Origin of the sequence: Endozoicomonas sp. G2_2 (assembly GCF_017744135.1) — a bacterium.
In the GTDB taxonomy this organism is placed as follows: domain Bacteria; phylum Pseudomonadota; class Gammaproteobacteria; order Nevskiales; family Salinisphaeraceae; genus Salinisphaera.
Map to the genome: position 1 here is coordinate 1 of NZ_JAGHQU010000012.1, position 91,857 is coordinate 91,857.

Below are 91,857 nucleotides of genomic sequence, written 5' to 3' on the forward strand. Positions count from 1 at the left end.
TTCGACAGCCGCGCAGCGGCTGAATCGTGCAGCGCGAGCTGCACGAGCCCGAAGGGCGAGCGGCGCAGCCGCGAGTAATCTTCCCGGGCCCGCCATAGCAGAGAGGCTCTCCAAACACGGAGAGCCTCTTTTGTTTCTAACGACGCATTCGAACTCCCGACAAATAAACAAGCCGTTCGACAGCCGCGCAGCGGCTGAATCGTGCAGCGCGAGCTGCACGAGCCCGAAGGGCGAGCGGCGCAGCCGCGAGTAATCTTTCCCGGGCCCGCCATTGCATAAAAGGCTCTCCCGTAATTGGAGAGCCTTTTTTTATGCCCAAGACTCATCGAACTCCGGACAAATAAAAATAGTTCGACAACCGCGCAGAGCGCGGCTGAACGGGGTGGCGCTGGCCGCACCCGCCCGAAGGAGAGCGCCTAGCCGCGGGCCGCGACGGCGCGAAAGCAGAAATCGGTGATGGCGTCGACCAGCCGCTGCTCGTCGGCGGGTTTTTCCGTGGCCGTCACGGGGCGTACCAACGCCTCGGTGAACGCGCCGACCAGACACGCCGCGCTCACATCGATGGACTGGTCCGGAAACTCGCCGCTCTCGATGCCGTCCCGCAGCACGTCCTTGAAAACCTCGCCGAAGCGCTCGCGGCAGACGATGCGTCCGGCGTCCACGTCTGCGTCGATGGGTTCGGCAATGAAGGCATACGCCAGATGAGGCCCCTTCAGGGCGCGACGCGTGAACGACCGGATGGCCGCGCGCAGGCGATCCGCTGCCGGCTCGGGTGTCGCGATAATCCGCCGCAGGATGCCGACTTCATGGTCCACCGCATCCACCAGCGCCTGCACGTAAAGCGACGACTTGGAAGGAAAGTAGCGATAGATCGCGCCGGTCGATAGTCCCACGTCGCGCGCGACTGCCGTGATCGAGACTTCCCGAAAGCCGCCCGCAGCGATCAGTTGGCGTGTCGCCCGCATGATGCGAGCGCGATTGTCGGCAAGCCGCTCTTCCATGAGCGGAGAACGCTGGTAGGCCATAAGCGAATCGATCACAAATGAATTGTGATTTGTTTTGCGAATCCGGATTCACTTGAGTATGTTGCATCTTCGAAGCGAACTCCACCGATGCGTGCCTGCGGACCGTTCCGCGGCGCGCGGCGGACTATCACACGGCGGCAACGGTCGATCACGAGAGCGCAGGAGAGCAGTCATGGATCTGGCATCAATGGATTTCGGCCTCGGTGAGGATGTCGACCAGCTGCGTGAACTGGCACGTCAGTTCGCCGGCAACGAGATCGCACCGCGCGCCGCGCAGATCGACCACGACAACGTGTTTCCGAACGAACTCTGGCCCCAGTTCGGCGATATCGGCTTGCTGGGCCTGACCGTCGATGAAGCCTATGGCGGGACCGAGCTGGGTTATCTGGCCCATGTCGTCGCGATGGAGGAGATTTCGCGCGCTTCCGCCTCGGTGGGGCTGTCCTACGGCGCGCATTCCAACCTGTGCGTCAATCAGCTGCGGCGCAACGCCAGTGACGCGCAGAAGGAAAAATACCTGCCGAAGCTCGTTTCCGGTGAACATATCGGCGCACTCGCCATGTCCGAGCCGGGCGCGGGTTCAGACGTGGTGGGCATGAAGCTGCGCGCCGACGCCCGCGATGACCGCTATGTTCTCAACGGCAACAAGATGTGGATCACCAACGGGCCGGATGCCGACACGCTGATCGTCTACGCCAAGACCGACCCGGACGCCGGTTCGAAAGGCATCACGGCGTTCATCATCGAAAAGGAATTCCCGGGATTCTCGACCGCGCAGAAGCTCGACAAACTGGGCATGCGCGGCTCCAACACCTGCGAGCTAGTGTTCGAGGATTGCGAGGTCCCGAAAGAGAATGTACTGGGCGAGGTCGGTCGCGGCGTGAATGTGCTCATGTCCGGCCTCGACTACGAGCGGGTCGTGCTCTCGGGTGGCCCGCTGGGCATCATGGCCGCCTGTCTCGACGAAGTCGTGCCGTACGTGCATGAGCGCAAGCAGTTTGGCCAGGCGATCGGCGAGTTCCAGCTCATGCAATCCAAGCTGGCGGACATGTATGTCGGCTTCAACGCCTGCCGGGCCTATGTGTATGCCGTGGCGCGCGCCTGCGATCGAGGCCAGACCACGCGCAAGGACGCCGCGGGCGCGATCCTCTACAGTGCCGAAAAGGCGACGTGGATGGCTGGCCAGGCGATCCAGGCACTCGGCGGCAACGGCTATATCAACGAATACGCGACCGGGCGCCTGTGGCGCGACGCCAAGCTCTACGAGATCGGCGCCGGCACATCGGAAATCCGGCGCATGCTCATCGGCCGCGAACTGTTCAACGAAAACCGCTAGGGGCGACCGATGAGCGTCATCGCCTCCAACGTCAGCACGCGCAGCGACGAGTATCGCGCCAATCATGCCGCGCTGAGCGAGCTGGTCGGTACGCTGCGACAGATCACCGAAGAAACCGCGCTCGGCGGCTCGGAATCCGCGCGCCAGAAGCATATCGATCGCGGCAAGTTGCCGGTGCGCGAGCGGATCGATCTGCTGCTCGACCCGGGCACGCCGTTTCTCGAAATCGCGCCGCTGGCCGCACACGACATGTACGACGGGCGTATCGCGGCTGCAGGCGTGGTCGCCGGCATCGGCCGTATCCAGGGCCGCGAGTGCGTGATCGTGGCCAACGACGCCACGGTCAAGGGCGGCACCTATTATCCGGTGACGGTGAAGAAACACCTGCGCGCGCAGGAGATCGCCCTCGACAATCGGCTGCCCTGTGTCTATCTCGTCGATTCGGGGGGCGCCTTCCTGCCGATGCAGGATGAAGTCTTTCCCGACCGCGATCATTTCGGGCGCATCTTCTACAACCAGTCGAATCTGTCCGCGCGGGGTATTCCGCAGATCGCCTGCGTGATGGGTTCCTGTACCGCCGGCGGTGCCTACGTGCCGGCGATGTCGGACGAAGCGGTGATCGTGCGCGATCAGGGCACGATCTTTCTGGGTGGCCCGCCTTTGGTGAAAGCCGCGACCGGCGAAGAGGTCAGCGCCGAGGATCTGGGCGGCGGCGATGTGCATACCCGCCTGTCCGGTGTGGCCGATCATCTGGCGGAGAACGACGCCCATGCCTTGTCGATCGTGCGTCGTATCGTCGGTCATCTGCCGGTGGCCACGCCGTCGATCGCGCAGTCGGCCCCGCCCGAGCCGCCGATCTACGATTCGGACGAGCTGTACGGCATCGTGCCGGCGGATCTGTCCAAGCAGTTCGATATTCGCGAAGTCATCGCCCGTATCGTCGACGGTTCACGGCTGGACGAGTTCAAGGCGCGTTTCGGCACCACGCTGGTGACCGGCTTCGCCCATGTCCACGGTTATCCGGTGGGCATCGTCGCCAATAACGGCGTGCTGTTTTCGGAGTCCGCCGTGAAGGGCGCGCATTTCGTCGAGCTGTGCGCGCAGCGTCGTATCCCGCTGCTTTTTCTGCAGAACATCAGCGGCTTCATGGTCGGGCGCAAGTACGAGAACGAGGGTATCGCGCGCCACGGCGCCAAGCTCGTGACCGCGGTGGCCACCGCGCAGGTGCCCAAGTTCACGGTTCTGGTCGGCGGCTCCTACGGCGCCGGCAACTACGGCATGTGCGGGCGCGCCTACAGCCCGCGTTTTCTCTGGAGCTGGCCGAACTCGCGTATCTCCGTAATGGGCGGCGAGCAGGCCGCGCGTGTGCTGGCCACGGTACGCCGGGATGCGGTGGAAGCCCGCGGCGAGCACTGGTCCGAAGCCGACGAAGCGGCTTTCAAGAAACCCACCCAAGAGCAGTTCGAGACGCAGAGCAGCCCGTACTACGCCACCGCGCGGCTCTGGGACGACGGCATCATCGACCCCGCACAGACGCGGCGTACGCTCGGCCTGGGCCTTGCCGCCGCCGCGAACGCGCCGATCGCCGAAACGCGGTTCGGCATCTTCCGCATGTAGCCGGCAGGGATCGAGACCATGTTCAAGAAGATACTCATCGCCAACCGTGGCGAGATAGCCTGCCGCATCATCGACAGCTGCCGCCGGCTGAGTGTGCGTACCGTCGCCGTGTATTCCGAAGCCGATGCCGCCGCCCGCCATGTGCGCATGGCCGACGAAGCGTTCTGCGTGGGCCCGGCCGCTTCGAGCGAGAGCTATCTACGCGGCGAGCGGCTCATTGAGATGGCGCAACGCGCGGGCGCTGAGGCGATCCATCCCGGTTACGGCTTCCTCTCCGAGAACGAGGCGTTCGCCCAGGCTTGTCACGACGCCGGCGTGATCTTCATCGGCCCGCCGGTGGAAGCGATCCGCGCGATGGGCGCGAAGTCGGCCGCCAAGCGCCTGATGGACGAGGCCGGCGTGCCGCTGGTGCCGGGTTACCACGGTGACGACCAGGACGCGGAGCGTCTGCAGGCCGAGGCGGATCGCATCGGCTATCCCGCCATCATCAAGGCGTCGGCCGGTGGCGGGGGCAAGGGCATGCGCGTGGTGCGCTCGGCGGATGCCTTTGCCGAGGAACTGGCGTCCTGCCAGCGCGAAGCGCGAGCTAGTTTCGGCGATGACCATGTGCTGATCGAAAAGTATCTCGAACGCCCGCGCCATATCGAAATCCAGATATTCGCGGATCAACACGGCCACACCGTGAGCCTGTTCGAGCGCGACTGCTCGGCCCAGCGCCGGCACCAGAAAGTCGTGGAGGAAGCCCCGGCGCCCGGTATCGACGAAGCCCAGCGTGCGCGCATGGGCGAGGCGGCCTGCAACGCGGCGCGCGCGGTCGACTATGTCGGCGCGGGCACGGTCGAGTTTATCGCCGACGACAGCGGCGCGTTCTATTTCATGGAGATGAACACACGCCTGCAGGTCGAGCATCCGGTCACGGAAATGATCACTGGCTTCGACCTGGTCGAATGGCAGCTGCGCGTCGCCTCCGGCGAGCCGCTGCCGCGTGAGCCGTCGGCGCTCGCGATCGACGGTCACGCCATCGAAGTGCGGCTTTATGCCGAGGACCCGGCGCGCGGCTTTCTGCCCTCGATCGGTCGACTGGCGCATTTCGTCGCGCCGCCGGCATCGGCGCATGTGCGCCTGGACAGTGGCGTCGAACAGGGCGATGAAATCACGCCGCACTATGACCCGATGATCGCGAAGCTGATCGTCTGGGACGTCGACCGCGCGGCCGCCGTGGAGCGCATGTTGAGCGCGCTCGCCGACCTGCAGATCGTGGGCGTACGCCACAACGGCGATTTTCTCGCCCGGCTGATTGATCACGACGTCTTTCGTGCCGGCAAGGTCGATACCGGGCTGATCGAGCGCGAGATGGAAACCCTCGCGCCTGCGAGCCCGGATGTGCCGGCCGTGTTCTTCCACGCCGCGGCGCTGGCCCTGCTGGCCGACGAACGCGCGCGCGTCGCGACCGGCGCGTCGCCCTGGGCAGCCGTCGACGGCTGGCGGCTCAATGCACGCCAGCATCGAACACTCGTGTTTACGGCGGGCGATCAGGAACGCGAAATCCGCGTGGCCTATGCCGACGACGCGCTCCATGTGGACGGCGAACGGGCCGCGCTCGAACCGAGTGAAGGCGCGCGCTATCGACTGATCTACGGCGCGTCGCAACAGGATGTCTCGCTGGTCGGCCCGGCCGCGGCGCGCCATGTGTTCGCCGCCGGCGCCCACTACGAGATCGCCTGGCGTGATCCGCTCGCCGAAGCCGGGGCGGTGGACGATCCGCAGGCCGAGCTGACGGCCCCCATGCCGGGCACGATCGTGGCCATCAATCACGATGCCGGCGCGCACGTCGAAGCCGGCACGCCGATACTCGTCATGGAAGCGATGAAGATGGAACTCACGATCAAGGCGCCGGCCAGCGGCACCGTCGTACGCTACGACTGCGCGGTAGGCGATCAGGTGGGCGAGGGCGCGGAGCTGTTCGAGTTCGAAGCCGACGCCCCAGACACATCCGCATGACGTGCACGTCGCGTTGACGCCGTAAATGAAGGAGAGGCCAATGGCCGGATTGTATTTCGAGGAATTCGAGGTGGGTCAGCGTTTCGAGCACGCGCTCACCCGTACGGCGACCGAGGCCGACAACATGCTCTTCTGCGGCATGACCATGAACCCGCAGCCGCTGCATATCGACCGTCACTTCGCCGAGCAGAGCCAGTTTGGCCAGCCACTGGTGAACAGCCTGTTCACGCTCGCGCTGATGATCGGCATATCCGTGCACGACACCACGCTGGGCACCACCGTCGCCAACCTCGGCATGACGGACACGCGCTTTCCCAACCCGGTATTTCAGGGCGACACGATTTCGGTGGTCTCCGAGGTCGCCAGTGCCCGGCGCAGCCGTTCAAAACCGGAGGTCGGCATCATCGAATTCATTCACCGCGCCTACAACCAGCACGGCGACGAGGTGGCGACCTGCACGCGTCAGGCGATGATGCGTTGCCGCGGCGAGAGCGCGGCATGAAGGCCATACGATCCTATCTGTTCGTGCCCGGCGACTCGGCGCGCAAGATGGAAAAGGCGGCGCAGTCGGCCGCCCATGCCTTGATTCTCGATCTCGAGGATTCGGTGGCCGCGGCGAACAAGACGCAGGCGCTGTCGACCACCTGCGAATTCCTGCGCACGGCGGATGTGGCCGGCCCACGCGAACTCTGGGTGCGGCTGAACGCGTCGGACCCCGCCCAGGCACTGGCCGAGCTGGCGACCCTGCCGCTGGACCGCGTGACCGGCGTGTTCCATCCCAAACTCGAGAATCGCGAACAGCTCCTGCGGATGGGCCACTGGCTCGATGCGCTGGAAACGCGCGATGGTCTCGCGCGGGGCGCGACCGGCATCGTCGGCATCATTACCGAGACCGCCACTGCGATGGTGGGCACCCAGGCATCGAGCCTCGCCGAAGGGCACCCGCGCCTGCGCGGCTACAGCTGGGGCACCGAGGATCTGTCCGCCACACTCGGGCGCGTGCCGTTGCCCGGTGCGACGCCGGCACAAGAACGGCTGCTGCACACCGTGCAGATGCATTGCCTGCTGATGGCGGGCGCGGCCGGCGTCGACGCGATCGACACCATCAGCGCCAATTTCCGCGACATGGAGGCGCTTACCGACGAGTGTGCGCTGGCACGCGAGCTTGGCTATGTCGCCAAGATGGCCATTCATCCGGCCCAGCTCGACCCGATCAATGCCGGCCTCGCGCCCGATGCCGCCGCCCTGGACTGGGCGCAGCGAGTTCAGGCCCTGCGCGAAGCCGATCCCGACGCGGCGTCGTTCTCGCTCGACGGACGCATGGTGGACGAACCGCATATCAAGACCGCCGCGCGTATTCTTGCGCGTCGCGATGACTCATAACGCCGGCCAATCCACGATCGATGGACGAAACCTGCGAAATTCCGCTCGATGAGCTCGCCCGGCTCGCGCACGCGGTTCTACGCCACAACGGTTTCGACGCGGAACACAGTCGCGCGATCGCCGATACCGTGCTCGCCGCCGAACACGATGCCTGTCATTCCCACGGCATCTATCGCCTGATCGGTATCGTGCACGCCTGCCGTGACGGGCTGGCCGATGGCTGTGCTGCACCGGATGTAATCGATCACGCGGCAGCCGTGGTGAAGGTCGACGCGCAGGGCGGATTTTCGCCGCTGGCATTCGAACGCGGGCTGCCGATGCTCATCGACAAGGCACGCCGTGGCGGCATCGCGGCGATGGCGATCAACCGCTGTTTTCATCTCACCGCGCTATGGCCCGAGGTCGAACGACTGGCGGCAGAGCAGTTGGTCGGGCTGGCGATGACGCCGAGCCATGCCTGGGTCGCGCCCTTCGGCGGCAAGCGCGGCCTGTTCGGGACCAATCCGCTGGCTTTTGCCTGGCCGCGCCCGGATCAGGAACCCTATGTGTTCGACTTTGCCACCAGCGCCATCGCGCGCGGCGATATCGAACTGCACGCGCGTGAGGATCGCGCCCTGCAACCGGGCCGGGCGCTGGATTGTGCTGGCGCACCCACCACCGATGCCCGGGCTGCACTCGAGGGCGCGATGCTGCCTTTCGGCGGGCACAAGGGCAGCGCGTTGGCGACGCTCATCGAATTGCTGGCCGGCCCGTTGATTGGCGACCTGACCAGCGAACAGTCGCAGCACTTCGACGCCGGGCGTGGCGCAGCGCCGTTTCACGGCGAATTGATTCTGGCGCTCGACCCCGCTGCCTTCGCCCCCGATACAACGGATCGCGATGTGGCCGCCGAGCGGCTGTTCGACGGCATCGTCGAGCAGGGGGCGCGTTTGCCGTCACAGCGTCGGCGCGCAGCGCGACGCCAGACGCTGGCGAACGGTTTCGTACGCGTGAATGCTGCGCTCGTCGACGAGCTGAATCGGCTTATCGACTAAGCGCGGCCCACGGTCCGGTCCAGCCCGATCTAGCCCCAGACCTGTTCGGCGGTCTTCACCACGCGTTCGAGCTTGGCCCACTGATCATCCTCGGTGATCTCGTTGCCCTCCGCCGTGCTCGAGAACCCGCATTGCGGGCTCAGGCAGAGCTGGTCCAGCGGTACGTACTGCGCTGCCTCGTCGATACGCTTGGCCAGCTCGTCGTTCGACTCGAGCGTGGACAGCTTGGAGGACACCAGCCCAAGCACGACATCCTTGCCTTGGGGCACGAAGCGCAGCGGCGCGAAGTCGCCCGAGCGTTCGTCGTCGTATTCGAGGAAGTAGGCGTCGACGTCGAGTTCATTGAACAGCACGTCGGCGACCGGCTCGTAGCTGCCCTGGGCAAACCAGGTGCTGCGATAGTTACCGCGACACAGATGCACGCCCACGGTCAGGTCATCGGGCCTGCCGGCCAGCGCGGCGTTGATCAGCTCGGCGTAGCGATGCGGGAGCTCGTTGGGGTCGTCGCCGCGATCGGCCGCGGCGGCGCGCATGTCCGGGTCGCACAGATAGGCGAGATTGGTGTCGTCGAGCTGGATATAGCGACAGCCCGCGTCGTACAGCGCGCGGATTTCGTCGCGATAGCACTGGGCCAGATCCTCGAAGAACGCGTCGAGCTCGGGATAGGCCTCGATGTCGATCGCCGCGCGTCCGCCCCGGAAATGCACCATGGTCGGCGACGGGATGGAAACCTTCGGCATGACCTGGCTCTGCGATGCCAGGTATTCATAGTCGGCGACCTGGATATTGCGTGCGTGGCTCAGTTTGCCGGTCACGCTGAGCTTCGGCGGGGTGAAGCCGTCGCCGGACGCCTTGGCGTTCGGATTGGCGCTAATGCCGCCGGTCACGCTCACACCGTCGAGCTGCTGCAGAAAATCCAGATGGAAATAGGCGCGACGAAACTCGCCGTCGGTCACGCATTGCAGGCCCACGTTCTCCTGTTTGCGCACCACGTCTGCGATGGCCTCGTCCTCGACCGCGCGCAGGGCGTCGGCGTCGATCTCGCCGCGGGCGCATCGGGCGCGGGCGTCCATGAGCGCGGCCGGGCGCAGCAGGCTGCCGACATGGTCGCAACGAAAGGGGGGACGGGTTCGGTTCATGATCTTCTCCGCGTCGCGTTCGAATCAAGAAGGCAGGGTGCAGGCCGGGTGGGGCGCTGGCAAACCACGGGTCGGTGCCGGCTCAGGCGTTTTCCTCCAGCGTCTCGAAGGGCAGGCCGACATAGTTCTCGGCGATGGTGGTCAGCCCGGCACGGGACTGGGTGTAGTAATCGAGCTCTGCGCGCTGCATGCGGCTGAGGAAGTTGTCGTTCTCGGAGAACAGGTGGAGGTTCGATGTCATCCACCAGGCGAAGCGCTCGGATTTCCAGACCCGGCGCAGGCAGGTTTGTGAATAGCGGGCGAGCAGGTCGGTGCGCCCGTCTTCGTAGATCTTCGTGAGCAGGCGAAACGCCGTGTTCACGTCGCTGCAGGCCAGGTTCAGCCCCTTTGCGCCGGTCGGCGGCACGATATGCGCGGCGTCGCCGACCAGCAGCAGCCGGCCATGCTGCATGGGTTCGGCCACGAAGCTGCGCAGCGGCGCCACGCTCTTCTCGATCGACTCGCCGGTCACGAGGCGATCGGCCACGTGCGCGGGGAGGCGGCGCTTGAGCTCGGCCCAGAATACGTCGTCGGACCAGTCGTCGGCATCTTCCGTATCCGGCACCTGGATGTAGTAACGGCTGCGCGTGGACGAGCGCATGCTGCACAGCGCGAAGCCGCGCTCGTGGCTGGCGTAGATCAGCTCCTCGTCCACGGGCGGTGTGTCGGCGAGCAGACCCAGCCAGCCGATCGGGTATTCGCGTTCGAAAGTCTTGAGCCGGTCGGCCGGGATGCAGGTGCGCGCTACGCCGTGGAAACCGTCGCAGCCGGCGATGTAGTCGCAGTCCAGGCGCTTCTGTTCGCCCTCGTGGGTAAAGGTCACGTAGGGGGCGTCGGTTTCCAGATCGTGCGGCTGGACGTCGTCGGCCTCGCAGCAGGTGGTGGCGCCAATGGTCGCGCGGGCATCCATGAGATCGCGGGTGACTTCGGTCTGGCCATAGACAAGCACGTTCTTGCCGCCGGTGAGTTCTTCCAGATCGACACGAATCTGGCGGCCGCCAAAGGCCAGTGCGAACCCGGTGTGCGGCAGGCCTTCGCTGTCCATGCGGTCGGACACGCCGGCTTCGCGCAGCAGATCCCCCGTGCCCTGTTCGAGCACGCCGGCACGAATGCGCGAAAGCACATACTCGCCGGACCGACGCTCCAGAATCACGTTGTCGATGCCGCGTTGGGCCAGCAGCTGGCCCAGCAGCAGGCCAGACGGGCCCGCGCCGATAATGGCGACCTGGGTCTTCATGGCAATCCTCCGGTGGTTGGCCAGGCACTGGCAGGCGCCCGGCGCCGTTGTTGTATCTAGAAGTCGAAGAACACCGTCTCGCGCGGGCCTTGGAGATGGATCGCCACGCGATAGCGGGGCGTGTCGCCGCCGTGCTCGCGGGTGGCGATCAGGGTGTCGCGCCGTCCGGCAGGCACGCGCGCGAGAAACGGACAGGCGGCGTTGGCCTCGGCCTCGTCGTCGAAATAGACCCGGGTGTTCAGGTGGATGTTGATCCCGCGCGCGAACAGCATGAGGTTGATGTGCGGCGCCATGGGCGCACTGCTCGGATGCGCCACTCGCCCGGGCTTGATCGTGTGCAGCCACCACTGCCCGTCATCGTGTTCACCCGGCGCGGTGCGGCCGAAGCCGCGAAAGGCGCGATCGGCACGGTAATCGGTCTGGTAAATGCCTTCGGCGTCGGCCTGCCAGGCCTCGACCAGAATATCGTCGACCACGTCGCCGTTGCCGTCGATGACCGTGCCCACGATCTCGATCGCCTCGCCCGCGGCCTCGGCGGTGGCGATTTCCGGGCCGATCTCGAAGTCGCGTGGCGGCAGGCCGGCGACTTCCAGCGCCAGGCCGATATGCACATAGGGCCCGGCGGTCTGCGAGGGCGACTCCGGGTACAGAAGCTGGCCGTTTTTCGTGGGTTGCGTCATGGCCTAGCCCTGGTTCTCGAAATAGGTCTGCAGCGCGCCGCGGGTCACGATGTCGAAGCGGTAGGCGAGGCTGTCCATCGGTCGCGAGCCGGCCTTGTCCAGCCGCGCCACCAGCGTGTCGACAGCCTCCGGGTCATCGAGCGTGTTCACGATCGGGCACATCGGGATGAGCGGATCGCCCTCGAAATAGAGCTGGGTGATCAGCCGCGTGCTGATCGACGGGCCCATCACAGAGACATGGATATGTGCCGGGCGCCAGGAATTGACGTCGTTCGGCCACGGATAGGGGCCGGGCCGGATGGTACGAAAGCGGTACCAGCCGTCGGCGTCGGTGACCGTGCGGCCCACGCCGCCGAAGTTGGGGTCCAGCGGCGCCATGTAGGCGTCTTTCTTGTGTCGATATCGCCCGCCCGCGTTGGCCTGCCAGATCTCGACCAGCGTGCCGGCCACCGGCTTGTTGTACTGATCCACCACGCGCCCGTAGACGATGATGCGCTCGCCGATCGGCAGACCGTCGCGATCGGTGCCGGGGCGGAAATTGAGCAGCAGGTCGTTATCGACCGGGCCGAGGGCGAAGTGGTCGAAGTCGGGGCCGGTGAGTTCCGATGCGGTGGGCGTCTGCAGGCTCATCAGCGCCTGCTGCGGCGACCGGGCGACCGACGTCTTGTAGGCCGGTGCATAGGCCGGCGGGTGCCAGCCACGATCGCGCATGACGAAAGCAGTGCGGTCGTTCTGCGCCATGGGTATCTCCTGCGGTATCGCACGCGGCCGGCACGTATCGCGGGAGATGCGTCTGGACGGTGCACTTTGTTATGCGTTCAATTCTGGCGCAACGGGTGTCGCTGCCAAGTGAAAGTCACACCACTCGGCATAACCAGTCGGTTATGCGCTGTGATCTTCGGGCGGATAGTCTGCGGCCACCCGACGCAGGTGGTGGCAGAATGTCGACACCGCCGTGGATAGCGGATGACTGCTGTTTGTGGCGAATCCCACCGAGCCGCCACGCACTTCGATCTGGTGCGGCAGACGCACCATGTCACCGGTTTCGAGAAACGCGCGCGCCGTGTCTGCGGGGGTCACCCATACCGCATCCGATAAGTGAACATAGCGCGCGCTCAAGGGCAGGGAGAGCGTCTCGATCGCCAGCCGCGGCGGCTGCGCGGCCTGTTCGACCCAGAAACGTTCGAGCTGCTCGCGCAGCGTTGTCCCGCGCGGGGGCACGATCCACGAATAGTGGCCCGGTTCGCCGATGCGGTTGATGTCGGCGAGCAACGGGTGCTCGCGACGTACCACCGCGATCAGAGGTTCGTAATAGAGATGTTCGAACTGGAGATCACGAATCTCTTCGGCTTCGCTCATGCGCCCGAGCACGAGATCGAGTTCGCCCAGCCGCAGCCGTGCAAGCAGGGCCGCGCTCGTGCCCGTGTCGACCTCGATGCGCATTTGCGGATGGGCGCGATGCAGGTGTTCAAGCACGGCGGGCAGCAGTCCGCCTTCGACATTGGACAGGGCGCCAAGCCGAACCACGCTCTCGGTGCTGTCCTGGCGAATCGCCTCGATGCCTTCGCGCAACGAGCGCAGGGCCGGCGCGGCGTGCCGCAACAGCGTACGCCCGGCCGGGGTCAGCCGCACCCCGCGCGGCAGCCGCTCGAACAGCTTCACGCCGAGGCTGTCTTCCAGCTCGCGGATGGTCTTGGACATGCCCGGCTGGGTGATCGACAGTGCATCCGCAGCGCTTTTCAGGCGCCCGAGACGGGCGACCTCCTGGAAAGCGACCAGATGACGCAGCTTGATGGGCGAGTGGATCATGCGCGCGCACCGCTGCTGGCAGGCGCTCGCTTCACGGTCGACACGCCTGATCGGGGCCGGCGAGGGCAGGGGGGCATGCGGCGGCTAGAGCGCGTCGCCCCAGCCCTGTTCCTTGGCCAGCTTGAAGGCATGATTGGCCGCTGGCACACCGGCATAGATCGCCACGTGCATCAGCGCCTGCCGCAGTTCGGGTTCGGTGACGCCGATCCGCTTCGCGGTTTTCAGATGAAGCACCAGTTCGCCGTCACGGCCCAGGGCGGCCAGCACGGCGACGGTGATCAGGCTGCGCTGCGAACGCGACAGGTCCGGGTTGCTCCAGAGCTCGCCCCAGGCGAACCGGGTGATGAGCTCCTGGAAGGGTGCGTCGAGGGTGGTGGTCGATTTCGATGCCCGTTCGACGTGTTCGGCACCCAGCGCGGACTTGCGGGTGTCCAGGCCCTCGTCGTAGGTACAGGGTGCTCGGCGCCCGCGCGTCTCCGGGTCGAGCCAGCGTGGAAGCCGCTCGGCGAACACGCCGGGCGCTTCGACGGACGGCACATGCGCTACGTCGGCCAGCGTGTCGAGGCGGGCATCCGGCATCTCGTCGGCGAGCGCCTGAAGCGTGGCCACGGGCGTTGCGGGATCGCCCGCCCCGGCCACCAGCTGCACGTGGACATCGACGGCGCCCAGCTGGCCGCGAAAATCCGTGGCGGCAAGCAACTCGCACAGCCGGGCGTAGCTTTCGTCGTCGGTACGCGCGAGCTGGTGGGCCCAGCCGGTCGCGCCCGCCGGGTTGCTTCGCTTGTAGGCCGCGTCGAACCAGCGTTGCGACAGTTCGCCAGCAAGCTGCCCGAGGCCCTCGCGACGCACGCGCGCGGCGCGCTCCTGCCAGGCATCGGGCGAACCGATCACGGCGCCGGTATTGGTCAACACCACGCCTTGAATCAACTCGGGCGCCTCGCGCAGCAGTGCCTGGCCGATCACGCCGCCGATCGACGTGCCCACGAAATGGCACTGTTCCATTTCCAGCCTCGTGAGCAGGGCGCGCGCGTCGTCAGCCAGGTCGCGAGCGCTGATCGGCGCGTTCACCGGCGCGCTTGCGCCATGGCCGGGCAAGTCCCAGCTGATACAGCGATAGCGGCCGTGCAGTGCGCGGATCACGTCGCACCAGACATCCTGCGACATGCCCAGCGGATGCGCGAACAGCAGCACCGGCAAGGCGCTCTCGCCACTGTCGCGATAGCAGATCACCCGGTTGTTGCATTCGACGAATGCCATGGCGGCTCCTTACGGGCGTCAGACCCGTTCGATCACGGTGGCGATGCCCTGGCCGACACCGATGCACATCGTACACAGGGCGTAGCGGGCATCCGTTCGTGCCATTTCATGCAGCGCGGCACTCACGATGCGTACGCCCGACATGCCCAGTGGATGCCCGAGCGCGATCGCGCCACCGTTCGGGTTGACGTGCGGGGCGTCGTCGGCCACACCAAGCTCGCGCAGGCACGCCAGGGACTGGCTCGCGAACGCCTCGTTGAGCTCGATGATATCCATCTGATCGATCGACAGACCGAGTCGGTCGAGCAGTTTGCGCGAGGCATGAACCGGTCCCATGCCCATGATGCGCGGCTCGACCCCGGCGGTGGCCATGCCGAGAATGCGCGCCTTCGGTTGTAGGTCGAACTGCTTGATCGCGGCGTCGCCGGCCACCAGCAGCGCGCCGGCGCCGTCGTTCACGCCCGAGGCGTTGCCCGCGGTCACCGTGCCGTCCTTGCGAAACGGCGTGGGCAGCTTGGCGAGTTTTTCCAAAGTGGTGTTCGCGCGCGGGTGCTCGTCGGTATCGAACACGATCGGGTCGGCCTTGCGCTGCGGAATCTCGATGGGGGTGATCTCGTCGGCCAGCCGCCCGGCCTCACGCGCGGCTTCTGCCTTTTGCTGGGAGCGCAGGGCAAAGGCGTCCTGATCCTCGCGCGAGACCTTGTACTGCTCGGCGACGTTCTCGCCGGTCTCGGGCATGGAGTCGATGCCGTACCACTGCTTCATCAACGGATTGACGAAACGCCAGCCGATGGTGGTGTCCTCCAGAATCTGCTGGCGGCTGTACGCGGATTCGGCCTTGGCGAGCACATACGGCGCGCGCGACATGGATTCCACGCCGCCGGCCAGCATCAGCTGTGTTTCACCGGCGCGAATGGCGCGCGCGGCGGTGCCGATGGCGTCCATGCTCGAGCCGCACAGGCGGTTGAGCGTCGAACCGGGCACGCTGGTCGGCAGGCCGGCGAGCAGCGCGCTCATCCGCGCCACGTTGCGGTTGTCTTCACCGGCCTGGTTCGCGCAGCCCATGATCACGTCGTCGATCGCGGCCGGGTCGAGGTTCGGCGCCTGTGCGACCACAGCCTTGATGATGTGCGCGAGCATGTCGTCCGGTCGAACGCTGGACAAGGTGCCGCCGAAGCGGCCGACCGCGGTACGGGCGGGATGGCAGAGATAGACGTTTTCGGACATGTCGAGGCCTCGTTGTGGTTTGTCAGGTAAGCGTTTCGCGTTGGTACCGCACGGGCTGTTCGTGGTTGTCGGACGTGTGCGCGGTACCGCTCTCGTCAACAAGGCGCGTATCCGCAGCGATGTCGTCCATGGCCGGACTGTGCGTCACGCACGGCGCGATACGACAACCGCGTGTTCGTTTTCTCTCGTCGCCTTGAGTCCGTGCCCGGAAGACTCGAATGAACTGCGCATTTTTGGCTCAGTCGGCATGGCATAGAGAATCGAGCTAGCGGACTGCTGCCATGAACCTGCGACAAACTGTGTGCGTATCGCGAACACGCGTTTGTATCGCGAATAAGCTAAAGCGTGGAGGTTAGAGCGTCAACGCTGCGTCGGTCGCCATCAGCACTACCGCGATGACGGTGAGGGGCATTCTTAGAATGCTGACAGTGCAATGCGTACACGTTCGACATGTGCTGCACCCGCACCGGTATGTGCGGCGGGATCAAGTGCCGCGCGCAGTGCGGCGTCGCCAATCACGGCCGCGACTTCCGGCTGTGCGAGGAGGGCGTCCGCCAAACCGCCGCCCGATTCCCGGGCGCTGGCGGTGGCCTGCTGAACCAGTTCAGCGGCGCGTTCTCTGTCGATATGCTTTGACAGTAAGTCTGTCGCCGGGCCGGTAAATATCGCGCCGCCCGTTAGGGCGAGGTTGTACCGCATCCGATCCGGATGGACAGTCATGCCGGAGAGCAGTTGCTGCAACGTCTCCAGCGCACCCTCGGCGAGTAGCACGCTGTCGACCAGCGGGGCCCATTCCGCATGCCATTCGCCCAGGCCGCGCTCCATCGGTTGTGCGCCCGCATTGTGTAACAACCCGACGGCAGCATGAACCTGGCGTGCCGCCGCGCGGATGCGCGCACAGCCCACCGGGTTGCGCTTGTGCGGCATCGAAGACGACCCGCCGGCCCCGGTGGTGGCGGGCTCGCTGACTTCCCCGATCTCGGTCTGGGCCATCAACGCCACGTCGAGTGCAATCTTCTCCGCGGCGACGGCCACCGCGCCCAAGGCGTCGCCGAGTGCCAGCACCGGCTGGCGATCGGTATGCCAGGGCAGCATCGGAGAGGTCAGGCCCAGCTCGGCAGCGAGCGCGTCCATGAGGTCGAGCCCGTTGTCGGCGAGGCCCGTATGCACGCCCACGGGCCCGCCGAACTGCACGAACAGGCCGTTCGCGGTGGTCTGCGCCAGACGTTGTTCGGCCTGGGCCAGCCCCCAGAGCCAGTGCGCGACCTTGGCGCCGAAGGTGATCGGCATGGCCTGCTGCATCAGCGTGCGCCCGATCATCACGGTATCGACGTGGCGATCCATCAGCGCGAGGCCGTCGCGGCGGCAATCGGCCAGAAGTGCCAGACAGCGGTTCAGTCGTGGCTTGAGCACCAGCATGAGCGCGGTATCGACGATGTCCTGACTGGTCGCACCGCGATGAAAATCGCCGCGCAGCGCCGGTTCGAGCTGCGCCTTGGCCTGTTTCACGAACGGGATCGCCACATTGCCGCCATCGGCGCTGTCGGCAGCGAGCGCGTCCATATCGAAAGCGTCGACGTCGAGTTGGCCTTCGATACGCGCCGCGGTGCCGGAGGCCAGTAAGCACGCGTCTTCCTGTACCCGCGCCAGCGCGATCTCGACGCGGCACATGGCCTCGACGAACGCGCGGGCCGAACAGGCAGGTTCGCCGGTACGACTCATGAAGGGATGGCGAATGAACGAATCGAGCATGGCAAGCGCATGTATGGGACAGGCGCCCGAGTGTGGCATGTCGCGCCGGGGGTCGGTCAGTTCACTTGGCTGGCGATCTCGCGACAGGTCTTTTGCAGCAGCGGCAGAAAGCGCTGCATGAGCGTTTTCTTGTCCACGCGCGCGGCGTTGGTGCTGATGTTGATCGCGCCCAGCAGGCTGCCGTGCATGTTGTAGACCGGCACCGCGAGCGAGCGCAGGCCGGATTCGAGCTCCTGGTCGACCACGCAATAGCCCTGTTCGCGCGCCTCGTCGATATGCGCTCGCAGCTTGTCCACGTCGGTGACGGTTCGCGGCGTGTAGGTTTCCAGCGGCATGTCGCGAAGCATTTTCGACAGCGCGTCGGGTTCGAGCATGGCCAGCAGCATGCGGCCCATCGATGTGGTCGCGGCCGGCAGATGCGTACCCACCGAGAGCGCAATCGTCATCAGGCGGTGCGGTGCAGCGGAACGGGCGACATAGATCACGCTCGAACCCTGCAGCACGCCCATCGACGACGACTCGCCCGTCACTTCGGTGATGTGTTCGAGATGCTGTCGTATGACGGCCTGGTAGTTGTTGGCCGACAGAAACGCATACCCCAGCTGCAGCGTGCGCGGCGCGAGTTCGAAATAGCGATCCTGACGGCGTACGTACCCCAGTCCGTGCAGCGTGAGCAGAAAGCGACGCGCCTTCGCGCGGTTCATGCCGGTTTGTGCGGCCACCTCGCTGAGCGTCATGCGCGGGTGTTCGGCGTCGAAGGCGCGAATCACCTGCAGGCCGGTGGCCAGGGCGGTGACGAAATCACGGTGATCGGGCGCCAGGCCCGCGGGGTTGTCGTCGATAGGTTCGGCGGCCACGTCGTGCTCGGAAAAGGTCAGGTTGAGCCGAAGTGTAGCAACCACTGACGGTGTTCGTAATGCGAACAGCGCTTGTTTTGCCCATTCGAGCGAACCTGAAGCCGGATAAATCAATGAAAATCAGGGGCTAAAAAGGATTCCGCTGGTGCCAAGAAAACGACCCGGAACACGCGTCGTCGGTACGCCTTGCGTGCGGCGGGGCGCTATGCGAACTTTCGTTCAGGCCCGTGACACCGGGGCGACGATGAGAGCGGTGCCACACGCAGTGCGCCGGATACTCGAACGAGGAGAATACAGTGCAGGACATCAAACTACTGATCGGCGGCGAATCCCGCGCGGCGAGCAATGGCGCTACCTTTGATCGCTGTACGCCGGCCTCCGGCGCGGTCGCGACGCGCGCTGCCGCGGCGAGTGTGGCCGACGCGAATGCCGCGGTCGATGCGGCGCATGCGGCCTTCGCCGAATGGTCGCAGATCGGTCCGCATGCCCGTCGCGCCAAGCTGCTGGCGGCCGCGGAGGCCCTGGAGGCGCGCACCGAAGCGTTCATCCAGCACATGGTCGATGAAACCGGCGCGACCACCGGATGGGCGGGCTTCAACGTGCACGTGGCCGCCGGCATGTTGCGCGAGGCGGCTGCGCTCACGACCCAGGTCGCCGGGCAGACGATTCCGACGGATGTCCCCGACAACTTCGCGTTCTCGATGCGCGTGCCCTGTGGTGTCGTGCTGGGCATCGCGCCCTGGAATGCGCCGATCATCCTCGGAACACGGGCGGTCGCTACGGCGTTGGCCTGCGGTAACACCGTGGTGCTCAAGGCCTCGGAACAGTGTCCGGGTACCCATTGGCTCATCGGCGAGGCGTTGGTGAGCGCGGGCCTCGACGCGGGCGTGGTCAACGTCATCACCAACGCGCCCGAGGACGCGCCCGAGCTGGTCAAGGCGCTCATCGAACATCCGCAGGTGCGGCGGGTGAACTTTACCGGCTCGACCACGGTGGGGCGCATCATTGCAGAAACCGCGGCGCGTAAGCTCAAGCCCGCGCTGCTGGAGCTCGGCGGCAAGGCGCCGTTCGTGGTGCTCGACGATGCCGATCTCGATGCAGCGGTCGAAGCCGCGGCCTTCGGGGCGTTCTTCAATCAGGGCCAGATCTGCATGTCCAGCGAGCGGCTGATCGTGATGGACAGCGTGGCTGACGCATTCGTGGAGAAACTCGCCCGCAAGGCACAGAGCCTGCGCGCGGGTGATCCGCAGCAGGAAGACACGCCGCTGGGCACGCTCATCGGCGAACCGGCGCGCGTCAAGCTCAATGAACTGATTGCCGATGCGCGCGACCACGGCGCGGATATCGCCTGTGGTGGCGAGGCCGACTCGGTGATCATGCAGCCGACGGTGGTGGATCGCGTCACGCCCGCCATGCGGCTGTATGCGGAGGAATCCTTCGGTCCGGTGGTGGCGATGATCCGTGCCGCCGATGAACAGGAGGCGATCCGGCTGGCGAACGACACCGAGTACGGCCTGTCCGCGGCCGTATTCAGCGGCGACGGGGCGCGCGGCATGCGCGTGGCCGGTCAGATACGCTCGGGCATTTGCCACATCAACGGCCCGACCGTTCACGACGAGGCACAGATGCCCTTCGGTGGCGTGAAGAGCAGCGGCTACGGCCGATTTGGTGGTCAGGCCGGCATCGCCGAGTTCACCGAGCTGCGCTGGATGACGTTGCAGACCGGGCCCCGTCACTACCCGATCTGAGCCGGGCCACGCGCCGGGGCCGCGCGATCACGCAGCCCCGGCAGCTCATGTCGTGCCGTGTTCGCTGCGTGTTTTCAGAAACGCCAGCGCCGCGGCGGCAATCACCGCGCCGCTGGCCATCACGATCGCCACGCCCTGCAGCCCGAAGCCGCCCTCGAACAGAAAGCCCGCGATGATCGGCGACAGCGATGCGCCGCCACGGCCAATGCCGATGGCAAAGCCGGTGCCCGACGCGCGTACATGGGTGGGAAAAGCCTCGGCGAACAGGGCATACAACCCAACCACACCGGCGTTGGTGAAAAATCCGGCGCTGGCCGCGATCAGCGCCAGCCCGGTTAGCGTGCTCTGGCCGCTGCCGAATACCGACACCATGGCGAACGAGATCAGCAGTACGGCGATCGTGAGAAGCCGCACCGGATAGCGACGACTCAGAAAGCCCAGCATCGCGCCGCCGATCGCGCCGCCCACGTTGGCCCAGACGAGAACGCCCGCGGCCGACGACGCTTCGAAGCCCATGTCGACCACGATCTTCGGCACCCATTTGAGGATGAAATAGAACGTGGCGATATGGGTGAAATAGGCCAGCGTCACGATCAGTGTGGTGCGATACAGCGCGGGGCTGAACAGGTCGCTGGTCGCGCCCTTGAATTCTTCCTTGCGGGGCGGGGGCAGGGCATCCGCCTTGGGGTGTCCCATGCGTTCGAGCGTGCGGTTGACGCGGTCGAGCGCATTGTTCGGCTGACGCTGGCACAAAAAGGCCACGGTTTCGGGTAGCCGAAACCACACGATCGGAATGAACAGCAGCGACACGCCGCCACCGAACCAGAACACGGCCCGCCAGTCGTAGTACTGCAGCAGCCACGCGGCGACCGAGCCTCCTAGCACGGCGCCGATCGGGTAGCCGATGGCCATCAGCGACACGGCCAGATTGCGGTTCTTGTCGTTGCTGTGCTCCGCAGCCGCGGCGTTGGTCGCGGCGAGCATGCCGCCGATCCCGAGGCCGGTGAGCAGCCGCCAGATCGAAAGCGTGGTCACGCCCGTAGCGGTGGTCGCCAGCAGCATGCCGGCCGACATCACCACCAGGCACCCCAGTATCATCGGGCGCCGGCCTTTCTTGTCGGTGATGCCGCCCAGCATTATTGCGCCGGCAGCCATGCCCATTAGTTCTACCGCGAGCACGAAGCCCAGCGCGGCACGGTTGATGCCCCATTCGGCGGCGATGCCGGGTGCGGCAAAACTTATCGAGAGGACGTCGAATCCATCCAGGCCATTGAGGCAGATCGTGATACCGATAGCCATGATCTGATATGGCGTGAGCGTCGACCGCGCGACGATCTGATCGGGCGTGGTGGCCATTTTTCTGCTCCTCCGGCGTTGTCGATCGCGGGTCGGTCGAGATTCCGATTGGGCTCTTGTACCAACCCGGCGGCCGGGTATCAGCGTACGTGCCGCGAACACGAGTTCGCAAAGCGATGTACCGCGATGTGCAACGCCGAATAACGACTCGAGATGCTTGCCGCAGGGCCGGCCGCTACTGCGACCGTCGAGCAGGTCAGGCCGCGCGTACCCGCTGGACGCGGACGTCCGAGATGTCGTCAGGCGGGGTCGTGAAACGCCAGACCAGCGGCGCGAGATCGCCGACCGATTCGCCCGTAGGCGCCGCACCGCTGATATGCAGCGCGATCCATTGCGCCAGCGACGCGCCCGGTTTGTGTTCGCGCTGTGGATTGTTGAAATGACGCTGTAGCAGTTGCCAGGAGATTTCGATGGCGAAGACAGCGCTGGCCGGGTAGTCGCGGCCGGGCAGGGTGGGGTTCGGCCGTGCCGGCAAGGCCACGTTCAAAACGGTGCCTGCGCGAGGATCGACATCGGAATGCCGGCCCAGTTCGACTTCTGCGCCGGCGGGCAGTGCCTCGGCCAGTTGGCGACGCAGCCCCGCGGCCCGCCAGCCCTCGAACGGGATGACGCGGCTGTGTTCGGTGACGAGGGCGATCGCTTCCATGGAATCCGTATCGGCCGCCCGGTGCGGGCCTTGAGGGGGGCCGTGTTCGCGCGGTTTTTGCCGTTCGCGCGCATCGCCTCGCGAGCGCGCCACCGTTCGGGAACTTGAAGTCGTCAATTAGTAGTAGCTCCCGTGTCGTTGTATGGCGCCGGCTTGCAGGTGTGTGCTGGCGCTCGCAAAGCCTGCAGACCGCGCTGTCGAGCCTTGCGTGGCGGTTCGCGGGGAAACCGCGCGTGCGCGGCGCGCGGATAACAAGCGCTTCGACCGCATTCGTGAATTGTCGTTTCACGAATATCGTGATTAGCTTTGCGGTCTTCGTGGGGCGCCTGGCGCGACCGGTATCCGGCCGGGCCGTCCGCGAATACTTTCAATTTCAGGGGAAAGGTTCATGGTTCCGATTTACATGTCGCTATTGGCATTCGTGCCACTAGTGCTCGCCGGTGTGATGCTCATCGGCTTTCGCATGCAGGCTCGTACCGCGATGCCGGTGGTGTTCATCGTCACGGTGCTGATCGCGCTGCTGGCCTGGGATATGAGCGTCACCCGTGTGGCGGCCTCTAGCCTGCAGGGGCTGATGCTGACGATCTCGATTCTGTGGATCATCTTCGGCGCCATCCTGCTCTTGAACACACTCAAGCACTCGGGCGGCATCGCGGCGATTCGCAACGGCTTTTCCGGTATCAGCCCGGACCGGCGTATCCAGGCGATCATCGTCGCGTGGCTGTTCGGCTGTTTCATCGAGGGCGCCTCCGGCTTCGGTACGCCGGCCGCCGTGGCCGCGCCGCTGATGGTCGCCTTGGGCTTTCCCGCGTTGGCCGCGGTTGTCGTGGGCATGATGATTCAGTCCACGCCGGTGTCCTTCGGCGCCGTGGGTACGCCCGTCATCGTCGGTGTGACCGGCGGTGTTCAGAAGTCGCAGATCACCGAGCAGCTGGTGGCCAACGGCTCCGACTGGGAGCCGTACTTCCGGCTGATCACCTCCGAGGTGGCGATTACGCATGCGATCTGCGGCATCCTCATGCCCCTGATCATGATTACCGTGATGGCCCGCTTCTTCGGTGAGAAGAAGTCCTGGGGCGATGGCCTTGCCGTGGCGCCGTTCGCGCTGTTTGCCGGCGTGGCTTTTGTGGTGCCCTACGCACTGGCGGGCGTACTTCTTGGCCCGGAATTCCCGTCGATGATCGGCGCCATGGTGGGTCTGGCCATCGTCGTGCCGGCGGCGCGACGCGGCTTTCTCATCCCCAAGGAGCCGTGGGACTTCCCGGAAAGCAGCAAGTGGCCCGAGGAGTGGATCGGCAACATGGAGATCAAGGCCGACCACGTCGCCGGGCGCACGCCGCTCACGCCGACGATGGGCTGGGTGCCGTACGTGCTGCTCGCCGCTCTGCTGGTGATCTCGCGCACGGTCGAGCCGATCACCAACGCGCTCAAGTCGGTCGCCATCGGCTGGAGCGACATCCTCGGCCAGGACGGCATCTCGGGCTCGATCCAGCCGCTGTACCTGCCGGGCGGCATCATCTGCATGGCGGTGCTCATCACCTTCTTCCTGCATCGCATGCGCGGTCCGGCCATGGGTGCGGCGTTCAAGGAATCGACCAACACGATCCTGGGCGCCGGCTTCGTGCTGATCTTCACGATCCCGATGGTGCGTATTCTCATCAACTCGGGTGTGAACGGTTCGGATCTGGTGTCCATGCCGGTGGCGATGGCGCAGCTGGTCGCCGACGGCGTGGGTCATATCTATCCGCTGTTCGCGCCGGCTGTGGGCGCACTGGGCGCTTTCATCGCCGGGTCGAATACGGTGTCCAACCTCATGCTGAGCGACTTTCAGTTCAACGTGGCCGCCACGCTGGGTCTGTCGACCGCCATGATGGTGGCGCTGCAGGCCGTGGGTGCCGCCGCCGGCAACATGATCGCCATTCACAACGTGGTCGCCGCGTCTGCCACCGTGGGCCTGCTGGGCCGCGAAGGCACTACGCTGCGCAAGACCATCCTGCCGACGCTGTACTACTGTGTACTGGCCGGCGTGATCGGTCTGATCGCCTTCTATGGCATCGGCGTGGTCGACGGCTTGATGAACTAGTCGTCGCACCCGACGGAAAGCGGCCGCTTCGGCGGCCGTTTTTCGTTGCGCCGGCGGTCTCATTCCGGTTCGTCACCGCGGCGAGTCGACGCAGCGTTTATAGTGGCCGCACTTCACCCTTTCATTTGTCAGCCAACGGGAAACCCCGCCATGCAACAGAAATCCGTAATCACGCTTGACGACGCAAACACCATTCTCGACGCGGCGCAGAAGGAAGCCGAGTCGCAGGGCTGGAACGTGTCGATCGCGGTCGTCGACGACGGCGGCCATCTGGTCGCGCTGCGCCGTCTTGACGGCTGCGCGCCCATGGGCAGCTATGTCGCCACCGAAAAGGCCCGCAGCGCGGCGCTGGGCGGCAAGGAAACCCAGGCGTTCGAGGACATGATCAACGGCGGGCGTGCCGCCTTCCTGTCCGTGCCCGAGCTCAAGGCGACGATGACCGGCGGTGTGCCGGTGATGGTCGACGGCAAGCTTGCCGGTGCCGTGGGCGTGTCGGGTGTCAAGCCCGATCAGGACGCGCAGACGGCCAAGGCCGGCATCGCGGCCGTGACCGGCTGATCGCGTTCGACAACGCGCGAAAGAAAAGCGGCGTCCGGCTTGGCCGGGCGCCGCTTTTTTATGGGCGGTTGGCGCGGTTCAGCTATAGCCGTAGCGCGCGGCCACCGGGCCGGTGATATCGCGGATGATGGCCAGTTCCTCGTCGCTGAAGGCGGGTTTGTAATAGCCGGGCATGCGCAGCCGCGACGCGGCGGCATCCAGCGTCGCCTCGTCCACGTCGAGCCCGCAGTGGGCATAGAAGCCGGTGAGGACCTCGTGCGAATTCGTGCACATGTCTTCATAGCGCACGATGAGCGCGGCATCCTCGAGTTTTGGATCGGCGTCGATACGATCGGCCACGTCGGCATAGATCATGGCCCAGTAATGGGCCCAGCCTTCCACTTCATGGCCGTCGGCCCAGAGATTTTCCACGCGCTCGAGCGTGGCCTGGTCGCCGGTATGAATCGGTCGGCGGTCCAGACCGAACTCGAAGTGGCCGACCCGCCGCATGTGCTCGAGGGCACGCGGATGCTCGCGCTCGCCGGCCTCGAACAGGGTCTGTTGTTTCATCAGCGAGGCGATATGCCAGACCGGATCCCGGATCGGCAGCACGAACCGCGCGTCGTCGAACATCTTCTGCAGATACTGCAGCCGCATCAGGTTGTAATTGCCTTTTGCGGCATAGCGCTTCGCGTCGCGGATCGCGAGTACCTTGCGGATATGCTCGGCGTAGAACCGCTCGAACTCCGGTGCGCTCGTCTGGGCGTTCAGTACGCTGCTGTGGCGCGGGTCGTGGGTGTCGGGGAAGAACGCCATCCACAAAACTTCCTCGAACGCCTCGGGGCTTTGCGATGTGACCGCGATACCGTCGCCGTGGGCGCGTTCCTTGGCCGTCTCGTCGGCCTGGGGCACGCGTGCCAGCCAGCGGTCCCAGAGCCAGGGGGTGAATACCGGCGGAAAATCGCGATAGCGATGGGTGCCGACCGCGGGATGCTCGGCGAGCAGTTCGAGCAGAATGGTCGTGCCCGAACGCGCGAGCCCGGCGACATAGATCGGCGCATCGATGGTCACATCCGCGATGGCTTCGCCGGCCATGCGCGTATCGAAATTGCCGAGCCGGATGGCGCCGCGCGGGTGGCGATGCTGCCAGCCGCCGACCCGGTCGATCCACGTGGGCACGGCGAAACTCGCGATCGCCGCATCGCTGGGGCGTGATCGCGCCGTGGGTTTGCCGTTGTCGGTGGGCGACGCGTTGGAGGCCGTTTTGTCCACGGCGGGGGACGGGTCTTGGTCGCTCATTCGATTTTCGCCCATTTGTAGATCAGCAGCGAGACGATGAACATCACCGGGATGAACACGAACAGCCAGGAGCGCATCCAGCTTGGCCCGAACGGGATTACCTCGAGCGTCGGCAATGCGATACGAACCTGTTCGACCGGCGCATCGTCGGGCAGGTAGCCCAGCGGGTTCTCGGCCAGTCAATGCCACCACGGCTGCTTGGTCACGATGCCCACGGGGGCGTTCATGTCGATGTCCACGATGGACTCGCCGTCGGCGTTGACGCTAAGCCGGGCCGGGTCGCGGTCGCCCTGCCAGTTCGTGGCAAAGCCTTCGGGAACGGTCTGAATCGTGGGCGGCGCGCCGCCTTCCGGCATGGCATGGCCGTAGTTCGTCTCAGCCCAGAGCAGCAGCGCAAGCAGGGGCAGAATCGCGAGCAGGGTGCCGGGTACGACCAGGCCGACGTGGCGAAACGCGCTGACGAACTGATCCTTGATCAGCGGACCGGCGTCGGCGAAATCGCCGTCGAAGGCGTTGAGCCGCTGACGCGCCGCCTTGGCTCGGCGCTTGGCCTCGCCGATGCGCGACTGTGGCGACAGCAGCTTGTAGAGAAACATCGTGACCACGGCGCCCAGCAGCGCCCATATCGCGAGTCGCACGGCGGCCGGCAGCACGCTCGCCATGGCGGCGTCCAGCAGATCGAAGATCGGCGCCGGCAGATCGAAAAGCCCCATCGGCTGTCTCCAGAAACAAAGGCGCTGCCGGCAGGCCGCTCACCGCGGCCCGGCGGCAGCGCCGAGGCGTGGTTACGAGTTGGACGAATGCTCGTGTGAGCTGTCGCCGTGATGTGCCGTCTTGTCGGCGGCCGCGGCGTTGGCGGCTTCCTCCTTCTTGCGGCGGCGCATCCGGCGGATCGGCCAGAGCACGACGAACAGCAGCGCGGCGCCGATCGCGGCGACTACGCCCCAGAGCGCGCCGAGCAGGCTCAGGCCTGCACCGGGGCCGACATAGGCCTGTGCGGCGGCAAACGGGGCCAGCATGAGTGCGGCGGCGAGGCCGCTGCGAATCAGGGGCGTCGGGGTCTTGTGGCTGAGCTTATTCATGACGTTGTCCTCCTAGGGGGTCTGAATGCTGTCGCGAAATTCGGGGGTGAGTTCGTCCGGGCGCAGTCGCTGGCCGGACGACACCACCGGGATGTGCTGATTCTCGTCTCCGGCGCGCTTGGGATTGAAGAACTCCCAGACGATGCTGCCGTCGCGTGTGACCTCGAACAGGCGTCCGCCATCGGACTCGGTGATCAGACGGTTCCCGTTCGGCAGGGTGATGAGGGCGCCGCGCAGCCGGCTTTCGAACGGATGCGCCTTGTCGCCTTCGTAGCGCCAGACGATTTCCTCGGTCACGGGGTCGACCTCGAGCGCACGGGTGAGGTTTTTCGGCAGGAAGTGGCCGTAGTTGTCGAACAGGGTGAAATTGCCGTTCGGCAGCGCGCGGGCCGAATGCTGGCCGAGCCAGGAGCCGGACATCGCCCAGGTCAGCTGGCCCGAGTCCAGGTCGATCAGCGCGGGCGTGCCCGGATGCCGAAACGACACCAGCACCTGGTTGCCGCGCCCCTGGGCCGGTTCGAAGGACTGGGCGAGCTCGTCGTCGATGAACTGGACGCTGTTGGTGTGCAGCGGGTCTTCCACCGCGAAATGCGCGATATTGGTCAGCAGCGGCTGAAAGCGAGATTCGTAGAACGACTCGAACAAGGGAATCTTGGACTGTTCCTCGCCGGTCTCGCCGTCGAGCACCACCACGTAGTCGTTCAGGAACGGGTTTGCCAGCGCCGGGAAATCCTCGAATTTCTTGTCCGAGAACGCGTGCGTGAGCACGATGACGCGCCCGTCCGGCGTGATGTCGAAATCGTGATGCGTGGCGCCGTGATACTTCCAGATCACGTTCGAATCGGCGTCCAGACGAACCATGCCGTAACCCCAAGGCGTATCGCCCGCGGTGATATAGATGGCGAGCAGATCCCCGTTCGGGTACATGATCGCCTTGCGCCAGTACATCAGGCCGTCGTCCTGGGCACCACGGCCGGCGGGGTTCGTGGACCAGAGCTTGCTGTAGGGCAGGGTCCAGCGATGGACTTCGTTGCCGTCCATGTCGACCAGCGAGGCGACCGGACCGCCGCCCGACGTGTAGAGCGTATAGCCTTCGTAGGCGCGCGCGGGATCATGGATGGTGACGCCGCGACGCTCCGTGCGGGCGATGCGCCACTGGTCGGTCTGCGTATAGGGATCGTCGATCGAATCCTGCACAATCAGGGCGTGCCCCGCCTTGTACGCGTCGTTGACGAATTCGTAAGGAAACACCTTGGCGAGCACGACCATGGTGCCGCCAAGAAAGGCGAGAAAAAGACACGCCACGAAAAACGCCGCAAAACCGACGCGATCCGCCTTATCCATTTGTTGAACCCTTGATCCAGGGTCCCATACACCGCGTTCAGACCTGAATCGCGGCGCCCTCGGCTCGATTAGGACATTAGCATTTTTCTAAAGGTTCCGTTAGCGAAATGTCATCGATATGGTGATTTCGCGCCGGAATTCGCGTCGCTGCCATGGCCGTGGCCGATCACGTCGATCGCACCTATCTGCGCGCATCTATACGAATGTACACGCCCTCGTCGGGCGCCTGCGTCGCGTTGTCGAACGCCAGTTGCTGCCACTGACGGCGGGGCAGCAGCCGCTGTGTGGTCACCGTGTGCGAACCGTTTGCCCCGGCATAGGTGAAAGCGATGGAAACCGTCATGTCGCCGCTCGCGGCATCGCTCACCGTATAGTCGAGCCGCGCATCGCGCGTTGCGATACGCCCGGCATCGCGCGCGGCGACGGTGAATTCCAGCCGCCGCGGTTGCGCGGCGGCGCTGGTCTGCGGGTCGGCATTCACGCCGTAGCGGATCTGCACCGTGAACGGCTTGTCCGCGGCGCGATCATTCGCCGACTGGGCGAACGTTGGCGTAGCCGCCCACAGGCTCAGGATGAACAGGCCGATGGTCGGGCGGAATCCTTTTCTGCGCATTGCGGGCCCCCTGCAGCCTTGGCTGCCGTGCTTGTGGTGCCAGCGCCCGGCGCATGCCCGGTGACCGGCCATTGCACCGGTTATAGCACGGCCCGCGCGTGTTTTGATCAGCGTGCGGTTGGCTGCGTACGCGGTGTGGTATCGGCCGCGAGCGCGAGCAATCGCTCGGAGAGCACTGCCAGCAGCGCGCCGTAAAGCGGCAGGAACAGGCACAGGCTGATCAGCAGCTTGAAGGCGTAGTCCACGCAGGCGATCTCGAACCAGTGTTCGGCCATGAAAGGGTTCGACGACCCCACGAAGGCGATCGAGAAGAACAGCAGCGTATCCAATGCGTTACCCACCACGGTGGACGCCGCGGGCGCCACCCACCAGCGCGAACGGGCGCGTAGTCGGCGGAACACGCCAATATCCAGCAGCTGACCGAACAGATAGGCACAGAAGCTGGCCAGCGCGATGCGGGCGACGGCCCCGTTGAATTCGACCAGTGCGTCGAAGCCGGCGAAGCGGGCATCGACATAAAGCACCGAGAAAAGATACGACACCAGCAGGGCCGGGCCCATCACCGCGAACACGATCCGGCGCGCGGTGGCCGCGCCGAAGATGCGAACCGTCAGGTCGGTGGCCAGAAAGATGAACGGAAAGCTGAATGCGCCCCAGGTGGTATGCCAGCCCAGCAGCGTGAAGGGCAGTTGCACCAGATAGTTGCTGGCCGCGATGACGACGATGTGCAGCACGGCGAGGGCGATGACGACACGACGCCACTGGGCGTCGGAAAGCACGGACATGGACATGGCCTTTTTACTGACGGGGTGAGGGAACCCGTGAACACGTATGACGCGAGCCTGCGCAGGATACTAGCTCGGCTCGCGCGCGTCTGCCGGCGGGTCGTACGCGCCGGCGGCGATGGCCTCCAGTTCGGCGTAAAGGTCGGCTTCGGCATGGATGCTGCGCAGAATCCAGTACAAGCCGCTGAGCGTGCGCATAAGAAACACCAGTTCCGGCGCGGCGTTGAACAGTTTCCAGTGGCGCAGCGACTTGCGAATCTCCCCGCGTATGGATTCGATCAACCCGTCGTCGCCGAACACGTAATGTGGGTTGTCGCGCAACGGGCCGAGGGAAGCCGCCGCATGGCCGGCGTAGATCTCGGTATACAGCTCGCTGTGGCGCGCCCAGCTGCCGGGCGGCACCACACCGAGGCGCTGCAGTGCGTCGTGTACGTCGGCCCAGCGGCTTTCCAGTGCGGCCGCGACCACGTCACGCAAACCGGCCCGTGTGTCGATGTCGAGGCGTTTCACGCAGCCGAAATCGTAAAGGGCCAGCCGGGCGTCGTCGGTGACGCCGAAATTGCCGGGGTGGGGGTCGGCATGCAGCACGCCGTGGGTGAACACCTGGCGGTTGATCGCACTCACGATCGCCTGGCCGAGATCACCCGGTGCCTGGTCAATGGGCGCCGAGGGCACATGACTGGTCACGAGCACGGCGTCGGTGCACAGCTCGGGTACCGGTTCGGGCAGCACGAAGCGGGGCAGGCCGATCGCACGCAGCGATTCGAGATTGCGCAATTCGTGGCGATAGTCGGTTTCCTCGATGAAGCGCTCGCGCAGTTCATCGAGCACGGCGTCGATATCGCTGCCGCGAATGGGCAGAAACCGCGACAGCTTGAGCAGGCGGCCGAGGTTGGCGATATCGGCATCCACGGCATCGGCCACGCCGGGATAGCGGATTTTGATGACCACGTCGCGGCCGTCCGCCAGTTGGGCGCGATGCACCTGGCCGATGGAAGCCGCGGCCAGCGCGCTCTCGTCGATATGCGCTACGAGCGCACGCTGTTCTTCGGTCCACGTCGCGTCGAGCACGGGTTCGAGCCGTTCGAAATCCCAAGGCTCGGCGTCGCGCTGAAGGCGCGCGAGCTGATCGGCCAGCTGTTCGGGCAGGAAATCACGGTACTGCGAGGCGATCTGGCCGAGCTTCATGGCCGCGCCGCGCAGCCCGCCGAGAGTGTCGAACCAGTCCTGGCCGGTCTTCTGCCAGCTCTTGGCGCGATCGTAGCCGGGCATGGTGTGCAGCACGCCGCGGCCGAGACTGCGCACGCCGGCGCCGATGATGCGCCGGCGGCGGGTGCGTTGTTCGTCGTTATTCGAAGCCATGAACCGGAATATCGCTCTCGTTGCGAAGCCAGCCATAAAGCGCCTGCGCATCGCTCGGGCGTACCTGTGTATTCGGCAGCACCGCGGTCGGATGCGGAGTGCGGTCGAGAAAGAACTCGCCCTGGCAGTGGTTGGCTGCTTCGGCCGCGCCCAGCCAGACTGCGGTATCCGCGCCCATGCGCGCATCGCGCAGGAACCGGCCCATCACTTTGTCGAAGCCCGGCAGGGATTTCGTCACCCCCGGCGTCGCCGCCCAGCCGGGATGCATGGCGTTGAACCGCACGCCGGCATCGCCGTAGCGACGCGCCCAGTGGCGGGTCAGCGCGACGAGTCCGCGTTTGGCGCGCGCGTAGGCCTTGCTGGCGCTGTAATCCGACTGTTCGAGATTCATATCGTCGAGCACCAGCGGCTGCAGATACATGCCGCCGCTGGACATGTTCACCACGCGTGCGCCGGCAGCGATGAGCGACCCCATGAGCGTTTCCGTGAGCACAAAGGGTGCGACCAGGTTGATCGCCAGCGTGCGCTCGAAGCCGTCGTCGGTAAGCGCGTGCGTATCGAACATCGCACCGGCGTTGTTCACCAGCACATCGATACGCGGAAACCGTTCGGTCAGGCGTTCGCCCAGGGCCCGGGTCTCGGCGACGTCGATCAAATCGGCCTGTTCGGCATGGATACGTGCGATATCGCCGCCGGCGAAATCGTGCACGGTCTGGCGCGAGGCGGCGAGCTTGTCGGCATCGCGGCCGACGAGCACGACCGTCGCGCCCAGGCGCGCGTATTCGCAGGCGATGGCTTCGCCGATACCGCTGGTCGCGCCGGTGACGACCACGACGCGATCGTCCATGAACTCGCTATGCGACTTGTCGTCGAGCGCTAGATAGCCGCGTTCGGTGAACATGGGCGCGGCGAGCACCAGGCTTCGATCGGCCGCGTAGCTGGGCCAGCTCTGGCGCGGCACGGTGGTCTTGATGGTGAGCGCGTCGGCGAGGCCGGCCACCGCCTTGCGGCCGACGCGTTTGAACAGCGGCCGGGCGAGCGTTTCGCTGAGCCGCAATGCGCCCGAAAGCCGGAAGTCCGCGCGATAGTCGATTTGCGCACTGCCGGCCGCGTTGGCCGAGATGGCAATCGTCTCGGTCGAGCGGATGCCGTTGCCGTACATCTCGAGTTCGATACGGGCATCCGGTTTTAGTGCCGTGATGCGGTAGCGCAGCGTGGCACGACGCCCGAAAAGGCTGACGGTCACATCGAATTCGCTGCCCACCGCCGGTGTGCCCGGGGTGATCTTCTCGGCGCGATAGACCCCGGGGTCCCATTGCTCGCAGGTCGAGAAATCAAGCAGATAGCGGTAGCAGTCGGCAGCGGCGCGGGCGACGCGAACGGTTTCGTGGAGTCGGATCATGTAAGAACGTTTGCGACCAAAGTCGAGTAGTACGCCAGTTTGTGCAGTGCGGTTGAGCACTGCAACTGTCATCACGCTGTCAGGCAACCGTCATGGTCGTGCATTGAGCGCCGGGTAAGTTCTGGTCCGCCTGTGACCGATCAACCTGAGGGGGACCCATGACCAAGACGCAACCCGTCTGGCGACGACTTGCGCTGCTTGCTCTTCTGACCGCCAGCATCGCCGGCTGTTCCAGCAGCGACGATAACGACAACGATTCCGGCGATATGGAAAGCGCCGCGCCGGCCTATCGTCTGCAGCTGCTGCATTTCGCGGACATGGACGGCTCGACCGCAGCGCTCGAGTATGTGTCCAATTTCTCGCGCCTGATCAACGCCTTCGAAAGCGACGAGGAACTGGCAGACAACACGCTGGTACTCAGTTCCGGCGACAATTTCATTCCCGGCCCGCGCTTTTTCGCCGCCGGCGTCGACAACGCCGACACACGCGCCGCACTCCGCGTACCCGGCAACGGCCGGGGCGATATCGTGTTCGTAAACGCTTTCGATACCGCGGCCTCGGTCGTCGGCAACCACGATCTGGACCAGGGCACCGAAGCCTTCGCCGGCCTGATCGTGGCCGATGGCGATTACCCGGGAACGGCGTTTCCCTATCTCTCCACCAACCTCGATTTTTCCACCGACGCCAATCTGTCCGGCCTGATCGTGGCCGACGGCATGTCGGCAAGCGACGGCGCGGGTCGCGTAGCCGGTTCGGCGACGGTCGAGGTCGGTGGCGAGACGATCGGCCTGGTCGGTGCGAGCACGCCGGCTCTGGCGAGCCTGACTTCGACGGGCGGCATCACCGTCTCGCCGTCCGGCTTCACCATGGACGAGGCCGGCTACGATGCGCTGGCGGCCGAGATTCAGCCTGCGATCGATGCGCTGGTGGATGCCGGTATCGACAAGATCGTGCTCATGGCGCACATGCAGCAGATCGCGATCGAGCAGGCCCTGGCCACACGCCTGAACGATGTCGATATCATCATCGCCGGCGGCTCCAACACGCTGCTGGCCGACGGCAACGACACGCTGCGCGACGGCGATACCGCGGCGGATACCTATCCGTTGTCCTTCGAGGGGCCGGACGGCACGCCGACGCTCGTGGTCAATGTCGACGGCGACTACAAATACCTCGGCCGCCTGGTCGTGGATTTCGACGAAGCCGGCGTGCTGATCACGCGCACGCTGGACAGCAGCGAGAACGGCGCCTGGGCATCGACCGATGCGGTGGTCGAGATGCTCGCCACCCGCGGTCTCGATACCAGCGCCGACGAAGACGTACTGGCCGTGCAGTCCGCCCTTCAGGACGTGCTCGCCGAGCAGGACGGCAACGTCCAGGGCATCACCGACGTCTATCTCGACGGGCGCCGTACCCAGGTGCGTACCGAGGAGACCAATCTCGGTGATCTCACTGCGGACGCGAACCTCTACTACGCACGGCTGGTGGAGCCGGGCGTGCAGGTCTCGCTCAAGAACGGCGGCGGCATTCGCGACGATATCGGCCAGGTGGTCGTGCCGCCGGGCTCGAACGACGCCGAGCCGGAATTTCGCCCGCCCCAGGCCAACGAGTCGATTGGCAAGCCGGCGGGCGGCGTGTCGCAGTTCGATATCGCCGGCTCGCTGCGTTTCAATAACAGCCTGACGCTGATAACCGTCACCGCCGCCGAACTGCGCGACATCATGGAGCACGCGGTCGCGGCGACGACCGACGGCGCCACGCCGGGCCAGTTCCCGCAGATCGGCGGCATGCGCATCGCTTTCGATGCGGATGAAACCGCGCGGGTCGGTGACCAGACGAGCTTGGGTGCGTCGACCGCCGGCAGCCGTATCCGCACCTTGGAACTCATCGACGATGCCGGCACGGCCACCGATACGATTGTGGCCAACGGCGTCCTGCAGGGCGACGCCAGCCGCGGCATTCGCATGGTGCTGCTGGCCTTCACCGCGGCCTGCGTGCCCGGCGACAACTACGACGCCGGCACTCAGGAATGCGGCGATGCCTATCCATTGATGAATCTGGCCGACCCGCAGCGCGTGGATCTCGACCCGGCGACGGCGACCGATCCGTCGGCGGTCAGCACGGCCTACGATCCGGGCCTGGCGTCATTCGCGGCCAGCGGTACCGAACAGGACGCGCTGGCCGAACACCTGCAGGCGCTCTACAACCCGGCCAACGGCGGCAGCGCCTATGCACAGGCCGAAACGCCGGCGGTCGAAGACACGCGTATCGTCAATCTGAAGGCCCAGCGCGACGCGCCGTAATCGGCCTCGCGTCTGGCACACGGGTCGCGCTGGCAGCAGCGCGGCCTTTTTCATGCGCGGGCTTCGAACGAAACGATAGACTCGCGGCATGAACGTCTTCGATCGCATCTACGCGCTGCACAAGCAGCTCGCCGGCGCACGCCGGCCGATTCCCAAGGCCACGCTGGAAGAACGCCTCGAATGCTCGCCGGCCACGGTCAAGCGCATCATCCGCGACATGCGGCTGTATCTGGACGCGCCGATCGAGTACGACCGCGAATACAACGGCTACTACTACGCGCGCGATGCCGACGGTAACGACGCCGACGAGGGCGCGGGCGGGCATTTCGAACTGCCGGGGCTGTGGTTCAACGCCTCCGAGCTGGTCTCGCTGCTGGCCATGGACCAGCTGCTCGAAACCGTGCAGCCGGGCCTGCTCGCGCTCGATCTCGCGCCGGTGCGCAAGCGCCTGGAGCGCATCCTGGAAAGCCGTGCCATGGGCACCGGCGAACTGGCCAAGCGCACGCGTATCCTGCGCGCCAGCGCGCGCCGGCCCGGGCCTGCCTTTGCCGACGTCGCCAGCGCCATGGCCATGCGACACCGGGTGACGATCCGCTATCACGGGCGCGCGCGCGATACCGAAAGCGAGCGCACCGTGTCGCCGCAGCGGCTGATCTATTACCGCGACAACTGGTATCTCGATGCCTGGTGTCATGACGCCGACGGCCTGCGCAGCTTCTCGCTGGATCGTATTCGCCATGCGCATGCGCTCGAGGATGCGGCGATCGAGATGGACGAGACCACGCTGGAAGCGGAACTCGGCGGCGGCTATGGCATCTTCTCCGGCGCGCCGGCCCATACCGCGGTGATCCGCTTCAGTGCGCGCGCGGCACGCTGGGTCGCCGACGAGGAGTGGCATCCGGATCAGCAGGGCGAGGTGCTCGCCGACGGCGGCTATGAACTGCGCGTGCCGTACTCGGCATCCGCCGAACTGCTGGCCGATGTGCTCGCCTACGGCCCGGAAGCCGAAGTGATCGCGCCGTCGGAACTGCGTGCAGCGGCGGCCGAACGCCTGCATGCCGCCGCGGCGCAATACGGCGCCAACACGAAATAATGTAAATCCATACAGCTCAGGGTCGTCGAATGACCCACCGGCCGCGCCACCCTGTAGTCACGTTGAATACAGGGAGTGACCGATGAGCATGACCACCGCCCAACGACTGACCCACCCGGCCCATGCCGCGCTGCTGCAGGCCGCCCGCGACGAACGTCGCGGTCTCGTGCGCGCACTGGCCATCGAGGCCGACTGGCGTTTTCATGACGGCCCCGAATGGGCCGCCCAGTATTGGGCCGCTTTTGGCGACCTGCGTCGGGATGCCGACACCGCTCACGACATGCGCGTCGCCGCGGCCACCGCGCCGCGCCGGGACTGGCCCACGCTGGCGCCGGTCGAATCCGACCAGGCGCGGGCGATCTTTCGGGCTCTGCTTGCCGCATTGCATCCCGACGTGGCCCCGAACGTGGCCGCCGCCGATCGCGAGGGGCTCTGGTCGCTCGTGGTCATGGCCTATCGCGCCGGCGACGCGGCCCGACTGCGCGAACTGCTCGGGCGCGCGCGTAACAACGCGGCATCGGCGCGGCTGCCGAACGACATCGTCGCGCTGCGCCGCGAACACGACCGGCTGTGCGGACTGCGCGAGCAGGCCGATCGTCGCCTGGCCGAGTTGAGCCAGCAGTTTCCGTTCTGTCTGCGCGATCAACTGGCCGATCCCGATTGGGTTCGCCGTCAGCGTCTGGGGTTGCGCCAGGTCATTGCCATGGCGGCGCCCCCGCGGCCGCGCCGGCGCAGCACAGCGGATGACCGCAAGCAGGTATGCTGAGCCGCTGGTCGACTCTCGAAATGACACGCCCCGCCCATGGCCCAGGCCGAACAGCATCGTCTCGATCTCGGCGACGAGGATTTGCAGACCCGTGCCACGCGCGAGACCGCCTACTGGATCGAACGCGCCCGCGATATCACCGGCGCGAGCGCGCGCCGGCTGCCGGTGCCCGCGGTCGCCTTCGACCTGCGCGGCCGTTCGGCGGGGCAGGCGATCTTCGCCCGCCGCAGCCGCGACTGTCGGATTCGTATCAACGCCGCGCTGCTGGAATCCCATCCGCAGGAGATGCTGGCCGAGACCGTGCCGCACGAAGTCGCGCATGTGGTGATCTATCGGCTCTACGGCCGCCGTGCGCGCCCGCACGGCAAGGAATGGAAAGCGCTCATGCGGGCCTTCGGCGTCGACCCCGCGCCGTGCCATACGTTGCCGACCGAGCCGGTACGCCAGCTCAAGCGCTTTCGCTACCAATGCGCCTGCGCCGAAGACGCCTGGCTGACCAGTATTCGCCACAGGCGGGCGCAGCAGGGCACCGATTATGTCTGCCGGCGCTGCGGGCAAAAACTCGTTCGCGCGGCGGAATCGGCCGACGCGTAGCGTGGCCGCGCGCCGTTGCGGAATGCCGCGTAAACGCTAGCCGAGCGCCTGGCGCCCCGCCCAGTCGCGCACGAACTGTTCGGCGGTACGGCCACTGCGCGAGCCGCGCGCCAGCGCCCATTGCAGGGCGGCACGCTCCCAGGGGGCATCGACCCCGATCTCGGCGTCGATATCACGAGCGGCGAGATGCCGGGCCGCGATTTCCAGATAGCTTGTCTGGTCGAACGGGTAGAAAGAGAGCCACAGCCCGAACCGCTCGGACAGGGAGATCTTTTCCTCGACCGCCTCGCCGTGATGGATCTCGCCGTCGATCTGCTGCGCGGCCTGGTTCTCCGACTGGTATTCGGGCAGCAGGTGGCGCCGGTTCGAGGTGGCATAGATCACCACGTTGTCGGGCGCGGCGGCCAGCGAGCCGTCGAGGACGGCCTTGAGTGCCTTGTAGCTGCCGTCACCGGCCTCGAACGACAGATCGTCCGAGAACACCACGAACTTTTCCGGCCGGTTGGCGAGGATGGCGACCAGATCCGGCAGGTCGACCAGCCGGTGGGCCGGCACCTCGACAATCCGCAGGCCGTCGTCGGCGAACGTCGGCAACAACGCTTTCACCAGCGACGACTTGCCCGAACCGCGCGTGCCCCAGAGCAGGGCGTTGTTCGCCGGCAGTCCGGCCACGAATTGACGGGTGTTGGCGACCAGCCGTTGTTTTTGCGTCTCGATACCATGCAGGCGATCCAGCGGCAGGGCGATCGGTGCGTCGATCGCCTGCAGTCGTCCATCCTCGCGCCAGCGAAACGCCAGCGCGGACCAGTCGATATCGCCGCCAACCGCGCGCCGCTCGTCGGCCAGTCGCGCTTCCTGAACATCGGCGATACGGGCCAGCTCGGCGGCGATGGTTTTCAACATGTCTGCATCGTGCATCCGGCCAGTGTAGCCAATACAGCCGGGCGGCTGCAGGGGCGCAGTGGCGGCGCGCGCGTGGCCGATCACGATTTCATCGCGCCGGATTCGATCGTGTGCGCGATGTCGTCGACCTGTCACAGCGCCGGTTCAGGCTATGCCAGCAACAGGATGACGACGGCGCGGGCGCTCAGGAGTCGCAGCGTCTCGCGACAGGCCAACGACGAAAGCGGCGCCCCTCGGGCCCGGCGCTCGTAGCCCATCCGCCCGAACAACAACTTTTGCAGGTAGACCCCATGATCACGAACTCGGAACTGCAGCCCCACGAGCTGGAAGAATTTCTGGCGCGAATGGCGCGGCGCTATTTCAGCGCGGATGCCCTATCGGATACCGAGTCGCCCGAGCGTATCGCGGCACGGGTGATGTCGGCCGGTACCTATCGCGATGTCTGTGAACTGATCGATCTCGCCGGGCGTGCCTACCTCGCGCACGTATTCGTCACCGCGCCGTATCACTGGTTTTCGCAACCGGCGCGGGAATACTGGCAGCGCCATCTCAGGCTCGGCCCGCCCATGCCACGAACATCGCGCGCCAAACCCGCCACCCCGGGTGGGGCGTTCGTGCCGGCGACCATGCCTGGTGAACCCGATCCCATTGTGCGTGTGCACTGAGCGAGCGCTTTCCACAGTTGCCGTGCACAACCCTGTGGATAGTGTGGCGTGGTGGGCGCACGGCGTGGCTGCGTGCGCGTTGCCGAATCTTTGACCATTGCCGGGCGGGCCGGCGCGGTTGCGCAATCGAACGGCGCGCCCGCCCGGTCAGCTGTTCTGGCGGGTGGGCATGTCGGCCTGTGTGTAGACCTTGCGCTCGCGCAGACGCTTCTTTTTCTTCTTCTGCTCGTACATCACTTCATCGGCGCGTTTTAGCAGGCTGTCGAAGCTCTCCTTGCGCGGCGCGCCGCTCGTGGCGTGTCCAGATTGAAACCAAACTCGTGTGGCCCCGTTTGCGTTGCAGCTTCGAGTCCTTTCTGCGAGTTCTCAGGCGCGATCGTCCTTAGGCGAATCCATCACGAGATAGGTCGTGATCGCGCTGACGTGCGGGTGGGTGCCGAGCGCGTCGGTATGAAAGCGCTTGTAGCTGTCGAGATCCGTGCTCTCCACCCGCAGCAGATATTCGAACGTTCCGGCCACCTTGTGGCATTCCACCACCTCATCGGCGTGCCGCATTGCGGTTTCGAAGTCCTCCAGTGCGGCCTTGGTATGCGAAGACAGGCCCACGCTGACGTAGGTGACGAAGCCGTGGCCGAGGCGCTCGCGATCGGTCACGGCGCGATAGCCGCGAATGATGCCCTTGCGCTCGAGCTCCTGGATGCGGCGCAGACAGGTCGAAGCCGAAAGATGCACGCGCTCGGCGAGATCCACGTTGCTCACCCGGCCGTCGTGCTTGAGTTCGTGCAGGATTCGACGATCCGAAGCGTCTATTTTGACCATGACGTGCAAAAGTTACAGAAATGAGGCGTAAATAAGACCATATCCTGCGCGAAGTCCGGCGTAAAATTGCGGCATACTTCATCGCAGCGCGTGGGTACACCATGACCTTGTCCGTGTCGGCCGCTCTTTTCGGCTTCGCATTCGTGACCACGGTAACGCCGGGTCCGAACAACCTGATGCTGATGGCGTCGGGCGCCAATTTCGGGTTTCGCAGGACGCTGCCGCACATGCTCGGTATCGTCGCGGGCCTGACGGTACTGACCCTGCTTGCGGGCGCCGGGTTGATGGCGCTCTTCGACGCGTTTCCTGCCGTGCGCACGGTGCTGCAAGGCGTTTCCATCGCGTACCTGCTCTGGCTGGCCTGGAAGGTTGCCACGGCCGCGCCGGTCAAAGCGGCATCGTCGGGTGGCCGACCGATGACGTTCGTTCAGGCGGCCGCGTTCCAGTGGGTGAACCCGAAGGCGTGGGCGATCGGTCTGTCGGCGATCACGATCTACGCGCCGGATCGCTCGTTGCTGTCCGTCACACTGGTGGCGGTCGCGTTCGCGGTGGTGTGTTTTCCGGCGATCTCGATCTGGGCCTGGCTGGGCACGGTGGTGCGCCAGTGGCTGTCGAGCACCGGCCGGCGGCAGGTATTCAATATCGCCATGGCGGCGCTGCTGGTCGCCTCGCTCTATCCGGTCCTGGGATTTCACGGGTGAGCAGCGGCGAGGCTGGCCCGCCCGGCGGCGCTACCGCTGCGATGGTTCGCATCTCCGTATCGCGGTTGGAGCCGATGTACGGCAAACGCCGGCGGATCGTCGATAGGGACTGACGCAAAAAAGCCCCGGTCGTTCGACCGGGGCTTTCAGTCACCGAGCGAGGGCGGAGATCACGCCAGCTTGCGATGCTTGGCCTTGGCCGAACCTTCGGCCGCATTGCCGAGCCGGCGTTTGCGGTCGGCCTCGAAGTCCTGGTAGTTGCCTTCCAGGAACACCACCTCGTCGTCCTCGAAGGCGAGGATATGCGTGGCGATGCGGTCGAGAAACCAGCGATCATGCGAAATCACCAGCACGGCGCCGGGGAATTCCAGCAGGGCATTCTCGAGTGCACGCAGGGTTTCGACGTCCAGGTCGTTGGTGGGTTCGTCGAGCAGCAGGGTGTTGCCGCCTTTCTGCAGCAGCTTGGCCAGCTGCAGCCGGTTGCGTTCACCGCCAGACAGTTCCGATACGCGCTTCTGCTGATCGCCGCCCTTGAAGTTGAAGCGGCCGATATAGGCGCGCGACGGAATCTCGTAGTTGCCGATCTGCAGGATGTCCTGACCATTGGAGACTTCTTCCCAGACGGTCTTGGACGAATCCAGCTCTTCGCGTGACTGGGTTACATAGGCCAGATCGACGGTTTCGCCGACTCGGATCTCGCCGGAATCCGGCTGTTCCTCGCCGTTGAGCATGCGAAACAGCGTGGTCTTGCCGGCGCCGTTGGGGCCGATGATGCCCACGATCGCGCCCTGCGGCACTTTGAGCGAGACGTCTTCGTAGAGCGTGCGATCGCCGTAGGACTTCGTGACATCATTCATCTCGAACACGAGATCGCCCAACCGCGGACCCGGCGGGATATAGATCTCGTTGGTCTCGCTACGCTTCTGGTATTCCTTGGACTGCAGTTCCTCGAACTGTTTCAGGCGCGCCTTGGATTTGGACTGGCGGCCCTTGGCGTTGCTGCGCACCCATTCCAGCTCGGCCTTGATCGCCTTCTGGTGGGCGTCCTCGGACTTCTGTTCCTGTTCGAGGCGTTTTTCCTTTTGTTCCAGCCAGGAGGAATAGTTGCCTTCCCAGGGAATGCCGTGGCCGCGGTCGAGCTCGAGAATCCAGCCCGCGACGTTGTCGAGGAAGTAACGATCATGGGTGACCGCCACGACGGTGCCGGGGAAGTCCTTGAGAAAGCGCTCCAGCCAGGCGACGGATTCGGCGTCCAGATGGTTGGTGGGCTCGTCGAGCAGCAGCATGTCCGGCTTGGACAGCAGCAGCCGGCAAAGCGCCACGCGGCGGCGCTCGCCGCCCGACAGCTTGGAAACGTCGGCCTCCCAGGCCGGCAGGTTCAACGCTTCGCCCGCGCGATCCAGCGTGTTGTTGATCTCCCAGCCGTCGACCGCGTCGATGGCTTCCTGCAGTTCCGCCTGCTCGGCGAGCAGGGCTTCGAAGTCCGCATCCGGGTCCGCGAAGGCTTCGCTGATCTCGTTGAAGCGCGCGAGCTTTTCGGCGATGTCGCCCAGGCCTTCCATGACGTTGCCACGCACGTCCTTGGACTCGTCCAGCTGCGGCTCCTGCGGCAGATAGCCGATGTTGATGCCCGGCATCGGCCGTGCTTCGCCTTCGATTTCGGTGTCGATGCCAGCCATGATGCGCAGCAGCGTCGACTTGCCGGCGCCGTTATAGCCGAGCACGCCGATCTTGGCGCCCGGGTAGAACGACAGGTAGATATCCTTGAGGATATGTTTCTTCGGCGGCACGACCTTGCCGACGCCATTCATCGTATAGATGTACTGAGCCATGATTACGCGGCCTCGGTATGAAAAGAGCGCCAGTGTAAGCCAACTGCGATGCCGACTGAATGCCGCGCGCTACAGACAGGTCGCTATCGGGCGGCGCAAAAATAACGTTATGACCGATCAATCTAAGAGCGCGCCTTTAAAATAACGCGAACGCTCTTATCATTAGGCGTATTCGCACACGCGCGATGGCTGCCTATCGTCATCGGCGCACGCAGAACACCGGAACGAGGACAGAACATGCAAGTCGATGTCGCAAACGCCAATGCCGAACTCGAAGGCAAGCACCCTAAGGAAATCGTCGAATGGGCGGTCGGCCTCGGGGGCAAGACCATCGTGACCACCAACTTCGGCCCGGACGAGGCCGTGATCCTGCATCTGGCGACTCAGGTCCAGCCGGATATGGACGTGGTCTGGATCGACTCCGGCTATGCCACGCGCAAGACCTATCTGTTCGCCGAGAAGCTGATCAACGATCTGAACCTCAACGTGCACGTGTTCAATCCGTTGTCCTCGGCCGCGCGTCGTGATGCGCTCATGGGCATCCCGGATGTGGACGACCCGCAGCACGAGGAATTCACCCGTCAGGTCAAGCTCGAGCCGTTCGGCCGCGCGATGAAGGCCATGGCGCCGGATGTCTGGCTGACGGCGGTTCGTCGTGATCAGACCGAATTCCGCAAGAACATGGATATCGTCACCCAGGATTCGCCCGATGCGGTCGTGAAAGTCGCGCCGGTACTGGAGTGGACGGCCGACGACATGGCGGCCTATCGCGAGAAGCACGGCCTGCCGAACGAAACCAACTACTACGATCCGACCAAGGTGCTGGGCAACCGCGAATGCGGCCTGCATAACCGCTTTACGGCGTAGTCGCCATGGTCTGAACGCTGTCTCGCAGCGTCGATCGGAAAAGCCGCAGGCGTTATCGCCTGCGGCTTTTTTCATGCGTGTCGGGTCGCGCTAGAACGCCGGTGAGTCGATCGATATCGACGGGCTCTCGGCGATATCCGTACCGGCTGGCGACTCTTCCTCGTCCAGTGCCGGCGGTTCCTGGGTGGTGCGGTTGTTCGTCATCCAGGTGAGGATGTCGAAATAGGCCCGGATGTTGCCCACATAGGCCGCGGCCTCGTGCCCGCGCGCATAGCCGTAGCGGGTCTGGGCGATATAGCGCTCCTGGGTCAGCCACGGCAGGGCGTCGCGCAGATTCACCCACAGATTGGGATCGCGTCCCCGCGCTTCGAGCAGCCGGCGCGCGTCCATCACATGCCCGTAGCCGACGTTGTAGGCGGCCAGGGCGAACCAGGTCCGGTCGGGCTGGTCGATCTCCTCGGGCATGCGCTTGAGCATGCGGATGAAATAACGCGCGCCGCCGTCGATGCTCTGGGCCGGGTCGCGACGATTGGTCACGTTCATGTCGGAGGCAGCCGCCCGGGTGAGCATCATGATGCCGCGCACGGTGGTCGGGCTGACCGCGTTCTTGTCCCAGTGGGATTCCTGGTAGCCGATGGCGGCGAGCAGGCGCCAGTCGAGGTCGTACTCGTCGGCGGCGCGCTTGAAATAGCCTTCCCAGAGATGCAGCCGGTTGTCGACTTGGCGCGCGAACTCGTGGCCGCCGACAAAGCCCAGGCGTTTGACGTGTCCGAAATAACGGTCGCGCAGGATATGCAGGCGACCGTTGGCCTTGGTTTCCTCGAGATAGGCGATGGCTTCGTTGTAGAGCGTGTCGTCGACGCTTTCGTCGCCGTTGCCGGCCATGGCCCAGGCGGTCTTCTGGCGGACGTTGTCGAGATCGAAGGCCACGCGCAGTTTCGGGTAATAGCGCTGATTCATGGCCACGATGTCGGCGTTGGCGATGGTGGCCGCGATGTCGCCCTCGGCGACGCGATCCATCAGTTCTTCGGTGTTGGCCTGCGGATCGATGGTGAATTCCACATCCGGCCGGTTCGCGCGCAGCCAGTCGGCCAGGGCGGTGTGGGCCGGCAGCACGAGATCGCCCGACAGATCGGCCAGCGTCTTGGGCTTGTGCTTGTACACGCGGTAGACGACTTCGAGGTCGGCTTCGTCGTAGGGCGGGGTGAAGCGCACCCGCTGTCGGCGGGGTTCGCTGACGGCCACGCCGACGCCGATATGCGCGTGCCCGTTGGCGATGGCGTCGAGTACGGCCTGCTGATCGGGCAGCACGATCATCTCGAAGCGCAGGCCGAGTTTTTGCGCAAAGTCGCGGATCAGGTCGTACTCGAAGCCGGTCGGCCCGTCGGCATCGAGATAATAGGTGCTGGCGGAGTTCACCGTTGCCACGCGCAATGTGCCGAGGGTGTCGATCTGTTCGAGCAGGCCCGGCCGGGACACGCAAGTGCCCAGCGCGAGCGCAAGTGCGACGACCGTGAGCAGCTGCAGACAGCGCAGCAGTTCGCGCAGGCCGGTCATGGCACAGGGCGGTATGAACAGCGTTGCGGCGGGCGCTGTGGCGAAACAGTGGTCATGGCGTCAGGCTATCTTGCACGCGAGTGTTGGGAAAGCCGGCGTTATCCTTTAACATACGCGACTTCTTGACGGGCCACCGGCAAGCGTAGCGCCGCAAAAGCGCCGGTAGGCTGAACGAGTTTTAGGAGAGGTACCGAAGCGGTCATAACGGCACCGACTCGAAATCGGTTGGGGGCTGACGCCCCACGTGGGTTCGAATCCCACCCTCTCCGCCATTTTTCTCGCCTTCATCAAAGCCCGGCCTGCCCATGCCCACAGCGGACTCCAAGCAGCGGCTCTACCGCGTGGCTTTCTTCAATCAGGGTGAAGTCTACGAGGTGTTCGCGCGCTCGGTCTCGCAGGGCGCGCTGTTCGGGTTCATCGAGATCGAGAAGCTGGTCTTTGGTGAGCGCTCCTCGGTGGTCATCGACCCTTCGGAAGAAAAGCTCGCCAGCGAATTCGCGGACGTCGAGCGCTCCTATATCCCGATGCATTCGGTGATTCGCATCGACGAGGTCACCCGTCGCGGCACGGCCCGGGTCACGCCCGCCGACGGCGACAGCAAGGTACGCCCGTTCCCGGTTTATACCCGCCAGACGCCGTCAGGCAATAACCACGGCCCGGGCGGTGGCGCGTGAATCGCGCATGACGACGGCATGAGCGACAACGGGGGCGCCATGCGTTTCGCGCTGCTCGGCAGCGGCAGCAAGGGTAATGCGCTGGTCGTCGAATACGGCGCCACGCGCTTGCTGATCGACTGCGGCTTTTCCGCGCGCGAGATCGAAAAACGCCTCGCGCGGTTGCAGCTCCTGCCGGCGGATATCGACGCGCTGGTCATCACGCACGAGCACGACGACCACTGGCGGGGGGTATCGCGTTTCTCGCGTCGCCACGAGATACCGGTTTGGCTCACGCCCGGCACCCGGGCCGCCAAGGCCCACGACGCGTTGGCGGCCATCGAGCTGTATTCGCCGCACGAACCGTTCGCCATCGGCGATCTGGAACTGTTTCCCTATCCGGTGCCGCACGACGCGCGCGAACCCGCGCAGCTGGTCGTGGGCAACGGCGACAAGCGGCTGGGCATCCTCTCGGACAGCGGTTATGCGACGCCGCATGTGCGCGAGATGATCGACGCCTGCGATGCGCTGGTGCTCGAGTGCAATCACGACCCGGAGATGCTGGCCACGGGCCCGTATCCGCCGTCGCTTAAGCGTCGGGTCGCCGGCAAGCTCGGCCATCTGAGCAACGGCCAAGCCGCCGAGCTGCTTACCCAAATCGATGCCACGAGCCTGCAGCAGCTGGTCGTGGCCCATATCAGTGAAAGCAACAACCGCCCGGAATTGGCCCAGGCCGCGCTCGCCGAAGCGCTGTCGACCACGGCCGACTGGGTGCATGTCGCCAATCAACGCGAGGGTCTGTCGTGGCGCAGTCTGGTCAACCGGTAGGCGAATCCGCCATTGCTTCCGTTCATGTCATCGCCGGCAAGCCGGCTCTGGCGGAATTCGAGCTCGAACGCCTGCGCGGCGGCCTCGCCGGCGCCGGTATCGACGTCGCCAGCCTGGTGGCGCGCGAAGTGTTCGTGGCCGCATTCGCCGAAACCCCGGATGCCGACACCTGGCAACGGCTGCTCGCCGTGCTCGGTGTCAGGGACGACGACAACGTCCCCGAAGGCGTGATCGCGATTCCGCGGCTGGGCACTGTCTCGCCGTGGTCGACCAAGTCCGAGGACATCGCCCATAACAGCGGTCTGGTCGGGCTCATGCGCCTCGAACGCGGCGTGGTGTTCTCGTTCGGCAGCACGCCGGATTTCGAAGCACTCGCACAGAGCGGCGTGTTGCACGACCCGATGACCCAGTCGCTGCTGCCCAATGCCGAGCGCCTGCCGCGGCTGTTCGACACGCTCGCCCGTCGCGGGCTGCGTCGTGTGCCGCTGGCGAAAGAAGGCGTTTCAGCGCTGCAGGCTGCCAATCGCGACTGGGGCCTGGCGCTCGCGGACGAGGAGATCGAATACCTCGCCGAGCAGTATCGCGCCCTCGATCGCGACCCGACCGACGTCGAACTGATGATGTTCGGCCAGATTAACTCCGAGCACTGCCGGCACAAGATCTTCAACGCCGAATTCACTATCGACGGCGAGACCCGCGCCAAGTCGCTGTTCGACATGATCCGCGACTCGCACCGCGCACGGCCCGAAGGCGTGCTCTCGGCCTATCGCGATAACGCCGCGGTCATCGAAGGCCACAGCGCGACCCGCCAGCTGGTGGGCGCGGATCGGGTCTATCGCTTGCACGAAGAACCCGTGCATATCCTGATGAAGGTGGAAACCCACAACCACCCGACCGCGATTGCGCCCAATCCGGGTGCCGCGACCGGCGCGGGCGGCGAGATTCGCGACGAAGCCGCGACCGGCCGGGGCGGCAAGCCGAAGGCCGGGCTGAGCGGTTTTTCGGTATCGGATCTGCGCCTGCCGGACGATATCCAGCCCTGGGAAACCGACGACAGCCGGCCGCCGCAGGTCGCTACGCCGCTCGACATCATGTTCGAAGGCCCGATCGGCGCGGCGCGCTACAACAACGAGTTCGGCCGCCCGGCGCTGGGCGGCTATTTCCGCAGCTTCCAGTACCAGTCGAAAGAAACCGGCCTGCGCGGCTATCACAAGCCGATCATGATCGCCGGCGGCATGGGCAACGTCCGGCCCGACGACGTGGAAAAACATGCGGTGCCGGTCGATGCCGCGCTGATCGTGCTCGGCGGCCCGGCCATGCTCATCGGCCTTGGCGGCGGGGCGGCCTCGTCGATGGCCAGCGGCACGTCCTCGGCCGAACTCGATTTCGCCTCCGTGCAGCGCGCCAATCCGGAAATGGAGCGCCGCTGCCAGGAAGTCGTCGAGGGCTGTATCGCGCTCGGTAGCGACAACCCCATCGCCTCGATTCACGACGTGGGCGCGGGCGGGCTGTCCAACGCGCTGCCCGAAATCATCGACGCCGACGATCGCGGCGGACGTATCCGCCTGCGCGACGTGGACGCGGCCGATGTGAGCCTGTCGCCGATGGAAATCTGGTGCAACGAATCGCAGGAGCGCTATGTGCTCGCGATCGCGGCCGACCAGCTCGGCGCCTTCGAAGCGCTGTGCGCGCGCGAGCGCTGCCCGTATGCGGTGGTCGGTCGTGCGACGGCCGAGCCGCTGCTGCAGGTCGAGGATGCGGACGCCGACAGCGACGATGCACGCTACCCGGTCGACATGCCCATGGGCGTGCTGCTCGGGCGCACGCCCCAGATGCAGCGTGATGTCGAACACCAGCAGGTCGAATTGCCGCGCTGGGATCACGGCAGCATCGCGATCGCAGACGCCGTCGAGCGCGTGCTGCGCGTGCCGAGTGTGGCCAGCAAATCGTTCCTGATCACCATCGGCGATCGCAGCGTGGGCGGCATGACGGCGCGCGACCAGATGGTCGGGCCCTGGCAGGTGCCGGTGGCCGACGTGGCGGTGACCACCACGGCCTATACCGGTGATGCCGGCGAAGCGATGGCCATGGGCGAGCGCGCGCCGCTTGCGCTGATCGACGCCGCGGCCTCCGGGCGCATGGCGGTGGGCGAGGCGGTGACCAATATCGCCGCCGCGCGTATCGACAACCTGACCGATATCCGCCTGTCCGCGAACTGGATGGCGGCCTGCGGCGAGCCGGGCGAAGATGCACGTCTGTACGACACCGTGCAGGCGGTCGGCGAACAGCTGTGCAGCGAACTCGGCCTGGCCATTCCGGTCGGCAAGGATTCGCTGTCCATGCGTAGCGTCTGGAACGACGAGAACGGTGACGAGCGGCGCATGAGCGCACCGCTGTCCTTGATTGTCTCGGCTTTCGCGCCGGTCAGCGCCGCGCGCGCCACGCTCACGCCGCAGCTGATCGCACCGGCCGACGCGCCGACCGCGCTCGTGCTCGCGGATCTCGGCAACGGCCGGAACCGCCTCGGCGGCAGCGCCTTCGCCCAGGCCTTCGGCGCGCTGGGCGACAGTGCGCCTGACGTCGATCAGCCCAAGCAGCTGCGCCAGTTCTTTACGGTGATCCAGCGTTTGGCCGGCGAGAACCGGATCAAGGCCTATCACGATCGCAGCGACGGCGGCCTGCTGGCCTGCGTGGCCGAAATGGTCTTTGCCGGGCGTGCGGGCGCGCAGATCGCGCTCGACGATCTCGGCGACGATGCACTGGCTACGCTGTTCAACGAAGAACTCGGCGCGGTGCTGCAGGTCGGTCGCGACGATGCCTCGGTCGTGGTCGGCGAACTGCGCGCGGCCGGTCTGACCGCGCACACGATCGGCGATGTGGTTGCAGATCAACGGCTGACGATTTCGCAGGCCGGCACGACGCTGTTCGATGCCCCGCGCGCCGATCTGCAGCGCACTTGGGCAGCCACGAGCCATGCCATGGCCGCGCTGCGCGACGATCCGAACTGCGCGGCCGAGGAATACGACGCGATTCTCGACGATGACGATCCGGGCCTGCCCGTAGCGCCTGCCTTCGATATCGCCGAAGACATTGCCGCCGCGTTCGTGAACACCACGCGCCCGCGGGTCGCGATCCTGCGCGAGCAGGGCGTGAACGGCCATAACGAAATGGCCTGGGCGTTCACCCGCGCCGGCTTCGACGCCGTCGACATCCACATGAGCGAGATCGCCGACGGCCGCGACCTGACCGATATGCAGGGCCTGGCGGCCTGTGGCGGCTTCTCCTATGGCGACGTGCTCGGCGCCGGGCAGGGCTGGGCGAAATCCATCCTGCTCAACGACGGCACGCGCAGCACGTTTGCCGATTTCTTCGCCCGCGACGAGACCTTCGCACTGGGCGTCTGCAACGGCTGCCAGATGCTCGCCGCGCTGGCCGAGATCATTCCCGGCACCGAGGGCTGGCCCCGCTTCGTGGCCAATGCCTCGCGCCAGTTCGAGGGCCGGACCAGCGCGGTGGAGATCGCCGAATCGAAAGCCGTGCTGCTCGACGGCATGGCCGGCAGCCGCATGCCGATCGCGGTCGCCCATGGCGAAGGCCGGGCCGAGTTCGCCGATGCCAACGATCTGGACATGCTCACCGCGAACGACCAGGTCGGCATGCGTTATGTCGACAATCACGGCGCGCCGGCGGCGCATTATCCGGCCAACCCCAACGGCTCGCCCGCGGGTGTGACCGGCCTGTGCAACGCCGACGGCCGCGTGCTGATCACCATGCCGCATCCCGAGCGGGTCACGCGCAGCGTGAACCTGTCCTGGGCGCCGAAGGGCTGGGGCGAGATGAGCCCCTGGGCACGGCTGTTCGCCAACGCGCGCCGGTTCGTCGGCTAGTAAAAGCGCTTCTTCGGTCCGACCGGCGGGGGTATTGCTCCCCGTCGCACGGGCGCTAGGCCGCTACGCGCTGGCGCTGTAGATATTGCGCAGGTCGTTGCGCGACACCTTGCCGATGGCGTTGCGCGGTATGGATTCGACCACGCGGGTATCGGTCAGGCGCTGGAACTTGCCCAGCCGTTCGTTGGCCCAGGTCTGGATCGTTTCGGCGCTCGTATCGGTGCCCGGCACGAGGGTGACGAACGCGACCGGCGTTTCGCCCCAGCGCTCGCTGGCGATGCCGAATACCGCCACGTCGGCAATCGATTCGTGTTCGCGCAGCACCGCTTCGATATCGCTCGGAAAGATATTGAAGCCGCCGGAGATGATGGTCTCCTTGGCACGGCCGACGATGGTCAGAAAGCCGTCTTCATCGAAGTAACCGATATCGCCGGTACGGATGAAGCGTGCGCCGGTTTCCGGCTCGTACCATTCGGTCGCGCGCGTGCGCTCGGCGTCGCCGTGATAGCCGCGCATGATGAAGCCCGAGTGGCCGACGATCTCGCCCGTCTGTCGGCGATCAATCTCGACTCCCCGCTCGTCGATGATGCGCAGTTCGTGGCCGGGCATGGGCTCGCCTACGGTATACAGCTTGTCGGGGTGTTCGTGGGCGACGAGCATGCAGCTGCCGCCGCCTTCGGTCATGCCGTAGAACTCCAGCAAGCCGCCCGGCCAGCGTTCCAGCACCTCGGCTTTCACGTCGGCGCCGAAAGGCGAGCTGGTGCAGCATTTCATCTGAAAACTGGATAGATCCGTGCGGTCGAAATCCGGATGGTCGAGCAGCCGCCGATACTGCACCGGCACGAGCATGGCGTGGGTCGCGCGGTGCTTTTCGGCCAGGGCAAGAAACTGACCGGCATCGAATTTCGGCATCAGTACCAGCGTGCCGCCGGCAGCCAGCGCCGGCATGAAGCTCACCAGGGTGGTATTCGAATACAACGGCGTGGAGACGAGCGTGACGCAGTCCGCGTCGTAGAGCGAAACGGTAGTGCCCGCGATCTGCGGCCAGCGCAGCGCGTTGGTATGCACGATGCCCTTGGGCGCGCCCGTGGTGCCCGAAGAATAGATGATGTTGAAGATGGTATCCGGGTCGGGGGTAACCGGCGCCGGGGGCATGTCCGGGTCGGCGAGCCAGGCTTCGAACGGCTGATAGGCGTCGTCGCCATTCATGCTGACGCCGATGAGCGCCGGTCGTTCGCGGGCGGCGTCCACCGCGCCGTGGCCCAGGGCATCGACGAACAGAAAGGATGCGCCGCAGTTGTCCAGCATCAGCCCGAGCGCTGCCGGCGTGCTCGACGGCGCGAGCGGCGCGAACGTGCCGCCGGCGCGCAGTGCCGCGAGCATGACCACCACGTAGTCGATGGCGTTGGCGCCGCAGAGGGCCACCACGTCGCCGCGAGCCATGCCGTCGCGTTGAAGGGCGGCTACCGCGCGATTCACGCGCCGGTCGAGGTCGCCATATGTGATGGAGCGCCGGTCGTCGATGAGCGCGACGTGTTCGGGACGCGTCTGCGCATGTGCCGCAACCCGGCCGGGCAGCGTGCCGAACGCCGGGGTGTCGCCGCTGGCCGGCGATGCCGGGGCGGACTCGGTCTGGAACTCTGGCATGGCTCTCCTCGATTCGTGTTCGGCGCGCGGTCGCGAGCGGTTGGCGTTGTTATTCGCGCACGAACGCGCGGTGGCGCGCGCACGCGATCGCCGTCGAGTCTTGCACGGCGATTCGTGCGCCGCAATTTGGCTGGAATCGCGTTTCACCGTTGTTCGACGCCGATAGCGGGTCGGCCGACCAACGGTGCTCGGCCGTGCACGGTGGCGCGGGCCGGGCCGCGGCCGAGCAAGCGAACGTGGTTGGATTCGAACGCGGGCCGACGTTGCCGGTGTAAGCTGGCAGGCTTGTAAAACCGACAGAAAAAGGGCCGTTTGCGATGAGCGAGGACAACGCGATTCTCTACCAGGCCAGCGAAGACCGCATGGCGCAAACGCGCATGCGCGATTACATGACCTGGCTGCCGGCCAACGGATATCCGGCATTCGACGCCTACGACGCCCTGCATCGCTGGTCCACTGAGGATCTCGAAGCCTTCTGGGCGAGCATCTGGGATTACACCGGCGTGATTGCGGACACGCCGCCGGATCGGATGCTTGTCGACGACGCGTTGCCCGGCCGCTGGTGTCCGGGGGCGCGCCTGAACTTTGCCGAGAATCTGTTGCGCGAAGGGCTGCACGGCGACCCCGACCGTACCGCGGTGGTCGGGTTGAGCGAGTCGCGCGGTGACATCCGCCTGAGCTACGGCCAGCTGATCGATCAGGTGGGCGCCTTCGAGGCCTATCTGAAATCGGTCGGCGTGGTCGCCGGGGACCGGGTGGCGGGCGTCGTCTCCAACACGCACGAACCCATCGTGGCAATGCTGGCCTGCGCCAGCCTGGGCGCCATCTGGTCGTCGGCCTCGCCGGATTTCGGCGTCGCGGGCATTGTCGACCGCTTCGCCCAGATCGAGCCCAAGGTGCTCGTATCGGTCGACGGCTATCGTTATGGCGGCAAGGATTTCGCCCGTATCGAGCACGCCGAGTCGATTCGTCAGGCCATCGACTCGATCGAAACGGTGGTCATGATCGGAAACGCCGGGGCGGCGCCGACGATCGACGGCTACCCCTATTTCGTCAGCTGGGAAACCGCGCTGGGCAAGGGCGCCGGGGCGGCGCCGTCGTTCACGCCGCAGCCTTTCGATCAGCCGGTCTATATCCTGTTCTCGTCGGGTACCACAGGCGTGCCGAAATGCATCGTCCACGGCGCCGGTGGTGCGCTGCTACAGCACAGCAAGGAGCTGATGCTGCACGCGGATATTCAGCGCGGCGACGTGTTCTTCTACTTCACCACCTGCGGCTGGATGATGTGGAACTGGCTGGTGTCGGGCCTGCTGACCGGCGCGACGCTGATCGTCTATGACGGCAATCCGGGGCATCCGGACATGAACACCCTCTGGCGCGTGGCCGAACGTGAAGGCATCACCCATTTCGGTACCAGTGCCAAATGGATTGCCGCATGCCGCAACGCCGGGGTCGCCCCGGGTCGGGATTTCGATCTCGGCGCGCTGCGTACGCTGATGTCCACCGGGTCACCGTTACTGCCGGCGGATTTCGACTGGGTCTATGCCAACGTCAAGTCGGATCTGCTGCTCGGTTCGATTTCGGGCGGTACCGATATCGTGTCGTCGTTCGTGGGCTGTTGCCCGCTGTTGCCGGTACGGCGCGGCGAGATCCAGTGTCGTCTGCTGGGTGTTTCCGCCCAGGCTTTCAACGACAAGGGCGAGGCCGTGATCGACGAATGTGGCGAACTGGTCTGCACTCGGCCTTTGCCCTCGATGCCGGTCGGCTTCTGGAACGATGACGACGGCAGCCGCTACCACGACGCCTATTTCTCCACCTTCGACGGCGTGTGGTCGCACGGGGATTTCGTGATGTTCACGTCGCACGGCGGGGCGGTGATCTACGGCCGCAGCGATGCCACGCTCAATGTGGGCGGGATTCGTATCGGCACGGCAGAAATCTATCGGCAGGTCGAGCCCATGGACGCCATCGCCGATACGCTCGTGGCGGCCCAGCCGTATGGCGACGACAGCCGTATCGTCATGCTGGTGGTGCTCAACGAGGGTTTCACCTTCGACGAGGCGCTGGCCGCCGATATTCGCAAGCGCCTGCGCGAACAGGCCAGCCCGCGCCACGTGCCGGCGGTGATCGTGCCGGTGGCCGCATTGCCGTACACGCGCAGCGGCAAGAAGGTGGAAATGGCGGTCGCGCGCATGTTGCGCGGTGTACCGATCAACAATACCGAGGCTATCGCCAACCCCCAGTCGCTGGAGGAGATCCGCGAGATCGACGCGCTCGAAGTGCCGGCGGCGACAGCCTGACGCCACGAGCGCCAGGCGATTAAAAAGGGCGGCGTTCGAAAACGCCGCCCCGTTACAGAGATCAACCGCCGATTGTCAGCTGGCGCCGCGAAGCCTGATCACGTCGTTGAGTGCACAGAAGTCGATGATGGCGCGCATCTGCGCTGGCGCGTTGATGAAGCTCAGCGTTGCATTATTGGCATGGGCGTCGCGCACCCATTCGAGCAGCAGCGCCACGCCGGCGCTGTCGACGCGTTCGACGTCGGACAGGTCGATCACGGTTTCTTCGCCGTGTTCGAACCAGTCCTCCGACTCGCGCAGGCGCCGCGGTACCGTTTCGGCGTCGAGTTCGCCGGAGAGCCGTACGCGGGCCGGTTGGGCGTGGTGCTCGCTCATGCGGGGTCGTGCCTTTAGCTGCCGGCGTTATAGCGGGCTTCCATGCGTTCGATCAGCTTCTCGAGACCGCCGTTGCGAATCTGCGAGTTGAACTGACCGCGGTAGTTGGTCACGAACGACAGATTGCCGACGCTGCCGTCGTAGATCTTCCACTCGTCATCCACGACATGCATCTGGAAGGTGACGGGCGTCTTCTGACCGTCGTCGGTGGTCACGATCGCGCGGAAGGTGATGTCCTCGGCGCCTTCGGCCGCGCGAACCGGCTGATACTCGATGTCCTGACTGCCGTCGAAGCTGAGCAGGCCGTTGCCGTAGGTGCGAATCAGCATGTTCTTGAACGCGACCTGGAAGCGCTCGCGCTGCTCGGGCGTGGCAGTGCGCCAGGCACGGCCCAGCACCAGCTGCGACATGTAGGGCAGGTCGATGAGCGGGACCAGCTCCTCGTCGATGAGCTGGTACAGCTGCTGCGGATTCTGGCGCAGCTCGTCGCGCCGGCCGTCCATCTCGCTCAATACGGTCTGCACGGTATCGCGGGCGAGTTCATCGGGCGGGGTCGGCGCCGCCATCGCCAGCCCGGGAATGAGCAGGGCAACCGCAAAGGCCTTCAGCAGTGAGCGCTTCATGCTTGGCATGACATATCCTCGCGTGGTGGAATCTAGTGGACCGCAGTATCGGAACGCGGCGATGAATTGATCCTGAACTGAGCGCTTCAGGGGCCGTCGGGCGCGGGCAGGCCGCCCGCGTTGCCGCCACCGCCGGCATCGCCACCGGCACCCATGCTGGTCATGAACTGGCCGATCAGGTTCTCCAGCACCACCGCACTTTGGGTGATGATGAATTCGTCGCCGTCCTGCATGTTCTTCAGCGAGCCGCCCGGGCCGACGCCGACGTACTGCTCACCGAGCAGGCCCGAGGTCAGCACCGCGGCGTCCGAGTCCTTGGGCAGCTTGTACTGCTCGCTCACGCGCAGTTTTGCCTCCGCGCGGAAGGTTTCCTGATTGAGCGTGATGTCGGCCACGCGGCCAATGCGCACGCCGGCCATGTTCACCGGTGCACCGACCTTGAGCCCGCCGATATTGTCGAAGGCGGCGACCACGGTGTAACCCTGCTGCACGTCGCTGGTATCGGCCAGATTGCTCACCCGCATCGTGAGGATGAAGATCGCCGCGATGCCGAGGCAGACGAAGAAACCGACCAGAAGCTCTACTGCTCGAGACTGCATAGACGAACCCTAGTGACTGCCGAAAAGCACGGCAGTGAGCATGAGATTGGCGCCGAGGATCGCCAGGGATGCGATCACCACGGTATTGGTGGTCGCCCGTGATACGCCCTCGGACGTGGGCGGCGCATGGTAGCCCTGATAGACCGCGACCCAGGTGATGATCGCGCCGAATACGCCGCTCTTGAGAAAGATGTTGATGATGTCCTCGCCGAAATCGACGTTGGACTGGATGCCCGACCAGTAGGAGCCGGCATCCACGCCGAGCATGTCGACGCCGACAAAATAGCCACCGCCGGCGCCGATAGCCATCACGCAGAAGATGGAGGTCAGCAGCGGCAGCGCGATCACGCCGGCCAGAAACCGCGGCGCGACGATACGCTTGACCGGATCCACCGCCATCATTTCCATGCCGGAAAGCTGATCGGTGGCCTTCATCAAACCGATTTCCGCGGCCAGCGCGCTGCCCGCGCGCCCGGCGAACAGCAGGCCGGTCACGACGGGGCCGAGTTCACGCACCACCACGAGCGCTACCGAGGTGCCCAGCGCCTCCTCGGCGCCGAAGCCCACAAGCAGGCGATAGCCCGACAGCGCGAGCACCATGCCGACGAACACGCCGGCTACGACCACGATCACCAGCGACAGCACGCCCACGGAATAGATTTGTTCGATCAGCAGGCGCGGCTTGAGGATCAGCCCCGGCAGGCTGAACAGAATGCGCATCAGAAAGATCGCGCCGCGCCCGAGATCGGCCATCCAGCCGGTCGCGGTATTGAAACCACGCTGCATTGTGGTCATCGGCGGCTCCCGTTGAGCAGGTCTTCGGCGTAGGGCGTGCCCTGGTAGTGAAACGGCACCGGCCCGTCGGCCTCGGCATGGATGAACTGCTGGACCCACTCGGACCGGGAATCCCGAATCTGCTGCGGCGTGCCGTGGTCGATGACTTCACCGTCGGAAATCACATACACGTAGTCGGCGATGCCCAGCGTCTCCTTCACGTCGTGCGATACCACGATGGACGTCAGGCCCAGCACGTCGTTCAGGCGCCGGATCAGGCGCAGCAGTACGCCCATGGAAATGGGGTCCTGTCCGGCGAAGGGCTCGTCGTACATGATCATTTCCGGGTCCAGCGCGATCGCGCGCGCCAGCGCCACGCGCCGGGCCATGCCGCCAGACAGCTGTGCCGGGTAAAGCGCGCGCGCGCCGCGCAAGCCGACCGCCTCGAGCTTCATGAGCACGATGTCGCGGATCAGACGCTCGGGCAGCTTGGTGTGCTCGCGCAGCGGGAAGGCCACGTTGTCGAAAACGGATAGATCCGTAAGCAGCGCGCCGGACTGGAACAGCATGCCCATGCGCTTGCGCTGTTCGAACAGGTCGTTCTGGGACAGTTTGGCGACATGCGCACCATCGAAGTGCACTGTGCCCTGGGCGGGACGCCACTGGCCGCTGATCAGGCGCAATAACGTCGTCTTGCCGGTGCCACTCGGCCCCATGATGGCGGTAATTCGTCCGCGCGCGATATCCAGATCCACGGCCTTGTAGATCACGCGCGAGCCGATCGTGAAGTGCACGCCACGCACCTCGACGAGGTTGTCGCGCGTCTGCGGCGGCTTGTCCAGGGTTGGTGGTTCCGGAGTCATTCAAGATTACGCACTTAACTTGTGCGCAAGCCTATCAGATGGGGGCGGCACTCAGCTGCGGTGCGGCATCGACCTTGAGCGCGCGACACAGCTGAGCACTCAGATCGTCGGCCACGATGTCGAGATCGCGCGGGCCACCCAGATCGCCGACCTGGGTCATGCGCAGGCCATGGTAGCCGCAGGGATCGATACGCTGGAAGGGATCCAGGTCCATATCCACGTTGAGTGCGAGGCCGTGATAACTCGTGCCGCGACGTACCCGCAGACCGATCGAGCCGATCTTGGCCGCGCCCACATACACGCCGGGCGCGTCGGGTTTGGCATAGGCCTCGATATCATAGCCCGCGAGCGTGCCGACCATTGCGTCTTCCAGCGCGGTCACGAGGCTGCGGATGCCGATGCCCAGCCGGCGCAGGTCGACCATCACATAGGCCATGATCTGGCCGGGGCCGTGGTAGGTGACCTGGCCGCCGCGGTCGATTGGCACGACCGGGATGTCGCCCGGGGCGAGCAGATGTTCGGCGCGCCCGTTCTTGCCCTGGGTGAACACCGGCTCGTGGTTGAGCAGCCAGAGCGCGTCGCGCGTGTCGGTAGCGCGCGTTTCGGCAAAGTCCTGCATGGCTTGCCAGACCGGCCGGTACGGCTGCGGCTGCCAGCCGAAGCGGCGGATATCGATCACCGGGCGCGTCATCTAGAGCGACATCAGCACGGCGCCGCTGTCGGTGAGATCGCCGTAGATGGCATCGAGCTGGGCCTGGCTCTGGGCCGTGATGTTCGCGGTGATGGCGAGATATTTGCCGCCGCTGCTGTTGCGCACGGACAGGTCGGAGCGCTCCAGCTCGGGCGCGTGCGCCTTGACCAGCTGGTAGACCCGCTCTTCGAAGTCGCCTTCGTCCTTCCCGAAAGCCTTGATTGGAAAGCGGCAGGGGAATTCGAGCAGTGTTTCGCGTTCGTCACTCATCGGTCATAGCTTGCAGGGCCCGCCGCATCCGCGTCCAGATCGGGCCGGGCCGGCCGTCTCCGACCGGCGCGTCGTCCAGGCGCGTGACCGGGAAGATCTCGCGGATCGAGGAGGTAATCCAGATCTCGCTGGCTTCGCGCAGGGCATCGACAGAGAGTGTTTCCGGCTCGCCGTGGTCGATGCCTTCGCGCGCCGCCAGGTCCAGCACCACGCCGCGGGTGATGCCGGGCAGGATGGTGTCGCGCAGGGCCGGCGTGACCAGTCGGCCGTCGACCACGGCGAACACGTTCGAGGAGGTGCCCTCGAGTACCGCGCCGTCGCGCACCATGATCGCCTCGTTCGCGCCTCGGGCGCGTGCGGCATCGGCGGCCAGCACGTTGGCGAGCAGGGACGTCGACTTGATCGTGCAGTAGTGCCAGCGGGTGTCGTTCTGGGTCACGGCGGCAATGCCGTTTTCGAGTGCTGTCGGGTCGTGGGGCGGCCGATCCTGGCAGAAGGCGACCACGGTCGGCGCGAGATTCTCCGGGATGCGATGGTCCCGCCGTTCGGGGACGCCGCGGGTCACCTGCAGGTACACCGCCAAGTCGCCGCCGCCGTTGGCCTCGACCAGCCTGGCGAGAATCGTGCGCCAGCCGTCGAGGTCGTAGGGCGCCGAAATGCCCAGCATGTCCAGGCTGCGCGCCAGACGTTCGAGATGCGCGTCGAGGGCGAAACCGCGCCCGTCGTAGTAGGGGATGACCTCGTAGACGCTGTCCGAGAACAGAAAGCCGCGATCGAGCACGGAAACCTTGGCGTCTTCGAGAGCGAGAAACTCGCCGTTGAGAAAAGCTGTGGTCATGGGGCGCTCGCGGGTCGTCGATTGCGTGAACCGGATCGCGCGCCACGGCCGCAGCCGACCGTGGCGCCGCGCGATCATTCGAACATCATCATCACTTCGTCGGTGAGCTGGCGGAAGATGCCGCCGCGCTCGATATCCTTGCCGGCATAGAGCGGCACCTGGGCCAGGACCTCGGTGTCGTACTTCACTTCGAGCGTGCCCAGGCGTTCGCCTTTCTTGATCGGCGCGAGCAGCTGTGAGGGCAGCTCGGCACTGGTGGTCAGCGCATCGCGCTGGCCCCGCGGAAACGACACGTCGACCGCGCCCTTGGCGACCACCGGCAGCATGGTGTCGTCACCCTTCCAGACGCGAACCTCGGAGATGTTTTTGCCTTCGTCGAACAGGCGGCCGGTCTCGAAAAAGCGGAACCCGTAGTTCAACAGCGCCTGGGTCTGTGACTTGCGCGCGTTGTTCGAGGCCGTACCCGTAACCACCGCCACGGTGCGCATGCCGTCGCGCTTGGCCGAGGCAGAAAGGCAGTAGCCCGCGGCTTCGGTATGACCGGTCTTGCCGCCGTCCACGCTCTCGTCCGACCAGAGCAGTGAGTTGCGGTTGTACTGCTCGATGCCGTTGTAGGTGAACTTCTTTTCGTTGAAGTATTGCTGATAGAGATCCGGGTAGTCGCGGATGATGGCGCTGAGCAGGCGCGCGATATCGTGCGCCGACATGTAGTGGTTTTCATGCGGCCAGCCGCTGGCGTCCACGAAGTGGCTGTTTTCCAGGCCGATTTCGCGCCCGTACTGGTTCATGTAGTCGGCGAAGGTGGCTTCCGTTCCCGCGACGTACTCGGCCAGCGCGACCGTGGCATCGTTGCCCGACGCCGTGACCATGCCGTGCAACAGATCGTCGACTGAAACCTGCGTGCCGACCTCGATGAACATCTTCGAGCCGCCCATCCGCCAGGCCTTTTCGCTGATGGTGACCTTGTCGTCGGGCGAGATGTTGCCCTTGGCAAGCTCGTCGAAAACGATATATGTCGTCATCAGCTTGGTGATGCTCGCCGGCTCGACCCGCTTTTCCGGATTCTTCGCCGCCAGAACCTGGCCGGAATCGAAATCCAGCAGGATATAGCTGCGCGCATCGAGGCTCGGCGGCTCCGGAATCGGTAGCGGCTTCGCGAACGCGCTCGCACTAATCACGAGAAGGAATGCGATATAAAGCAGGCGTTTAGCGTGGTTCATCGACTTCGGCTCTTTGGCAGGTCAGATTGATGGCGTTCCCGGTTTGCGCGGCAGTTTAGCGCTTCGTGGGCATGGGAGCTAACGATTCACGTCGCGGGCGGAAAACCCCTGTTCGACGAGAATCTGACGATTGAGCGCGCGGCTGCGTTCATCCTCGAACGGCCCCAGATGCACGCGGTACAGCGATGCCTCGCCCTGCGGCGGCACCACGGTGACCTTGCCGAACCCGGCATTGCGCAGACGCGCTTTCAGCCGCTGGGCGTTGCCGCGTTCGCCGAAGGCTCCGCTCTGGATGTAGAGGCCGGTGTCGGCGGTGCCGATACGGTTGGCGACACGTATGGGGCGACCGGGGCTGCTGCCGGTCTGTGTGGCCCGGTTCGATTGCGGCGTCGGCGCGGTCGGCGGCTGAGGCCGTGCCTGGCGCTGCGGCGGCCGCGGCGTCGCGGCGCGCGCCTGCTGGCGGCTCGCGCTTGCCTGATTGCGCTGCTCCGCGCGCAGCGACGCGGGTGTGACCGTTTCGATACGAACGGGCACGCTGCCATGGGTGACCACGTCCAGCCGCCGTGCCGCGACATAGGACAGATCGATGATGCGGCCGTCGTGGAAGGGCCCGCGATCGTTCACGCGCACGATTGCCTGCTTGCCGTTGTCCAGATTGGTCACGCGCACATAGCTGGGGATGGGCAGGCGCTTGTGGGCGGCCGTCATCTTGAACATGTTGTACGGCTCGCCGCTGGACGTGCGCCGACCGTGGAACTGCTTGCCGTACCAGCTGGCGCGACCGGTCTGGCTGAAGCCCGCGGCGCTGTCGAGCACGTAATAGGTCTTGCCCAGCGCTTCGTAACTGTCGGGGTTGCCGTAGCGCGAGAACGGCTCGTCGCGCGGGATCGCGTCCGGCACGGCATCGAGATCGATGTTCTCGTCATCCGGCGGGCCGTCGTTCTGATAGTAGCCGCCGCCCTTGCTGGCCTGCGGCGAGGGCGAGCCGCCGCTGCCGCCGGACGAGCGCGGCTGGCTCGCGCAGCCGGCGACGAGCGCCGCCGTACAGGCGAGCAGAACTGGCAGCCGCCAGCGGGTCACGGCGCGGACTCGTCGTCGTCAGCCGCGGTCTGCCGGGCCAGCGCGATTTCCTGCCCCAGCTGGTAGACCGCCATGGCGTAGAGCGGACTGTGGTTGTAGGTGGTGATTACGAAGAAGTTGTTCAGGCCGAGCCAGTACTCGGTGCCGTGCGCGCCTTCGAACTGGAGCAGACCGACATCGGCGTCGGCCGGCGGCGGGTCGTCGACGCGAATACCGAGCTTGCGCAGGGCATCCCAGCGATAGGCGGGCTTGCGCTTGCTGCGCTCGATGTCGTCGAGATCGCCGTCGTCGCCGATCCACGCCGGCAGGGCGACACGGGCATTGCGCTGCCAGCCGTGTTCCGCGAGATAGTTGGCGACCGAGTGGATGATGTCGGCCGGTTCTTCCCACAGGTCGCGCTTGCCGTTGTCGTTGCCGTCCACGGCATAGGCGCGATAGCTCGAGGGCATGAACTGCGGCAGGCCCATGGCGCCGGCATAGGAGCCGATTTCGCGATCGCAGGCCAGATCCTCCTCGACGCACAGTTCGATGAAGCCTTCCAGTTCGCGCATGAAATAGGCCGAGCGCTCCGGGTAGTCGAAGCCGAGCGTGGCGAGCGCGTCGAGCACGCGATCACGGCCGAGAAAGGCGCCGTACTTGGTCTCCACGCCGATGATGGCGGCGATGATGTGGGCCGGTACGCCGTATTCGTCTTCGGCCTGTTCGAACAGTTCGCGATGCTCGGCGATGTAATCCGCGCCCTTTTGCGCGCGTTCGGGCTGCAGAAAGATCGGCCGGTAGTCCTTCCATGTCAGCGTGCGCTCGGCCGGCTTGCGCATCGTCGCCACGATCTTGGGCTGGTACTTGGCGTCTTCGAGCAGGGCGCGTGCCTCCTCGATATCCACGCCGTCGGCGTTCTGCAGCCGCTCCAGCAGGGCCTTGCCCTCCGGGCGCTGGGCGTAGTTGCCGGTCGCTGCGGCGGCGACCACGGGCGCGCAGGCCAGCGCCAGCGCGAACAGGAGTTTGGATCGTGTCATGTGGCGAGCAGTTTCCGGTGGGTATGAATGGACATCAGGATGCCGAACGAGAGCAGCAGGATCACCATGGACGTGCCGCCATAGCTGATCAGGGGCAGCGGGACGCCGACCACGGGCAGCAGCCCCGCGACCATGCCGATGTTGACGAACACATAGATGAAGAACGTCAGGCTCAGACTGCCCGCAGCAAGACGCTGGAACGTGTCCTGGCTCTTCATGGCGATATACAGCCCGCGCGCGACGATGAAGCAGTACAGCCCGAGCAGGGCCATCACCCCGAACAGCCCGGTTTCCTCGGCAAAGACCGCGAACACGAAATCGGTGTCGGATTCCGGCAGGAAGTTCAGGTGCGCCTGGCTGCCGTTGAGCCAGCCCTTGCCGAACACGCCGCCGGAGCCGATCGCGATCTTGGACTGCGAGATGTGATAGCCGGCCCCGGTGGGATCGCGGGCCGGATTCAGGAACGTGAGCACGCGCTCCTGCTGGTAGTCGTGCATGTTGAACCACAGCGCGGGCGCGGCCGCAGCCGCGGCGATCACCAGCAGCAGGATGATGCGCCAGCGCAGGCCCGCGAAATACAGCGCGAAGCCGCCGGCCGCCGCGATCAGCAGCGCGGTGCCCAGATCGGGCTGATCCGCCACGAGCAATACCGGCACCGCGATCAGCAGCGCGCCGATGCCGACATCGCGCAGGTTGGGCGGCAGGCTACGATCGCGAAAATAGGCGGCGACGGCGAGCGGCGCGGCCAGCTTCATCAGCTCCGACGGCTGGAAGCGCACGATGCCGAGATCAAGCCAGCGGCGCGCGCCCATGGCGGTATCGCCGAGCAGCACCACAAGCACCAGCAGGAACACGCCGAAGCCGAACACCCAGGGCGCGGCGACCCGGAACCATTCCGGCGGTATCTGGGCGACCAGCAACATGCCGAACAGGCCGATGCCCAGCCGGATGCTCTGGTTGATCACTACCGCGCTGGATTGCCCCGACGCGCTGTAGAGCACGAACAGGCCAAGCGCGGCGCAGCACAGCAGTGCGACCAGCAGCTGCAGATCGATACGCCAGTAAACCAGCCACTCGGAGAGCGTTGACGGCGCGTTGGTGGCGTTGGCGTTCATCGGCCGCTGCCCGTAGAGGCCTGGAGTACCGGCGGCTGGGCGCGGAAGGCGTCGATCACCTGGCGCGCCACCGGGCCGGCCACGCTGGAGCCGCCGCCGCCATGCTCGACAAGCACGGCGACCGCGATTTCGGGGTTCTCGATCGGCGCGAAGGCCACGAACAGCGCGTGGTCGCGGAACTGGTGTTCCACGTCTTCCAGGTCGGGCGCGGCCTCGTTCTGTGCGAGCTTGGTGACCTGTGCCGAGCCGGATTTGCCGGCGATCGTGTAGTCCAGATTCTGGCCCACGTAGTGATAGGCCGTGCCTCGCGGATTGCCGATAACTTCCTCCATGCCCTTGATCACCACCTGCCAGTGCGCCGGATCGTTGAGCTGGATCGGTCGCAGCGGCGTCGGCGTGCTCGACGTCACGCTACCGTCGACCGGATTCTTCCATGCGCGCAGCACATGCGGCTTGTAGCCGTCGCCGCGTCCGGCGATGCGGCTGGTCATCTGGGCCAGCTGCAGCGGCGTGGTGGTCATGAACCCCTGGCCGATAATGGTGTTGAGGGTTTCGCCCGGATACCACGGCTGGTTGCGGGTGCCGTTCTTCCAGGCCCGGGACGGCATGATGCCGCTGTTTTCACGCGGCAGGTCGACGCCGGTGCGCGCGCCAAGCCCGAACAGCTCGCCGTAGCGGTGAATGTTGTCGATGCCGAGCTTGAGCCCGAGCTTATAGAAATACACGTCCGAGGAGCGGAATATCGCCTCCGGCATGTCCACCCAGCCGTGACCGGACCGTTTCCAGTCGCGGTAGCGATGGTTGCTGCCGGGCAGGGTGATGAAACCGGGGCACCACACCTGCTTGTCGGCCTCGATCTGGTCGGTTTCGAGCCCGGCGAGCGCCATCACGGGCTTGACCGTGGAACCCGGCGGATACTGGCCCTGCAGCGCGCGATTGAACAGCGGCTTGTGCGGATCGGTGATGAGCCGTTTGTAGTTGATGTGGCTGATGCCGTCGACGAACAGGTCCGGGTCGTAGCTCGGCTTGGATACCAGCGCCAGCAGGCCGCCGGTGTTCGGGTCCATGGCCACGACGGCGCCGTCCTGGTCGCCGAGCGCGTCGAACGCCGCTTTCTGCAGGCGTGCATCGATCGTCAGGTAAAGGCTTTCGCCAGCGGTCGGGCGGTTCATTTCCAGCTCGCGCAGCGCGCGACCGCTGGCATTGGTTTCGACCACGCGCGAGCCCGGTTCGCCGTGCAGCCGCGATTCGTAGCTGTACTCCACCCCGGACTTGCCGATGTGGTTCGAGCCGCGATAGCGCTTCTCGTCGACGCGGCGCAGATCCTGCACGGTGATGCCGCCGACATAGCCGACCAGATGCGCGGCCACCGCGCCGAGCGGATAGTGGCGGGTGAGGCCGGCACGGATTTCCACGCCGGGGAAGTCGCCGCGGTTGACCTCGAAGCGCGCGACTTCGCGTTGACTCAGATTGAGCCGGATCGGTACGCCGCGAAAGCGTGGGGTCTTGGCCACGCGTTCATGAAAGCGATCCCGGTCGGCGTCGCGTATCTCGATGATGTTGGCGAGTCGATCGAGTGTGGCGGACAGGTCCTCGACCTGCTCGGGCACGATCTCGAGGCGATAGGCCGGCAGGTTGTCGGCAAGGATGACGCCGTTGCGGTCGTAGATGAGCCCGCGTACCGGCGGCATCACCTGCACGCGCATGCGGTTGTCCTGGGACCGGGTCTCGTAATAGCCGTGACGCAGCACCTGCAGATAGCTCACACGAAACAGCAGCACGCCGACGAGCACGGCGATGACCGCGCCCGCGACCGCGGTGCGCAGCAGAAACATGCTGCGCTCGGCCGCATGGTTCTTGATGGCGTTATCGGCGGCCATTCGGTGTCAGTTGCTCCCGTCGCTCGGACACGTTCCTTGATCGGCGCGCGAAGCGCCGGCGGTTTGCGAACCCGCTCAGGCGGTTATGAAGGATAGTTGAGACCCCACGCTATCCGACCTCGAATTCGGCGATGCGTTCCAGCAGCGAGGCCCAGAATGGCCAGATCACCGTCGTGGTCAAGACCGGCAGCCAGCGCCACCACTGATTCACTTCCGCGCCGGCGACGCCGTCGATCCAGAACAGCACGAATTCGTAGAGTATGAATACCGGCAGCAGCAGCACGCTCTGCTGCCAAACCGGAAAAGTCCACAGCAGGTCGCGAAGCCGGATCACGGCATAGCCGGCCACCGCCATCGCAAGCCCGTGCTCGCCGAACGGTGTGCCGTAGATGACGTCTATGAGGATACCGCAACACCAGGCCGCGATCAGCCCGAAGCTCATCGGCTGCATGAGCACCCAGAACAGCACCGTCGCCGGGTAGATCGCCGGGCGCACCGCCGACAGCGCGTCCGGCAGGGGCAGCAGCGCGAGAAACAGCGCCGCGCCGAGCGTGGCCACGATCAACAGGCCGCTGACGCGGCGTTCGATGATCATGGTGCCGTGGGTTCGGCGCCGGCGTCGTCCGCGGGTGCGGCCTCGGTGATGGCTTCATCCTCGCGGGCCTGGGCTTCGGTGTTGCTCGTCCAGACCAGCAGCACCTCGCGGCCGCGGTTGAGATGCGCGCTCGGGTTCGCGACCACGTCGAGAAACTCGTCGCCGGGCTGATGCACCACGCTGGTCACCGTGCCGACGGGATAACCGGCCGGGTAGCGTCCGCCCAGGCCCGACGTCACCAGCAGATCGTCGGCGCGAATGTCGGCGTTGTTGGCGAGAAACGGCAGGCGCAGCTCGTTGGACTTGCCGCTGCCCTGGGCGATGGTCTGCAGCCCGGTGCGATTGATCTCGACCGGAATGCCGTGATTCGCGTCGGTGATCAGAATCGCCCGTGAATCCAGCGGCGTGACATCGGTCACCTGGCCCATGATGCCGTTTGCATCGACCAGGGCCTGGCCCACGAACACACCGTCGGTGCTGCCCTTGTTGAGCTTGATGTAGTGCCGGTAGGGGTCGGGGCTCACGGATAGAATGCGGGCGATGAGCACGTTCTGGTCCAGCGAACTGGCGGAGGCGAGCAGGGCACGGATGCGTTCGTTCTCGGCCTGCAGCGACGCCAGACGCTGCAGACGCGCCTGCAGCAGCAGTACCTTCTGCTCGAGGGCTTCGTTTTCGGTGATCAGCTGGCCGCGATCGAAATACCGGCCCATGTAATGCGCGATTTCGCCCGGCATCTCGGCGATCATCTGGATCGGCTGTGTCGCCACGGCGAGTGTGCTGCGCACCGGGGTGAGGGACGTGCTGGCGTGATCGACCATCATGAGGATGATCGAGATGATCGCGATCGCGACGATTCGGATGCCCGGCGCGATGCGGCGACCCAGAAACGGCGTTTTGTCGTCCTCGGCGAGTCCGCGCACCCAACGCCCCCGAAACCGTGGAATTAACTGATGTTATCGCGCCAGATTAGGCCGGCGTACAGGCCTTGCGCAACTGCGTTGCGTGCTATTCGAGCGCGAGCAGCTGACCGGTCTTGCGATCGATCATTTCCAGCAGGATGCCGCCGCCACGGGCCACGCAGGTCAGCGGGTCGTCGGCAACGATCACCGGCAGGCCGGTTTCTTCCGAAATCAGCTTGTCCAGGTCGGCCAGCAGGGCGCCGCCACCGGTCAGCACGATGCCGCGCTCGGCCACGTCCGAGCCAAGCTCGGGCGGGGTCGACTCCAGCGCCAGCTTGACCGCGCTCGTGATGTTCGACAGCGGCTCCTGCAGCGCGTCCAGCACTTCGTTGGAGTTGAGGGTGAACGCGCGCGGCACGCCCGCCGACAGATGTCGGCCGACAACCTCGATCTCCTTGACCTCGTGGCCGGGGAACGCGGTGCCGATCTGCTGCTTGATGGACTCGGCGGTCGATTCGCCGATGAGCATGTTGTACTGGCGCCGCACGTAATTGACGATCGCCTCGTCGAACTTGTCGCCGCCGGTGCGCACGGATTCCGCGTAGACGATGCCGTTGAGCGAGATCACCGCGACTTCCGAGGTGCCGCCGCCGATGTCCAGAACCATCGAGCCGCGCGCCTCGCCGATCGGAATGCCCGCGCCGATGGCGGCCGCGACCGGCTCCTCGACCAGATACACGCGCCGCGCGCCGGCATTCGACGCGGATTCGCGGATCGCGCGACGTTCGACCTGCGTCGAGCCGTAGGGCACGCAGACCAGCACGCGCGTCATCGGGCGCAGCATGCGCTTCTTGTGCACCTTGCGGATGAAGTGCTGGAGCATCTTCTCCGTGACGGTGAAGTCGGCGATCACGCCGTCCTTGAGCGGGCGGATGGTGGTGATGTGATTGGGTGTGCGCCCGAGCATGCGCTTGGCGTCGTGGCCCACGGCCTCGATGCGCTTGCCGCCACGAACATCGCTGCGTACGGCGACCACCGATGGCTCGTTGAGCACGATGCCCTGGTCGCGCGCATAGATAAGCGTATTGGCCGTGCCCAGATCAATCGAGAGATCGTTGAGAAACAGGCCGCGAAAGTTGTCCAGCATTGAGGCACACCCGGGGGCAAGTACAAAAAAGCGCGTGGAGAACACGCGCGTCGGGCACCGCGACTCCGCGTCGCGACGCACTGAGGATCGCAATGCTAGCAATGGGGGTGCGTGTCGGCAACGCCGACAGTCAGGCCAGGGTCGATTATGCTAGTTTTACGCCCGCGCAGCGCTGCCGGCGCTGCGTTTTTCACACGTCAATGCACAGCAAAGGCAAAGCCCGTGAGTCTGACCGCCGATCAGGTACGCAATGTCGCCCGGCTTGCGCGACTGGGTCTGGATGACGACCAGATCGCCGAATATGCCGGCGAGTTGTCGAATATTCTCGATGTCGTGGCCAGTCTGGAAAAGGCCGACACCACCGATGTCGAGCCCATGGCGCATCCGCTGGATCTCGCCGCGCGGCTGCGTGCCGATCGCGCCGTGCCGGTGACGGACCGCGACGATTTCCAAGCGATTGCTCCCGCGACCGCAGAGGGCGTCTATCTCGTACCGAAGGTGATCGAATGAGCCACGATCGCAGCATTCGCGACATGGTGGCCGCGGTGGCCGCCGGAAAGACGAGCGCGGCGGAATTGACCACGCGCTATCTCGATCGCATCGCCGCCCACGATGAAACGCTCAATACGCTGATCAGCGGCTGTGCCGATACTGCCCGCGAGCGCGCCGCGGCAATCGACTCCGGCGCGGCGGCCGATACGCCGTTGGCTGGCCTGCCGATCGCGCACAAGGACATCTTCTGCATGCGCGGCACCCGCACGAGCTGTGGCTCGCGCATGCTGGACAATTTCGTTGCCCCGTACGACGCGACGGTGGTCGAACGGCTGGCCGCGGCCGGCACCGTCACGCTCGGCAAGACCAATATGGACGAGTTCGCCATGGGCTCGTCCAACGAAACCAGTTTCTACGGGCCGGTACGCAATCCCTGGAACACCGACTACGTGCCGGGCGGTTCCTCCGGCGGTTCGGCCGCTGCGGTGGCCGCGGGTTTGGTGCCGGCGGCCACCGGCACCGATACCGGCGGCTCGATCCGTCAGCCCGCCGCGCTTTGCGGCGTGACCGGCATCAAGCCGACATACGGGCGGGTGTCGCGCTACGGCATGATCGCCTTCGCCTCCAGTCTCGATCAGGGCGGCTGCTTTGCCCGCTCGGCCGACGATTGTGCCCACGTGCTGCAGGCCATGGCCGGCTTTGACGAACGCGATTCCACCTGCGTTGAGCGCGAGGTGCCGGACTATGTCGGCGCCCTCGGCGATCAGGGCGACGACTATCTCAAGGGTATGCGCGTCGGCCTGCCGAAGGAATACTTCGCCGAGGGGCTGGACGACGCCAGCCGCCAAGTCATCGACGCGGCGATCGCTGAGTTCGAGGCACGGGGGGCGGAGATCGTCGAGATCACGCTGCCGCATACCGAGCTCGCCGTTTCGACCTACTACGTGCTCGCGCCGGCGGAGGCGTCGTCGAATCTGGCCCGCTTCGACGGCGTGCGCTACGGCTATCGCTGCGAGAACCCGGTCGATTTGGAAGATCTCTACACCCGCTCGCGTGGTGAAGGCTTCGGCCGCGAGGTGCAGCGACGCATCATGGTCGGCGCCTATGTGCTCTCGGCCGGCTACTACGACGCTTATTACTTGAAAGCGCAGAAGACGCGCCGGCTGATCGCACAGGACTTCACGAACGCCTTCGAGAACGTGGACCTGATCGCGGCACCCGTAACCCAGGCGCCGGCCTTCAAACTCGGCGAAAAGCTCGACGATCCGGTATCGATGTATCTCAACGACGTCTACACGCTGCCGGCCAGCCTGGCCGGGCTGCCGGGCATGTCGGTGCCGGCCGGTTTCGTGGACGGGCTGCCGGTCGGGCTGCAGCTGCTCGCGCCCTGGTTCGAGGAAGCCCGGCTGCTGGGTGCGGCCCACGCCTACCAGCAGACCACCGATTGGCACACCAAGCGTCCGGCAGGATTCGAATAATGGCCTGGGAAACCGTGATCGGGCTGGAAGTGCATATCCAGCTCGCGACCCAAAGCAAGATCTTCTCGACCGCGCCGACCGCCTACGGCGCCCAGCCGAACACGCAGGCGAGTGCGGTGGATATCGCGCTGCCGGGCGTGTTGCCGGTGATCAACGCCAACGTCATTCGCATGGCCACGTTGTTCGGGCTGGCCATCGATGCCGATATCGCACCGACATCGGTATTCGCGCGTAAGCACTATTTCTATCCCGATTTGCCCAAGGGCTACCAGATCAGCCAGTTCGAGCTGCCGATCGTGGCCAACGGGCATCTGGATATCGTGCTGGGCGACGGCGCCGAGAAGCGCGTCGGCATCACCCGCGCGCATCTCGAAGAAGATGCCGGCAAGTCGCTGCATGAAGCCTTCGATCGCGAGACCGGAATCGATCTCAACCGGGCCGGCACGCCGCTGGTGGAGTGCGTGTCCGAGCCGGACATGCGCAGCGCGGCCGAGGCCGTGGCCTACGCCCGCAAGCTGCACGCGCTGGTCCAGTATCTGGGCATCTGCGACGGCAACATGCAGGAAGGCTCGTTTCGCGTGGATGCGAACGTCTCGGTGCGCCCGGTCGGCTCGAGCGAGTTCGGCACACGTACCGAGACCAAGAACGTCAACTCGTTCCGCTTTCTGGAAAAAGCGATCGAGTTCGAGGTCGAGCGCCAGATCGACGTGCTCGAATCCGGCGGTACCGTGGTGCAGGAAACTCGGCTCTACGATCCGGACGCCGACGAGACGCGCTCCATGCGCAGCAAGGAGGAAGCGCACGACTATCGCTACTTCCCGGATCCGGACCTGCTGCCGGTGGTTATCGACGAGGCGTTCGTCGAATCCGCCCGTGCCGATCTGCCCGAATTGCCGGACGCCAAGCGCGAGCGCTTCGTCGCGGCGTATGGCGTCAGCACCGAGGATGCCGTGGCGCTAACCCAGTCCCGCGTCCTGGCGGATTATTTCGAGGCCACCGTGGCCGCGGTGGGCGGCGATGCGAAAACCCACGGCAAGCCGGCGGCGAACTGGATCATGGGCGATCTGTCCGGCGCGTTGAATCGCGACGGCCTGGCGATTGCCGACTCGCCGGTCAGCGCCGCACAGCTGGGCGGTCTGATCGCGCGGGTGGCCGACAACACCATCTCCGGCAAGATCGGCAAGGACGTATTCGAGGCGCTGTTCAAGGGCGAGGGCGAGAGTGCGGACGCCATCATCGAAGATCGCGGGCTCAAGCAGATCACCGATACCGGCGCGATCGAGGGCTTTGTGGACCAGGTCATCGCGGACAACCCGGACCAGGTGCAGCAGTATCTCGACGGCAAGACCAAGATCGTGGGCTTTCTGGTCGGCCAGGTGATGAAGGCCTCGAAGGGCAAGGCGAACCCGAAAGAGGTCAATCAGATGCTGGTGGCCAAACTCGACGCCCTTTAGGCGGCGAATCGGCGGCGTCGCTCGCGATGCGACGCCGCGGTTTTTCGCGGGTTAGGCTGTCACGAGTCATCTTTCGGCGACACGCTTATGCAGAAGACACTCGCTTTCGAGACCCCCGGCCGGTCGACGCGCGATATCACGGCCGACGTGAACGCGGTCGTGCGCGATGCACAGGTGGCAACGGGGGTATGCCATGTATTCATCCGCCACACCTCGGCGTCGCTCATGATCTGTGAAAACGCCGACCCCACCGTGCGGGACGACGTCGAACGCTGGATGTCGAAGGCCGTGATCGATGGCGACCCCATGTTCGCGCACGACATGGAAGGCCCGGACGACATGCCCGGCCATATCCGCAGCATTCTCACCGGCATGGACCTGACCGTGCCGATCACCGACGGCACGCTGAATCTGGGCACCTGGCAGGGCATCTATCTCTATGAACACCGTAGCGCGCCACATCGGCGCGAGGTGGTGGTGACGCTGCTGGCGGCGACGAGCTAGCCCGGCGCGGCTATACTGGTCGCGCGCAACACAACATATAAGAACAGGCGCCGACGCGCGCGACGTGGTCGGCGTCACCGGTAGGAAAGAGGAGAAAACATGTCTATTCGCACACGCTGGGCCGCGATCGCGGCCGCGGCGGCCGTGACCGTGTGTCCGGCGGTTTACGCCGCCGGAGCATCGGCCACGCTGCATCACATCACGGGTGAGGGAGAGGCCGAGTCGGTGGGCACGATCCGCTTCGCCGATTCCGAACACGGTCTCATCGTCACCCCCGCCCTGCACGACCTGCAGTCGCGTGGGCTACACGGCACCCATATTCACGCCAACGCCGATTGTGGCGCCACCCGCATGGGGGATCACAAGATGCCGGGCGGTGCCGCGGGCGGACATTACGATCCGGAGCAGACCGAACGTCATGCCGGGCCGTACGGCGACGGCCATCTGGGCGATCTGCCCAACCTGACCGTCGAGGCCGACGGGTCGGCGACCACGCCCGTACTCGCGCCGCGGCTGACGGTGTCGGATCTCGCCGGCCGCGCGGTGATGGTGCATGCGGAAGCTGATCGGTACGACGATCATGGCGAGCACCACCACGGCAAGGGCGGCGTGCGTATGTACTGCGGCGTGATCGAGTAGCGGTCGGTGTTTCCGCGCCGCGCCGCGCCGCGCTGGGCTCGCGGCTCGTCTTAAAGCGAGATTTGCGCGCGCAGCGTGGCGACCGTGGCGTCGTCCAGGCCCATGCCGCCGGGATTGACGATGTACTGCAGATCCGGTTTGAGGGTGAGCCAGCCGGTGGCCTGAATCGCGTGGAAGGCTTCGATGGCGAGTTCGTGATCGTCGCGAAAGCCGGCTGCGGGCGCGTCCGAAAACGCCACGTAGCTGGCCATCAGGCCACTGACATCATCGGGGCGACCGCTCAGCAATGAGTGGATCTGCAGGCCCGTACTTGCGTGGTGTTCGACCTCGCTGATCGCCGCGTTGGCCCAGCCGTACTGGGCAAACAGGCCGACTTCACGCCCCGATGCGTGTTCGGCATAGATCGTCTGGTCCCAGACCACATAGGCGCCGTCGGCATGGTCTTCGGTGCCGGCATCGAAGCGCTCGAACTCGCCCGAGTGATGCCAGTAGCCCACGCCCAGGCGACCGTTGTGCGTGTCGCCGTATGCCAGGCCGGTTTCGGCGATCGAGAACAGGCCGCCGGGGTCGTCGTAGAACGTGCTTGGCCCGCGCGAGCCGGTGCGAACCCCGGCCTGGGTTGCGCCGTCGTAAACACCGGCACCGATATACACGCCGTTGCCCGCGCGCACGAACGCGCTCACGCTGGTTGCCGGATCCGGGTAGGAGGGGAATGCCTGGACGGTGGGTGAAAACCCTGGCGATGAATGAATAAAGGCGCCGCCGTTGCCCACATAGGCAAAGTCGGTGTTGGCGTCTTCCTTGCCGATCTTGATCGCAAGCCGCTCGTCGAAAAACGTCTGCCGATACCAGACGCTGTACAACGCGTCGAAAGCGTCGGCATCGATGTTCGATGTGCCCTGAAAATCGCCGACGTCGCGGCTGCCGTCGTCGCCGTGAAAGCCGACATAGCCGATATAGAAGGTACCGCCGCGCAGCCCGAAGGCCGTTTCGGTGTCGATGGTGATGCCCGCTTCGCTGAGATAACGCGCCGCGCTCGCCCGCTTGCGCGCGCCGCCGTCGAGTACGCGCGAGTAGTCGGCTGTGAGGCTGGCGTCGAGAATCACACCATGGGCGGCGGCACTCGAACGCAGGCCGGCCGGATCGCCGAGCAGGTTATGTGCCGTGTCGAACTCGTCCGCGGTCTGCGCATGGGCCCCGTGCCCAGCACCAAGCCCAGATGAAGCACGCAATGCGTCGCGGCACGCGCCAGTGCCGAATGGCCTTGGCTCGCCATGAGTCCCCCAAAAACCGAATATCGCCGGGCTGTCCGGCGTGGGCCGGGCGCGGCCGGCGTGCGCGAACCAGCACAGGTCCGGGCGACGTGGACATCCGGCGTGGCGATGCAGCGAATGGCGACGGCGCGCTGGCGCCGCCGCCTGTCGGGAAAGGTCTAGTGTGCGCTGGCGAGTGGCTCGACCGGCTTCCACTCGGTGACGCCCTTGATCGCGCTCGCGCGCTCGCCGAGGGTGACCGGAATCGTCCAGCGTTTAAGCACGGACGCCTCGTCGGCGGATTCCACCGTGCCGGTGAAGCCGGCACGCGGGTCGATCCAGCCATAGCTGCGCTGGCTTGAAACCCGGGCCCAGTCCGTGCCGTCGCCCGCCTGATAACGCGGGGCGCCGGCGGGGGCGATTTCTTTCCATGTCGGGCTGTGACGGTTGACCGCCACACCGTCGCTGTCGAAGCGCAGCATCGGCTCGTCGGCCGCGCCGTGGACAATGAGCGGTTGGTTCCCGCGATAGGACAGAAACAGGCCGGTACGGGCACTGCCGTTCATCGCGCGCACCAGGGCGGATTCGCCGAGGGGTCCGGTATCCGTGATACGAGCTTCGGGAATGCCGCCGGGTTCCGGTACGAACTCGAAATGACCGGTAATAGCGCTACGACGCTCGCCCAGCTGGACAGGAATCGACCAAGCACCTATAAAAGCACGCTTGCCGTGGCCGCGAACCGTTTCCGGCACGTCGATGCTGTCCGTGCGCAGTCGCAGATCGAACCAGCCCCAGTTCGGCTCCGGTTCCACGGTACGCCAGCGTGCCTCTTCAGAGGCATCCTCGGCGATTGCACCGGGTGCCATCAGTGTATTGGTGCGGTGGAAGGCAGCGGCGCCCAGATCAGCCTGGACTTCGCCATGGCCGATGCGCAGAAACGGGCGCGCATCGTGATCGAAAATGGTCAGTACCCGATCGGTGTCGTTGCTGACGAGAAGCTGTGGCGCGAGTGTGCGCCGGAGTTGAACTCGGACGCCCGCCAAATCTGCGGGTAGTGGATCCATGACCGGGCGTAGGTCGCCCGATTCCGAATCGTCGCCCCCATGGGCATGAATAACACCGGCCATGCCGAGCAAGCCGATAATGGCAAAAAGCCGGCTCGCATAAGCGAGCCGGCTGTACAGTTTGCCGCATATCATTCGTCGGTCGAGGATGAAGCCGCCGACTGCTCGGTCGGCTGCGCCGCGCTACCGAGATCTTCGACTAGACCCAGGGTCGCGCCCGGCAGGCTGGTGGCGGTGTCGACACCCACGCCGACGCCACGCCCGCCGGCCTGCAGGAGTTCACTGGTGAGCTCCGGTACACCGGTGATCAGCGTTTTCGGTGCGGGGATAATGCTGGTCACGCCCGACAGCAGGTCGGTGATCGGCATAAGGGGCGATACGCGTTCGCCATTGCCCAGTTCGCTGCCTTGGAGTAGGCCGCGCACCAGATCGCCTCTGAGGACACTGCCGATCAGACCGGGGCCCTGTTTGGCGTCGACAACCTGTGTGGCTGCCGGTTCGGGCTGGTCTACCGGACCCTCCTGGCTGGCCGGGTTCGGCATGACGCTGACCGGGGCGGACACGGACGGCACGCGATTGCCGTTGGCGTCTTCACGGCTGACAAACAGCATGTACTGGCCGGCCGGAAGCACCGACGGATTGTTGGTCATCTGGACGGTCAGGTTGTTGCCATTGCGCGATGCGATGGGCAGGATCACCGCGCGCTGGTCGCCATCGACCAGATGCGTGGTCGCGGTACGACGGATAAGCATCACCTGGTCGACCGTGGGGTCATTGACCTGCACGGTGAACGCATTGCCGTCGGTCTCGAGCTCGGTGGGCGACTTCTTGATCACCGGCCGGTCGTCGCGCATGGCGTACGGCGGGGTGTAGATCTCGAAGGACGGATCACGGCTCTGATAATCGGCCAGCCCGATGCTGTCGAAGTTGATGAACGACAGATAGGCCGTGTTGATCGGCGAATGGCCGCCAATCAGCACGCGACCGTCGGGCATGAGCACCGCGCTGTTGTGGTAGGTGCGCTTGCGATGCGCGCTCGCCATGACCTGCCAAGTCTCGGTTTCCGGATCGAAGCGTTCGGCCTCGCGGATCGCGCCCTCCAGGCCCGGGAGCACCACGCCGTCGCGGTCCCCGCCCGAGAAAACCATTACGCTGTCATCCGGCATCACAACCGAATAGCCGTACCAGCGCGGACGACTCAGCGGGCCGGTGAGACGCGAGGAATAGCTCATCTCGTCGTTGTTGACAGCAACGGTGTCGATACGCGACGAGGAAACCGGCAGGTAACCGCCCGGGCTGCCCGCGGCGACGTAGGTCGGTACGCCACCGGCGGTCAAGAACTCCGCTTCGTGATAGCCGCCGTTCGCATCCGGGCGCAGCGGCAGCATGGCGGAGAAGGTGGAGCCACGCATGCCGGAGCCGATCACGCGCTCCAGTGCGCGGGCGTCGACCGGCGTTTCCAGCAGGTTTCGGACGGCGGCGGTCGGATCGCTGAGCGTCGTGCCCAACAGATCTTTCAGCAGGCTGCCGACCTGCTCGCCGTTGAGATTGGTCGGATTCAGCGTACTGGTGAGTTCGCTCAGACCAATTTCGTTCAAGCGCAGCGGGAGACCCGCATAGCCGAGATCCGTCCAGCTCTTGGTTTCGGGATTGTAGGCCGCCGTGATGTTCCACAGTGCTTGGTCATAGGCCTGGCCGAAGGGATTGAAGGCCTGGCCACCGGCGTTGTAATAAACCTGACCGTTGGGCAGCAGATGCATGCGCGGGAACAGGGGCAGCGAACGCTGGGCGGCGTCGCCGTTCTCGCTCCAGGTACCGTTGTCGATATCGTAGGTCTCGGTCTGGACCACGTTGCGCCCGGAGTTGAGCGGTTCTTCCGGGTAGACCGGCTTGAGCAGCTTGGTCACGCCACTGGCCACGAATACGTCGCCGTCGGCGAGTGTGACGAGACTCGGATACCAGCGACCGAACTGCATGTCGCCGCTCTGGCTCCAAGTGTTGCTTTCCGGATCGAAGATACGCGAGGACTTCAGACCCTCGAGTTCGACTACACCGACCGGCAGGCCATCGACGCCTGGCTCGCTGTAGTAGTCGGTCCCGCCCACGGCCATTACGCGGCCGTCGCCGAGGAAGACGACGTCGGCACAGAATAGCGCGCCATCGTTCTTGCTGGTGTTGTCGGCAGTGGAGAGCAGCCCGTTCGGCACGAGCGGGAGGCCACGTGCAAGGGTCTCGCTGTCGTTGCCTTCCGGGTTGGCGCCGCCGTCGTTCGGCTGGGGTTTTATCCAGCTTGGCTGGTCGCCGCTATCCAGAGACAACACGCGGCTCTGATCATTGACCGAGACCTCGCCAAATTCGGCAATGATCGAAAGCTCGACGTTCTCGGTGCCTTCCAGCGCGTTGAGATAGAGAAAACGGCCATCACCGAGATTGGCGACGGTGCCGGCGGCGGGCTTGCAGTTGAGCATGCCGTCTGCGCCGGGAACGCAGCGTTCTTCAGTGGTGACTTCTTCGCCGTCCACGACGATGGTCGGCTCTGCAAACGGTTCGCTGAACTGGCCTAGCTGGGTTGGCGAACCGCCGCTTTCGGCGTCCGTCTCCGCCATGTCGGCGTTCCCGTTCCCGTTCCCGTTTCCGTTGCTACTGCTATTGCCGTTCCCGTTCCCGTTCGCCTGGGGGGCGCGGCGCTGCGCGTTATCGGCGGGGCTGCTCGGTGCCGGTTCGGCACTGTCCTTGCCCGCGGTGAGCAATTGTTTGAGGAGTCCGCCGTCTTCCGCGGCGATCGCGGGTACCGCAGCTACGGACAATGAAAACGCGGCAGCGGTCGCCGCAGATAGAACGATACGCATGGGGTGTTTTCCTCCAGACCGCGTGGATGCGGCTTCCCTGATTGGTTTTATTTATCGATCGGTCAGGAGGAGTGATAACACGCGTCAATTAAATGACGCAAATAATCGATCGTGTCGAAAAGCCGTCGTGCCTCAGTGGCGGAAATGCCGGATACCGGTAAACAGCATGGCGATTCCGGCCTCGTCGGCAGCCGCGATCACCTCGTCGTCGCGGATCGATCCGCCGGGTTGAATCACAGCGTTGACACCGACTTGCGCGGCGGCGTCCAAACCATCGCGGAAGGGGAAGAAGGCATCGGAAGCCATCACCGAGCCGGCGACGTCGAGACCGGCGTCAGCCGCCTTCAGACCGGCGATTCGGGCCGAATCCACACGGCTCATCTGGCCGGCGCCAATGCCGATCGTGCGCCCGTCGCGGGCATAGACGATGGCATTGGATTTGACGAACTTGGCGACACGCCAGGCGAACAGCAGGTCCTGCAGCTGGGTGCCGTCGGGCTGCGCGCGGGTGACGACATCGAGCTTGTTCTGGTCGAACAGCAGCGCGTCGTCGTCCTGCACGAGCAGGCCGCCGGTAATCTGGCGAATTGCCAGTGCCGGTTCGGCATTTGGGCGAAAATCCCCAGTCGCGATCACACGCAGGTTCTTCTTCTGGGAAAACACGCCCAGTGCGTCGTCGTCGATACGCGGCGCGAGAATCACCTCCGCGAACTGGTTGGCGAGAATCTGTTCGGCCGTCGCGCGATCCAGCGTCTGGTTGAAAGCGATGATGCCGCCGAAGGCCGAAGTCGGGTCTGTCGCGAAGGCGCGCTCGTATGCGGTCTTGAGATCGGCGGCCACGGCCACGCCGCAGGGGTTGGCGTGTTTGACGATCACGCAGGCCGGCGCCTGGTCGAAGGCGCGCACGCAGGCCAAGGCGGCGTCGGAGTCGGCGAGATTGTTGTAGGACAGGGCCTTGCCCTGACACACGCGGGCATCGACGAGGCTGGCGGCTACCGGCGTCTCGGCGGCGTAGAGTGCGGCGCGCTGGTGCGGGTTTTCGCCGTAGCGCAGATCCTGGCGTTTATGGAACGCACCCACGAAGCGCTCCGGCAGCGCGTCCTGGGCGCTGTCGTCGGGTGTCTGCGTGTCGCCGCGCAGATAGTCGGCAATGGCACGGTCGTAGCTCGCGGTATGGTTGAAGCCCTTGGCGGCCAGGCGCCGGCGCGTGGCGGTGCTCGTGCCCTGATGGGCGTCGAGATCGCCGAGCACGGCGTCGTAGTCGCCGGCATCGACCACCAGCGTGACGTAGGCATGGTTCTTCGCCGCCGCGCGCAGCATCGCCGGACCGCCGATGTCGATGGTCTCGATCGCGGTGTCGCGGTCGCAGTCGGGTGCGGCCACGGTCTGCTCGAACGGGTAGAGATTGACCACCACGAGATCGATCGGCGCGATCGCGTGCTCGTCCATCACGGCGTCGTCCGTGCCGCGGCGTCCGAGAATGCCGCCGTGTATTTTCGGGTGCAGCGTCTTCACGCGGCCATCCATGATCTCGGGCGCGCCGGTGTGCTCGGCCACGTCCACCACGGGCACGCCCGCCTCGCGCATGGCTTTCGCGGTACCGCCGGTGGACAGGATCTCCACGCCATGGCGTTCGGAGAGCACGCGGGCGAATTCAGCCACGCCGGTCTTGTCGGACACGCTGATCAGAGCGCGGCGGATCGGGGCGAAAGAGGTCTCGGGTGCAGTCACGATGGCCTTTATCCGTGGGGCGGATTCTCATCCGCTTGAAACAAAAACACCCGCAGTGCGGGTGGTGTGGTCTTGCCGCGTCGGCGCGCGGTCAGCGGTCGAGCGCGTAGCTACGCAGCTTCTTGCGCAGCGTACCCCGGTTGATGCCGAGCATCTGGGCCGCGCGGGACTGGTTGCCTTCGTTGTAATCGAGTACCCGCTCGAGCAGCGGTTTTTCCACCTGTTCGAGCACCATCTGGTACAGATCGCGCGGCGGCGCGCAGCCGTTAAGCGAATCGAAGTAACGATCGAGACTGGCGCCGACGTAGTGGCTGAGCGGCTGAGCTTCGGCGTCTGGGTCGATCTGCGTCATTCCGTGTGGGCGCGCTCGCGGGGAGAAGGCGCAAAACTATAACGGCATTTTTCGCGTATAGAAAGGCGACTTTCGGCGAGTCGTCAGTCTGGCCCGCGACGCCTTGCATCGAGCCGGACCCAGTCCTCGCGCGTGGCCGGCTCGCTAAAGCGAAATGCGCTTTCATAGGCTTGGCGAACCTCGCCGATCTGGCGCGTGAGCAGCCCGGACAGCACCAGCGGCGCATCGGCCGCGGCATGGCCCGCCAGGGTGGGCGCCAGCGCAATGAGCGGCTTGGCGAGAATATTGGCCAGCACAATATCGAAACGGCGGGCGCCGATACCGTCCAGCGGCGGTGTCTCGATGCGTTCGCCCACGCCGTTGCGCTGCGCGTTTTCGCGGGTGGCGCGTACCGCCTGATCGTCGATATCCACGGCCGTTACCGACGCCGCGCCCAGACGGGCGGCGGCCACGGCGAGAATCCCCGAGCCGCAGCCGTAATCGAGCACATGGCGACCGGCGACGTCCGCTTGCGCGAGCCATTCCAGGCACAGGGCCGTGGTCGGGTGGGTGCCCGTACCAAAGGCCAGCCCCGGGTCGAGACGCACCACGACGGCATCGTCATCGACATCCACCGGCGCTTCGTGCGGGGCGATCCACAGCCGCCGGCCGAAGCGCAGCGGCGGGTGCTGGGCCAGCCAGGCACTCGCCCAGTGCTCGTCGGCCAGGCTGCTGATACGGATCGTCACGTCGTTGCCCAAGGTTTCGCGCAGCGCCTGTTCGATTGGCGCCGCGCCCGTACCCTGGGTGAACAGGCCGGTGACCCGCGAGGCGTCGAAGCCGGGGTGCTCGTGCGGCGTGTTCTCGACGGTGATGTCGTCACCCGCGTCGAGCACCGTGACGGCCTCGGCGTCGAAGCTCTCGAACACGGCCTCGGCGAGCGAGGCGCGGTCGGTTTCCACGGTGATCTGCAGCCACGCCACCGGCGTGGCGACGTCATCATCCACGGTTGCTTTCTTCCTTGAGCTTCTTCTCCAGCCAGTGGATCGATACGCCGCCTTCGATATGCGACGGATCGTGGATGATGCGCTTGTGCAGGGCGATATTGGTGTTGATGCCTTCCACGACCATTTCCGAGAGCGCCATGTCCAGACGCGCGGTCGCCGCAGCGCGGGTGTCGCCGTGCGCGATGAGCTTGCCGATCAGGGAGTCGTAGTAGGGCGGCACGCTGTAGCCGGCATAGATATGCGAGTCCATGCGAATGCCCGGACCGCCCGGCGCATGATAGGCCTCGATCTTGCCGGGCGAGGGCACGAACGTCTCGGCATGTTCGGCGTTCACGCGGCATTCGATGGCGTGGCCGCGGATCTTGATGTCGTCTTGCGTGTAGCGCAGCTCGTGGCCGGCGGCGATCCGCAGTTGCTCGGCGACGAGGTCGACGCCAGTGATCATTTCGGTGACCGGATGTTCGACCTGAATACGGGTGTTCATCTCGATGAAATGGAACTCGCCATTCTCGTACAGGAACTCGAACGTGCCGGCGCCGCGATAGCCGATGCGCTTGCAGGCGTCGGTGCACAGCTTGCCGATTTCATCACGCTGTTCCTGGGTGATGCCGGGCGCGGGCGCTTCCTCTACCACCTTCTGATGGCGCCGCTGCGGCGAGCAGTCGCGCTCGCCGAGATGGATGGCGTTACCGTGGTGGTCGGCGAGCACCTGGATCTCGATATGCCGCGGCAGCTCGAGATACTTCTCCATATACACGGCCGGGTTGCCGAAAAAGCTCGCCGCCTCGCGGCGTGCCATATCGATCGCGCCGGCCAGCGCCTTGGCCTCGTACACCACATGCATGCCGCGGCCACCGCCGCCGCCCGCGGCCTTGATGATGACCGGGAAGCCGATCTTCTGCGCGAGCTTGCGATTGGCCGCGTCGTCGGCGCCCAGCGGCCCGCCGGAGCCGGGTACGCAGGGCACGCCGGCGGCCTGCATCTCCTGAATGGCCGACGTCTTGTCGCCCATCAGACGGATGGTCTCGGCGCGCGGGCCCACGAAGGTGAACCCCGATTGCTCCACGCTTTCGGCGAAATCCGCGTTCTCGGACAGAAAGCCGTAGCCCGGATGGATGGCGCTGGCACCGGCCACTTCGGCAGTGCTCATCAGCGTGGCCATGTTCAGATAGCTCTTCGAGCTGTCGGCCGGGCCGATGCACACGGCCTCTTCGGCCAGCAGCACGTGTTTTTGATCCCGGTCCGCGGTGGAATAGGCGGCCACCACCGGGATGTCGAGCTCCCGGCAGGCGCGCAGTATCCGCAGCGCGATCTCGCCCCGGTTGGCGATCAGAACCTTGCCGAGCATCACTTCACCACGAATAGCGGCTGATCGAATTCGACCGGCTGTCCGTTCTCGACCAGCACTTCGCTGACCTCGCCGGACACCTCGGCCTCGATCTGGTTGAGCATCTTCATCGCCTCGATGATGCACAGCGTGTCGTTCGGGCCGATCTTGTCGCCCACGTCAACGAACGGCTTGGCATCCGGCGCAGGGGCGCGATAGAAGGTGCCGACCATCGGCGAGCGCACGATCTGGCCTTCGGGCGTGTCGTCCTGGGCCTGGCCGCCACCGGCCGGCTGTTCGTCGCCGCCCGCGGCGGGTGGCGGTGCAGCGGCCGGCGCCGGCGCCGGCGCCTGAGCGGGCGGTGCGGCCGGCACGCTGCCGGGCGCGGGATAGCGGCCGATACGGACCGACTCCTCGCCTTCGGTGATCTCGAGTTCGGCGATGCCGGAATCCTCGACCAGCTCGATGAGCTTCTTGAGCTTGCGGATATCCATGAGGTTTCAGTTCTCCCGAGTCGGTTCGGCGACACGCTGCATGGCCGCATCCAGGGCCATGACATACCCCTGCGCGCCGAAACCGGTGATGGTGCCGATCGCGATGTCGGCGAAATACGACTGGTGGCGAAACGCTTCGCGTTGCGCCGTGTTGGATAGATGGATTTCGATGCAATCCAGTTCGACGGCGAGCAGCGCATCACGCAGGGCGACACTCGTATGCGTGAACGCGGCCGGATTGAAGAGCACGCAGGCGACACCCTCTGCACGCGCAGCGTGCAGGCGGTCGATCAACGCGCCTTCGGTGTTGGACTGGAAACAGCTGAGCGTATGGCCGTTTTCCTGGGCCTGGACTTCGAGTCGCTGTTCGATATCGGCCAGCGTGTCGTGGCCGTAGACGCCGGGCTCGCGGCTGCCGAGCAGATTGAGATTGGGTCCGTTGAGCAGCAGAAAATGAGCCACGCGGCCGTCCTTGGATGGCAATGCGAGGAGTCTGCCCCAAGGAAATCGGCGTTACAACCGTACACAGCGGACTTTCGCGACCGTTCGCCACCGTATTGTCGATAATTCGCCGAAGTTCACTTCAGCGAACAGCCCTCTGCGACGCAGTTCGCGGCCCGGGCGGCCGTCGCCTCAGTCTTTGGTCGCAGACGCCTCGTTTTCGAGCAGAGGCTGCACGATATCGGCAAGTTTGCGGTGATTCAGCGCACCGGCAATGCGCGCGACGACCCGGCCGTCGCGGTCGATGACGGCGGTGTAGGGCAGCACGCCCGCGGGCGCGCCCTCGGCCGTGTAGCGATCCTGAATCCGCGCGCCTTCGGTGGCGTCGGCGAGAACCGGATAGTTGATCGCGTAATCGGCCGCGAAAGCGCCGGCTGCGTCGGGCGTGTCCACGGCCACGCCGAGAATCTGCAGACCCTCGTCGCCCCACTGGTTCTGGGCGTCGATGAGCATCGGCACCTCTTCGCGGCAGGGCTTGCACCAGCTCGCCCAGAAATTGAGCACGACGACCTGGCCGTCGTAGTCGCCCACTGCGTGGGTCTGGCCGTCCAGATCGACAAGGCTGAAGTCGGGCCGCCGCGGTTTGTGGTCGGCCGCCTGCCAGTAGGCGATCGCGCCGCCGCCAAGGAGCAGGGCAATGACAGCGAAGCCGAGCATGTTTCGCAGCGTGCGGCTCATGGGCGTGTGCCTTTGGTGTCGAGACGTTGAATACGCGCGATGAAGCCGGTCGCATCGATCTTTCCGATCAGGCGCTGGTCGTCGGCCTCGTTGCCGTTCGGTCGATAGAACAGCACGGTCGGCGGGCCGAAAACGTTGAGTTCGCGCATCAGCGCCCGGTCGGCCGCATCGTAGTCGGTCACGTCCACCTGCAGTGCGGCCACATCGGATAGCGCGTCACGAACGTCGCGATCGGCGAACAGGCCATGTTCCATTTCCACGCACTCGACACACCAGTCGGCATAGAAATCCACGACCGCCGGCCTGCCGTTGGCGCGGGCGTTGTCGAGGGCGGCGCGCAGCTGGTCGAGATTGCTCACGCGCGTGAACGGCGAGTCGCGCTCGCCAGCGGCGGCCGGATCGACAGCGGATGTCGCGCTCGGCCCGGCGAGCGGGCGCAGGGCGCTGCCGCCGCCGGCGAATACGCCCAGCATGGCGGCACCGGCATAAACGAAAACGGCGAACACCACGGCGCGCTTGACGGCGGTGGCGGCGCGCGTGCGGGTCGCGAGCGTGGACAGATAGCTGGCATAGCCGAGCGCGATCAGGCCCCATCCGGCCAGCGTTGCGTTCGCCGGCAGAATGCGTGACAGCAGCCAGAGCGCGACCATGAGCAGCACGACGCCGGACGCCACGCGGAATTCGTTCATCCAGGCGCCGGCATGCGGCATCACGCGCGCGCCGAACACGCCGATGGCGATCAGCGGTACGCCCATACCGAGTCCGAGCATGAACAGCGCCGTGCCGCCCAGCAGCATGTCGCCGCTGCTGGATATATAGAGCAGCGCGCCGACCAGCGGCGGGGCGAGACAGGGCCCGGCGATCAACGCCGAGAAAAACCCCATGATCGCCGCGCCCGCCAGGCCGCCGCGGCGCGTGCCGATGCCGCCAAGCCGTGCCTGTACACGGCCCGGCATCTGCAGTTGGAACACGCCGAATGCCGCCAGCGCGAGCAGGGCGAATACGCCGGCGAAGGGAATCAGTACCGCCGGCATTTGCAGCGCGGCCTGGAGATTGGCGCCGAAATAGCCGGCGATCACGCCGAACACGGTATAGGCGAGTGCCATCGCGAGCACATAGGCCACCGACAGGGTGAATGCGCGCCGCGGCGGGGCGTTGGCGCCCACGATCAGCCCGGACAGAATCGGGATCATCGGCAGGATGCACGGCGTGAACGCCAGCAGCAGGCCGAAGACGAAAAACAGGCCGAGCGTGGACAAGGTACCCGCATTGGCCAGCCGGCCGGCCAGGTCGTCCTGCTGGGTGAGAAAGGTCTCGCCCGTGTTCTGGGGCGTGGCGGCACCCGGTTGCGTATCCGCCGCCGCGCTCGAAGTACCGGCCGGGGCCTCGGCAATATCAAGGGCGACGGTCTGGGGCGGATAGCACAGCCCCGCGTCCGCGCAGCCCTGATAGCTGACCGCGATACGCGCGCCGTCCGGCAGGGGCGCGCCGTCGGCAACCGGCAAACGCACCGTCACGCTGTCGCGATAGGTTTCGACCTCGCCGAAGAATTCGTCGTTGTGTTTCTCGCCGTCGGGAGTCCGCGGCGCATCGAGCGTGGCGCCGCCGGCACTGCGCAGCGAGAAGTCGAAGGCGTGGCGATACAGATAGTAGCTGTCGGCAATCTGCCAGGTGACCGCGATATCGCCGTTCGCCGTGCGTGCGGCGGTCGGCGCAAAAGCCTGCTCCACCGGCAGGAAATCGTCGGCGGCCTGGGCGGTCGACGACAGCGCGGCGAGCACAAGCAGCAGCCACATCGTCAATACGCGCACGCGTGTCGCGCGCGCGAGGCGCGCCGGCGCGGTATGGGCCGTCATTGCGGGCGGGTCTGTTCTTCGAGCCAATCGAGATAGCCTTTGGAGCCGTCGCATAGACGGACTGCGACCACCTCGGGAAGTTCATCCGGATGCAGGGCTTCGACCCGCGCCTGCACATCGGCGACGCGATCGGCCGCGGTCTTGATGAGCAGCAGCATTTCCGGGTCGATCTCGATCTTGCCCTGCCAGCGATAGACCGACTCCAGCCCGGGCACGATATTCACGCATGCCGCCTCGTGGTGTTCGACCAGGGCGCTGGCGATGGTGCGGGCGGTGTCGCGATCCGGGCAGGTCACGTAGACCATCCGGGCGTCGGCGTCGTTTCGGGTTTCGTTCATCCGCGCATTCTAGGACGTGTGGTGCGCCGGCGCGACGGGCGTACCGTGCTACGGGCGAATCGTTCGCGGCGTCTTGTACCGCGGCAAGCGCACCCCAGAATAGTTGGTGTGAACAGGCTTATTTAGTGGCGCCAAAAAGCGGCTGTTATAGTCGCGCCACAACAACGACTGGAGTGACGAACATGAGTCTTCGACTGGGCGATACCGCGCCGGATTTCACGGCGGACACCACGGACGGCACCATCAACTTCCACGAATGGCTGGGTAACGAGTGGGGCGTTCTCATGTCGCACCCGGCGGATTTCACGCCGGTATGCACCACCGAGATCGGCGCCACCTCCAAGCTCAAGGACGAGTTCGCCAAGCGTAACGCCAAGGCGATCGTCGTTTCGGTCGACTCGGTCGAGGACCACAAGGCCTGGGCCAAGGACATCGAAGAGACCCAGGGCTGCGCCCTGAACCTGCCGCTGATCGGCGATACCGATCGCAAGGTTTCCGAGCTCTACGACATGATCCACCCGAACGCGGGCGACACCTCCACGGTGCGCAGCGTCTTCGTCATCGATCCGAACAAGAAGATCCGCATGACGCTGACCTACCCGAAGAGCGCGGGCCGCAACTTCAACGAGATCCTGCGCGTGATCGATTCGCTGCAGCTGACCGACAACTACAAGGTCACCACGCCGGCGAACTGGCAGGACGGCGACGACGTGATCGTCTCGCCCGCCCTGTCCAACGAGGAAGCCGAGAAGCACTTCCCGGACGGCTGGAACGAGCTCAAGCCCTACCTGCGCATGACCAAGCAGCCGAACAAGTAAGCCACGCCGGGTCAGCGCACGAAAAGGCGCGGTCTTTCGAGGCCGCGCCTTTTTTTGTGTGCACTGCACGGATCGCGGCATACTACGCGGCTTGACGGCTGCCGCCATTTGCCGGCGCGAGTCACGCCCGCATTGGCGCGCCGCCCGCCGGCCCAGTCGCCGCCACCGATCAACCTGTCAAACAACGAGAATCATCATGGCCGAGGACACGCCCAAGCAACGCCGCAGTCACGTCGTCACCCAGGGCACGTCGCGTGCGCCCAACCGCGCCATGCTGCGCGCCATGGGCTATACCGATGAGGACTTCAACAAGCCCATCGTCGGCATTGCCAACGGCTACTCGACCATCACGCCCTGCAACATGGGCCTGAACGATCTCGCCAAGCGTGCCGAGGCCGCGCTCGAAGGCGGCGGCGCCAAGGGCCAGATGTTCGGCACCGTGACCGTGTCCGACGGCATTTCCATGGGCACGCCGGGTATGAAGTATTCGCTGGTCTCGCGCGAAGTCATCGCCGATGTGATCGAAACCGCCGTGCAGGGCGAATCCATGGACGGCGTGATCGCGCTTGGCGGCTGCGACAAGAACATGCCGGGCGCGATGATCGGCATCGCCCGCATGAACGTGCCGGCCATCTTCGTCTATGGCGGCACCATCAAACCGGGCCATGCCTATGGTGAAGACCTCACCGTGGTGTCCGTGTTCGAAGCGGTGGGCCAGCGTATCGCCGGCACGATCGACGACGAACGCGTCAAGACAGTCGAATGCAACGCCTGCCCGGGTGCGGGCTCCTGCGGCGGCATGTTCACCGCCAACACCATGTCGAGCGCGTTCGAAGCGATGGGCATGAGCCTGCCGTATTCCTCCACCATGGCCGCCGAGGACGCCGAAAAGGCCGACAGCGCCGCGCGCTCGGCCGAAGTGCTCATTCAGGCCATCGAGAAGGACATCAAACCGCGTGACCTGCTCACGTTCGAGGCCTTCGAAAACGCGATCACGCTGATCATGGCCGTGGGCGGCTCCACCAACGCCGTGCTGCATCTGCTCGCCATCGCCCAGGCCGCGGACGTGAACCTCACCATCGACGACTTCGAGCGGATCCGCGCCAAGGTGCCGGTGTTCTGCGACCTCAAGCCCTCCGGGCGTTTCGTGGTCACCCAGTTGCACGCCGCCGGCGGCATCCCGCAGGTGCTCAAGATGCTGCTCAACGCCGGCCTGCTGCACGGCGATTGCCTGACGATCACCGGCGAAACGCTGGCCGAGACCCTGGCCGACGTGCCGGACGAACCGCCGAAGAGCCAGAAAGTGATTCTGCCGATGGAAGAGGCGCTTTATAAGTCCGGCCATCTGGCCATTCTGAAAGGTAACTTGGCCGAAGAGGGCGGTGTCGCCAAGATCACCGGCCTGAAGAACCCGGCCATCACCGGCCCCGCCCGCGTGTTCGACTCCGAAGAAGAAGCCATGCAGGCGATCGTGGACGAAAAGATCGTCTCCGGCGATGTCGTGGTCATCCGCTACGAAGGGCCGAAAGGCGGCCCCGGCATGCGTGAAATGCTCTCGCCGACGTCCGCGATCGTCGGCCGCGGGCTGGGCGAAGAAGTCGGCCTGATCACCGACGGCCGTTTCTCCGGCGGCACCTACGGCATGGTCGTCGGCCACGTCGCTCCGGAAGCCGCCGTGGGCGGCAACATCGCCCTGGTGCAGGAAGGCGACACCATCACCATCGACGCCCACGAACGCAAGTTGCATCTGGACGTCAGCGACGAAGAACTCGCCGACCGCCGCAAGGCCTGGCAGCCGAAGCCGCCGAATGCGACGCGGGGTGTGCTCGCGAAGTACGCCCGGCTCGTCGGCACCGCGTCAAAGGGTGCGGTTACGGATCAGGTGGGCGACTGAAGCGCCCGCGAACCTAGCCCAGGAAAGCCCGCCTCGTGCGGGCTTTCTTTTGCGCGCGGGACAATCATCCGCAACGGTCAATCAGCGGTCGATTGGTCGTCATGGTGACATCGGCCGTGCGAACAGGCCGGGCCGTAAGGCCGATCCAAGCGCCGCGCGGTGCTGAGCCAAGGCCAGCGAGTAGCGCACGGTCTCGTCGCGCGCGGATAATCAGCTATCCAACGGACTTACGACGCCTCGCCCGCCGAGTTTAAGCACATGCGTGTAGATCATCGTGGTCTGCACGCTCTTATGGCCGAGCAGCTCCTGAACCGTGCGAATATCGTTGCCGCGCTCGAGCAAATGGGTCGCAAACGAATGGCGCAGCGTGTGACAACTCGCTTTCTTGTTGATCCCGGCGCGCTTTACGGCTCCTTTGACGGCGTGCTGCAGGCCCTTCTCACTCAGATGGTGGCGGCGCGTTACTCCGGAGCGCGGATCGGTCGACAGCCGGGACGAGGGGAAGGCGTACTGCCAAGCCAGTTCCGTTTGGGCGTTCGGATATTTGGCCGCGAGCGCTGTCGGCAGATAGACGCAACCGTAGCCCGCGACGCTATCGCGACGATGCTGTGCCGCCACACGATCGATTTGCCTTTTCAATGTTTCCGCAATAGAGGCAGGCAATGGCGTGACGCGATCTTTCGCGCCCTTGGCGTCGCGAACCACAATTTGCCGATAGTCGAAGTCCACATCCTTGACGCGTAGCCGCACCGCTTCCATGAGCCGCAGACCCGACCCGTAAAGCAGCGACGCCATTAGTCTATACGTGCCATCCAGTTGCGTGAGTAGGCGGGCGACTTCAGAAGAACTCAACACCTCCGGTATTCGGGCCGGGCGCTTTACCCGGACCACATCCTCCATCCACGGCAGTTCGGTACCGAGAACCTCCTTATAGAGGAAAAGCACCGCATTCAATGCCTGGTTCTGTGTTGACGCTGCAACATGCCGATCTACGGCAAGATGCGTCAGGAAAGTCTCGACCTCCGGCTTTCCCATGTCTTTGGGATGCTTCTTATCGTGGAACAGAATGAACCGTCGAATCCACGCGAGATACGTCTTCTCTGTTCGAATGCTGTAATGCTTTAGCCGTATGCGTTCGCGTACCTGGTCGAGTAGCTTCGGCGAACGATGTGACTGTTTAGGCATTCGTAATACCCGGTTAGCGGTCTAGTAGCGCTGAGCGCGTGGCAAGCCCGCGTTTACCGGGCTCGTGCTATTACTATACGAAATCAAGCGTAAGTGCTATACCTACCTTCAGCCGTATACTTGGCGTTATGCAACAAAATCACATTCCGATATTGATCGAAGAAACGTCGCCGAGAGAGATCGATATTGATCTGCTTTTATTGGCTGATCCATCGGTAAAGAAGATCCGCTCGTATCTTCCTCGATCGAAATGTTTCACAGCATCAGTAGACGGGCGAGTAATCGGCGCATGTGTCGTTCAACGGTTTGACGCTAGAAAACACGAGATTATGAGCATTGCGGTTCATCCGGATAAGCAGATGACCGGCGTTGGCTCCACGCTTTTAGGCTGGGTCATTCAATTCGTTCGAAAGGCGGGTGCTCACAAACTCGAGGTAGGTACCGGAACTTTCGGTTACCAATTAGCGTTTTATCAGCGGCAAGGTTTTCGAGTCACGAGCATTGATCGAGACTTCTTCATAACGAATTACGATGAACGAGTTTTTGAAGATGGTATTCAGCTGCTCGATATGCTTCGCTTGACCTTCGATTATCAGGAAAACCGTGTATAACAAATCGCTGCAGTTGACCGCCCAAAGCGCTGGCGCGCTTCGGGTTCCCTCCGCGGGCTTCGCCCGCTCCGGCGGCAACTGAGCTTGGGCGTTGGGGAAATAAGAGGAGTTCATATGAGGTATTTTGCTTTATCCGCCTGCACAACCCTGCTGATAGCTGCGTTCGGAGCGCAAGCCGCTCAGAAAGATTATTACGACACTACGGACGATGGAAAGAAAATTGCTTGGATGAGCAAGGGCAGAGAGGCCGTCAAGACCAAGCTAAAGGATCCTGATTCGGCAAAGTTCAAAGGCGTCTATTTTTTCAGAGGCGAGGAGGGAGTGCCGATGACTTGCGGTGCAGTCAATTCTAAAAACAGTTTTGGCGGTTACGACGGCTTTCAGCGCTTTGTATCGGCGGGCCGCCCTAATCTCACTTTCTTAGAAGAGCAGGTGAAAGGGTTTGATGGCGTTTGGCAAAAATTCTGCGAGTAAAATCCCCAACAGGGCGCTGCAGTTGACCGTCCAAAGCGCTGCCGCGCTTCGGCCGGCAACTGAGCTTCGGCGTTAGCGATACGAGGAACGAGAAAATCTAATGGCGTTGCCGATAACCGATCATATTGTTGCCGCAGTTAGCAAAATGGTGGATGACTCTCAAGTTGAGGGCTATCGTGAGCCCAGTCACTCCGACATTGAGTTCTATGTAAGCAGAGCGGGCTTGACGGATGCTGACCCAAAGGCACAAGGACAAACGGTTGGAAAGGCTAAGCGAGTTCGAGCAATCCTTTCTTGGGCTATCGATAATGACCAAACAGCGGGCGGAAAATTGGTCGAGTCGCTTATCGCAAAGGTCAGGGCGTCAGGAGGATTTCGGGATTCATCCGCCAATTTCATCGGCACGGATGTAATAGCTCGAGCCGTAGAGGCCTTCGATTCTGAAGGCTATATTCTGTCGAGCGACGGTGCCTTGCGCCCAAAGAACCTCGAGTCGCTTATGGGGCGGGAGCTAACAGGTGCTCTACGCGCGTATGCGCGCAGAGCACAGAAAGGCTCTGAAGACGCCGCGCTACTCTCTGGCACAAGTAAAGATCTACTTGAAGCTACTGCGGCTCATGTAATTCGTACCAAGTACGGATCTTATCCACAGCAAGCCAACTTTCCTGCCTTATTGGGGCAAGCCTTTATCGCTCTTGAGATGGGAGTGCACCATTCGTTCTGTAAATTGGCCTGAGCCGGAAAGGTGACAGGCCACCCGCTATCCTTTCGTTGGAATTCATTAGCCGTGAATGACGAAAGGAGTAACGAATGGCCTGCCAACGACAGG

The 91,857-nt window shown here is 65.1% G+C and carries 84 protein-coding genes and 1 tRNA gene; 31 read left to right on the forward strand and 54 right to left on the reverse strand.

The window, feature by feature from the left end:
- Positions 1-416 precede the first annotated feature (416 nt).
- Positions 417-1,040: a TetR/AcrR family transcriptional regulator gene (locus J7355_RS13655; protein WP_209063615.1), complete on the reverse strand. Its 624-nt coding sequence runs from the start codon at positions 1,038-1,040 to the stop codon at positions 417-419.
- A gap of 157 nt (positions 1,041-1,197) precedes the next feature.
- On the opposite strand from J7355_RS13655, the gene J7355_RS13660 reads away from it, so the two are divergent.
- Genes J7355_RS13660 through J7355_RS13685 form a run of 6 tightly spaced genes read left to right on the forward strand, consistent with a single transcriptional unit; the run spans position 1,198 to position 8,396 of the window.
- The gene (locus tag J7355_RS13660) at positions 1,198-2,361 is read left to right on the forward strand and encodes an isovaleryl-CoA dehydrogenase (RefSeq protein WP_209063617.1); all 1,164 of its coding nucleotides are present in this window, start codon (positions 1,198-1,200) and stop codon (positions 2,359-2,361) included.
- 9 nt (positions 2,362-2,370) lie between these two features.
- Positions 2,371-3,978 carry a carboxyl transferase domain-containing protein gene (locus tag J7355_RS13665; protein WP_209063619.1) on the forward strand — a complete coding sequence of 536 codons (1,608 nt, stop codon included), beginning with the start codon at positions 2,371-2,373 and terminating at the stop codon, positions 3,976-3,978.
- 18 nt (positions 3,979-3,996) lie between these two features.
- Complete coding sequence (locus J7355_RS13670; RefSeq protein WP_209063620.1) at positions 3,997-5,979, forward strand: acetyl/propionyl/methylcrotonyl-CoA carboxylase subunit alpha; 1,983 nt, start codon at positions 3,997-3,999, stop codon at positions 5,977-5,979.
- Between the two features lie 40 nt (positions 5,980-6,019).
- Positions 6,020-6,481 carry a MaoC family dehydratase gene (locus J7355_RS13675; protein ID WP_209063622.1) on the forward strand — a complete coding sequence of 154 codons (462 nt, stop codon included), beginning with the start codon at positions 6,020-6,022 and terminating at the stop codon, positions 6,479-6,481.
- Positions 6,478-7,362, forward strand: a complete 885-nt coding sequence (locus tag J7355_RS13680) for a CoA ester lyase (RefSeq protein WP_209063624.1) — start codon at positions 6,478-6,480, stop codon at positions 7,360-7,362. Before J7355_RS13675 ends, J7355_RS13680 begins: the two co-directional genes overlap by 4 nt.
- Before the next feature lie 20 nt (positions 7,363-7,382).
- Positions 7,383-8,396: an Ldh family oxidoreductase gene (locus J7355_RS13685; protein ID WP_209063626.1), complete on the forward strand. Its 1,014-nt coding sequence runs from the start codon at positions 7,383-7,385 to the stop codon at positions 8,394-8,396.
- Between the two features lie 29 nt (positions 8,397-8,425).
- Here J7355_RS13685 and J7355_RS13690 read toward each other — a convergent pair whose 3' ends face one another.
- The 9 genes from J7355_RS13690 to J7355_RS13730 all read right to left on the reverse strand — a co-directional run bounded on the left by J7355_RS13690 (position 8,426) and on the right by J7355_RS13730 (position 18,393).
- Positions 8,426-9,535 (reverse strand): 5-methyltetrahydropteroyltriglutamate--homocysteine S-methyltransferase, encoded by a 1,110-nt coding sequence (locus tag J7355_RS13690; RefSeq protein ID WP_209063628.1) that lies wholly within the window; start codon positions 9,533-9,535, stop codon positions 8,426-8,428.
- 82 nt (positions 9,536-9,617) lie between these two features.
- On the reverse strand, positions 9,618-10,811 hold the full coding sequence (gene pobA / locus J7355_RS13695) for a 4-hydroxybenzoate 3-monooxygenase (RefSeq protein ID WP_209063629.1): 1,194 nt from the start codon (positions 10,809-10,811) through the stop codon (positions 9,618-9,620).
- A gap of 56 nt (positions 10,812-10,867) precedes the next feature.
- Positions 10,868-11,491: a protocatechuate 3,4-dioxygenase subunit alpha gene (pcaG, locus tag J7355_RS13700; RefSeq protein ID WP_209063631.1), complete on the reverse strand. Its 624-nt coding sequence runs from the start codon at positions 11,489-11,491 to the stop codon at positions 10,868-10,870.
- A 3-nt stretch (positions 11,492-11,494) separates the two neighbouring features.
- Positions 11,495-12,232, reverse strand: coding sequence for a protocatechuate 3,4-dioxygenase subunit beta (gene pcaH, locus J7355_RS13705; RefSeq protein ID WP_209063633.1), 738 nt, complete (start codon positions 12,230-12,232; stop codon positions 11,495-11,497).
- A gap of 141 nt (positions 12,233-12,373) precedes the next feature.
- Positions 12,374-13,300, reverse strand: a complete 927-nt coding sequence (locus tag J7355_RS13710; protein ID WP_209063635.1) for a LysR substrate-binding domain-containing protein — start codon at positions 13,298-13,300, stop codon at positions 12,374-12,376.
- Between the two features lie 84 nt (positions 13,301-13,384).
- The gene (locus J7355_RS13715; protein WP_209063637.1) at positions 13,385-14,557 is read right to left on the reverse strand and encodes an alpha/beta fold hydrolase; all 1,173 of its coding nucleotides are present in this window, start codon (positions 14,555-14,557) and stop codon (positions 13,385-13,387) included.
- A gap of 18 nt (positions 14,558-14,575) precedes the next feature.
- Positions 14,576-15,784 carry a 3-oxoadipyl-CoA thiolase gene (pcaF, locus tag J7355_RS13720; protein ID WP_209063639.1) on the reverse strand — a complete coding sequence of 403 codons (1,209 nt, stop codon included), beginning with the start codon at positions 15,782-15,784 and terminating at the stop codon, positions 14,576-14,578.
- A 414-nt stretch (positions 15,785-16,198) separates the two neighbouring features.
- Positions 16,199-17,536, reverse strand: a complete 1,338-nt coding sequence (locus J7355_RS13725) for an adenylosuccinate lyase family protein (protein WP_209063641.1) — start codon at positions 17,534-17,536, stop codon at positions 16,199-16,201.
- Between the two features lie 56 nt (positions 17,537-17,592).
- Positions 17,593-18,393 carry an IclR family transcriptional regulator C-terminal domain-containing protein gene (locus J7355_RS13730; RefSeq protein WP_209063768.1) on the reverse strand — a complete coding sequence of 267 codons (801 nt, stop codon included), beginning with the start codon at positions 18,391-18,393 and terminating at the stop codon, positions 17,593-17,595.
- A 296-nt stretch (positions 18,394-18,689) separates the two neighbouring features.
- Between J7355_RS13730 and J7355_RS13735 the strand changes: the two genes are divergently transcribed.
- Positions 18,690-20,141, forward strand: coding sequence for an aldehyde dehydrogenase (locus J7355_RS13735; protein WP_209063643.1), 1,452 nt, complete (start codon positions 18,690-18,692; stop codon positions 20,139-20,141).
- Positions 20,142-20,186: 45 nt separating this feature from the next.
- Here J7355_RS13735 and J7355_RS13740 read toward each other — a convergent pair whose 3' ends face one another.
- Positions 20,187-21,806 (reverse strand): MFS transporter, encoded by a 1,620-nt coding sequence (locus tag J7355_RS13740; protein ID WP_348523040.1) that lies wholly within the window; start codon positions 21,804-21,806, stop codon positions 20,187-20,189.
- Positions 21,694-22,143, reverse strand: a complete 450-nt coding sequence (locus tag J7355_RS13745; RefSeq protein WP_209063647.1) for a hypothetical protein — start codon at positions 22,141-22,143, stop codon at positions 21,694-21,696. The genes J7355_RS13740 and J7355_RS13745 overlap by 113 nt, the downstream gene beginning before the upstream one ends.
- Before the next feature lie 388 nt (positions 22,144-22,531).
- Between J7355_RS13745 and J7355_RS13750 the strand changes: the two genes are divergently transcribed.
- Positions 22,532-24,226 (forward strand): L-lactate permease, encoded by a 1,695-nt coding sequence (locus J7355_RS13750; protein WP_209063649.1) that lies wholly within the window; start codon positions 22,532-22,534, stop codon positions 24,224-24,226.
- Positions 24,227-24,376: 150 nt separating this feature from the next.
- Positions 24,377-24,784 (forward strand): heme-binding protein, encoded by a 408-nt coding sequence (locus tag J7355_RS13755; RefSeq protein WP_209063651.1) that lies wholly within the window; start codon positions 24,377-24,379, stop codon positions 24,782-24,784.
- A gap of 78 nt (positions 24,785-24,862) precedes the next feature.
- On the opposite strand, the gene J7355_RS13760 is transcribed toward J7355_RS13755, so the two are convergent.
- The 8 genes from J7355_RS13760 to J7355_RS13795 all read right to left on the reverse strand — a co-directional run bounded on the left by J7355_RS13760 (position 24,863) and on the right by J7355_RS13795 (position 32,650).
- Complete coding sequence (locus tag J7355_RS13760; RefSeq protein ID WP_209063652.1) at positions 24,863-26,062, reverse strand: sulfotransferase; 1,200 nt, start codon at positions 26,060-26,062, stop codon at positions 24,863-24,865.
- 179 nt (positions 26,063-26,241) lie between these two features.
- On the reverse strand, positions 26,242-26,775 hold the full coding sequence (locus tag J7355_RS13765) for a hypothetical protein (RefSeq protein ID WP_209063654.1): 534 nt from the start codon (positions 26,773-26,775) through the stop codon (positions 26,242-26,244).
- A gap of 72 nt (positions 26,776-26,847) precedes the next feature.
- The gene (locus J7355_RS13770; RefSeq protein WP_209063656.1) at positions 26,848-27,144 is read right to left on the reverse strand and encodes a hypothetical protein; all 297 of its coding nucleotides are present in this window, start codon (positions 27,142-27,144) and stop codon (positions 26,848-26,850) included.
- Positions 27,145-27,156: 12 nt separating this feature from the next.
- On the reverse strand, positions 27,157-28,488 hold the full coding sequence (locus tag J7355_RS13775) for an arylsulfotransferase family protein (protein WP_209063658.1): 1,332 nt from the start codon (positions 28,486-28,488) through the stop codon (positions 27,157-27,159).
- A gap of 181 nt (positions 28,489-28,669) precedes the next feature.
- Complete coding sequence (locus J7355_RS13780) at positions 28,670-29,101, reverse strand: hypothetical protein (protein ID WP_209063660.1); 432 nt, start codon at positions 29,099-29,101, stop codon at positions 28,670-28,672.
- Positions 29,102-29,208: 107 nt separating this feature from the next.
- Positions 29,209-29,886 carry a 7-cyano-7-deazaguanine/7-aminomethyl-7-deazaguanine transporter gene (locus J7355_RS13785; protein WP_209063662.1) on the reverse strand — a complete coding sequence of 226 codons (678 nt, stop codon included), beginning with the start codon at positions 29,884-29,886 and terminating at the stop codon, positions 29,209-29,211.
- Positions 29,887-29,955: 69 nt separating this feature from the next.
- The gene (locus tag J7355_RS13790) at positions 29,956-31,248 is read right to left on the reverse strand and encodes an AarF/ABC1/UbiB kinase family protein (RefSeq protein ID WP_209063664.1); all 1,293 of its coding nucleotides are present in this window, start codon (positions 31,246-31,248) and stop codon (positions 29,956-29,958) included.
- Positions 31,235-32,650 (reverse strand): SDR family NAD(P)-dependent oxidoreductase, encoded by a 1,416-nt coding sequence (locus J7355_RS13795; protein WP_209063666.1) that lies wholly within the window; start codon positions 32,648-32,650, stop codon positions 31,235-31,237. Before J7355_RS13795 ends, J7355_RS13790 begins: the two co-directional genes overlap by 14 nt.
- A 158-nt stretch (positions 32,651-32,808) precedes the next feature.
- Between J7355_RS13795 and J7355_RS13800 the strand changes: the two genes are divergently transcribed.
- The 4 genes from J7355_RS13800 to J7355_RS13815 all read left to right on the forward strand — a co-directional run bounded on the left by J7355_RS13800 (position 32,809) and on the right by J7355_RS13815 (position 37,406).
- Complete coding sequence (locus tag J7355_RS13800) at positions 32,809-34,953, forward strand: bifunctional metallophosphatase/5'-nucleotidase (RefSeq protein WP_209063668.1); 2,145 nt, start codon at positions 32,809-32,811, stop codon at positions 34,951-34,953.
- Between the two features lie 88 nt (positions 34,954-35,041).
- Positions 35,042-36,046, forward strand: coding sequence for a YafY family protein (locus J7355_RS13805; RefSeq protein ID WP_209063670.1), 1,005 nt, complete (start codon positions 35,042-35,044; stop codon positions 36,044-36,046).
- 82 nt (positions 36,047-36,128) lie between these two features.
- Positions 36,129-36,812 carry a hypothetical protein gene (locus J7355_RS13810; RefSeq protein WP_209063672.1) on the forward strand — a complete coding sequence of 228 codons (684 nt, stop codon included), beginning with the start codon at positions 36,129-36,131 and terminating at the stop codon, positions 36,810-36,812.
- Positions 36,813-36,848: 36 nt separating this feature from the next.
- Complete coding sequence (locus J7355_RS13815) at positions 36,849-37,406, forward strand: SprT-like domain-containing protein (RefSeq protein WP_209063674.1); 558 nt, start codon at positions 36,849-36,851, stop codon at positions 37,404-37,406.
- 36 nt (positions 37,407-37,442) lie between these two features.
- Here the strand turns inward: J7355_RS13815 and J7355_RS13820 are convergent, their stop codons facing one another.
- Positions 37,443-38,309 carry an ATP-binding protein gene (locus tag J7355_RS13820; RefSeq protein WP_209063676.1) on the reverse strand — a complete coding sequence of 289 codons (867 nt, stop codon included), beginning with the start codon at positions 38,307-38,309 and terminating at the stop codon, positions 37,443-37,445.
- A gap of 290 nt (positions 38,310-38,599) precedes the next feature.
- Between J7355_RS13820 and J7355_RS13825 the strand changes: the two genes are divergently transcribed.
- Complete coding sequence (locus tag J7355_RS13825; RefSeq protein WP_209063678.1) at positions 38,600-38,974, forward strand: hypothetical protein; 375 nt, start codon at positions 38,600-38,602, stop codon at positions 38,972-38,974.
- 366 nt (positions 38,975-39,340) lie between these two features.
- Here the strand turns inward: J7355_RS13825 and J7355_RS13830 are convergent, their stop codons facing one another.
- Entirely contained in the window at positions 39,341-39,793 is a 453-nt protein-coding gene (locus J7355_RS13830; protein WP_209063680.1) for an Lrp/AsnC family transcriptional regulator, read from the reverse strand.
- A 101-nt stretch (positions 39,794-39,894) separates the two neighbouring features.
- Between J7355_RS13830 and J7355_RS13835 the strand changes: the two genes are divergently transcribed.
- Positions 39,895-40,494: a LysE family translocator gene (locus J7355_RS13835; protein WP_209063682.1), complete on the forward strand. Its 600-nt coding sequence runs from the start codon at positions 39,895-39,897 to the stop codon at positions 40,492-40,494.
- 170 nt (positions 40,495-40,664) lie between these two features.
- Here J7355_RS13835 and ettA read toward each other — a convergent pair whose 3' ends face one another.
- A complete protein-coding gene (gene ettA, locus J7355_RS13840; RefSeq protein WP_209063684.1) occupies positions 40,665-42,326 on the reverse strand; it encodes an energy-dependent translational throttle protein EttA in 1,662 nt (553 codons plus the stop codon).
- A 237-nt stretch (positions 42,327-42,563) separates the two neighbouring features.
- On the opposite strand from ettA, the gene J7355_RS13845 reads away from it, so the two are divergent.
- Entirely contained in the window at positions 42,564-43,193 is a 630-nt protein-coding gene (locus J7355_RS13845; protein ID WP_209063686.1) for a phosphoadenosine phosphosulfate reductase family protein, read from the forward strand.
- A 90-nt stretch (positions 43,194-43,283) separates the two neighbouring features.
- Here J7355_RS13845 and mltF read toward each other — a convergent pair whose 3' ends face one another.
- Positions 43,284-44,750 (reverse strand): membrane-bound lytic murein transglycosylase MltF, encoded by a 1,467-nt coding sequence (gene mltF / locus J7355_RS13850; protein ID WP_209063688.1) that lies wholly within the window; start codon positions 44,748-44,750, stop codon positions 43,284-43,286.
- Positions 44,751-44,931: 181 nt separating this feature from the next.
- Here mltF and J7355_RS13855 point away from each other — a divergent pair.
- The 4 genes from J7355_RS13855 (at position 44,932) to purL (ending at position 50,118) form a co-directional block, all read left to right on the forward strand.
- Positions 44,932-45,022: transfer RNA gene (locus J7355_RS13855), tRNA-Ser, on the forward strand.
- A gap of 33 nt (positions 45,023-45,055) precedes the next feature.
- Positions 45,056-45,424, forward strand: coding sequence for a DUF1820 family protein (locus J7355_RS13860; RefSeq protein ID WP_209063690.1), 369 nt, complete (start codon positions 45,056-45,058; stop codon positions 45,422-45,424).
- A gap of 18 nt (positions 45,425-45,442) precedes the next feature.
- Positions 45,443-46,231, forward strand: coding sequence for an MBL fold metallo-hydrolase (locus J7355_RS13865; RefSeq protein WP_247739992.1), 789 nt, complete (start codon positions 45,443-45,445; stop codon positions 46,229-46,231).
- On the forward strand, positions 46,207-50,118 hold the full coding sequence (gene purL / locus J7355_RS13870; RefSeq protein WP_348523041.1) for a phosphoribosylformylglycinamidine synthase: 3,912 nt from the start codon (positions 46,207-46,209) through the stop codon (positions 50,116-50,118). The genes J7355_RS13865 and purL overlap by 25 nt, the downstream gene beginning before the upstream one ends.
- A gap of 63 nt (positions 50,119-50,181) precedes the next feature.
- On the opposite strand, the gene J7355_RS13875 is transcribed toward purL, so the two are convergent.
- Positions 50,182-51,765 (reverse strand): class I adenylate-forming enzyme family protein, encoded by a 1,584-nt coding sequence (locus J7355_RS13875; RefSeq protein ID WP_209063692.1) that lies wholly within the window; start codon positions 51,763-51,765, stop codon positions 50,182-50,184.
- Between the two features lie 317 nt (positions 51,766-52,082).
- Between J7355_RS13875 and J7355_RS13880 the strand changes: the two genes are divergently transcribed.
- Positions 52,083-54,065 carry an acetoacetate--CoA ligase gene (locus J7355_RS13880; RefSeq protein WP_209063694.1) on the forward strand — a complete coding sequence of 661 codons (1,983 nt, stop codon included), beginning with the start codon at positions 52,083-52,085 and terminating at the stop codon, positions 54,063-54,065.
- Positions 54,066-54,140: 75 nt separating this feature from the next.
- Here the strand turns inward: J7355_RS13880 and J7355_RS13885 are convergent, their stop codons facing one another.
- The 16 genes from J7355_RS13885 to J7355_RS13960 all read right to left on the reverse strand — a co-directional run bounded on the left by J7355_RS13885 (position 54,141) and on the right by J7355_RS13960 (position 68,050).
- Positions 54,141-54,440 (reverse strand): STAS domain-containing protein, encoded by a 300-nt coding sequence (locus J7355_RS13885; RefSeq protein WP_209063696.1) that lies wholly within the window; start codon positions 54,438-54,440, stop codon positions 54,141-54,143.
- A 14-nt stretch (positions 54,441-54,454) separates the two neighbouring features.
- Positions 54,455-55,072 (reverse strand): ABC transporter substrate-binding protein, encoded by a 618-nt coding sequence (locus J7355_RS13890; protein ID WP_209063698.1) that lies wholly within the window; start codon positions 55,070-55,072, stop codon positions 54,455-54,457.
- Between the two features lie 77 nt (positions 55,073-55,149).
- On the reverse strand, positions 55,150-55,662 hold the full coding sequence (gene mlaD / locus J7355_RS13895; RefSeq protein WP_209063700.1) for an outer membrane lipid asymmetry maintenance protein MlaD: 513 nt from the start codon (positions 55,660-55,662) through the stop codon (positions 55,150-55,152).
- A gap of 9 nt (positions 55,663-55,671) precedes the next feature.
- Positions 55,672-56,457, reverse strand: a complete 786-nt coding sequence (gene mlaE, locus J7355_RS13900; RefSeq protein ID WP_209063702.1) for a lipid asymmetry maintenance ABC transporter permease subunit MlaE — start codon at positions 56,455-56,457, stop codon at positions 55,672-55,674.
- On the reverse strand, positions 56,454-57,299 hold the full coding sequence (locus tag J7355_RS13905; RefSeq protein WP_209063704.1) for an ABC transporter ATP-binding protein: 846 nt from the start codon (positions 57,297-57,299) through the stop codon (positions 56,454-56,456). The genes mlaE and J7355_RS13905 overlap by 4 nt, the downstream gene beginning before the upstream one ends.
- A gap of 34 nt (positions 57,300-57,333) precedes the next feature.
- Positions 57,334-57,990 carry a lipoyl(octanoyl) transferase LipB gene (gene lipB / locus J7355_RS13910; protein WP_209063706.1) on the reverse strand — a complete coding sequence of 219 codons (657 nt, stop codon included), beginning with the start codon at positions 57,988-57,990 and terminating at the stop codon, positions 57,334-57,336.
- Complete coding sequence (locus J7355_RS13915; RefSeq protein WP_209063708.1) at positions 57,991-58,260, reverse strand: DUF493 domain-containing protein; 270 nt, start codon at positions 58,258-58,260, stop codon at positions 57,991-57,993. It abuts the gene before it with no gap.
- Positions 58,253-59,098 carry a D-amino acid aminotransferase gene (locus J7355_RS13920; RefSeq protein WP_209063710.1) on the reverse strand — a complete coding sequence of 282 codons (846 nt, stop codon included), beginning with the start codon at positions 59,096-59,098 and terminating at the stop codon, positions 58,253-58,255. The genes J7355_RS13915 and J7355_RS13920 overlap by 8 nt, the downstream gene beginning before the upstream one ends.
- A 74-nt stretch (positions 59,099-59,172) precedes the next feature.
- Positions 59,173-60,318: a D-alanyl-D-alanine carboxypeptidase family protein gene (locus J7355_RS13925; RefSeq protein WP_209063711.1), complete on the reverse strand. Its 1,146-nt coding sequence runs from the start codon at positions 60,316-60,318 to the stop codon at positions 59,173-59,175.
- Positions 60,319-60,396: 78 nt separating this feature from the next.
- Positions 60,397-61,398, reverse strand: coding sequence for a septal ring lytic transglycosylase RlpA family protein (locus J7355_RS13930; RefSeq protein ID WP_209063713.1), 1,002 nt, complete (start codon positions 61,396-61,398; stop codon positions 60,397-60,399).
- Positions 61,395-62,414 carry a lytic murein transglycosylase B gene (mltB, locus tag J7355_RS13935; protein WP_209063714.1) on the reverse strand — a complete coding sequence of 340 codons (1,020 nt, stop codon included), beginning with the start codon at positions 62,412-62,414 and terminating at the stop codon, positions 61,395-61,397. The genes J7355_RS13930 and mltB overlap by 4 nt, the downstream gene beginning before the upstream one ends.
- The gene (rodA, locus tag J7355_RS13940; protein WP_209063717.1) at positions 62,411-63,529 is read right to left on the reverse strand and encodes a rod shape-determining protein RodA; all 1,119 of its coding nucleotides are present in this window, start codon (positions 63,527-63,529) and stop codon (positions 62,411-62,413) included. Before rodA ends, mltB begins: the two co-directional genes overlap by 4 nt.
- The gene (mrdA, locus tag J7355_RS13945; protein ID WP_209063719.1) at positions 63,526-65,409 is read right to left on the reverse strand and encodes a penicillin-binding protein 2; all 1,884 of its coding nucleotides are present in this window, start codon (positions 65,407-65,409) and stop codon (positions 63,526-63,528) included. Before mrdA ends, rodA begins: the two co-directional genes overlap by 4 nt.
- A 109-nt stretch (positions 65,410-65,518) precedes the next feature.
- Entirely contained in the window at positions 65,519-66,004 is a 486-nt protein-coding gene (gene mreD / locus J7355_RS13950; protein ID WP_209063721.1) for a rod shape-determining protein MreD, read from the reverse strand.
- Positions 66,001-66,924, reverse strand: coding sequence for a rod shape-determining protein MreC (gene mreC, locus J7355_RS13955; RefSeq protein WP_209063723.1), 924 nt, complete (start codon positions 66,922-66,924; stop codon positions 66,001-66,003). Before mreC ends, mreD begins: the two co-directional genes overlap by 4 nt.
- A gap of 85 nt (positions 66,925-67,009) precedes the next feature.
- Positions 67,010-68,050: a rod shape-determining protein gene (locus J7355_RS13960; protein WP_209063724.1), complete on the reverse strand. Its 1,041-nt coding sequence runs from the start codon at positions 68,048-68,050 to the stop codon at positions 67,010-67,012.
- Positions 68,051-68,272: 222 nt separating this feature from the next.
- On the opposite strand from J7355_RS13960, the gene gatC reads away from it, so the two are divergent.
- From gatC to J7355_RS13985, 5 genes are all read left to right on the forward strand, one after another.
- The gene (gene gatC / locus J7355_RS13965; protein WP_293620198.1) at positions 68,273-68,560 is read left to right on the forward strand and encodes an Asp-tRNA(Asn)/Glu-tRNA(Gln) amidotransferase subunit GatC; all 288 of its coding nucleotides are present in this window, start codon (positions 68,273-68,275) and stop codon (positions 68,558-68,560) included.
- Complete coding sequence (gene gatA / locus J7355_RS13970) at positions 68,557-70,020, forward strand: Asp-tRNA(Asn)/Glu-tRNA(Gln) amidotransferase subunit GatA (protein ID WP_209063728.1); 1,464 nt, start codon at positions 68,557-68,559, stop codon at positions 70,018-70,020. The genes gatC and gatA overlap by 4 nt, the downstream gene beginning before the upstream one ends.
- On the forward strand, positions 70,020-71,474 hold the full coding sequence (gene gatB / locus J7355_RS13975) for an Asp-tRNA(Asn)/Glu-tRNA(Gln) amidotransferase subunit GatB (RefSeq protein ID WP_209063730.1): 1,455 nt from the start codon (positions 70,020-70,022) through the stop codon (positions 71,472-71,474). Before gatA ends, gatB begins: the two co-directional genes overlap by 1 nt.
- Before the next feature lie 87 nt (positions 71,475-71,561).
- Positions 71,562-71,978: a secondary thiamine-phosphate synthase enzyme YjbQ gene (locus tag J7355_RS13980; protein ID WP_209063732.1), complete on the forward strand. Its 417-nt coding sequence runs from the start codon at positions 71,562-71,564 to the stop codon at positions 71,976-71,978.
- 99 nt (positions 71,979-72,077) lie between these two features.
- The gene (locus tag J7355_RS13985) at positions 72,078-72,617 is read left to right on the forward strand and encodes a superoxide dismutase family protein (RefSeq protein WP_209063734.1); all 540 of its coding nucleotides are present in this window, start codon (positions 72,078-72,080) and stop codon (positions 72,615-72,617) included.
- Between the two features lie 50 nt (positions 72,618-72,667).
- On the opposite strand, the gene J7355_RS13990 is transcribed toward J7355_RS13985, so the two are convergent.
- The 12 genes from J7355_RS13990 to cutA form a co-directional block, all read right to left on the reverse strand.
- On the reverse strand, positions 72,668-73,849 hold the full coding sequence (locus tag J7355_RS13990; protein ID WP_209063736.1) for a carbohydrate porin: 1,182 nt from the start codon (positions 73,847-73,849) through the stop codon (positions 72,668-72,670).
- Between the two features lie 200 nt (positions 73,850-74,049).
- Positions 74,050-74,997, reverse strand: coding sequence for a hypothetical protein (locus J7355_RS13995; protein ID WP_209063738.1), 948 nt, complete (start codon positions 74,995-74,997; stop codon positions 74,050-74,052).
- 68 nt (positions 74,998-75,065) lie between these two features.
- Entirely contained in the window at positions 75,066-77,540 is a 2,475-nt protein-coding gene (locus J7355_RS14000) for a galactose oxidase-like domain-containing protein (protein ID WP_209063740.1), read from the reverse strand.
- A 375-nt stretch (positions 77,541-77,915) separates the two neighbouring features.
- Positions 77,916-79,514: a bifunctional phosphoribosylaminoimidazolecarboxamide formyltransferase/IMP cyclohydrolase gene (gene purH / locus J7355_RS14005; protein WP_209063742.1), complete on the reverse strand. Its 1,599-nt coding sequence runs from the start codon at positions 79,512-79,514 to the stop codon at positions 77,916-77,918.
- A gap of 91 nt (positions 79,515-79,605) precedes the next feature.
- The gene (gene fis, locus J7355_RS14010; RefSeq protein WP_209063744.1) at positions 79,606-79,866 is read right to left on the reverse strand and encodes a DNA-binding transcriptional regulator Fis; all 261 of its coding nucleotides are present in this window, start codon (positions 79,864-79,866) and stop codon (positions 79,606-79,608) included.
- Positions 79,867-79,949: 83 nt separating this feature from the next.
- Positions 79,950-80,852, reverse strand: a complete 903-nt coding sequence (prmA, locus tag J7355_RS14015) for a 50S ribosomal protein L11 methyltransferase (protein WP_209063746.1) — start codon at positions 80,850-80,852, stop codon at positions 79,950-79,952.
- On the reverse strand, positions 80,845-82,200 hold the full coding sequence (gene accC, locus J7355_RS14020) for an acetyl-CoA carboxylase biotin carboxylase subunit (RefSeq protein ID WP_209063747.1): 1,356 nt from the start codon (positions 82,198-82,200) through the stop codon (positions 80,845-80,847). The genes prmA and accC overlap by 8 nt, the downstream gene beginning before the upstream one ends.
- Positions 82,200-82,673 carry an acetyl-CoA carboxylase biotin carboxyl carrier protein gene (gene accB, locus J7355_RS14025; protein ID WP_209063749.1) on the reverse strand — a complete coding sequence of 158 codons (474 nt, stop codon included), beginning with the start codon at positions 82,671-82,673 and terminating at the stop codon, positions 82,200-82,202. The genes accC and accB overlap by 1 nt, the downstream gene beginning before the upstream one ends.
- Before the next feature lie 6 nt (positions 82,674-82,679).
- A complete protein-coding gene (gene aroQ / locus J7355_RS14030; protein WP_209063751.1) occupies positions 82,680-83,135 on the reverse strand; it encodes a type II 3-dehydroquinate dehydratase in 456 nt (151 codons plus the stop codon).
- Between the two features lie 171 nt (positions 83,136-83,306).
- Positions 83,307-83,852, reverse strand: a complete 546-nt coding sequence (locus J7355_RS14035; RefSeq protein WP_209063753.1) for a TlpA disulfide reductase family protein — start codon at positions 83,850-83,852, stop codon at positions 83,307-83,309.
- Complete coding sequence (gene dsbD, locus J7355_RS14040) at positions 83,849-85,708, reverse strand: protein-disulfide reductase DsbD (protein WP_209063754.1); 1,860 nt, start codon at positions 85,706-85,708, stop codon at positions 83,849-83,851. The genes J7355_RS14035 and dsbD overlap by 4 nt, the downstream gene beginning before the upstream one ends.
- Positions 85,705-86,046, reverse strand: a complete 342-nt coding sequence (gene cutA, locus J7355_RS14045; RefSeq protein WP_209063756.1) for a divalent-cation tolerance protein CutA — start codon at positions 86,044-86,046, stop codon at positions 85,705-85,707. The genes dsbD and cutA overlap by 4 nt, the downstream gene beginning before the upstream one ends.
- Before the next feature lie 182 nt (positions 86,047-86,228).
- Here cutA and J7355_RS14050 point away from each other — a divergent pair, with 182 nt between their 5' ends.
- The gene (locus J7355_RS14050; RefSeq protein WP_209063758.1) at positions 86,229-86,864 is read left to right on the forward strand and encodes a peroxiredoxin; all 636 of its coding nucleotides are present in this window, start codon (positions 86,229-86,231) and stop codon (positions 86,862-86,864) included.
- A gap of 196 nt (positions 86,865-87,060) precedes the next feature.
- Entirely contained in the window at positions 87,061-88,758 is a 1,698-nt protein-coding gene (gene ilvD / locus J7355_RS14055; RefSeq protein ID WP_209063760.1) for a dihydroxy-acid dehydratase, read from the forward strand.
- Between the two features lie 210 nt (positions 88,759-88,968).
- On the opposite strand, the gene J7355_RS14060 is transcribed toward ilvD, so the two are convergent.
- Positions 88,969-89,943 (reverse strand): integron integrase, encoded by a 975-nt coding sequence (locus J7355_RS14060; RefSeq protein ID WP_209063762.1) that lies wholly within the window; start codon positions 89,941-89,943, stop codon positions 88,969-88,971.
- Positions 89,944-89,981: 38 nt separating this feature from the next.
- Here J7355_RS14060 and J7355_RS14065 point away from each other — a divergent pair, with 38 nt between their 5' ends.
- The 3 genes from J7355_RS14065 (at position 89,982) to J7355_RS14075 (ending at position 91,764) form a co-directional block, all read left to right on the forward strand.
- On the forward strand, positions 89,982-90,554 hold the full coding sequence (locus J7355_RS14065) for a GNAT family N-acetyltransferase (RefSeq protein WP_348523042.1): 573 nt from the start codon (positions 89,982-89,984) through the stop codon (positions 90,552-90,554).
- A gap of 114 nt (positions 90,555-90,668) precedes the next feature.
- Positions 90,669-91,028, forward strand: coding sequence for a hypothetical protein (locus J7355_RS14070; RefSeq protein WP_209063764.1), 360 nt, complete (start codon positions 90,669-90,671; stop codon positions 91,026-91,028).
- A 100-nt stretch (positions 91,029-91,128) separates the two neighbouring features.
- Positions 91,129-91,764: a hypothetical protein gene (locus tag J7355_RS14075; protein ID WP_209063766.1), complete on the forward strand. Its 636-nt coding sequence runs from the start codon at positions 91,129-91,131 to the stop codon at positions 91,762-91,764.
- Positions 91,765-91,857: the final 93 nt, after the last annotated feature.

Coding starts and splice junctions, on each gene's coding strand:
- mltB (WP_209063714.1), bottom strand. CDS start 62,414: ATGACACGATCCAAACTCCTGTTCGCGCTGGCGCTGGCCTGCGCGCCC.
- J7355_RS13835 (WP_209063682.1), top strand. CDS start 39,895: ATGACCTTGTCCGTGTCGGCCGCTCTTTTCGGCTTCGCATTCGTGACC.
- J7355_RS13980 (WP_209063732.1), top strand. CDS start 71,562: ATGCAGAAGACACTCGCTTTCGAGACCCCCGGCCGGTCGACGCGCGAT.
- J7355_RS13780 (WP_209063660.1), bottom strand. CDS start 29,101: ATGCGCAGAAAAGGATTCCGCCCGACCATCGGCCTGTTCATCCTGAGC.
- rodA (WP_209063717.1), bottom strand. CDS start 63,529: ATGAACGCCAACGCCACCAACGCGCCGTCAACGCTCTCCGAGTGGCTG.
- J7355_RS13885 (WP_209063696.1), bottom strand. CDS start 54,440: ATGAGCGAGCACCACGCCCAACCGGCCCGCGTACGGCTCTCCGGCGAA.
- J7355_RS13680 (WP_209063624.1), top strand. CDS start 6,478: ATGAAGGCCATACGATCCTATCTGTTCGTGCCCGGCGACTCGGCGCGC.
- J7355_RS14050 (WP_209063758.1), top strand. CDS start 86,229: ATGAGTCTTCGACTGGGCGATACCGCGCCGGATTTCACGGCGGACACC.
- J7355_RS13805 (WP_209063670.1), top strand. CDS start 35,042: ATGAACGTCTTCGATCGCATCTACGCGCTGCACAAGCAGCTCGCCGGC.
- J7355_RS13660 (WP_209063617.1), top strand. CDS start 1,198: ATGGATCTGGCATCAATGGATTTCGGCCTCGGTGAGGATGTCGACCAG.
- accC (WP_209063747.1), bottom strand. CDS start 82,200: ATGCTCGGCAAGGTTCTGATCGCCAACCGGGGCGAGATCGCGCTGCGG.
- ettA (WP_209063684.1), bottom strand. CDS start 42,326: ATGGCTCAGTACATCTATACGATGAATGGCGTCGGCAAGGTCGTGCCG.
- J7355_RS13985 (WP_209063734.1), top strand. CDS start 72,078: ATGTCTATTCGCACACGCTGGGCCGCGATCGCGGCCGCGGCGGCCGTG.
- gatB (WP_209063730.1), top strand. CDS start 70,020: ATGGCCTGGGAAACCGTGATCGGGCTGGAAGTGCATATCCAGCTCGCG.
- J7355_RS13725 (WP_209063641.1), bottom strand. CDS start 17,536: ATGCTCGATTCGTTCATTCGCCATCCCTTCATGAGTCGTACCGGCGAA.
- J7355_RS14035 (WP_209063753.1), bottom strand. CDS start 83,852: ATGAGCCGCACGCTGCGAAACATGCTCGGCTTCGCTGTCATTGCCCTG.
- J7355_RS13770 (WP_209063656.1), bottom strand. CDS start 27,144: ATGAATAAGCTCAGCCACAAGACCCCGACGCCCCTGATTCGCAGCGGC.
- J7355_RS13670 (WP_209063620.1), top strand. CDS start 3,997: ATGTTCAAGAAGATACTCATCGCCAACCGTGGCGAGATAGCCTGCCGC.
- J7355_RS13685 (WP_209063626.1), top strand. CDS start 7,383: ATGGACGAAACCTGCGAAATTCCGCTCGATGAGCTCGCCCGGCTCGCG.
- J7355_RS13920 (WP_209063710.1), bottom strand. CDS start 59,098: ATGACCACAGCTTTTCTCAACGGCGAGTTTCTCGCTCTCGAAGACGCC.
- mlaD (WP_209063700.1), bottom strand. CDS start 55,662: ATGCAGTCTCGAGCAGTAGAGCTTCTGGTCGGTTTCTTCGTCTGCCTC.
- J7355_RS13790 (WP_209063664.1), bottom strand. CDS start 31,248: ATGGCTTCGAATAACGACGAACAACGCACCCGCCGCCGGCGCATCATC.
- pcaF (WP_209063639.1), bottom strand. CDS start 15,784: ATGTCCGAAAACGTCTATCTCTGCCATCCCGCCCGTACCGCGGTCGGC.
- J7355_RS13890 (WP_209063698.1), bottom strand. CDS start 55,072: ATGCCAAGCATGAAGCGCTCACTGCTGAAGGCCTTTGCGGTTGCCCTG.
- J7355_RS13810 (WP_209063672.1), top strand. CDS start 36,129: ATGAGCATGACCACCGCCCAACGACTGACCCACCCGGCCCATGCCGCG.
- J7355_RS13765 (WP_209063654.1), bottom strand. CDS start 26,775: ATGGGGCTTTTCGATCTGCCGGCGCCGATCTTCGATCTGCTGGACGCC.
- J7355_RS13760 (WP_209063652.1), bottom strand. CDS start 26,062: ATGAGCGACCAAGACCCGTCCCCCGCCGTGGACAAAACGGCCTCCAAC.
- J7355_RS13825 (WP_209063678.1), top strand. CDS start 38,600: ATGATCACGAACTCGGAACTGCAGCCCCACGAGCTGGAAGAATTTCTG.
- mreD (WP_209063721.1), bottom strand. CDS start 66,004: ATGATCATCGAACGCCGCGTCAGCGGCCTGTTGATCGTGGCCACGCTC.
- J7355_RS13905 (WP_209063704.1), bottom strand. CDS start 57,299: ATGACTCCGGAACCACCAACCCTGGACAAGCCGCCGCAGACGCGCGAC.
- cutA (WP_209063756.1), bottom strand. CDS start 86,046: ATGAACGAAACCCGAAACGACGCCGACGCCCGGATGGTCTACGTGACC.
- J7355_RS14075 (WP_209063766.1), top strand. CDS start 91,129: ATGGCGTTGCCGATAACCGATCATATTGTTGCCGCAGTTAGCAAAATG.
- J7355_RS13865 (WP_247739992.1), top strand. CDS start 45,443: ATGAGCGACAACGGGGGCGCCATGCGTTTCGCGCTGCTCGGCAGCGGC.
- pcaH (WP_209063633.1), bottom strand. CDS start 12,232: ATGGCGCAGAACGACCGCACTGCTTTCGTCATGCGCGATCGTGGCTGG.
- J7355_RS13675 (WP_209063622.1), top strand. CDS start 6,020: ATGGCCGGATTGTATTTCGAGGAATTCGAGGTGGGTCAGCGTTTCGAG.
- mltF (WP_209063688.1), bottom strand. CDS start 44,750: ATGACCGGCCTGCGCGAACTGCTGCGCTGTCTGCAGCTGCTCACGGTC.
- J7355_RS13800 (WP_209063668.1), top strand. CDS start 32,809: ATGACCAAGACGCAACCCGTCTGGCGACGACTTGCGCTGCTTGCTCTT.
- J7355_RS13795 (WP_209063666.1), bottom strand. CDS start 32,650: ATGATCCGACTCCACGAAACCGTTCGCGTCGCCCGCGCCGCTGCCGAC.
- J7355_RS13915 (WP_209063708.1), bottom strand. CDS start 58,260: ATGAGTGACGAACGCGAAACACTGCTCGAATTCCCCTGCCGCTTTCCA.
- J7355_RS13750 (WP_209063649.1), top strand. CDS start 22,532: ATGGTTCCGATTTACATGTCGCTATTGGCATTCGTGCCACTAGTGCTC.
- J7355_RS13875 (WP_209063692.1), bottom strand. CDS start 51,765: ATGCCAGAGTTCCAGACCGAGTCCGCCCCGGCATCGCCGGCCAGCGGC.
- J7355_RS13880 (WP_209063694.1), top strand. CDS start 52,083: ATGAGCGAGGACAACGCGATTCTCTACCAGGCCAGCGAAGACCGCATG.
- J7355_RS13960 (WP_209063724.1), bottom strand. CDS start 68,050: ATGCTGGACAACTTTCGCGGCCTGTTTCTCAACGATCTCTCGATTGAT.
- J7355_RS14060 (WP_209063762.1), bottom strand. CDS start 89,943: ATGCCTAAACAGTCACATCGTTCGCCGAAGCTACTCGACCAGGTACGC.
- J7355_RS13995 (WP_209063738.1), bottom strand. CDS start 74,997: ATGGCCGGTGTTATTCATGCCCATGGGGGCGACGATTCGGAATCGGGC.
- J7355_RS13925 (WP_209063711.1), bottom strand. CDS start 60,318: ATGAACCACGCTAAACGCCTGCTTTATATCGCATTCCTTCTCGTGATT.
- dsbD (WP_209063754.1), bottom strand. CDS start 85,708: ATGACGGCCCATACCGCGCCGGCGCGCCTCGCGCGCGCGACACGCGTG.
- J7355_RS13745 (WP_209063647.1), bottom strand. CDS start 22,143: ATGGAAGCGATCGCCCTCGTCACCGAACACAGCCGCGTCATCCCGTTC.
- J7355_RS13690 (WP_209063628.1), bottom strand. CDS start 9,535: ATGAACCGAACCCGTCCCCCCTTTCGTTGCGACCATGTCGGCAGCCTG.
- J7355_RS13785 (WP_209063662.1), bottom strand. CDS start 29,886: ATGTCCGTGCTTTCCGACGCCCAGTGGCGTCGTGTCGTCATCGCCCTC.
- J7355_RS13820 (WP_209063676.1), bottom strand. CDS start 38,309: ATGTTGAAAACCATCGCCGCCGAGCTGGCCCGTATCGCCGATGTTCAG.
- J7355_RS13860 (WP_209063690.1), top strand. CDS start 45,056: ATGCCCACAGCGGACTCCAAGCAGCGGCTCTACCGCGTGGCTTTCTTC.
- mlaE (WP_209063702.1), bottom strand. CDS start 56,457: ATGACCACAATGCAGCGTGGTTTCAATACCGCGACCGGCTGGATGGCC.
- accB (WP_209063749.1), bottom strand. CDS start 82,673: ATGGATATCCGCAAGCTCAAGAAGCTCATCGAGCTGGTCGAGGATTCC.
- pcaG (WP_209063631.1), bottom strand. CDS start 11,491: ATGACGCAACCCACGAAAAACGGCCAGCTTCTGTACCCGGAGTCGCCC.
- J7355_RS13665 (WP_209063619.1), top strand. CDS start 2,371: ATGAGCGTCATCGCCTCCAACGTCAGCACGCGCAGCGACGAGTATCGC.
- J7355_RS14000 (WP_209063740.1), bottom strand. CDS start 77,540: ATGGCGGAGACGGACGCCGAAAGCGGCGGTTCGCCAACCCAGCTAGGC.
- J7355_RS13815 (WP_209063674.1), top strand. CDS start 36,849: ATGGCCCAGGCCGAACAGCATCGTCTCGATCTCGGCGACGAGGATTTG.
- ilvD (WP_209063760.1), top strand. CDS start 87,061: ATGGCCGAGGACACGCCCAAGCAACGCCGCAGTCACGTCGTCACCCAG.
- J7355_RS13830 (WP_209063680.1), bottom strand. CDS start 39,793: ATGGTCAAAATAGACGCTTCGGATCGTCGAATCCTGCACGAACTCAAG.
- J7355_RS13715 (WP_209063637.1), bottom strand. CDS start 14,557: ATGGCATTCGTCGAATGCAACAACCGGGTGATCTGCTATCGCGACAGT.
- J7355_RS13755 (WP_209063651.1), top strand. CDS start 24,377: ATGCAACAGAAATCCGTAATCACGCTTGACGACGCAAACACCATTCTC.
- J7355_RS13845 (WP_209063686.1), top strand. CDS start 42,564: ATGCAAGTCGATGTCGCAAACGCCAATGCCGAACTCGAAGGCAAGCAC.
- gatA (WP_209063728.1), top strand. CDS start 68,557: ATGAGCCACGATCGCAGCATTCGCGACATGGTGGCCGCGGTGGCCGCC.
- mrdA (WP_209063719.1), bottom strand. CDS start 65,409: ATGGCCGCCGATAACGCCATCAAGAACCATGCGGCCGAGCGCAGCATG.
- J7355_RS13710 (WP_209063635.1), bottom strand. CDS start 13,300: ATGATCCACTCGCCCATCAAGCTGCGTCATCTGGTCGCTTTCCAGGAG.
- J7355_RS14070 (WP_209063764.1), top strand. CDS start 90,669: ATGAGGTATTTTGCTTTATCCGCCTGCACAACCCTGCTGATAGCTGCG.
- pobA (WP_209063629.1), bottom strand. CDS start 10,811: ATGAAGACCCAGGTCGCCATTATCGGCGCGGGCCCGTCTGGCCTGCTG.
- lipB (WP_209063706.1), bottom strand. CDS start 57,990: ATGACGCGCCCGGTGATCGATATCCGCCGCTTCGGCTGGCAGCCGCAG.
- J7355_RS13775 (WP_209063658.1), bottom strand. CDS start 28,488: ATGGATAAGGCGGATCGCGTCGGTTTTGCGGCGTTTTTCGTGGCGTGT.
- fis (WP_209063744.1), bottom strand. CDS start 79,866: ATGACGCAGATCGACCCAGACGCCGAAGCTCAGCCGCTCAGCCACTAC.